The organism is Acetobacterium sp. (assembly GCF_036508315.1).
Classification (GTDB): Bacteria; Bacillota; Clostridia; order Eubacteriales; family Eubacteriaceae; genus Acetobacterium.
Genome location: NZ_DATCHP010000095.1, coordinates 1 through 115,343, shown reverse-complemented (window position 1 = coordinate 115,343; position 115,343 = coordinate 1). Strand labels below are relative to the sequence as shown.

The window sequence follows — 115,343 nt, the reverse complement described above, 5'->3', positions numbered from 1 at the left end:
CCGGGCGGCATCGTTTAAATGGATAATACGATTATCACCATCTATGGCAATAATGCCGTGATTCATACTTGATAAAATCGATGTGAGTTCGGCATTCTTTTTATTCATTTCTGTAAAGGAATCGTCTAATTGGGATGACATCTGATTAAGGGATTCAACCAGTTCTCCTATTTTATCCTCACGGATCATTGTAAGCTTTTCTCCGTATTTTCCGGATGCAATCTTCCTCGCAAAAGATGACGCCTCATCAAGGGGTTTCAGTTCACGATTGATAAAATAGGTCACAGAAACAATCGTGGCTAAAATGGAAGCAAGTAAAATAACTATAAGATAGTTAAACATTTGATATAAACCATTTTCCATAGCCTTGAGGGGTAAGGCAACTCTTACCACTGCTTCGATATTATTGTTAGAATAATATGGTGTGGCTACATAAATCATTTGATTTTTAAAAGTATCTGAATAACGAATTTCTGTTGTGGTTATCCCTTTCAGCGCTCCTGCAATTTCAGGCCGGCCTTTGTGATTCTCTATGGTATCCAATCCTTTAAGTGATTCATATGTCACATCGCCGTTAGGATTGATAATTGTCACCCGGAGTTCTGTACTATCAGTGAAGTGATCCAACTCTTCGGAATTGCCGGTTTCCATAAATACAGGTAATAAATAATTCACAATATAATTGCTGCTCTTTTTTAAGTTGCTTTCAGTATCCGAAAAATAGCTTTGTCGATAGCTAAGCGTTGTTAACAAACCACAGAAAACGATACTTGCGACAATAATAATAATAAATGCAATGGAAAGTCGCTTTTTCATTTCTAATCCTCTATTTTTTCTACAAAACGATAGCCAACCCCACGGACGGTTTCAATGAATTTTCGTCCATGCTCGGATTGATCCTCAATTTTCTTTCTTAAATACCGTATATGTACATCCACCGTTCTGGTTTCTCCATAATAATCAAAACCCCATATTTGATCAAGGAGTTGATCTCGGGTTAATACCTGGCCTCGATGGTTTGCCAAAAACACCAGTAACTCGTATTCTTTTAAAGTCAATGCCAGCTTTTTTCCATCGAGATAAACTTCGAACGCCTTTGGTTCAATGATAAGTTCACCAATTATTATGGCTTCTTCTTCTTTAGATAAGAGAAATTCAGTTCGTCTTAAGACGGCCTTTACCCGAGCGCAAAGCTCCTTAATTCCAAAGGGTTTTGTCATATAGTCATCGGCTCCAATTTCCAAGCCTAAAACCTTGTCAAACTCCTCACTTTTAGCAGTAAGCATGATAATAGGGGTAAAGGAAATATCAGGATTAATGCGTACATCACGACAGATGGTAATCCCATCTTTTCCCGGAAGCATGAGATCTAAAATAATAAGATTAGGCTGATACTCTAAAATCTTTTCAATGGCCAATGCACCATCCTGAACGCCTTCCACATTAAATCCCTGTGTTTCAAGGTTAAATTTAATTAATTCAAATATATTCCATTCATCTTCTATAATGAGAATTTTTTTCATATGGTCTCCTTTTTACATTCAACTTTTTCTTACAAATAAAATTATATCATATTCCATGTTAAGGCCTTGTAAATTTTATTATTTAAGTGTAAACCTTTTACATTAAACTGAAAACGTTATCCTAAAAATAAAGATTGTATTCTTACCTGACTCTCCATATAATGAGAATATCACATAAGATCCTTTATTCCTAAATGAATTACTCCCCTTTTTCATTTAGGAAAATGAGCTGTTTCTCTTTGAAGCAGTTCTTTTTTTATGCAAAAATTTAGAATTCAAAAAAGGCCAGCAAACTGCTGGTCTCTGACTGTATACAAATAGGTAAAGTAGTATAGTAAGTCCTGGGGATAATGGTAACATCAGGTGTCTGCATCATGGCGAACAGGCGTTAGCCTGTACGAACATGTAGCAGACAACGATTTACCATTGTCCCCAGGATGGGTTTGTCAACAAACTCAGGCCAGCAAAACTGCTGGCCTTTTATTAACTATTTTTCTTTAAATTCTTTTTCGCTGTTTCCATCATCAGCTTGATTCGATTGAGCTGATTGACTTCACTTGCTCCAGGGTCATAATCAATAGGAGCAATATTTGACATGGGATATTTATGGCGAATCGGTTTAATCATACCCTTACCCATCACATGATTCGGCAAGCAGGCAAAGGGCTGAACACAAACGATGTTCTCAACACCATCTTCTATGAGTTCCATCATTTCTGCAGTTAAAAACCAGCCTTCACCTCCCTGATTACCAAGGGAGATCAATTCTTTGGCTTTAGATGCCTTTTTTTCAATGGTGGATGGTGATGTGAAATGACTGCTTTCTCTCAAAGCCATTTTCATATTTTTTCTTGTAAATTCCAGGAATTTAATCATCAGCTTTGCCGTCTTCATTGACCGTCGACGCCCTGAAAGTTCTTCATATTTATAAACCTGGTTATAACAACAGTATAAAAAGAAATCCATGAGATCCGGCATTACAACTTCTGCACCCTCATCTTCCAACACTTTTTGAAGGTTGTTATTGGCGGTAGGATGATATTTCACCAGAATCTCTCCGACAATAGCCACTTTCGGAAGTTTTTTATCTGTACGAGGCACTGTGTCAAACTCTTTTACAATGGTCCGCACATTTTCTTTAAATCCCCGAAGACTGCCGCTTTTTATATTTTCTTTGACGTTTTTCCGCCAATATTGATACAAGTCTTCTGTGGAACCGGGATGCAGTTCATAGGGCCGTGTTGCACTGACAACGCGTTGTAAGAGATCCCCATAAACAATGCCCATGAGTAATCGTGAGATCAAAGGGAGTCTTAATTTAAAACCAGGATTTTTTTCAAGGCCAATCACACTCAGGGAAATAACCGGAATTTGTGCCATGCCAGCGGATTCCAATGCCTTTCTAATAAACGCGACATAATTAGACGCACGACAGGGACCGCCGGTTTGTGACATAAGGACTGAGACATTATCCAAATCATATTTTCCGGATTTCAACGCATGCATTATCTGGCCGGTGGTAATAATCGTTGGATAACAGGCATCGTTGTTCACATAGGTTAATCCTTCCTCAATGGCCGCATTATCAACACTTGGCATTACTTCCAGGTTAAACCCCTGACTTTCCATGGCTTCCTGAATAAAATCAAAATGGATAGGTGACATCTGAGGTGCCAGTATGGTATGTTTCCTTTTCATTGCCCGAGTAAAAACGACCCGATTTGGTAAAGCGATCGGGGTGACAGCTGTATGGTTTTTTTCACGCTCAATCATTGCAGCTTTCAGAGACCGCATTCGAATCCGAATAGCCCCGAGGTTATTGACCTCATCAATTTTTATCATGGTATAGATATTTCCGCAACTTTCCAGAATTTCCTGGGTTTGCTCTGATGTGACTGCATCAAGGCCGCAACCAAACGATGTTAATTGGACCAATTCTAAAAAGTCATGTTGATTCACCACATTTGCCGCCTTGTACAGACGGCTGTGATATTTCCACTGATCAAGAACACGGTAATGTTCATTCTCCTTGACATCATAAAGATGGGCAATGGCATCTTCGGTGAGCACTGCCATATCCAGGCCGGTAATAATATTATCAAGGCCATGGTTCACCTCAGGGTCTATGTGGTAAGGGCGTCCTGCCAGTACAATCCCCTTTTGTCCGGTTTTTTTAAGGTAAGCAATGGTTTCCTCACCTTTTTTCTGGAGATCTTCTCTAAAGCAATCTTTCTCCTTTAAGGCTTCTTTTACTGCAAAAGCAATTTCATCTTCAGTGATCCCGTACACCTTAAAGACCTCACAAAGGCGTTCTTCCAACCGCCTTTTATTATCAAACGGAATAAAAGGATTTAAAAAGGAGATATTTTCATTTTTTATATCATCCTGATTGTGTTTAATGGTCTCAGGATAAGACACAACAATGGGGCAATTATAACAATTATCAACCTTTTCAAATTCCTGTTCTTCATAGGGGATGCAGGGATAAAAAATCATTTTTATCCCTTGTTCAATGAGGCATTGAACATGACCATGGACAAGCTTTGCAGGATAACAAACCGATTCTGAGGGTATACTTTCCATTCCTTTTTCATATATTTTTCGATTGGACTCAGGTGAAAGTACCACCCGATATCCCAGATTTGTAAAAAAAGTATGCCAGAATGGATAATTTTCGTAAAGGTTTAATACCCGGGGAATTCCAATTTCTCCTCGCGGTGCCTTTTCAAGTGGCAAAGACTCATAATTAAAAACACGCTGATATTTATATTGATAGAGATTTGGCAAACGATGATTATTTTTGGGACTGCCTTCCCCAATTTCACATCGGTTCCCAGTGATATGACGACTGTTGTCATTAAATCGATTAATGGTTAACAGGCAATTATTACTGCAGCCTCCGCACCTTTTATGGCTCACCTTGACTTCAAACTCATCTAACGCATCCATGGTTAAAATCCCGCTGCGTTCCCCGGGCACACAGTTTTCTCTGGCAATAAGTGCTGCCCCAAAGGCTCCCATTAACCCGGCAATATCAGGACGGGTAACTTCTTTTTCGGTAATCTTTTCAAAGGTCCGGAGCACTGCCTGGTTGTTAAAGGTACCTCCCTGGACAATGATGTTCTCTCCCAATTCCTTGGGATTATGTATTTTAATAACTTTTTGCAAAGCATTTTTGATGACTGAATAGGATAGTCCAGCTGAAATATCGCCTACTTCTGCCCCTTCTTTTTGAGCCTGTTTTACTTTAGAATTCATAAAAACCGTGCACCGGGTTCCAAGATCCACAGGATTTTCTGCCAATAATGCAGAATCCACAAATTCTTCCATGGTTAAATCAAGTGAATTAGCAAAAGTTTCTAAAAAGGAACCACAGCCTGAGGAACAGGCTTCATTAAGAATAATACTGTCAATGGTGCCATTTTTTATTTTCATGCATTTCATGTCCTGACCGCCAATGTCCAGAATAAAATCAACCTCAGGCCTAAAATAACGGGCACCTTTGTAGTGGGCAATGGTTTCAATTTCCCCAATATCCACTTTCAGAGCAGTCTTAATCAAACTTTCTCCATAACCGGTAACCGCTGACTTGGCAATCGTGACACCCTCGGGAAGGATGGTGTAAATTTCTTTTAAAATCTTAATGGTTTGAGTAAGGGGGCTTCCTTCATTTCCGCCATAGTAACTAAAAAGCAATTCTCCATCCTGGCTGACAAGCACCGCTTTAGTGGTGGTCGATCCAACGTCAATGCCCAGATAACACGGTCCTTCGTAATCAGTTAGCTCACGCCTCTTGACCTGATTTTTATTGTGTCGTTGTCTGAACTTTCCAAGTTCGGCCTGGTTTAGAAAAAGAGGTTCAAGGTGGCCCACTTCGTTTTTTGATAACGCATCTAAATTGCCTACCGCCAAAACCAGTTCCTCCAAATCCATAAAATCTTCTTTTTCAGCGGAATACGCGGCCCCGATAGCTACAAAAATATTTGATTTTTCCGGAAATATTATTTGATTTTTACTTAATTTCAGTGTTTCAATAAAGCGCTGCCTTAATTCTGACAAAAAGTAAAGTGGTCCTCCTAAAAATGCTACATTTCCGCGGATGGGATGTCCACAGGCAAGACCACTAATGGTTTGATTCACCACAGCCTGGAAAATGGATGCCGCAATATCGGATTTTTCTGCCCCTTCATTAATGAGAGGCTGAATATCGGTTTTTGAAAAAACACCGCAACGTGATGCAATGGGATAGATCATCGTGTGATTTTTTGACAATTCATTAAGACCCTGAGCATCTGTTTTAAGAAGGGTCGACATTTGATCAATAAACGCCCCGGTGCCACCGGCACAGCTGCCATTCATCCGCTGCTCAATGGTGCCTTTAAAAAAAGTGATTTTCGCATCCTCTCCACCGAGTTCGATGGCAACCTCGGTTCGCGGAATACATCGTTCCACTGCTAAAGTTCCGGCGATAACCTCCTGAACAAAAGGGATTCCCAACCACTGGGAGATCATGAGACCACCTGATCCGGTGACACAGACTCTTAATTTCAGATCGCCTAACTTATCATAGGTTTCTTTTAATAAATTAACAATAGTTATTTTTATATTTGATAAATGTCTGCGGTATTCCTCATAAATAATTTCATTTCTATTATTGAGCACAACCACTTTAATGGTAGTGGATCCAATATCAATACCCATTTTTAAATTATTCTTCATTGATTTTTATGACCTCTTCTCTATTTATGTCAATAATATGTAAATCAGCCCTTATATTTTTTATATAAAGGCTTTAAACGTCCATATAATTTTTTATAAATATTATTATAAATCTCTGCATATTTTTGAGCATTTTTAAGATCAGGTTTAAATGTTTTAGATTTTCTGACCATAAATGTCTCTGCTTCTCTGATGCTTTCATACCGTCCCAAGCCTATAAACGTTGCCATGGCACCGCCTAATGCAGTGGTTTCAAAGGTTTGGACCCGATAGACAGGTCGATTGAAAATATCCGCCATTATCTGAGCCACATCATCACTTCGTGATCCGCCACCTGAAAGGCCGATGGCCTCTATTGGGGTCCCGGTTTTTGATTCAATGACTTTTATGCCCTCTAAAATTCCAAAACCAAGACCTTCAATAAACGCCCGATAAATATGTTTTTTATCATGACCTTCACTCAGACCAATTAACGACCCTCTGGCTTCAGGGCGATAGGCTTCCCTTCCCCAATAGGGTTGATGCACTAATCCATTCGCACCCACCGGTGTTTCCTTAAGATAGCTATCAAGTAAAGCATAAACCGCACTTGGATCCTCATGTGATAAAAATTCATTAATAAACCACTCGACCATCCAAAATCCGTGATAAATTGTAATTTCCGGATTATAAGAATCCTTTTGAACAGCTGAAAAGGCTGGATAAAAAGGGAAAAGCTCGATGTATTTTGTGGTTGTAATTTCAACGGTTGCCTGGGTTCCAAGTGAAACGCTGGCAATATCAGGAGTGATTGCTCCAACCCCCAATGTTTCACACCCCTTATCAGTTCCGGAAGATATGATGGGTAAGCCAACCGGAAGTCCGGTTAATTGAGATGCTTCAGCAGTGACATAGCCAATAATTTCACAGGACTCAACCAAATCATAGCGCTTTTCAGGTTCAATTTGCAGCACCTGTGATTTAACATCCTGTTTTTTACACCATTTTCTGTTTTTATAATCAAAAGGAACGTGGCCTACGGTAGCAGACCGACTGTCCATGATTTTTCCGGTAAGCTTCGTTAAAAGATAGGTGGAAAGAAAAACCAGCTTGTAAGCTTTTTTCCAAATATCCGGTTCATTTACCTTAATCCAATGGGCATGGGTGTTAATATTAAAGGAGTTTGCAAAAGCATTAAAGCCGACAAGTTTAAATAACAGCTCATAGGGCAAAGGAATCTTTAAAGGTTCTTTTATGGTTCGCCGATCCAGCCAGCTAATAAAATCCCGAAGCGGTTCTCCTTTTTCATCTACGACTGTAATAATATCACGTTGACAGGCAATCGTCACTCCCTGAATGCCATTAAAAAGCTCTGGGTGCTTTTCTCTGATTATTCGTATGACCCCAACAAGACCATCCCAGAACATTTCAGGTGGCGCCTCTTTCCACTGAAAATTTTTCGAATAATAACCGTCATAAATTATTTCGCTTTTCCCCAATTCATTTCCAAAATCGTCAAAGAGGATTGCTCGAACTCCCTTAGTTCCACAATCAATGGTCATGACTATATTTTCAATACTATTTTTCACCAAAGGTAACTTCTCCACTTATCCACTTGATTTTATACTATTATACCAAATACCATCAATTATGTAAAAAAATAGTTTCATTATTTAAAAACCTTTAAAATAAAAAAAAAGCAATTCAGATTAACCTGAATTACTTTTATCCGCAAAATTGTTTTACTAAATCTATAAGCCGAGTTCTGTTTAAATAGCCATCTATCTCGATTTATTGTCACCAATAAATTCTAGCGACCTACCATAGGATAACGACGAGCAGCCGTCTTTTAAAATCCGTTCTTGGTCTTGCTCCAAGTGGGGTTTACATAGCTGATGTGTTACCACACCACTGGTGAGCTCTTACCTCACCCTTTCATCCTTACCATTACTGGCGGTATACTTTCTGTTGCACTTGCCTTAGAGTTGCCTCCACCGGGCGTTACCCGGCACCACGCTCTTTGGAGCTCGGACTTTCCTCAACCGGTGTAACCCGGGTGCGACTATCTGATTTACTAAACCATTCAATTATAACCTATTATTTATTCTGATGCAAATAAATAACTTTTAATAAAGGAAAATATAATCTTTTAAACCCCTGGCGGTAATCAATTCCGGAGTCTTTTCTCCTAAACCGGCAATAATCATTGCCTCAAGACATTCGGTTACGCATTTTTCCGTTCCAAAATGACCTGCATCAAGTACCCAAAAGTTATTTTCCGCTGCCCGCTGCCCATCATGGTGTTTTAAATCGCCGGTGATTAAAACGTCTGCTTTTTTTGCTTTGGCAATCCCGATCATATCTGCTCCTGCTCCGGAACAAAGTGCAACCCGCTTTACAGTCTCTGGTAAAATTCCCGCGCCTCTTAGAGTGCTTAGATTCAAGACTTTCTTTACATATTGGGTAAAATCTTTACCCTTCATAGGTTCTTTGAGTAATCCTATTTTTCCAAATCCATTTTGATTTATTATCCGGCCGTTTTCCAGGGGAACCACATCATAGGCCATTTCTTCATAGGGATGGGTCTTTTTCAATTGATTGATGGTATTTCTTAATAAACCTTCAGGAACAATGGCTTCTACCCGATCCTCATTGACATTTTCAATGGTATTGACCTTTCCAATAAAGGGATTTGATCCCATAAGTGGGCGAAAAGTGCCCACGCCCGATGAACGAAAGGTGCAATAATCATAGGTCCCAATGGCCCCTGCTCCATTTTTTCCAAATACTTCAACAATTTTTTCTGTGGCCTTACTGGGAACATATACCACCAGTTTATAGAATTTTTCAGGATCAGATGGATCCAGTGACCTTACGGTCTCTAGTCCAAGTTTATGTGCCAGAAAATCATTGAGCCCAAATTCCGCTTTATCAAGATTAGTATGAGCGACATAGAGGGCAATATCATTTTTTATGAGCTTCGTGATTAATCGTCCTTTTTCATGATCCGCTGAAAGGGTTTTTAATCCTTTGAAAATAAAGGGGTGATGGGCAATAATAAGATCAACTTTCTGATTTACTGCTTCTTCTACAACCTCGGAAGTCACATCCAATGTCAAAAGCACTCTCTTAATCAATTGTTGGTGGTATCCGATTTGTAAACCGACATTATCCCAGTCTTCTGCTAAAGCCCTTGGAGCAATGGTCTCAATCACTTTTATTATTTCACTGATCTTTACAGACATTCTTTCACCTCATTTAACTGTTGAATCATGGCCTGACTATCCTTAAATTGCTTTTTCGCATCGATTGTTGTTTTCCCCATGATGTTGTTACATATTTTTTCTTCCAGAAAAATCTTTCGATTAATGTGTTCTTTAAGCAGGGGGTGCTTTGTTTCTGTTGCCTTAAAGCCAAGATCATAATCTAAAGGATTGCTTATTACCATAGTCCCCGGTTCAGCCACGATGATCTCGTAAATCCGATGTCCTTCCCTGGCTAAATCTTCGCGAGTGATTTTATAGCCATGAGTTTCTAAATACCGCCGTACCACTGATTGATTATTCATGGGTTGAAGAATTAATTTTTTAGCTGAACGTGCAATTACTGCTTCTGCCTCCAGTAGTTCCTGAATCAGAAAGCCACCCATTCCTGCTATAACAATAGCCTCTGCCTCCCCTGATTTAAGCACAGAAAGACCCGAACCAAGTCGGGTCTCAATACTATTATCAAAGTTATTGTCTGCTATGAACTTTTTTGCTTTTGCCAAAGGTTTTTCATTAATATCACAGGCAATGGCCTTTGATACTATTTTTTTTTCTACCAATGCTACCGGCAAATAGCCATGGTCGGTTCCAATATCCGCCATGGTACTCGCACCGACAACACAAGCGGCAATCACCTTTAATCTTGGGCTTAATTCAATGGACATTTTAGGTTAAATAATCCTTTAACTTTTTACTGCGACTTGGATGTCTTAATTTGCGTAACGCCTTGGCTTCAATTTGCCTGATCCGCTCCCGGGTAACATTAAATTCCTTACCTACCTCTTCCAGGGTTCGGGCTCGGCCATCATCCAGGCCAAAACGTAATCGGAGGACTTTTTCTTCACGCTCTGTTAAAGTATTTAAAACCTCTACCAGCTGTTCTTTTAACAAGGCATAGGATGCAGCCTCTGCCGGTGCCGGAGCATCCTCATCGGGAATAAAATCGCCCAGGTGACTATCTTCTTCTTCCCCAATCGGAGTTTCCAAAGAAACTGGATCCTGGGCAATTTTCTGAATTTCTCTGACTTTTTCTTCGGTAAATCCCATTTCCTTTCCGATTTCTGCTGGCGTTGGTTCCCGTCCGTACTCCTGAAGGAGCTGCCGGGAAACGCGAATCAGTTTGTTAATGGTTTCTACCATATGCACAGGAATTCGAATGGTTCGGGCCTGATCTGCAATTGCCCTTGTAATCGCCTGGCGAATCCACCATGTGGCATATGTACTGAATTTGAATCCTTTGGTATAGTCAAACTTTTCAACAGCCTTAATGAGTCCAAGATTACCTTCCTGGATCAGATCCAAAAAGGACATCCCCCGACCCACATAACGTTTAGCAATACTGACGACCAGGCGGAGGTTGGCCTCTGCCAATTCCTTTTTAGCGCTGTCATCGCCTGCTTCCATTCGGCGGGCTAAAATCATTTCTTCATCTCCGGTAAGTAAGGGCACTTTTCCGATTTCTTTCAGATAAAGCCGGACTGGATCGTTGACACTCACCGAATCTGCTAACTCAATTTCTTTACGATTTTCTTCCTCAAGCTCTGCCGCTTCGATTGCCTCAAGATCAAGGTCCGTAAAAGCAACTTCAATTCCTTCTTTTTGAAGATAAACATAAATGGCATCTATTTCTTCCGGATCAAGTTCAACCTTTTCCAAGCATTCCTCAAAGTCATGGTTATTCAGGTTTCCCTTTGTTTTTCCCCGTTTTAAAAGCACCTGAACCTCAGGCATTTGTTCAATTGAAATTTTTTCAGTTCCTGCGCTAACATCATCAATACCTGTTTTTAAGCTTAATTCATCTTTTCCCATTTATTGCCTCTTGTTTTCCTTCATCATTTTCTTAATACCAATCAATTGATCGGTAAGCCTTGCTACCTCTATATCATTTCCTTCATTTGTTTCTTTTTTTATTTGTTCAGAAAGTTGTTCAATCTGAGCCTCTTTATAAAAGCGTTTCATAATATCCAACGCATCATGATAATCAATCAGAGAGACTTCCTCTTCATTGATCAATAGCTCAACAATTTTTTGAACCTCCTCGGAATCTTCAAAATGATTCGTTAATCTGCTGCCATTTAAGTCCCCGGCATTTTTAACTTCTTCACGAACCAGCATTAATAATTGATGGTATAGGTCGTCCGTTAAGTAATCCATTGGAAACTGTGCCGCCATTTCAGGTGTTTTTAAACAATATCGGATCGCCAATTCCTGAGCTTTTATATAAGCTTTTGGAATTTTTTGATTCATCATTCGAGTCTTTCCAAAATCAACGATTAAAGGTTTGGTCTGATCCTGATTATTCTTTGAACGAACAACCTCTCTGCGAATGGTTGCTGCATTAATTCCTGTCTCGGAGCCAACCTTTTTACTGTAATAATCAATTTCCACCGAGCTCTCAAGATCTTTTAAAATTTTGATCGCTTGATTTCCATAACTAATCCGTCCATCGGTTTGATTGAGATTATTGGTTTTTTTTAATAGTTCAAGTTGATATTCCACAATGGTCAGAGCTTTTGAAACGACCTCATTGAATCCGTCAACCCCATGCTTTTGAACAAATGAATCAGGGTCCTCATCTTGGGACAAGAGTAATATCTTAACATTTAAATTAGTTTTTTTCAAGATATTCATTGCTTTTTCAGTAGCAACAGCCCCGGGATTATCGCCATCAAAGGCAATAACAACTTCATTGGCGTATCGTTCCAAAATTTTACCATGAAAAGGTGTAAATGCCGTGCCTAATGCCGCCACCGTATTTTTTATGCCTTTTTCATATAAAGAAATAACATCCATGTATCCTTCAACTATGAATAATCGGCCATTCTCTATAAAATTCTTGCTATGATTTAAGTTAAACAACTCATAGCTTTTTGAAAAAATGGCTGTCTCAGGCGAATTTAAATATTTAGGGCCATCATCACCCTGGATAATGCGCCCTCCAAAACCAACAATCTGATTTCTTGGATTTATAATCGGAAACATCAAACGATTCCTAAAGCGATCATAGGTGTGTTTATTTTCACTGGCCATGACCAAACCGGATCCTACCATTTCTTCTGTGGTATAGCCCCTGGTTTTTAAATAGCTTAACAAACTATCCCAGTTTCCATTTGAATACCCCAAACCAAAGGTTTTAATCGTTTTTAAACTAATGCCACGTTTTTTAAGGTAAGCTAATCCCTGCTGACTGTCATTTAAACATTTAAAATAATAATTTGCCCCATCTCGGTGCAAATCATAAAGCCGTTTTTTATTTTCATAAACCAGCCGGTCTTCTTCCGGGTTATTTTTTTCCGGCAAAATAATGTTCCCTCGAGCACTCAAAAATTTAAGTGCATCAACAAAGGGAAACTTTTCTATTTCCATGACAAAGGTAATCACATTTCCGCCAGCACCGCAACCAAAGCAATGATACAATTGTTTTTCTCTCGACACCGTAAAAGATGGTGTCTTTTCATTGTGGAAAGGACATTTTCCTTTAAACGAATTTCCGACGCGTTTCAGAGTCATATAATCCGCAATGACTTCCACAATGTCATTGGCTTCCACTATTTCCTGTATTACTTCCTCTGAATAATATGCTGTCATTTATTTTTCCTTATTTTCAGACTAATGAAGCTATCCTATTGGATTACTCCTTACTTTTAATATTATTCTCAATCAAATTGTATTCTCCTTTAATAATATCCTTTTCTTTTAGATTTAAACAAAAATTAAGATTTAAAAATTTTTAAATAACACAAAATTAATGGATAAATTCCTGTTTTGGGGGTATACTTATGCTATAACAAACAAATAAAAATTCAGAAAGAGGTGTCCTTATGGCAAACCAAAAAATTATTGCGTTACTGAAGGAAAAAATTAATACTGCAAATTTCAATAACAACGGAATTGCCACTATTTCTGTAAAAGAAATTGGTGATGAAGCTGTTGTTAAAGAAGCTTTAAAGAATTTAGAAGCCGATTGTACATTAGAAATTAATTTTGATCCTGAAGCAATGACATTGAAACTGCACAATCTCGATGACGATATTGAAGGATTCGTATCAAAACACCCTAGCCCGCAGAAATGCGTAGAAAAAAATTAGAGCAGCGACAACAAAAAGCCACCTCATCATGGGTGGCTTTTTTTTATTTAATTATTTCTGAAAAGGCAAAGACCTTTAATGCGCTTTGCCTTCCAAAATTTTGTTTTATTTATTTACCAAGCGCTGCTTGAGCGGCTGCTAATCGTGCAATTGGGACACGAAATGGTGAACAGGAAACATAATTCAAACCGATACTATGGAAAAAATAAATGGATTTCGGATCTCCGCCATGTTCTCCACAGACGCCCATTTTTAATTCTGGTTTGGTTTGACGTCCAAGTATGGAAGCTGTTTGAACTAATGATCCAACACCTTCGACATCGATGCTTTGGAACGGGTCATTTGTTAAAATCCCCTTTTCCTTGTAGTCGGTAATGAACGAACCGGCATCGTCCCTGGAAAATCCATAGGTCATCTGGGTGAGGTCATTGGTTCCGAAGGAGAAAAATTCAGCAGTTTCTGCTATCTGATCCGCAATCAGGGTAGCCCTGGGAATTTCTATCATGGTTCCTACCAGATATTTTATATCAGATTTCTTTTCAACTTTAACCAACTCTGCTATGTCCCGAACAATTTTATCAAGGTAGGTAAATTCTTCTTTGATCCCAACCAGTGGAATCATGATTTCTGGAACCACATCAAAGTTGTATTTTTCTTTTACTTCAATAGCTGCTTCCATAATTGCCCTTATTTGCATTTCGGCAATTTCTGGAAAAGTAATGGCTAAACGGCAACCACGATGTCCAAGCATTGGATTAAATTCTTCCAAACCGTGAATAACCTCAACCATATCCTCATTGGAAATTCCTAAATCAGCTGCCAATAATTCAATATCCCTGGCTTCTTTAGGCAGAAATTCATGAAGCGGCGGATCTAGTAAACGCACCGTTACTGGTCGGCCTTCCATGGCTTTGTATATTCCAATAAAATCGCCTTTTTGCATTGGAAGAATTTCTGCTAAGGCCTTTTCACGCTGTTCTTTAGATTCTGCGAGGATCATGCGCCGAACACTGGGAAGTCGTTTTTCATCAAAAAACATATGCTCAGTTCGGCATAAACCGATACCTTCAGCACCAAATCGAACGGCCACAGAAGCATCATTTGGAGTATCTGCATTAGTTCGAATAGTGAGTGTTCTAAACTCGTCTGCCCATGCCATAATTTCCCCAAAATGACCTGAAAGCTCAGGCGTTACGGTTTTAATGCTTCCTTTATAAACTTTACCGGTACTGCCATTTAAAGAAATATAATCGCCTTCTTTAAATACCTGGCCACCGATAACAAATTGTTTTGCAGCTTCATCGACCTTAATCGCCTCGCATCCGGCAACACAGCATTTACCCATACCACGGGCAACAACAGCAGCATGAGAAGTCATTCCGCCTCGGGCGGTTAAAATACCGTTGGCTGCATACATTCCTTCAATATCTTCCGGCGAGGTTTCTTTTCTTACGAGTATGGTTTCTTCGCCATTGGCTGCCGCGGTACAAACAGCTTCTGCTGTAAAATATACTTTTCCAGTGGCGGCTCCTGGAGAAGCAGGAAGACCGGTTGCTAAAAGTTCGGCGTTTTTCAGAGCTTCAGTTTCAAAGGTTGGATGAAGTAATTGATCCAGTGACAAAGGATCTAATCGTAAAATAGCTTCTTCTTTGGTAATCAAATCTTCTTTTACCATATCGACAGCTGCGCAAAGAGCTGCGGCTGCTGTCCTTTTTCCAGTTCGTGTCTGGAGCATATAAAGTTTGCCTTTTTCGATGGTAAACTCAATATCCTGCATATCTTTATAATGATTTTCAAGTAATGCAGCTGTTTCATGAAATTGTTTGTAAACTTCAGGCATAATATCTTTAAGATCGTCAATATTTTTAGGGGTGCGAATCCCTGCGACAACATCCTCGCCCTGGGCATTGATTAAGAACTCACCAAAAAGCTTATTCTGTCCGGTGGCAGGGTTTCGTGTAAAGGCAACACCCGTTCCACTGTCATCCCCCATGTTTCCATAAACCATGGACTGTACGTTTACAGCTGTTCCAATATCATGGGGTATATCGTTCATATTACGATAACTAATGGCACGTTTGTTGTTCCAGGATCTAAAGACTGCTTCAATGGCCATTAATAATTGGTCTTTTGGATCCATTGGAAAGTCTTTCCCTGTTTCATCCTTGATGATTTTTTTATAAGCAACCACGATTTCTTTTAGATCATCAGTTGTTAATTGGGTATCATCTTTGTAGCTATTTTTATGTTTTGCATCCTCTAAAATTTTATCGAATTCAGCTTTAGGAATTTCCTGAACAACATCGCCAAACATTTGGATAAATCGACGATAGCTGTCAAAAGCAAAACGTTCATTTTTTGTGATCTTGGCAATCCCTGCAACTGTTTCGTCATTAAGACCAAGGTTAAGAATGGTATCCATCATTCCAGGCATTGAAAATTTGGCACCGGAACGTACCGACACAAGCAATGGATTTTCTTTATTCCCAAATTGTTTCTCGGTTTTAGCCTCAAGAATTACCAGGCTTTTATCAATTTGCGTAATAATTTCATCAGAAAGCTTTTCACTTTGATTATAATACTCTGTACATACTTCAGTTGTCACAGTGAAACCCTGAGGAACTGGTAACCCGATATTAGTCATCTCTGCGAGATTAGCGCCTTTTCCCCCAAGCAATGCTTTCATTTCTGCATTACCCTCTTCAAATAAATAAACCCATTTTTTTAACATACAGACTACCTCCTGATTATATTTTCAAGTATAATTGCTGCAATTTCTTCAATTGCTTTTGATGTTACGTCGATGACAGTACACCCTAATTTATCGAAAAGCTGTTGTGATTTCTCTAGCTCCATAATGACTCTTTCATAGCTTCCATAATTTGATGTCCCTGTGATACCCATTGCTTTTAATCGTTCGGATCGAATATTCACAAGTTGATTTGGGTCTAACAATAACCCGAATATCTTCTTATTGGATATTTTAAATAATTCCGGGGGTGGTTCAACCTCGGGAATGAGTGGAATATTAGCAACTTTATAGTTTTTATTGGCAAGATAGATACTAATGGGTGTTTTTGATGTTCGGGATGCCCCAATTAAAATAATATCTGCCTTATCAAGGTTTGATGTGTTTTTACCATCATCATATTTAACCGCAAATTCAATCGCCTCAACCTTTTTAAAATATTGGGCATCCAATTCAGAAAACATTTTATGATCCCGAACCGGTTCTTCTCCCGTGAGATTCTTCAGTGTTTCAACTAAGGATCCCATAACATCATAGGTTGGAATCCCTAGGCGTTTTGATTCACTATCCATATAATCTTTCAACTCCAAAGAATAAATGGTGTATACGATCAGACCATTTTCCTTTTTCGCCAATTCCAATACTGAATCAATGCTTTGTTTATCATCAACGAAAGGATGGAACCGAACATCCTTGATTGATCTTTCAAAGCAGCTTTTTCCTGCCTTAACCAATAATTCACCAATTTCACTTAATGAATCGGAAACAACGAAAATTACAAATGTTTTCATTAGACTGTTCCTCAATTGTTTATTACTCTTTCCCATATTTAAATAACGAACATTATGTTTCACTTCAAAAATCCCCATCATATTGAAAACATCTAAGCCGGAAACAAATGATGGCCCAATTAAATCAAGGTTTTTCGAAATATTATTACTGAAAATGGGTTGATTTTCTTTAAATATTCAGGTAATTTTATTTTGACTTTCAGATAATCTCATTTTCAACCCCCATAAAAAGTGTGTTTGACAAAGTTAATTATAGCACAAAACCACTAAATGAAACAACTAATATTAGGCTTTCTGTAAATTGATAAATTTCTGTCAATCTTTTTTGTTTATAGTCTTTTTCACAAAGTGATTGCCAGCGAAAGTCCTTCATATACTTTATCACCAATTCGGGTGACATTTTTCAAATCTTCCAGTTGTGTAAAATTGCCATTTTTTTCTCGATAATCAATGATGCCCTGGGCAATAACATCACCTACGCCTGGTAGTTTTTTCAACTCTTCCAGACCGGCAGTATTAATATTAATTAACCCGGTGGCGCTTTCAACACTTGGCTCCGGAACTTCACCCTTATTAAAGATATAAATTTTTTCCTCATCCTTTAGCTTTCTGGCAAGATTGACGGTATCAAAATCTGCTTTGTCTGTAAAGCCACCTGCTGCGTTCACAGCCTCAACCATTCGGGCATCTTTGATCAATTCAACAACTCCAGGATTATTAACTGCTCCGGTAATATGAATAAGAATCTTATCCCCAGAGGACACATTACTATTTGTATTGACTTCTTCGGCTCCTGAAACTGAAAGCTGGGTTCCCTGAGACTGGGTCAAATTATACCATCCCCAAAATATACCCATTGTAATAATAATCAAAAGCAGATACAGGACTTTGTTTTTATCAATTTTATCCATTTTCACACGCCTAGAGGTTGCATTTCCCATTGCCCCTTTTTCAGCATGCCATATTCCTTATAACCGCAAGCCATCAAATATTGTTCTGCTTCATTAAAATTAAACCTGATGCCTTCAAGAGAATGGCTGTCTCCGCTTATCGTAATTGGTATTTTTCGTTTGAAAAGCTCCGGAATGATCCAATCCGATGGGTAACCGCCAACACCGGGAACTCGTAGATCAGCACCTGTGTTAATCTCAATCATTGTTCGGGATTTGGCAACAGCATCAAGACATTGATTAACGGATTCTTTGTACCATTTTTCTTTTTCATCGAAAAAGAAATGTTCCCGGTTGAATTTTTTAATCAAATCTAAATGCCCCAGAATATCAGGTTGATAAGAAAGGATCATTTGAGTAATTCCATTATAATAGGCTTTGATAAAAGTTTTAGGATTATTATTGTAGAATTTTTTAATTCCCTGTGTTAAATTATCCTGGGATTCGTCAATATAGTAAACATTGTCCGAAAGCGTTGATCCGATGGTATGGATGGACATTATGGTGAAGTCCAGTTTTGAAATATTCTTTTTAGATAAAGCACTGATATCATTTTGATCAATAAAATAATCAATTTCAAGGCCGCAATAAAGTTCAATGGATGAAGCATATTTTTCTTTAAGACAGGTCACATCTTTGAAATAACTCTCGAGATTTGATTCTTTCATAGTCCAGTCATTTTTAAAGGGCAGTGCCATATGACTGGATAAACCCATACTCACCAGGCCCGCATCAATTCCAGCTAGAACCATTTCTTCCAAAGTGTTTTTTCCGTCACAATAGTTTGAATGCACATGATAGTTAGATCGTATCATTTGGGTACCTCCATGAATTGACTTTCTATGATTGTATCATGCTATTTATCAAAAAAGCAAATAAAAAACTGCCTTAACGGGCAATTTTTTATTGTGTTTTTAACTATTTATAGTATCTTATTCAAGAAAATCTTTGTTCTCTCTTCTTTTGGATTAAGCAAAACTTCATCCGGTGTCCCCTGCTCACAGATAACACCTTCATCCATAAAGATAACCCGGTCTGCAACTTCTCGTGCAAAACCAATTTCATGGGTAACAATGACCATTGTCATCCCTTGTTCTGCTAAATGACGCATCGTTGCGAGAACTTCACCAACAAGTTCAGGATCGAGTGCTGAAGTCGGTTCATCAAACATCATAATTTTTGGTTCCATTGCTAAGGCTCGTGCAATGGCGACTCTTTGTTGTTGTCCCCCTGAAAGCCGTGATGGGTATTCATCTCTTTTTTCTGATAAACCAACCGATTCCAAAAGCACCAAGGCTGTTTTTTTAATGATGTCTTTATTTACTTTTTTTACTATAGTGGGAGCCACCGTAATGTTTTGCATTACGGTTAAATGCGGAAACAGGTTAAAGTTTTGGAAAACCATTCCAAGTTCTGCACATAAAGCCTGTACTTTTACCGGATCAATTTTCATTAAATCCTTATTCTTTTCACGTTTGTCAGTGAGTTCACCTTGAATATATACCTCACCGGCACTAATGCGTTCTAAATGATTCAGGCAGCGTAGCATTGTACTTTTTCCGGAACCACTGGCTCCGATAATACACACAACCTCTCCTGATTGAATCTCTAAGTTAATACCCTTTAAAACTTCCAGGTCACCAAAAGATTTTCGGACATTTACTAATTTTATCATACTCATATCAATTCCTCTATCTTTCGTAAACTCCAAGTTTCTTTTCCATTTTATCAAAGACTACCTGAATAATGGTTGTCAGGAAAAGATAAATAGCAGCTGCATATATATAGTAGACCCAGCTCCCGGATGCACTCGCCATGGTCTTCACTGTTCTCAATAAATCAAAAAGGGCAATGGTCGATACCAATGATGTATCTTTGAGTAACAAAATAAGTTCGTTGCCCATGGGTGCAACCAATCGTTTAAAGGTTTGGGGAATAATTATTCTGGTCATTGCCTGTCGATAGCTCATTCCCAAAGCCTTCGCAGCTTCCATTTGTCCACTATCAATGGATTCAATTGCAGCACGAATAATTTCAGCAAGATATGCTGTTGCATTTAGCGAAAAAGCAACGTATGCACATAGCATTGGATCGATTTGAAACGTCATTCCCGTAACATCAAGATAAATGATGGGGATCGCATAATAAATAATAAATAATTGTAATAATAATGGGGTACCTCTGAAAAACCATATATAAAACCATGAAAGGGCATTGGCCACTTTATTCTTGGAGATTCTTCCCAGTGCAACAATAACACCGAAAATCGCACCGACAATAATGGACACAATAGCAATTTCAAGAGTAACAATGGTTCCGTTTAGAATAGCCCATAATTGGATTTCGTTTAGCACATTGGTCTTCCCTTCGTCGTAAAAATAATTGAAACTTTGTTCATATAAATACAGGAATAGGACTTGTCACAGTATCTGTTACAAGTCCTATTCGATTTTCTTATTAAGTTTAGACTCTACCTATTCAATTACAACAAGATTGGTATCAATGCCTTTTGACATATCTTTTCCAAACCACTTCATTGAAATTTCTGTTAATGTGCCATTGTCCTGTAATTTTTTAATGGCAGTATTTATTGTTTTTGTCATTTCAGTATCTTCTAAGCGTGCTGTAACACCAATGGGTTCATTGGTCAAAACATCTGAGCTTACAACATAAAGATCCGGATTTTGAGCCACATAATATTCAGCTACTGGCTTATCTGTAATAACATTATCGATTTGTTTGCCTTGAAGTGCAGCAAATGCATCTAGCATAGCATCAAATTTTTTGATTTCAACATTGACGCCATCCTGAGTCTTTAATTTTTCTGCTGCAGTATCAGCTGTTGTTTGGATCTGTGCGCCTAAAGTTTTTCCTTCAAGATCCTTAAAAGTCGTCGCAGGAGCTGCATCTTTTCTGGAAACAAGCACAATACCATTGGAAACATAGGGATCAGACATGCTGAATCCTTTTTGTCGGTCAGGAGTGATACTGGTGCTGGAAATAATAACATCAAATTGTTTTGCATTAAGACCATTAAATATACCATCCCAGGCCACTGTTTTGAATTCTGTTGTGACCCCTAATTCTTTAGCTAAAGCATTTGAAAAATCAATATCAAAACCAACTAATTCATTTTGGTCATTTCTAAATTCCATCGGAAGATAGGTATCATCCACACCAATACTCAGTACGCCATCTGCCAGAGAATCTTCTGCAGCCGTATTGTTTCCGGAAGAACAACCGGTCAGACCAAGTGCAAATACCATCATTACAGCCACCGATAAAACCAAAAGTTTTCTTTTCATAATTTTCTCCTTTTCTACTTCCTAATGTGAGATATTATATATTATTCTGTAACCATTAACAAGTTTTTTTGAAATGAAGGGATCAATTTTTATCAATATTAACATAAACCTAACTTTTGTGTATCAATATTTATGCCCTTGCCATTCGTTGAACGATTATCACATATTTATGAAAAAGTATGAAGGAAAATCCCGATGATATTTAATCCTCCCAGCCAGGCTCCAAGTGAACTGCCAATATTTGCAAAAACAACCACCATCAGTATTTTTGTCACCTTATTTCTCCAAAGCCCTTTGAGAGTTTTCAGATCTTTAGGTAATGATTCAAAGTCTTCAACTTTGGGTTTGCGCATATAAGACTCTGTCATTCCGGCAAACCATCCTGAGGCCAGCAAGGGATGCAGTGTCGTAATCGGTGCTGCAACAAAGGCTGTGAGCGCCGATAGAATATGTCCGCCTGCCAGCAAAGTTCCCAGGGCAGATAAAAGACCGGTCCAGAGTATCCAGGATTTTGCCTGTTCCCATCCGGAACCGGGGTTGACTATAAAAGTGGCGACCACTAATCCAACAATAATCACAGGAATCATCCAGCCTATAATTTTACCAACATTTGATTTTGAAGGGATCACTTCTAATTTTGCAATATCCTGATCTTTATAAAACTCTTCTTTTATCCCGGCTATGTGAGCCGCACCAACCACAGCGACGATTTTATTTCCTGGTGCATTTTTAATCTTATACGCCAGATACTGATCCCGCTCATCAACCAGATAGCGCTTAACCCCTTTAAATGCTGAACCCATTTCTGCTAATGCGGCGCTGAGCATATCTTCAGATTTGAGATTTTCTAAATCTTCTTCTGTGATCTCCTGATCATCAACCACACTGAGGACGATTGAAAAAAGCAGTTTTGTTTTTTCCCATAAGCTGCAACCTCTCCAAATGCGATTGAACGTAATCTGGATGCTGCGATCTGCCAGCACCAGCTCTGCTCCGTATTCCTTGGCACAGGCAATACCTTCCATCATTTCTTGTCCTGATTCAATACCAAACTGCTCTGCTAATTTTCTTTGATAGTTTGAAAGTAAAATATTTGCAAATAAAAAGCCTGCCCGCTTACTTTTTATTATTTTGAAAATGTCAGTATTGGACCATTTATCCTTTTGATTTATGGCCTCAAAGCGTTGGGCATCCAGTTCAATACCCACTGAATCCGGCTGCTCATTTTTTATGGTTTCCCTTACTTCTGCAACACTGTTTTTAGAAACGTGAGCCGTTCCAATGAGAATAATTTCTTTTCCGTTAACTTGAAGTCGGGTTATATTAGTAGATTCCAATGAACTTCCTTTCTGCTCTAATCCAAACTTAATAAAGGATTAAATCAATCAATGTTTTCGAATCAAGTCCATTTATATAATTTTCCAGTTCGATTCCTTCAAGCAAAGGAATTAAGGCCTTTTCATTTGGCTTTACGCCTACAAACAATGCCTCTAATTCCTTTACATCGCCGTTACCGAAATAATCTCCATAGAAATAAATCTCTTGAATTTTTCCTTTTTCAACCTGAAGAAGTATGGTAATGAGACCAAAATCACATTTGCGTTCTTTTCTTAAATTATAAGTGGGTGATCGGCCATAGTTCCATTCCCAGGTAGCATACTTATCGTCCTTAAGCGTTTCGATGGCCTTTAAATCATTCTCAGCGAGAAATATTTCCTGAATATTTTCATCCTTGAACATAAATTCCAACAACGCATTTTTAAAATCTGCTAAAGAATAGTCTTGATCCAGATAGTCTGAGATATTTGTCACCCGGCTTGTTACCGACTTAATTCCCTTTGATTCAAATTTATCTTTTTTTACTTTTAATGCACTTTGAATCGTTGATAGTTTTGAATTAAAGAGGATGGTTCCATGATGAAGGATTCTGCCTCTTTTTGCATACTGAGAATTTCCTGAAAACTTTTTACCGTCAATGGCAATATCGTTGCGACTGTTAAACTCGGCATTTACCCCAAGGGACTGAAGGGCATCCACCAGCGGACGTGTAAAAGACTTGAAATCAAAAGGTTCTTCCCCGTGATCATTAACAATAAAAGTAAAGTTAAGATTACCCATATCATGATAAACTGCGCCACCACCTGAAAGCCGGCGAACCACCTGAATATCATTGGCCTTTATATATTCCTGGTTCACTTCTTCAATGGTATTTTGGTGTTTTCCGACGATAACTGCATTGTTATTTTGCCACAATAAGAAATAGCTTTCATTTTTATCCATCTGGTTAAAGACATACTCTTCAAAAGCAAGATTTATTCTTGGGTCCGTTTCTTTCCAATTAATATATTTCATTTAAAATCCCACAGTTCTTTTTATGATTCTATCGGAGCCACTGAACCCCTGATGAGAACTTCATGAGGAACAAAGACATTTTTAATGGTTTGATCTTCCTTTTCGCACATTTTTATCAGCAACCGAGTGGCAATAGCGCCAATATCATACATGGGCTGTGCAACCGTGGTTATTTGAGGTCTTGTCCACTCGGCGATCCAAAAGTTATTAAACCCGCAAATAGAAATATCATCCGGAATTTTTTTCCCCTGTTCTTCAGCGTAACGAATGGCTCCCAGTGCAATTTGGTCATTGAAACAGAAAACGCAGGTGAAATCAACCCCGGAATTTATGGCTTCTTCCATCATATGATAGCCGCCGGAAAGGCTGAGTTTTGCTCTTAAAAATCGGGTGTCATCAAATTCAATGTTCCACTCTGCAAAAGCCCTGAGAAAACCTTTTTTTCTTTCCTGATAAATATAACCCGCCTCATATTCATCAAAGAAAATCAGAAATTTTTTATGTCCCATTTTTAAGATTTCTATTGCCAGTTCATAGGCTGCGACTTCATTATTAATCAACACGCCGCTAAGGAAACCGCTATTATCGGGAATGCATCCTAACACGACTTCACTGGGAGCATCGATCAATTCTTTTTGCATTTCATCGCTCAGGTCCTTGCCCACATAGATAATGCCATCACATTGCTTTTCGATCAAAACATTCAGTGCTTTTCTTTCCTTATCCGGATCAAAGTCAGTATTTGTTAAAATAATATTGTAATGGTAAATTCCGCAGACATCCTCTGCTCCCCGGACAATTTGGGTATAGTAAGGATTTGTGATATCCGGGATCATTATCCCAATGGTATTGGTTCTTTGAATTTTAAGACTTCTCGCAATAGCATTGGGTTTGTACCCGGTTCTTTTAATGGCTGCCAAAACCCGCTCTCGTGTTTCCTGATTGACCAAAGGAATATTGTTTACAACCCGTGAAACGGTTGCTACTGAAACATTGGCTTCTTTAGCAACATCAACAATTTTAACTTTCATTTTTCTACCTCTCGTATTTTATTTATTTAAAGAAAAATAACGCTTACGTGCATTTTTTAACTTCATTAATGGCTTGCAGTATCAGTGCTGGTGCTCGTCGGCATTTTTCTTCTGAAACAGCGCAGGGTGCAAAACGCAGGCCTTTACCCAAAGCAACAACAAAGGTATTTTTTTTCATCAGATTGTCACTGACTTCTTTTGGATGATCACAGGGAATACTGATAAAAAACCCATCGCAATAGGTTGCCAGCCCTAAATCAATCTTATCGGCTTCTTCGACAAATGCCGCAGCACGACGTTTAAGGATACCTTTGTAAAAGCTTTGTTCCGCCATGGCCTGGTTATAAAGTTCTTCATTGCTGAAGATTTTTGTGATGGTTTCCATGGCTCCTCGGGTGCCATTTGACCAACTGCCCCGATTTGAAAAGGTACAGGTATTGACAAACTCCTGGGCAATTTCTTCAGTCGGGGCCACGCAAATAATCGCACCATTTCTAAGTCCATACATGGTATAGCTTTTTGATGCACTAAAAGCAAATAAAGGCAGTACATTATGCGGCAATCCTGTCAGGAGCTTCATAAAGCCCCTTGCATCTTCCCCTTCGCCGGCGAAATCAATATAGGCTAAATCCACTAATAAAATGATTTTAGAATCCGGCTGGGCTAATGCTGTTTCGGTGATAAAAGCAATAATTGACTTCCACTCATCATCAGAAATAGTATAACCGGTGGGGTTGTGGGCAGGTGTATTTAATACGGTTAAAACTCTTTTTTGCTTTTCTAAAAGCTCCAGAATACCTTTTTTGTAGGCTTCGAGATTAAACGTTCCCTTTTCATTATACATTTGAAAGGTCTTGACGTTACGACGGTTTTCATGGGCAATGGTTCTGTATGGAGCCCAAAACCAATCGGTAAGAAGAATGGTATCCCCAAATTCTGTGTAATTATAAAACGCATGCCGTACTGCACCGGTACCACCTGGTGTTGCAATGGAACGGATAAAACCTTCCGGCTTGCATGACATAAAACATGCATCGATGATTTTTTCAAGAAAATCCGGCTGCCCTGCAAGTCCTGCATACCCGGCAATTAAATGATTTGGCAAAGCCTTCAGGGTATCATAAACTGCCTTAAAGGTTACCAGTTCACCATTATCATCCATCAGTGCTCCAATGGTTGAGTTAATCACAGTCTCTGCGCCACATTCCTTAGTTCTTTTTGCTGCCTCTCCGGCGATTCTGAAGATAGGGTCTGTTCCGCCCTCTCTTACTGACGATTCAATAACCATGAGTGCTTTTTTCATTTTCAACTCCTATTAATTCCATTTTTTATTTTCGAATTTTTTTCTTTCAGATTCATATAAATTATTTCCAAAGGTATCGATAACAACGATGGCCGGAAAATTTTCAACTTCTATTTTTCGTATGGCTTCTGTTCCCAGATCTTCATAGGCTAGAATTTCCACAGATTTTATACAACTTTGCAACAAAGCACCGGCTCCGCCAACACAGGCAAAATAAACACCATCCTGACTCATCATACTATTGATGACACGCTCGCTGCGATTACCTTTACCAATCATACCCCCAAGTCCGTTTTCCAAAAGCTCCGGCGTATAAATATCCATTCGTCCACCAGTGGTAGGGCCTGCGGATCCAATAATTTCACCAGGTTTTGCCGGACAGGGTCCCACATAATAGATTATTTGATTGGTAAAATCAACAGGAAGGGGAATCCCCTTTTCTAATCCTTCAATCATCCGTTTATGGGCAGCATCCCGAGCCGTATAAATGATTCCGGAAATTCGAACATGATCGCCTGCTTTAAGCTGCTTTCGATCTTTTTTACTCAAAGGAGTCTTTAAGTTAATCACTGACATTTTACAACTCCCTTTCTACATGGCGGTTAACATAACAGGAAATATTCACTGCCACAGGTAATCCTGCAATATGAGTTGGAAAAACCTCTACATTGACACCAAGCACGGTATTGATCCCACCTAAACCCATGGGGCCAATTCCCAGGGCATTACATGCCTGAAGCAGATATTTTTCTAAACTCTGAATATGATCTTTAGGGTGATAAGTTCCTAATGGCCGTGTCAAAGCTTCTTTTGCCAGTAGTGCCGCCTTTTCCATGGTACCTCCAACACCAACGCCGACCACAATCGGTGCACAGGCATTGGGGCTACCACGTTCCACAGTTTCCACAACGAATTTTTTCATGCCAGCCATGCCATCTGAGGGCTTCAGCATTTTAAGTGCACTGGTATTTTCGCTGCCAAAACCCTTAGGAAGCAATTTTATTTTCAGTTGATCACCGGTTACCACCTGATAATGAATCACTGCCGGTGTATTATCATTGGTGTTTTCTCTTATAAAAGGATCTGAAACAATTGATTTTCGAAGATATCCCTCTTTATATCCCTTGGCAACTCCGGCTTGTAAGGCATCTTCTATGCTGCCACCTTCAATGCTCAGGTCCTGTCCGAACGACACAAAGATAACCACCATTCCCGTATCCTGGCAAATTGGAATTCCTTTTTTTTCAGCCACTTCAAAATTTTCCAACATGTTTTGAAGAATTTCTTTTCCGTTAGCAGATTCTTCGGATGATTCTGCATTTCTCATTCCTCGCAGCATGTCTTCTGATAAATATGTATTGGCTTCGATACACATTTCCGCAACCGTATCGATGATTGTTTGAGTATGAATAGTTTTCACTGGTTCTCCTTATTTCTCATTTTCTTCCAAATCTCTGATCATCTTATTGCAAAGCCCTTCTTCAATGACTTTCACTTTATTCCTTCCAATTCTAATGGAATGGATAAATAGATGCCTCCAAAAAGAATAATAGAGCGGCAGGTGATAATTCGCCAGAGAATCATCGCGACTGCCGTATTTCCAACACCGTAAATGGGTCCGAAAATTAATAAAAATCCGGCTTCTGCTCCTCCGGATGCACCTGATGTTGGCACAAAGGGCACGGCAACATACAGAATAGCTGGAGGGAAATAATGTGTTAAGACATTGATTTCGTCTAAGCCCAATGAGTAATAAGTCCAATAATTAACTGAATATAAGACCAGTATTTGAACAATTGAAATTAAAAATAATTAAAATGTTTGCATCTTCTGACTTTTTAGCGCCTCAATGGCTATTCTGTATTCTCTTATAAAGCGATTAACTTTTTCGTATTATTTTTCAGGATTTTTTATAATATGAAGATTTAATAAAATCTTCATACAACCGATCATAATCGACTTTCCTGCCTATTCTCTTTTCATACAAGTGCTGGTATTATACCACATTGTTGTTGCAAAGTAATGCAATTTTCATAAATTTTCACACCTAAATAAGGCCTTGGAAGTTGTGCTGCCTCAGGGCTTCAAAAAGCACAATATTGACGGCATTGGAGAGATTAAGTGAACGGGCTCTTTTATGATTTCTCATCGGTATTCTAAACCGGTTTTCGGGATAAGCCTGATGAATTCCACTGGGAATTCCCGCTGTTTCTTTTCCAAACATGATGTAGCCATCTTCATCATAATCAATGGTATTGTAAAATTTTTTTGCCTTTGTTGTTAAAATATAGAGTTGAATGTCGTTGTTTTTCTCGATAAAATCTTCAAACGATTCGTAGATCTGCAAGTCCAGAAGATCCCAATAATCCAGGCCTGCTCGTTTTAAATGCTTTTCGTCCAGAGAAAAGCCCAGGGGCTTGATAAGATGTAATTTAGTTTCCGTCGTCGCACAGGTTCTGGCAATATTCCCGGTGTTTTGGGGTATTTCGGGTTGATATAGGACAATATTCATTATTAACCTTTCATTATTCGCACTTTTTTATTTCTGTTTTATTAATCGAAAAAAGCTCAATTACCCGATCGTTTCCATGAAATTTCAATGAAAATAATCGAGCATTTGAACTTTTTAGTCTTTATTAATCATTGGATAACTTTATAAAAGAGCATCACCTTTATGATTGTTTTTTTTTGACTCCTGTTTAATGATTGTTCGTGGTAAAAGAATGGAAAAGGTGCTGCCTTTATTTGGAATTGACTCAATTTTAATTCTTCCACCATGTTTTTTCACAATGAAATCAGCAATATTCAACCCCAAACCCACACCGCCGGTTTCTCGGTTTCTGGCATCATCAACCCGATAGAAGCGGCTGAATACTTTTGCTTTTTCCTCTTCTGTCAAGCCAATGCCGGTATCCTTAACTTCAATAACAAGGTTACGTTTCCCCTGGTTCAGACATAATTGAACCTTTCCTCCCTTTGGCGTATATTTTATGGCATTATCGACTAGAATTCGAACTGCCTGTTTTATTCTTTCTTCGTCCCCTCGGAACTGAACCCCGGGAAGAATGTTTTGGCTTAATTCGACGCCTTTTTCATTGGCTATTTCTGCCATAAGCTCAACAATAAGGTTGCAGATGTAAGATAAATCAAAAACATCTTTTTCTAACACTAACCGCCTGTTTTCAGCCTGTGCCAAAAGCAAAAGCTCAGAAATAAGTTTAGCCATGGTTTCACTTTCGCTGGCGATATTATTCAGCCATTTCATATTATCTTTAATTGGCTCATCTTCTTTTAATTTCAAAACCTCGATATTGGTTTGAATCACTGTAAGAGGTGTTCGAAGTTCATGAGAAGCATCAGCAATAAATTTCTTCTGATTATCAAATGTTTCCTTAATGGGTAAAAGCGATTTCCCTGCCAAAAAATAACTGATTGGAATAAGCACTAGAATTGAACCGACACCAATGAGCAGCAAAAATGAAATCATATAAGCAATAATGGATTCTTCAGTGGATACCTGTTGAAAAACCTGTAACACATAGTTAGTGTTATTTTTAGCATATTGCACGGTATACACCCGATAATTGAGATTATCGGAAAGAACCATGCCAAATTCAGAAGGTGGCTTTTCCTTATTGATTAATTCATATCCTAAAACGATTAAGTTCCGATCATCTACCTTCATGTTCTTTACCACATGATTGCTGTCCCACTGAATAAATTGATATCCAAATTTATCGTGGACCGAGTCAACAGAACCAATAGCGGGTATTTCTGAAGTACCATCATTTTGAATAATTTCCTTGGCAACATTGGTTAAATATATTTCTCCTGATAGATTAAGACTCCATTTTACAAGAAAACCGACCAGAAAAATAAATATAAACATAAAAATAATAAGGATAATGGTATTAAACATCGTGATTTTTCGTTTAATCTCTTTAAACATGGGACTTAATTCTCCAACCTATTTTTTTCCAAGTGTATAACCAACCCCTCGAATTGTATCAATTTTCACCTGAGTGTTAATGATTTTCTTTCGCAGGTTATGAACATAAATTTCAATATTATTTTCATTAACCTCTTTATCAAAACCCCAGACCCGATCTAAAATTTGTTCCCGGGTAAATACCTGATTTGGCCGTTTCAAAAGCATTTCTAAAATTTTCGCTTCTTTCACTGAAAGTTTGAATTCCTTTTCTGCGGTTTGGAGAATATTTTTTTTCGTATTAAAATTAACATCCTCAAATACAATGGTCTCACCTTTGATACCATGGTCCGGACGCCGGCCCAAGGCTCTGATGCGTGCAAAAAGTTCCTTAGCCGAAAAGGGTTTAATTAAATAATCATCTGCGCCTAAGTCTAAACCTTTAACTTTATCATCAATCGTTCCTTTAGCAGTCAGCATCAGTACCGGGGTATTGATTCCCTGCTCTCTGATTTGCTGGAGAATTTCAATTCCGCTTTTAATTGGCAGCATAATGTCTAAAACAATGACATCATAAATGGGGTTAAGGGCGAACAACAAGCCTTCTTCACCATCGTTTGCAATATCACAATCGATGTTTTGTATCTTACAGAGTTCCTGGAGTGCATCAGTGATTTTTTTTTCGTCTTCTACAAATAATATGCGCATAAGGCGACTCCTTCCATGTTTCAAATTTTAATTATATCTCTACAGAGTAATTATAATTCCTAAAACTTAAAGCTATATGAAATCTCTCATCTTAAGACTATTTAAAAACAGGAAACTGTGATATTATTTTATGAAATCAGGAGGTAGCGTAACATGAAAGAGATACTTATTGTTGAAGATGATAAAAAAATTTCCCGTATTCTTGAGCTCCAATTAAACCATGCCGGTTTCATTACATTTAAAGCCTTTACCGGTCGAGAAGCGATAGAAATGGTCAATCACACTCCCAATTTCGACCTGATTCTCCTTGACAGTATGCTTCCCGAGGCATCGGGAATTGAGGTTCTGAAATACATCAAATCCAAAAACCCAAAAATGCCGGTGGTTTTTCTCACGGCAAAGGATGATACCAAAGATATGGTTGCCGCATTTGAATTGGGTGCTGATGATTATGTAACAAAGCCCTTTAATTTTGATGAGCTTCTGGCGCGGATAAAAGCAAACATCCGAAAAAATGTCATCCAGCAATCCACAAATAGTATCATCTCCTTTATGGATATTGAAATAAACTTAGACAACTTTTCTGTAAAACGCCAGGGGAAATCGGTCGAACTCTCACGTACCGAATTTGATCTTCTTTATTTTCTTGTTCTTAATCATGACTTAGTCCAGTCCCGAGAACAAATTCTAAATAAGGTCTGGGGTTTTGATTATGAAGGTGGCGACAATATCGTTGATGTTTATATTAAATATCTCCGTGATAAAATTGATCGGGATTATGATGAAAAACGTATCCAAACCGTTCGAGGCCGTGGCTATGTGGTTCGATAAGCTAAATATTCCGGGACGGAAAAAACCGCTTAAGCTTTATCATCGCATTGTCTTGTTTTTTATTCTTGGCTTAACCGTTGTGCTAACCATTTCTTTTTTAATGGTTTTCTTTTTCTCACAACAAATTATTCTGAATGAAAACGAGTCCACGATGGTGCGCTTTAATGATTATGTGGTGAATACTATTGAAGAAAACAGGTCCCTGCTTTTGAGCTTACCTCATGAAGAACGCCTTAAAGTGATTTCCGATAAAATATATCCCTATGTAAAAGATAATTCCCTGATAACCTATCGTCTTTCTGATAATGGTGGGAATATTTACCAATCCTCAGAACTTCTCAATGATATCCTTGTGCCTGAAAATCAGGATAAATTCAATCAGGATTTTTTTGAATTCAGTTTTGAAAATGATGCTTCTAAAAATCAAAATATTACTGCCGATTCTTTTCGTTATAATCAGATTGAATATTATTACCTTGGCTCCTATTATGTCCTAGGCGATGGCGATATTATTTATATTCAGATCATTAAAAACTTAAATGATAGCTATGTGTTTATGACGACCCTCTTTATATTAATGATAGGTATGAGTGTTTTAAGCCTCTTTGCTATTATTCTCATCGGTATTTACGGAACCAAAGGCTCCTTAAAACCGCTGATTGAAATTTCTGAAACTGCGAAAAACATTACTGAGAATAATCTAAACACCCGAATTGAAGAAACGGGAAACAAAGACGAGTTGGATCAATTGATTATTTCATTGAACCAAATGATTGAAAAGCTGGAATCTGCCTTTGAAAACCAAAAGCGTTTTGTCTCTGATGCTTCCCATGAGTTACGTATTCCGCTAACGGTGATCCAGGGTTATACCCATATCCTGGCCGATTGGGGAAAAAAAGATCCTCAGCTTATGGACGAATCCATCGAAGCCATTATGGAAGAGATTCAGGGTATGCAAAAAATGGTAGAAGACCTTTTACTCATCACTCGAATCGAAAACAATTATTTTGACGAGGATTTTAAATGCCTGGATGTTTCTAAAATTTTAGAAAAAATTTATTATGAAGCTCCAATGATTGATCCCCATCATCAATACCTGATGGAATCCTGCGACAATGTTTTTGTCCGGGGAAACGAAGGCCTGCTGATTCAAGCCATTCGAGGCCTCATTGATAACAGCAGGAAGTACTCAACCGCCGAAAGCACCATCACCCTTAGCTGTCGTACTGTTGATCAGAATATGAATGTTATTTCCATTCGCGATACCGGCCCTGGAATTCCGTCTGCTGAACTGGAAAAAATTAAAGAACGATTTTACCGGATTAGCAGCGACCGCTCCCGAGAAACAGGTGGTTCCGGATTGGGGTTGTCCATTATCGACAGCATCATTAATATCCACCATGGCAAACTGCTCATTGAAAGCCAGCCCAATGAAGGAACGACTGTTTCAATCTTATTAAAAAAAGACCCAATTCATTAACAGAATTGGGCCTTTATTTGAAATATTCAACTATAAACATTCGGAAAAAATTTGAACAGCCTGATCAATTTCTACTTTGCTGACAATGAGTGGTGGTACAAATCGAATGGCGTTACTGCCTGCACCAATCAGAAGAAGACCTTTTTCCATGGCCTTTGCCACGATTGTACTCAAATCTGTGGATACTTCCACCCCAATAATGAGACCTAACCCACGGACCTCAACAATTGCCGGGTGGTCTTCTTTTAACGCTTCCAGCTTTGATTTGAGATAAGCGCCATTTTTTTCCACTGAATTAAAAAATCCGGGAGCCGTTAATGTTTCCAGCACATATTTTGAAGTGGCGCAAACAAAGGGATTCCCTCCAAAGGTCGACGCATGAGTACCGGGTGTAAAGACTTCAGCCACATGGTTTTTCGCGATAATGCCGCCAATGGGAACACCACCGCCTAAACCTTTAGCCATGGTTACCACATCCGGGGTTACACCATATTGCTGATAGGCAAACAGCTTTCCTGAACGCCCAATCCCGGTTTGAACCTCATCAAAAATGAGAACAATGTTTTCTTCGTCACAAATTTTTCGAACTTCCTGGAGGTAACTCAGATCTGCCGGATAAATCCCGCCTTCACCCTGAATCGGTTCTAAAATGATGCCACAGGTTTTAGGACTGATTTGCGCTTTTAACGCATCGATATCATTAAACGGCACATGATAGATTTCAGGCAAAAGAGGTTCCAAATTCGCTTGATATTTCTTTTGGCCGGTGGCTGAAATGGCCCCATAAGTCCGGCCATGAAAAGATTGTTCCATGGCAATAATTTCTACTGCTTCCTTACTCTTTTTTTGCTTTCCATAAACACGGCACAACTTTAATGCTGCCTCACAGGCCTCAGCCCCGCTATTACAAAAGAAAACCTTATCCAAGCCACTTTCCGCTGTGAGTATCTCCGCCAATTCAATGCCTGGTTCAGACCAGTAAAGATTAGAAACATGCACCAGCTTTTCCATTTGCGTTTTCATCGCATCCATCAGTCCCGGATGACAATGACCCAGGGCATTCACAGCAATTCCGGCGACAAAATCCAGATATTCTTTTCCGTTATTATCAGTCAGTGTGCATCCCTGACCTTTTTCAAAAACCATGGGAAAACGTTTGTAGGTTTCCATGATCACATTATTTCCACGTGTTATTAAATCCATTTTATCCTCCTATAGAATTGAACGACGAATCATGGTTCCAACACCAGCTGCTGTAAAGAGTTCTAATAGCAGCGAGTGTTCAACCTTGCCGTCTAAAATATGCACCGAATTAACCCCTTGATTTAAAGCATCAATACTGTTCTGAACCTTTGGGATCATTCCCCCTGATATAACGCCTTCTTCAATGAGTTTCGGTACATTTTCCGCAAAAAGACGACGAATTATAGAATCCGTATTTTCCGGATCCATATAAACGCCATCCGTATCTGTTAAGTATATTAATTTTTCGGCTTTCAAAGCAGTTGCAATGGCAGAAGCCACATGATCCGCATTTATATTATAACTTTGTCCGGTTTTATCCGTACCGATAGGGGCAATAACCGGTAAATAATCTTCCTTCAGCAACGTGGTTATGATCTTGCTATCCACATGAATAATTTCTCCGACAAAGCCAATGTCCAGGTCTTGAACAAATTTTTTCTTACACTTGATCATTCCGCCATCTTTGCCTGAAATGCCGACAGCATTGATTTCACGATTCTGAAGCAGCTGAACGATTTCTTTATTTATTTTTCCCGATAAAACCATTTCGGCAATTTCCACAACTTTTTCATTAGTGATACGTAAACCTTCAACAAACTCAGTCTGGATATCAAGATCGTTTAAGAGACCCGAAATATCCTTTCCACCACCATGAACAATGACCAGGCGAATCCCAACCAAACGCATCAGTGAAAGGTCATCCATAACGGATTGTTTAATTGCCTCATCATACATGAAACTGCCACCATACTTGATAACAATGGTTTTCTTTTTAAATTGTTGAATATAAGGTAAAGCTTCAATAAGAATATTCGCCTTTTGAATATATTTTTCCATCATTTTAAACTTCTTTCTTTATTTTTTCATCAGTCATCTTCACTAAATGGGTATAACAACTGCTGCTGACGATGCTTGATTATTTTCCGTGAGGCCGCATATAAAACCGGCAGGAAACGGTGAATCTTTCAGCAACGTCATTCAGCGTAATGTCAGGGCAATTTTTAGCTTCGATAATCACCGTTGATCTTTACATAATCATAAGATAAATCGCAACCCCAGGCAACGGCTTTTTCATAACCTTCCTGCAATTCCACAGTGATGATAATATCTGTTTCTGATAATACTTTTTTCGCCTCGGCTTCATCAAAGGCAATAGGAAACCCATCATTCAGTAAAGTGATCATCCCAATCTGACTCGAAAACACCAAGGAAACCTTTAGGGGATCAAAGATGGCGCCTGAATATCCCAAGGCACAAAGAACACGTCCCCAGTTGGCATCTTCCCCAAACATTGCCGTTTTTACCAAACTGGAAGTAACAACGGATTTAGCCAGTGTTCTTGCATCTTCCTTTGTTTTTGCACCACGGACATTGACTTCCAAAAATTTTGTGGCACCTTCCCCGTCGCGAATGATTTGTTTCGCCAGGGATTTATGAACGTATATAAAGGCTTCCTTAAAGATTTCAAAATCCGGTGCATTCTTTTTAAGTTTTATATTCCCTGCCATGCCATTGGCCATGACGGTAACCATATCATTGGTACTTGTATCCCCATCCACTGAAATCATGTTATAACTGTCAATGGTCGTTTCATTCAGAAGGTCCTGGAGGACATCAACTTCAATCGCCACATCCGTAGTCACAAAAGAAAGCATGGTGGCCATGTTGGGATGTATCATTCCTGACCCTTTTGCCATGCCGCCAATTTTTACGGTGACTCCCTGAATTTCAATTTCAACCCCGACGGTTTTTATCATGGTATCCGTGGTAAGAATCGCTGTTGCGGCTGACAATCCGTCTTCTTCTGAGAATCCCAGGATCGGCACCAGGGATTCAATGCCTGAAAGAATTTTCCCAACGGGAAGAGGTAGACCAATAACCCCGGTTGATGCAACTAAAACACTTTCCGGTTCAATGCCCAAAACCTCTCCCACTTTTTTAGCCGTCGCTAATACATCCGTCATACCCTGTTCTCCGGTGCAGGCATTGGCATTGCCACTGTTAACAATAACAGTCTGTTTAACGGGGTTTTTCATGACTTCCTTACACCAAAGAATCGGTGCCGCTTTGACAATATTGGTAGTAGCCATAATCGCAGTGGCTGCTGGAATTTCGGAATAGATCATGCCAAGATCAAGCCCTTCTTTTTTTATCCCGCAACCAAAGCCCCCTGCTTTAAATCCTATTGGGGTTGTTACACAACCATTTTTAATTATTTTCATTTTTCTCTCCTGTATTATATGGGGAAATCGGTAATAAAGTCGATTCCGGTTTTTTCATCCAAATCAAAACAAATATTCATATTTTGAACGGCCTGTCCGGCGGCACCCTTAATAAGATTATCAATGGCACCGACAACAATCACTCGGTTCGTTCGAGGATCGATCTTTAATCCGATGTCGCAAAAATTCGACCCCTTAACCCAACGGGTTTCAGGCAATTTATCTCCGGTGAAACGAACAAAATATTCATCCTTATAAAAATCTCTGTACACATCCTGTAAATCTTCCAGTGTTATGTCAGTCTTTAAATTGGCATAGCAGAGTGCAAGAATCCCACGGTTCATGGGAACAAGGTGTGGGGTAAACAATAGTTTGAAATCCCCGCCATTAAATAACTGCAATTCCTGTTCGATTTCAGGGGTGTGACGATGCTCCCCAATTTTATAAGCTTTAACCGATTCATTGCATTCCGAGTACATGAAATCCAACATGGCTCCACGCCCGGCTCCGGTTACCCCTGATTTAGCATCGATAATAATACTATTTTCATCAATTATATTATTTTTTATTAAAGGTGCAAGACTTAGAATACTACAGGTTGTATAACACCCTGGATTTGAAATTAACCGTGCTTTTTTGATGTCATTTCGATGAATTTCACATAAACCATAAACAGCTTCCTTTAATAGTGGCTTATTATAATGTTCAGTATTATACCACTCCTCATAGATTAAAGCATCTTTAAGCCGAAAGTCAGCACCCAGATCAATGATTTTGGTTTGTTTCAGTATATCTTCTGTAATCAATTTTGATGCAAGTCCGTGAGGCAAAGCAAGAAAGACCACATCGGATTTTTCTGCCATTTCCTGAATATTGGCTACCTCACAGAGTATATCAGTAAGTCCTTCATAATTCCGATAAATATCACTGAGCTTCTGGCCTGCAAAACTTCTTGATCCCACTGTCACAACCTCGACCTCAGGATGTCTCATTAAAATTCGGATGAGCTCCTGTCCTGCATAACCTGTTCCTCCGATAACGGATACTTTAATCATTTTTTGTTTCCTTCCCTGACTTTACTACGAAGAAATTTGTTTCGCTTTCCCTATTCTACCAAATTAATTGATGGATGTCTGTCAGTATGTAAATTTTTAAAAATATTTATTTATGTATTATACAAGATCTCTGATGAATATTCAAGCATTATTTATGAATAATTATAACATTTTATAAACAATTATCTTTTTATACTTGCTATTATGATCATTTGATTGTATAATAATTCATGTAATAAAAAAACAATAATCAAATATAGATCATTTTCAGGAGGATATAACATTGAAGAAAAAAGTAATTCTTGCCTATTCCGGTGGATTAGATACCACCACCATTATTCCATGGTTAATAAACACCTACGATTATGAAGTCATTGCCGTTTGTGTCGACGTCGGACAGGAAAACGAACTGGAAGGTCTGGAAGAAAGAGCTCTTGCTTCCGGTGCCAGCAAACTGTATATTGAAGATGTCACCGACGAATTCGTTGAAGACTTTTGTTGGCCGGCGCTAAAGGCTGATGCCATCTATGAAAAAAAATATCTGTTGGGAACCTCTCTGGCACGTCCATTAATCGCCAAGGTTCTGGTAAAATATGCAGAAATGGAAGGTGCCGAAGCCATTTGTCACGGTGCTACCGGTAAAGGAAACGACCAGGTCCGTTTTGAATTGACCATTGGGGCCCTGGCACCTCAGATGAAAATTATTGCCCCCTGGCGAATCTGGGATATTAAATCAAGAGAAGATGCCATGGACTACTGCATCCTTCACGATATTAAAGTTCCAATGACCATTAGCAACAGCTACAGCCGTGACAAAAACATTTTGCACATGAGCCACGAAGGTCTTGAATTGGAAGATCCATCCTTAGCGCCACAATATAAAAAATTATTGCAAATGACCACTCCCATTGAAGAAACTCCCGATCAAGCAGAAATTGTTGATTTAGAATTTGTTCAAGGCATTCCGACAAAGCTTAATGGCGTAGCGATGAATGGCCGTGAATTACTTAGTAAACTTAATATCATCGGCGGACGACACGGTGTCGGCGTGGTTGATTTAATTGAAAATCGCATCGTAGGTATGAAATCACGTGGAATCTATGAGACGCCTGGTGGTTCCATTCTTTACAAGGCCCATGAAGAATTAGAACACATGTGTCTTGACCGACAAACCTATGGTTTTAAGCAACAGGCAGCTGTAAAATTTGCTGAACTTGCCTATAACGGCGAATGGTACACCCCGCTTCGTGAAGCACTCACCGCTTTCGTTGACGAAACCCAAAAAACCGTTACCGGTACTGTCCAGGTTAAACTCTATAAAGGGAATATCATCCTTACCGGTGTGGAATCTCCCTACTCATTATACAATGCCGAAATTGCCAGCTTCACCACCGGAGATCTTTATGATCATAAGGATGCTGAAGGCTTTATTCACCTCTTTGGTCTGCCACTCAAGGTTCGTGCGCTAATGCGAATGAGCCGAGAAGAAAAAGGAGAATAGTCACAATGAAAAAAATGTGGGGAGGTCGGTTCTCGAAAAAAACCGACCTATTAACCGATGATTTTAATTCGTCTATTTCTTTCGATCAACGTTTATACAAACAGGATATTTACGGAAGCATTGCCCATGCCCGGATGCTAGGAAAGCAAAACATCATTGATCCCAAAGAATCTGACTGTATTATTGCAGCTCTTCTGGATATTTTAGAAGATATTGATGCCGGAAAAATTGAATTTTCTGTTGCCATGGAAGATATTCATATGAATGTCGAAGCGATTCTCACCGAACGCATTGGAGAAGTTGGCAAAAAGCTGCATACCGGACGCAGCAGAAACGACCAGGTTGCTACGGATATGCGTCTTTATATGAAAGATATTTCCCTGGAAACAAAAACACTTATCTGTGATCTGATCACGACCCTTCTGGATTTAGCCGTTGATCATACCGATACGATTATGCCTGGTTACACCCATCTCCAAAGAGCACAACCCATAACCTTTAGTCATCATTTAATGGCCTATGTGGAAATGTTTAAACGGGACGTCATCCGAATGGATCAGGTTTTTCATATGAGTGATACCCTTCCCTTAGGCTCCGGGGCCCTTGCCACCACCACCTATCCCCTGGATCGAGAATCAGTGGCAAAAGAGCTGGGGTTTTCCGCTGTTTCACTGAACAGTTTAGACGGCGTTTCCGACCGGGATTTCTGTATCGATTTTCTTGAAGCCGCTTCTGTATTTATGATGCATCTCAGTCGCTTTTCCGAAGAAATCATTCTTTGGTGCAGCAGTGAATTTAATTTTGTTACCCTGGATGATGCATTCAGTACCGGCAGCAGCATTATGCCCCAAAAGAAAAACCCGGACATTGCCGAATTAGTCCGCGGAAAAACCGGACGGGTTTATGGTGATCTTTTAGGTTTCCTTACCACCATGAAGGGGATTCCTCTTGCTTACAATAAAGATATGCAGGAAGATAAAGAACCGGTTTTTGATGCCTATGATACCATCAGTATTTGCGCCATTACCTTTGCGAAGATGGTTAAAACCATGACGGTTAATAAATCCGTCATGAAAAAAGCCGCCGCCGGTGGGTTTTCCAATGCCACAGACGCCGCTGATTGGCTGGTAAAACATGGGGTCGCCTTTAGGGATGCCCATGAAATCATTGGAAAACTTGTTTTTTATGCTCTGGATCAAAAGAAAAGTCTGGATGATCTGAGCTTAGAGGAATATAAAACCATTTCAACTGTTTTTGATGACACCATCTACCATGCCATTGACTTAAACGTCTGTGTGAATCAGCGTAATATTATCGGTGGTCCTGCCGAGGAACAAGTCAAAAAAGCCATTGCCATCAATCGTGAATGGCTGACTCAGCATTAAGATCCGAAGCAAGCTAACGCTTGCTTTTTTTTATGCATTCCAATTTCATTTAGTATCCCATTTCTCTTAGAATTCCAGCCAAACGAGCTAAACGCTCTCCCATTAACTCATCATCCTTTGCCAGGGCCTGTTGCACCAGCTTTATATCCTCATCAATCATTTGATTGTCCGTACATACTGATACATTCATGGCACCACCCTGTAAGGCGATCCGGTCAATCTCCGGCTGATTTTCATCATATAATTTTTCGTATCGATAGGCTTCCCGAAAATACTGCTTGGTTCTGCATACCAGGATCGCTAAATCAATGACGCGATGCAGGGGCATTTCCTCGGACTGTCTCGACCATTTCTCACCGGTGTAACGCCACACTTTTGCTGACACATCAACCTTGCCCCGATCATTCCATTGTGCCAAACCAATCGACAAACCTTTTGCATCCGAATTTATATCTCTGCCATCTATTTTATCATAATCCTCTGAGACAATCACCGGTTTATGCTTTAATGTTGTTGGTATTTTCATTTTCACGCTCCTTTTTCCATTCAGTAATTTACTAAGTTTATAAATCACTAACTTGATATTATCATATTTTGAAATTTCTGTCAAGAAAACACCTTATCCCAACCTGATATCCTTGTTTTTACTTTAAAAATATGATAAGATTTACAAGCAATTTTATTGTGAATTGATTATTTAAGTTGCATTTTTTATTAAATGTACTCAATAAAAAAAGAAGGTTGAAAATATGGGAAAATACAAAGTTGGAAAAGAAACTAAAGAAAAAATATATGAAGCTGCCAAAAGTTTATTTTATGAAAAAGGCTATACCAGCACCACCTGCCTGAAGATCGCAAAAGAATCCGGGGCAAACGTTGGCCTCATTAACTATTATTTTGGCTCAAAAGGCGGTCTTGGGATTCAAGTGTATGATGAACTCATGGACTGCCTTAAAACGGTGGTGAAAGAAAAATTAGATGAAGCTAATATTGAAACCACCCTTCTTTTGCGAACAGCCGTCGAAATGCGGATTCATAACGACAATATGCGCGTCAATAAGAATTTCAGTCGTTTTTATTATGATTTATTGAGTGAAAATATTATCTATAAAGAGCAGACTGTTATGAATGATTTTTGGCGCAACCTGGCTAAGAGCTGTGGTCTCCACTATAATGAGTTTGAGATTTCATTCATTACCTATGCCAATATGGGTGCCTTTCAAGGTTCTAACCTCGCCTATGATGCCGGTCTTATTGACTGTTCCTCAATTGATTTCATAAATGCCAGCATCCACCTTTTACTGTCAAATATGGGTCTTGATCAGCATATTATTTCAGAAGTAATTGAAGAATCGTTTGAAATCGAGAAGAAAATTCAAGTGCGTATGGAGAAAAACTTTGTTGTTTTGTAATAATAATCGGTATTCTTGAATCATCCAATTTAAGATAACAACTTAATCTAAAAACGCCGCTGGAATATAAATTCCAGCGGCGTTTTTATTTCTGAGATTATTCAAATAAAACACACCCAACATAAGTTAAGGTCTTTGGTCCGTAATAATATTTTATATTATTTAATTTACACAAATCACTTACCAAAATACCAAACGCTTCCATGGATGAAACTGCTTTATCTGGAAAACGGCATTCCTTTTCCGGATATGTGCATTTTTCACAAAGCGAACAACATCCATCTCCAAGAGGCAGCATTTTAATCTGCAGGCTGTCCAGCTTATCAATGAATTTATCCAAGCATAAATTTTGTTTGTTTTTTATGTTTTCCATCCCCTCAAAATCAAAGCTGTCTTCTAATTCGCCAGTTGTTTGAACGATTACGCCACGGTTATATTTCTTTATCTTTTCTTCACATTCAACAAGGGTTCCACACCCAGGAGGACATGCCCAATTCGTATTATAGAGGTGACATTTATTATCCTCACACATTTTTCGTACATCCGGGTATAAATGGATCGATGAAACCTCAAGCGATACAGCATTAGTGAATCCATTTTCTTTTGCCAGATCTAAAACATCCGATATTTCAATCATAATAATTTTCCTGCCTTAAGTTTTTAATCAGGCATTTGCAAATACCCAACACATCTACAGATGATAAAAATAGCACCATTCGCACTTAGAAACTCATTAGGTTCCTATAGGAATAGCGCTATAAATTTGCATAATGAAGTACAGATTTGTTCTCTAGAACATTTCCTTGCTCATTTTGTCAATGGCTTCGTCATTTGATTCATACACGCCTGGGTAACATCCAAAATTCAAGCCATGGCTTGCACCTGGAATAAAGTATAATTTACCACATTGTTTACAGGCTTTTTCTGTATATTCAGCAACGATTTCAGGTGTCCAGCCTGCGAAATCAATAACACCACTGTCAATATCTCCCATAAAGCTGATTTGTTTACCATATTTTTTGATCAACTCCGGAACATTATTGGTTGTCATAACTCCCTGCCAGATATCAATGCCCATTTCAATCATAGCCGGAACCAGGTTAGCCGCATAGGAATCACTGTGATGTACAATGAGTTCAACACCATTGTCTTTATAGAAGCCGTAGATCTTCTTATACGCTGGTACAAAGAATTCTTCAAACATTTCCGGAGAAACGAATGACGAACGTTGGCTGCCCCAGTCATCATGATGGAAAATAGCATCGGGATGGATATGATCGACCATTACTTTTGCATAGGCTAATTCATAATCAACCAGGTAATCAATCAGGTCATGCATATCTTCCGGTTCTTCATATAACGCCATTAAAGCATCTTCCATTCCCATAAGATGATGGGTCATTTCAAAAATGCCAGGTGCTACAAAAGCGGTTACAAATTCTTCATTGCGATCAACCGCATTGGCATGAGCGACAGCTGGTGCCCAGGCTTCATCTGATGTTTCAACGGCAGGAGCTTTAACGTATTTTCTCCACTCGGTAATGTCTTTTAATACCTTGTGTGCAGCATCATGTATCGGGAAACCGCCCAGTTGACCTTCTGGCCAGGTGAATGTAATGCCCCATCCATTCTTGATTGTCTGACCCGGACCAACCATTGCGCCCATTGGTGCTTCGAGGATAAGATTCATAAATTCGTATTGCTTCACAAACCGGTCCGGTTTTCCACCTTTAATGGTTTCCATTAAATTCTGTCTTTTTGTTAACATATTCGGCCTCCTTGTATATTTTTTATAGATTTTAGTTTAAGCAGCTGCCAGTTCTTTTGCCTTTACAGCGGCGGTACCTGCATCCAGGGCAAATCCATCAGCTCCAATTTCTGCTGCGAATTCCGGTGTAACCGGTGCGCCGCCAACGATGACCTTGAATCCTGTTAATCCGCTGGCGTTAATGGCTGCAACGGTTTTTCTCATGGCTGGCATGGTCGATGTCAGAAGACCTGAGCATGCCACTATTTTCACATTTGTATTTTCTTTAATGGCTTCAATAAATTTTTCGGCTGGTACATCAACGCCAAGATCCACTATATCGAATCCGGCACTTTCAATCATTAATGAAACCAGGTTTTTGCCGATGTCATGCAAATCGCCTTCAACAGTACCGATAATACAGGTACCTAATTTAGATGAACCATCTCCTGCAAGATGTGGTTTAAGTACGTCCACACCCTTTGACATTGCTTTGGCTGCAACGAGCATTTCAGGTACGAAAATTTCTCCGGTAGAGAATTTTTCTCCGATAACACCCATTGAGGCAACCATTGCATCGAGAATATCCTGAGGAGTATTCCCTGCATCCAGTGCTTCCTGTACCAAACCCGGTACGAGCTTGGATTTTCCTGCTTCAACCTTAGCTTTTACTTCATCGATTTTTGACATTCTTTCTTCCTCCTGATTAATTAATTTTCATCCTGGTGGATGGTTTATAAAAACCAACACCAAAGTATAAAGTCCTGTGTTTGTTATGCTGTGCAATTTTCTGAATTCATTCGTTGTTATTTCTTTACAGGTCCGAAGATGCCTTCTCTGTAAGCACCGATATATTCCATACAATATTCGTCGTCACCTAAGAGTGCTTCCGTTGCAAAGATGATACCCATCAAATCGCGGTTGGTGGGATCAAGAATGGCACTGTCCAGCCCCGCATTCATTGCCAGGACGACAAAGCCCATGTTGACCATTTTACGAACAGGCAGGTTAAATGAGATGTTACTCACAGCCCCGGTAACATGAATGGTCTGATACTGTTCTTTTATTTTCCTGATGACGTCGGTTACCATTTTGATGCCGTCTTCTGATGTACAAAGCATTTCAATTAAAGGATCGATATGCATCCGGGAAGGATCAATGTTGTATTCCTTCACTTTTACCATTAAATCTGCGAATACATCCAAACGGTCTTTGGCGGTTTTAGGAATTCCTTTATCGCTATTTAATAAGGCAACACATTCCCACTCGGTGTCAGCAATGGCAGAAAATGCCAACTCAATTTTGTCACCTTCTAATGATACGGAATTAAACAGACCTGGTTTATTACAGAATTTCATGGCTTCTGCACAGATATGTACATTGGGGCTGTCCACTGCAATCGGAGTTTCTGTTACCTCTTGTACCAAGTCTATCAACCACTTCATTGTTTCAAGTTCAATGCTATCCTCTACTGAAGCACAGACATCAATGAATTGAACTCCTGCTGCGGTTTGAATTTTAGCAAGATTACGAATAAAGTCAGCGTCCTTTTCAACGATTGCTTTAGCTACCGAAGGGATCGCACCATTAATTTTTTCTCCTATTATAATCAATATCCAATTACCTCCTATTCTAACTTATTTTTTCTCCTGCACTTTTTTAAGAGCAATTTATTCTTCTGACTCTTTTAAAAGATAACTGAATTTTAATCCTATTTAATGTTTATGTCAATCATTATTTTAAAATATTTATTCTAATGTTTTTGTAAATAACATTAGTTTAAAGTGTTTAACCTTTACATTTCCTCTATAAAGCTGATATTATCGTAAATATTGCTTTTTTCATTTATTTTTTTTAAAAAAACTATAGACAACAGATTTTTATCATGCTATTATCAAATCACAGTTTACATGCAACTAATATTGTATATAGCTTATTACTTTCTTATATATTAAATACTTAGTATTTAATGAAAACGTTTAAAAATATGACATTGACCAGAAGCTCAAGATGATGAAAAATCCTTCGGGCTCTGAAGATATGCTGTTATATTTCACCTTAACAACTTTAAGTAATTAGAGTCGTTAAATATGTGCTTCAATGCTTTATAAGGTTTCATAATATAAAAAAAGAAAGGGTGATAAATGACTGAACTTGAAATTGACAAAAATTTATGTTTCGCAGATTTAAAAGGCTTTAATTTAAAAATAATTAATAAAATAATTTGGAGGTAAACATGAAAAATAAAACGTTTTTAAAAATTGCTGTTTTATCGGTCTTCTTCGTGCAAATGGGAATTGGTACAATCACCCCGGCACTTGCAAGTATTGCCGCAGCATTTCCGACCATTTCATTTACCACATTGCTTTTGGTCTCAACCGGTGCAGTGCTTATATCCGTACCGGCAACATTGATTTCAGGCAGGCTTGCCGGAAATGTGATTAAATATAAAACCCTATTAATCATCGGTATGCTTCTCTTCATATTTGGTGGTATTGCTCCCTATTTCATGACAGATTTCTTTGCCATATTAGCAGTTCGCGCCATCTTTGGTATCGGTCTTGGAATTGTCACACCTTTGGGCGCCGCACTTATTATCGCTTTCTTTGATGGTGAGGTACGAGCACAAATGATGGGTTTTGGTAATGTTGCTGCCAATGTTGGTGGCATACTCTTTCAATTATTAGGCGGAATTGCAGCATCAGCATTCTGGGGATATTCTTTCCTTGTTCATGGTCTTGGTATTGTCACTTTTATCCTGATCCTGTTTCTTCCAGAACCCGCAAAAGCCCCATGTACTTCAGCAGGTGAAATAAAACCAAAAATGCCAGCATCCGTATACGGTTTTGCTTTCGCAATCTTTGCAATCATGATACTTTTATACCCATTATTAGTAAACATGTCAACTCTGATTGCTGTCGGGAGCATGGGTGGCCCTGCAGATGCAGCCTTAGTTCTTACCATGTTTACTGTTGGTGGAATGATCGCAGGGTTTATTTTTGCCAAAGTCTTTAGAATCTTCCAAAAAAATACTTTTGCTCTTGGTCTTGGACTCTTAGCAATAGCAATGGCAAGTATTGGATTTGGAAACACAATCCTGTTCATGTATATTGGAGCAACTGCAGCCGGTTTTGGATTCAGTTTCATTGTCCCAACCATCTTCATGGATTTAGGTGCGGCAGTTCATCCCAGCCAAATTCCAACTGCATCCGGAATTGTTTTAGCATCAATGAATATCGGAGGTTTTACATCCGCTTATTTCTTTGCTTTAATGGCATACGTATTAGGACAAACCGGCATATTGAAATTCCCTTTCTACTTCAGCCTGGCCGCTTTTACAATTGGTGCTATTGCTTATGTACTTATTAAACTCAAAAAAGCAGATGTACTTTTGCCAGAATAGTTTTAATATTAATAAATCTTAACAAAATGCTAAAATAAAAAAAGCTTGTCGAAGGGCAGGCTTTTTATTGCTATTTTATAATCAGCACTAAATTCTTCAACGCGATCAACTGATCGAATAGGTACCACTGTGAATCCTATACCAAATAATATAAGTGCGAATCCTATTAAATCAAAAATTGACAGATCTCCCCTACAAAAATAAAAACGGTATTGAATTTCTTAAAATATTTCGCTATATTTTTATCTTTCTTTCCTGTATAATTAAAATCAGGAAAAAGGAGGTTGACGACAATGTTATCACAGATTAAAAGTTCCGGATTAATGGGTGTAAATGGTGTTATCGTTACGGTTGAAATTGACGTTTCACGAGGGTTACCATCATATGCTCTGGTCGGCCTCCCGGATACCGGCATTAAGGAATCCAAAGATCGGGTGTTTTCTGCCATAAAGAATAACGGTTTTCAGTATCCCATGGAACGCATTACCATTAACCTTGCTCCTGCTGACTTAAAAAAAGAAGGCCCGGCCTTTGACCTGGCCATTGCTCTGGGAATCCTGGTATCCTCAAACCAACTCCCCTGGGATCATCCCGAAGATTATATGATTGTTGGCGAACTTTCCCTGAGTGGTGATATCCGTTGCGTAAATGGCATTCTTCCAATGGTTTTAGAAGCGAAAAAAGCGGGCATCCAAAAGATTCTGGTTCCCTATGCTAATCGATATGAAGCGGCAGTTGTCCAGGGTGTGGATATATTTCCTCTGAAGGATCTGAAAGAAGCGGTTTCCCTTATCAATGGCGAACTGATCATTGATCCCTTTATTGTTGATTTAAAAAGCTTACTTACTCCAAAGATTACCAGTGGAGGCATTGATTTTTCAGAAGAACTATCACTAAAACGGGTTTTACAAAATGATAACTCTTCTTGTTATTGAGGAGAGTAAAAAAAAATAATATAGCAAAACAAGCCGATAATACTAGCATATTAAATGTAAAATAAAGCGGCTATCAGAAAAAAATAAAGTTCGGTAATAAATAGAGTTCGACAATTAATTTTAATTGCACTCTATTTTTTTGTTTACTTTTTGTCGTTTATATTTAATTCTAGCGGTTAGACGATGGATTGACCACAGTTTTTTCTGACAGCTTTTTTTATGTGGGCTAGTTCTATAAACAACGTGGGGATGAAACCCCCAAAAACGGTTAAAAATCGAACATTTACCAAAAACATGAATGAATATTCATCAAGTTAAAAAGAAAAATACGGATTAGCAATTAATTTTTGGTATAAGTTGTTAAAAGATTGTAATATTAAATAGCTGAGTGCCTTTTCGATACTTTTTCTTTTAAATGGTCACTATTTCTTTTTCAGTGTACAACAAATTAGCCATCCTTATTATATTGGAGGCCATGTTTGCCATGGTAATATGAATATTTGCCCCTTTAAGTCTGAGGTATCAGCATCTCCTGTGTTAAAAGGGGTTTGGACCGATGCCAGGATAATTTCGCTATATTCTTCAATGATGACATGATTTTTGTACCTTTCTTTATCTTGGTACGCGTTTGTGAGCAACCTTTGCATCCGGATCGACGAAGCTGATAATCTTATCTTTAGTGTTATTAGCATATTGGAACAACAGGACATAGCACATCCCGAAGGCTTACAGATATTTTTCTTGTCCTGTAATTCATCATAGGTCCGGATATATAATAGGTCTAAATATTCTTGAATGATCTCAAAATGTTTTCGTCAACTGACCTTGTCAGATTTTTCATAGGCTGCATCGATGTCTGATTAAATACCACCAGCATCTCTGTAGTTAATGCTTCATTAAACTTAAAAACTTCTTTCATTACCTTTTTGAAAGCACTTCTAGCTATTTTTTTCTGAGGGGTAATTCGTATTGACAGCAACATCCGGGAAATCGATGATGAAACGCTTCGTTTTTATGAGGGTCAGGTCAATGAATTTTTAACAATCTCTGTGAAAAATGATTTAAAATGCTCGGCAGTAATGCGATTGATTCTGAAATAACTGATGGTGGTATCATCGGGAACCAGATCATTAATGCCCAGGTTTAAAAAACCATCTGTACACAATATCTGTCAGGGCTCGTTTAGAAACCCAGACATCGGGAAGGTGATACAGAAAAAATACTTAGACTATCATCATAGGGTCATTAGATCCCCGGCCAATGGCGCTGAATTGTTCCTTCAACATATCATAACTTAAAGAAAAATTAATAATCGATTCTATTTTTACCATATGAATATTTATTAAATCACACGTATTTAAGACATGATAATTTCAATATCTCGCTCCTGTTGAATAGTGTTTTTTCCTCATATATGAGGAAAAAACACTATTCAACAGGAGTATTTAGATGTCCATTATTTCTCCTAATAATTGGTCTGAAACCTCCTGTTTACAACGTTCTGTATACTATAATTATAATATTTTTCGTTTATTTAAATTACCTTCATGGTATAATTAGCTCAAAGAAATCGGTTTATATTATATTTTGAATATTTATACAATAATTTGTGTAAATATAAATACGAATTTCTTTTTCGGTGGTTTTTGGATCAGCTAACTTTTTATCCTGCGCTGAATCCGCAAGTCATGTTCACTTACGATTTTAACTCTTGATTATTTGGCTGATCTTATTTCTCTATTAATCTTATTAGAACTTGCCCACAACTATATTGTCCTACTAATTATGTACATCAAAGATAAAGGAGGTGCCCTGAAGAATGTTCAGTTTTTCAAGTTTTCACTATGAAGTAATACTAAAGTATGAACTTCGGAAATTAAATTTTGTCACAAACTATGGAATGTCCTATCATTATCACATATGCCTGGTGGATAAGACTAACAGTTTAGTACTGAATTATACACGGTTTGAAGATTATGTATCATTTGACTCTAAAAACGGCTTTTATAAAGCAGATAAAACCATTAGGATGGCACTGAACAATGTGTGCTGGTTTCTGAATAAGATTTTTATAGAACATGATTTTACTTCCATTGAAGAACTAACCTATAATAACATAAAAGCCATCTTTCAAACCTTTGCAATAGGAGAATATAATAAAACCAACACACCTCCCAAAAAAGAAACTGTATCAAAAAGAATCATAACTGTCTTTGCTTTCCTGTCGAAATATTATGATCAGCACAAAAATGAAGTTTCTTTTGATTACACTGCTAATGAACTATATAAGCAAAAAGAAATTGTCATCCGAAACAACTATAAAAAAACCACTAGAAAGATCGAACTTGTCCCGAACATTGTATTGAATAAACCTCGAATATCGATTCTTAATAAGAATCGTGAATTACCGGAGTCCTTCTTACCCTGTATTTTACTAGCCGCACGCCAATACGCACCAAATCTTGTTTTACCAATAATGCTCCAAGCCTTTTGCGGACTTCGTGAAGGGGAGGTTTGTAATATTAGTTATTCTCAATTGGTATCACTTCAAAAAAATTACTATACAATTGATGTAAATAATTTGGATTTTGTGACAGATACGCCAATCGGTAATGTCAAAATAATACGTAGGCAACCAGTATATCCTGATTTTAAAGAAATACTTGAGAAAGAAACTCAGAATTACTTAATTCTAATCAATCAGAAATTCAAACACAATGTGGACCTAAACAAGGATAATGCTCCGGCATTCTATAGTATACAAGGTAGGCCGCTAGCAGTTCAAACCTACTGTCGTTACGTCAAGTCTTTATTTAATCGTTATGGACTTCCGAAAATAGAGAAGTACATTGCTTCATTACATATATATGAGCACAAACAAAAGTATGCAATGTACATTGACCGATACAAGGAGGAATATCCCGGTGCACATATGTTCAGACACTTTTACACGTTATATTTAATCTCTCATATTAAGAATATCAATGCCATGCAGCTAATGGCTTGGCGTGGAGACCGTTCTATGGAATCATCCATTGCCTATATCAATAACAAAGGTATTTTTATGGAACGTTATAAAGAGATTGCTTTAAATTTACAGTCGTTAATTTTTGAAGGTGAACTGGAGCTATATTTCAATGAATGATATATTTAATTCAAAAGTTAAGACGATTGCAGAAGCCAATAGAATACCGAAACACTTTATCCCAAAGTTCAAAAAAAAGCTACTAAAATATGGGATCAAAACTATAGCTGATTTAGAAAATGCGGATGACGAAGTCGCCCAACGCCTTCATTTTGAAGAAGACAACCTCCATGACATCCATACTTACTTAAAGAATCATAATCCGATAATTGAACTAAGCCAGATAAATTATTTTTCCGTGCGGCTCAAAAACAAAAAGGTGGTATTCTCCCACTTAAAAACATTACTTTACTTTTCAGGTGATTTTTTCAGGGAAGCCGATGTCGATATTATTAAGCGCTATGCAAAGTCAAAGGATGATTCCCTTCTTGATGATTACGAAGTTCAAGCATATGAATTCAGTTTAAGCCTAACAAAAGTTGAAAAAGAATGGCTAAATCTTGATGCGGTGAACCGATTGACGTCAATTAAAAAAGACCGATTGACTGAATTAATTAAATCAGGAAAGATTAAAGCAAATCCAACAAAAAAGTCTTTTTTAATTAATAGCAAGGAAATCAAGCGAATAAAAGCCGTACAGGATAAATGGATGAGTCTTCTAGATACGATTAACCAGCGTTCTCAAGAATTAGAGGCAAAGTATGGTTCTATCTATATAGAGCACCGGCAAAAACTGATGCGTTACCTTGAAGAAAATGACTTTTTCGGTGTTCACTTTTACAAGTACGAAAATATTGAATTTAACTTTTTCATAAATCTTAAGAAAGCGCAAATGTACAAAGACGATCTTTTTCTTTTGAAAAATGATAAAGATAAACTCTTTGCAGGCGTTGATGTTTTTTTGATTATTTTCGACCGAAAAAATGAGGAACTCATTGAAAATCTAAGGTTATTCCATATAACGAAGAATACCAAAGCCCGACTAAAGTATGATGAATTTTTAAAATATGAAGTGCCCGTCACTAAAAAACATCATGCGATGGTCTATCTTCAGCTTATGATGGCAGATAAAGAGCTTTATATGATGACCAATGATGAGTTGATGGAATTAGCCATGCGTTGTAAAACAAAAAATGAGAAAATTACCCTTGCACGTTTTTCAACTTATTTAAAAAACAAACAGGTGGTTGGTTATACCCCCCTCTCTGTTACTAAATCCACTTTTTATACTATGGATACTGATGCGTATCCACTAAAACAGATTGCAAGCATGGCTAAGGCAATATTCGATAAAGTAGAATATAAAGAAAATCATATCGTCGAAAAAGCTTTCGAATCGGATTTCATTTGTCAAACTTGGCTTTACGTTTCAGTGTTATTCATTACAGGGTGGCGTTCTTCAGATATTTTGAAAAACTGGAAATATCTGGATGGTATAGACATCGAGGATTTTGAGATGAAAGCAAAACTTGATAGGCTTCCGGTAGCAGAATTATTAAAGGCTGCGAATATCCTCATTAGCAAAATCGAACTTAACCCTACTTACCCTTCTAAGACGGGAATAAAAGCAAGTGGTTGTCTGACCGCTGCGATGACAGAAGGCATGAAAGAACATTTTGGTTTAATTATGCTCATACTCGCCCATCATGAAAAGAATGGTAATAAGGGTCAATTAGTTCATGTAAGACGAAATGATTACGCAAGGAATGAAACTCTCGTTTCTATTTTTGGACAGTACATGCGAGATGGGCTTAACGACAACAACTTACTAACTAGAAAAATGAACAAGTTCTACCTCCAAGGCATCGAGAAAATTTCTCGAAACCAAGGTGATAGTCCCTTAACATCCTATACAATTGCTGCACAAGCGCGTAATCATAAGATTAATAACCTACTTCAGTCTGAGACGACAAACATTTATTTACGGGATGGAGCTTTTACTGGGGAAACGATTGAACTCATATCTCATGAAATCTGTGAGCGTGGTGTATTGGGCTTTGTCCCATATCTTTTCCTGGAAAGCTGCTTTGATAATTTTAATGCGCTTACAACGCCGGATCAGACGAAGTTGATTCAATCAATACATTTATCTCCGCTGGAGATAAATGTATTGATTCATATGAAATTTCAGCTAGATGAAATTTCTGACAATTACTTCCAAAAGCTCGATTTCATCAACAGTTACAAAAGGCGTGAAACAAATGCTCACGTTCTTATTAAACTCCAAGATCTTAAGCAAAGCAACTTACTCACCACTGCAAACACACTGATGGCTTATCATGCAATTGGAAACGGCTATGGTTTTGCCAAAGAAGATGGCAATTATTGTTTATTACGTGCTATCAACATGGCTTGTGCAATGCCAACGCAAAAGGATTGTACCCATTGTCCATATTGTGTTATCACAAAAATCGGTGTACAAAGCGTTTTTAAGCGCTACTCAGAAGCCCTTAAACGTTATAATGACAAGCTTAATCCTAAAGACTTAATGGTCATTAACACTATTATTAAGCCCGCAATTAATGAATTGGCGACATTTATTTATGACCGCTTGGACAAAAAAGAACAACAGCAATTTATTTATCTTATCGCTTCTGAGAAGGAAAGAATTGAAGATAAAGTTAAAAGAAAGGAGTATTGATATGGATTTAAAGTGTGCTCTGAATCTAGGGTATTTGTATCCAATGTCCGAAAACAGCCTATCATTTCGTACTGTTAATAACCCTGTCTTAAACACAATTACGAAAAGAAACCTAATAAATAAATTCAAGCGCTTTCAAGAGGATGAAATTATTGAACCTGGTTGTATTTTTAATGGTGATTCATGGAGAATTAAAGACGCAAAAAACATCTTTGCTTTTCATTTCGCTCCAAAAACTATCGATAACAATGCATTAACACATCAATTAAAGATTCCTCCTGAAAAAATGGTCGAATACTTAAAATTTTACGTTTTATGGTTGATGACAAGTTATATATTAAGTAGCATTAATTCAATTAACACCAACCTCAAAAGATTATATTTTAGCGGATCTCCATCGTTAGAGATAAGTAAAGGAATTTATTTTATAGTTGACAATTTTAAATTTTTTTTAGGATTTGATGACAAGCAATGTGATCTAGTGGGTTCTCACATTAAAATCAAGCGAGTAGTTAGTGGTAAAAGAAAGTTAAAAAACTACTGTCAATACTTGATATGGCAAGATGCTGTTTCGATGGTGTGGAAAGATGGCTCCAAGAAAGATCGAATTCGGGTGTTCCCTCTTTATTTTCTGTTATCTGTATGTTTCCTTATCCCGATGCGTCCAACTGAAATCTGCATGACACCTTTTGACTGCATCTCTCAAAACGAAAAGGGACACTTTTTAATCGAACTGAGAAAATCAAAACTCAAAGGTAATATTTATAAACAAGTTGAATATAACTTAGATGATTATTATATTGTAAAGTTTGAAATCTCAGATGATATTGCGGGTAATATCATAGAATTCCAAAATTTGTCACAAGATATACCACGGGAGTTAATATTCTTACCTGTTAGAAAGAAAGAGGATGATTTTGATATCAACGTTTATAATGAACGTGATTTAAGATGTCTCAGAGATAATTTTTATAATCAGAATTTGAAAAATACAAACAATTATCAGTGGATCTTGAACCAAACAGACGAAGAAAAGATTGAACTCATCAACCCATATGATTTAAGACATATTGCTATCATTAATCTTCATTTTCAAGGTGTTCCTTTGAGTAGAATTATGGATTTATCTGGTCAAAAGAGCATTGAGATGAGTGCGTATTATGGCTCGAATTTCACCGATTTTGTGGATGCGATGAGTGTTTTTAGGTTTTCTGCACTAAAAAAAAGATATCAAAACGAAACAGCCGCAAAGGTATCATTGCTGGATTCAACGCATTTGATAGAAATTCATACCGGTAGCAACTGCATGTCCAATCTTCGAGCAAAGGATCAAAATAATATTGAGGATTGTATCACCCAGAATTGTTTATCCACTTGTTGGGGATGTACCTATTACAAGCTTGACAAAGCAGACTTAAAACAGGAAATTCGCAAAGAAAAGGAGAAATGCAAGATTATCGAAGATGAAATAAAGGCCCTAATGGACTGTGTACGAATTGAAAAAGGATTCAGTAACGAACTTGAAAAGCTTTACTTGGAGTTGCATCAACACCTTTTAAGGTATTCGTGGGGAAAAGAAAAATCACTACAAGAAGGAGAAAATGATGGGTAGAAAAAGCAAATACGATACCGAATCTCTACTGGATTTATGCATAGAATATCATAAACAATTCCCTCATCGCAAAATTAAATTTTCTAAGCTCTCGGAATGGGCCGAGGAGGAAAAAGAGTTTTTAGGCATCAAAAGTTATGATTTTTCAAGAAATCCACACGCAAAAAATTATATCGATGATATAAACGTTCTGGTCGGTTCTAACGGCAATGATTATGAAAAAATTGTTTTCGGGCAACTAGACCTTTTTTGGGAAAAGCCCAAAGCAAAACAATTTGAATTTCTGCAACAGATGACAGAAACATTAAAAGATATCAATGTTCTGAAATTCTCAATGGAAAATGAAAAGGAGAAAACTAATAAAAAATATGAATCCTTGAAGAAAGAAGTGGACCGCTTAGGTCTTGAAATTAAGAAAATTTCTAAACAGATTAACTACCTTAAGAATGTTGTCGATGAAGAAATGCAATTACGCATTGAAGTCGAAAACGGCAGTGTTAAGGACGATTCCATCACCAATTTAGAGAACAGTATTATTACTGCAAAAGGTACTCTTTTTAGTTTATCTTCCGTTTTAGCAGAGAGCATTCTTCTATTCAAAGAATCTAACCCCCAAATCGTGCAAATGCAAGGTAACACAATTGATTTTTTTTCCTTGAAAAAACAATGAAACACTTAAGAAAATCATTCGCAGAGTCATGTCCTGATTTGTTATCGGAATGGGATACTGCCCTAAACGGTGATCTGTCTCCCAATCTGGTTTCTAAGTCTAGTAGTTTAATTGTTTGGTGGAATTGTGCAAAAGGCCATTCATGGGCTGCAACTATCATTAGTAGAACACGCGGAGGAAAGTGTCCCTATTGTTCCGGACGATGGGCTATTAAAGGAGTAAACGACCTTAAAACAAAATACCCTAAATTAGTTAGCGCGTGGGATTACGAAAGGAATGTGAATGTTCTACCTGAAAATATCTTACCTTATTCCCATCTAAAGGTCCATTGGGTTTGTAATGAAAAGCATCATTGGGAGGCTCGGATTTACGATCGAGTTAGAGGACGTGGTTGCCCTTATTGCGCGCATATTCGTCCTGTAGTTGGCGTAAATGATCTTAAGACACTTTACCCAAATTTGATCGAAGAATGGGATTATTACAAGAATAACGAATTAAAACCGGAAGACCTTTTGCCACAGTCCAATATGGTTGTATGGTGGCGCTGCAATAAGGAGCATCAGTGGAAAGCTCCAATTAGCCGACGAACAAAAGGTACTGGATGTCCCTATTGTGAAGGTGTTAAAGTGCTTTCAGGGTTCAATGACTTAAAAACACTATACCCGGATTTGGCCGCAGAATGGGACTACAAAAAAAACGGTGAATTATTGCCAAATGATGTCCTTCCAGGTTCGCATAAAATCATATGGTGGTGCTGCAAGGAAGCGCATCGATGGGATGCTGCCATTTACCACAGAACAATCGATAAAAATGGATGCCCCTATTGTTCAGGGAGAAAGGCGATTAAAGGCGAAACAGATCTTATTACTACCAGGCCTGACTTAGTAAAGGAGTGGTTCTACGAAAAAAACGAGAAAGGCCCAGAAAATTTCAAAGCGTTTTCCCATGAAATAGTTTATTGGAAATGTTTAGCGGAAGGGCATGTTTGGCAGCAATCCATTGATAAGCGTACCGCAGGATCAGGTTGCCCCTACTGCACAGGAAAAAAAGTCGTACCTGGAAATAACGATTTTTTAACTGAGCATCCAAAAATTGCAGAAGAATGGCATCCAGAGAAGAATGGCGACGTAAGGTCCGATATGGTATCTAGTCATTCGGGCAAAAAAGTCTGGTGGCGCTGTAAATATGGGCATGAATGGAAAACGACAGTTAGACATCGGGTACGAGGCACAAAGTGTCCTCTCTGCAAAAATAAACAGAAAGGACACTAACGCATATGGCAAAGTTAATTATAGGAATGACTGATCTAACTACTACACACCCTAACCTTGCTGCAGAATGGGATCAAGCGAAAAATGGTGATCTCACACCACAAGAGGTCTCTCACGGATCCAGGAAAAGTGTCTGGTGGCTATGTGAAAAGGGACATAGCTGGAAAGCTGCCGTTTCCACCCGTTCTAGGGGCGATGGATGTCCTACATGCTCAGGAAAAAGAATTGAAATTGGCTATAATGATTTGGCAACGACACATCCTGCCCTTGCTACAGAATGGGACCAAGAGAAGAACGGTGATCTTACGCCACGAGAGGTCTCTCACGGATCTCACAAGAGGGTGTGGTGGTGTTGTGAAAACGGACATAGCTGGAAAGTTGCAGTTTTAACTCGTTCTAGCGGCTATGGATGTCCTGTATGCGCAGGAAAAAGCATCGAAATTGGCTATAATGATTTGACAACGACCCATCCTACCCTTGCTGCAGAATGGGATCAAGCGAAAAATGGAGATCTCACACCGCAAGAGGTCTCTCACGGATCGGGGAAAAGTGTCTGGTGGCAATGTGAAAACGGACATAGCTGGAAAGCTGCAGTTTCCTCCCGTTCTAGCGGCTGTGGATGTCCTATCTGCGCAGGAAAAAGCATCGAAATTGGCTATAATGACTTGGCAACGACCCATCCTATCCTTGCTGCAGAATGGGATCAAGCAAAAAATGGTGATCTTACGCCAGGAGAGGTCTCTCACGGATCCGGGAAAAGTGTCTGGTGGCAATGTGAAAACGGACATAGCTGGAAAGCTGCAGTTTCCACCCGTTCTAGCGGCTATGGATGTCCTACATGCGCAGGAAGAAGCATCGAAATTGGCTTTAACGATTTGGCGACGACCCATCCTGCCCTTGCTATAGAATGGGACCAAGAAAAAAACGATGATCTCACACCGCAAGAGGTCTCTCACGGATCTGAGAAAAGTGTCTGGTGGCAATGTGAAAAGGGACATAGCTGGAAAGCGACTATAAAAAATCGATCTAAAGGCAACGGATGTCCTATATGCTCAGGAAAAAGAATTGAAATTGGCTATAATGATCTGGCGACAACCCATCCTGCCCTTGCTGTAGAATGGGATCAAGCGAAAAATGGAGATCTCACACCACAAGAGGTCTCTCACGGATCCAAGAAAAGTATATGGTGGCAATGTGAAAAGGGACATAGCTGGAAAGCGACCGTTTCCACTCGTTCTAGCGGCCCGGGATGTCCTACATGCGCAGGAAAAAGAATCGAAATTGGCTATAATGATTTGGTAACGACACATCCTAACCTTTCAGCAGAATGGGATCAAGCAAAAAATGGAGATCTTACACCACAAGAGGTCTCTCAAGGATCCGGGAAAAGTGTATGGTGGCAATGTGAAAAGGGGCATAGCTGGAAAGCTGCTGTTTCCAGTCGTTCTAGAGGCTATGGATGTCCTTCATGCGCAGGAAAAAGAATCGAAATTGGCTATAATGATTTGGCAACGACACATCCTGACCTTGCTGCAGAATGGGATCAAGAGAAGAACGGTGATCTTACACCACAAGAGGTCTCTCACGGATCCGAGAAAAGTGTATGGTGGCAATGTGAAAAGGGGCATAGCTGGAAAGCTGCAGTTTCCTATCGTTCTAGAGGCTATGGATGTCCTACATGCTCAGGAAAAAGAATCGAAATTGGCTATAATGATTTGGCGACGACACATCCTGACCTAGCTGCAGAATGGGATCAAGAGAAGAACGGTGATCTTACACCACAAGAGGTCTCTTACGGATCAAACAAGATAGTATGGTGGTGTTCTGAAGATGGGTGCAGATGGAAAGCAAATATTAAAAATCGAGTTAATGGTAGTGGCTGTCCATTATGTTTGAAATTTCAAAAGTCAACAAAATAAGCATCCCAAAAGAAAATAATGACAATACAAATAATATCAAATGATTTATTGGTGATTATAATAGTAAAAAAAGCGAAACTGCTTCGAAAATCATGTAAACCTCGTGGTTGATGTAGAATAAATACATTAGCCACGAGCCTTTTATTTGAATACCAATAATTACGTTTAGTATAATTATTTTTGCAAAATTACAAGTTTACAAGATAATCTTTTTCTGTGCGAACTCGATAACAACAATGGAATTATCTGAAAAATATTATGTTCATCAAGACTTTTCAACATTACGCGGTAAATTTCTGTTGTACTTTTTATCCGCGCTTGTCTTGCCGTTTCTGATTTTACGTCCTATAGTTTTTACCAGTATGTTACACTTTTGATAAAATGACATAGAATTGTCCCTACGTCATTTTGTATTATTATTTAAGTACTATGCTTTCGTGGCTCACAAACACTCCTTTGACATTACAATGGACTATTCAATTATTTTTAACAGCTGTATTTTTAATCAGATATTTAGTCCCTTTAGGTGTTAACGTAATAAATTCTGCTGTGCTTCCTTGAGTAGTTGGAGCTTCATAGTACTTTAACAAACCTAATGCAGAATATTGAATTTTAATCTTCTGAAATAAGTTATCTTTAATTCTAAACCTTCTCCCCACAAAATCACGAAGTGCAGATTCTAACTGGCCTTTTGCCCTTATAGAATTAATTGTAGCAGTTAGGTAAGGTGCCCACAATAAAAACATCTTGTCCCATGTAATATCTTGTTCTATACTTCTATCTCGATATTGTTTTTGTACGTTGTTACCAATATTCTCAGTATAAGTCCCCTCGATTGTTGTAGATTCTCCTTCAAATGCCAGACTAGAGTCAAAAGTAGACTGTATTAAATTAATTTCATCTAAGAGTTTAGAATTCTTTTCATGCAATTGTTTATTCTCAATAGACAATTCATTTATTTGAGTAAGCAATAATGTATTTGCTTCTGAATCATTTGCCCTTACCCATCCAATCAAATCATAATCTTCTAAAAAGTCTACTAGAGTTGAATGAACAGCTAACATAATATCTTTTGAATCATTTACCATACGAACAATCTTTGATAAAACAAAGTCCTTAAAATTGGAATATCCATCAATATTTTTCTGCTCATAAATTCTATCTTCTCCTAATAAACAAGCTTTTTCCTTTAGAAAATTTTCATCCAGAACTACTGAAAAAACAGGTATTCCCTTATTAATAGCATATTCATATTCAAGACGAGTATAGCTTTTTTGAGATTTTTCTTCTACACTACCATATCTGCCACCCAAAATTAGCATATATACGTCTGAATTATCTATCCACTTATAAATAGTATCTAGTTGTGTTTCATTCCCAGCCTTAAAAAGTTCCATTCCTGCTGGGATATGACCAGAATCTAAAACTGCTTGAACAGCTGATTGACGTTCATCAATTAAATCAATGTATGTTGAAGAAATGAAAACTTGAAGTTTTTTCTTTACCAATGTTATTTCCTCCATCTCCAAAATATTATATACCAGAAAGCCATTTCGTTTTCCATATTATTTCGCACTTGTCAAAAGCGCACCCCCGACCGTTTCAAAAATTGTGTAAAAATATAATGTGGTCGATCTATAGCGGTTTTATGCAGCTCAAACTAGAAGATGCCCCTTTGAACGAGCTGGGCAAAATTTATAAAATATGGGACAAAAAATATCCCAAAATCTCGGATTCCTGGTGAAATAACTGGCCAAACCTGTCCGACCTATTTCCAAATATCCGCAGAAAGTACAAAATCTCATTTACATGGCCAATTCATTTGAGGCACTAAACCGACAGCCCAGAAAAGTGATGAAAAGCTAAACCGTTTTTCCAACGGAAGATAATCTTTTTAAAATGCTGTATCTAGCAACTGTATATATCACAAAACAGTGAACCGGTCGAAGAAAAGACTGGGGTCAGATTCACTCCCAGCTGGAAATATTCTCTGCTGAGTGGCTGGATCGGTTCCTATTTTTCACACTATTTGTATCAGGAAGATCGTGTTTTCTTAATTTAAATAGTAACATTCTATTCATTTTTATATTTGTCAAGTTCAAGGAGAATGCAATATATACTTTTCTGTTCAGTGTGATTTTTTGACAGAATATGCTCATAACATTTTTCAGCAATCTGATTTTCCGATTGATTTTCGAAATCTATTTTTTCAAGTAATTGCGAAAGAGATATTCCCAAAGCTCTTGTAATTTTTTCTATACTTTCAATGGTAGGATTTTTCTCTCCTCTTTCAATTTGACCAATATAGGTTGGATGACAACAGGATTTTTCAGCAAGTTGCTCCTGACTAAAACCAAGCTTTAGTCTATAGTTACGGATACGTTTACCAAGTTTGTTCGTTAAATCACTCATAGACTCACCCCTTTTGATACAGTCTATAAGTATTTTTTCTTATTTTCTATATACTATTGATATCAAATAGTTGTTCTGCTATACTATAGATATTGTATTTACTTTTTTCATACTCAAGGTATTATTTTTGGTAATTATTCATTGTTCGAATTATTTTAGATAGGCTTTGAAAATAAAGTGTAGATATAGTCTAAAATCATTAAGTTGAAAATTAAACGAATCTATTTGAGAAATAATATTCCTTTTTGATTGATGAATTATTGGATTAATCTAGAAGGCTTTTAATTTTTTTTTTACATCAACACAATAAAAATTTAAATAATTATTTCAAATATAAAGGGAAAAACGAGCCAAGAATAATTCATAAAGACTTATCCCATTTATCGGAAAGTCAAATAAATGAACTAATCCAGTGATACTATGAAAATGTGAAAGCTTTACTTGAAGAATTTGATATCCATATACCCCCATCTAAATTAATTAAATTATTTCCTCCGATTTCTCATCAGGATCATTCATGTCCAAATTGTGGTCACACGAATAACCCGTCAGGTAATTGTAGTAGTGACTATTGTGGATAGTTTATACTAAATATGACAGTTTTTATTCGGACATGTTATAATAAAAAATCAAAGAAAAGAGGAAATAATATGTCACAGTATACCGATGAATTTAAAAAGCAAATCGTTAATCTATATAATAATGAGAAGGCTCCTTCCGAGATTATAGAAGAATACAAAATCGCAAGATCAACCTTACACAAATGGGTAAAAGATTATAATGGCATCCAATCTTTTAAGACCAGGGATAATCGAAGTACTGAAGAAATTGAACTTCTGTCACTCAAAAAAGAACTGAATCAATTACGAATGGAAAATGATATTTTAAAGCAGGCAGCACTGATAATGGGACGTAGATAATTATCAATTAAGGCAAATCGTACACGTTGGTATATTCACATTTTATTAAAACATGATAGTTAAACACTTTAACTTTGCCAAAATCATGGTCATTTTCTAAGAAATTCATCTTTTATACAATAAAAAAAGAGCCGATAAACGGCTCTCTCATACGCTTATTACTTGAGCTAGAGGGCGGAATCGAACCGCCGACCTACTGATTACGAATATGCTACTTCCTATTTCTCCATCTTATTCATTCCTTACAATCCCCAATAAGAAGCCATTCTTCAAATTTTACGTTTAATATTTCAAGCTAAAAAGCCCTTAAAATACTGTTAATTTTTACAAACAGTACCCAACACGTGGGTCATAATTTTTCAAGTCTAAGAATCTGTTATACATGTTATATATGTCCCCAACCTACAGCAAACAAATAGATATTAACACTCTAATTATTATACTTCGGTTACTTAGTATAATAATTTGTGGACACAATATAAAACACGAAAGAAGATTTATCTTAAAAATTCTGATTTCGTGTCTTGAAAAGCGTGCACATTATAGTTAGATCTGTTTGGACATGAGGAAAAAAAACACGAATGGAGCAGCTGGATAATACCGTTGATCATCTCCGGAAACGATTTGGCAATCTTTCGATACGTCGAGCCATCACCATCAGCGATCAAATGAGCTGTCTGGATCCGAAAAAAGATCATGTGATCCATCCGATTGGCTATTTTTAAGCTGCTGGACCTATCCCCAACGGTTCAAGAGAAAGGAGAAATTTTATGCTAGAGATTACCAGGCACGCTGAAGAACGATATGTCCAGCGAATTATGGGATACGAGGTAAAACAAGATATTGGCGTATATATTGCACAAAACAATGAGTTAATACAAGAACGAATAAATAAAATGGTTGAGTATGGCGAAATTATATATAAGGGTAAAATTAAAAATGATAACTTTGTAAATGTGTTCATCCACGATACTTGGGTAATTTTGACAGACAAAAAAAATGAAAAAGTAATAACGATATATAAGGTGGAAGTAATAAAGGATGACGATGAATTTAACAAACTCTTTGTAAATAAAATGAAAGCTAAGATTAATGATATTACAGCAAAATTAAATCAGACCACAAAGAAAAATGACACAGAAAAGGCTGAATTGAGAGAAAAAATTGAGGATAACAAAAGGAAAACCAGAGAGTATGAAAAATTAATAGTTGAATTAAAGAATTCAAACGAAGCCTATTCCTGTGTTATAGAAAATTATGACACAGGGGTTCATATAATGTACTCAGAATTTAAACAGGCATTAGAAGATTTAGTTTCAGATAGAATATTTTAAAAGCAGAGAAGATAAGTGCCTAATTGCCTATGTGAGGAATGTGTCAAAGTATCTGGATTCTCAAATCAAAATCAATTTTTCCAGCCGATGATGCTCTGTTTATAATGCTTTATCTGGCAATGACCGATATCACGCCAAAAACATGTACTAACGCTGATATAACCTACTTTCATTTGAACCATCCCGTCAACAGTTATTTTTAGTAAAGCATATCACCGCACAACAAACGTGTCACTAGGGAATATTTTGTTAATGATACGTTTCTATTTAAAATAACAACTCATGTAAGACTCTGTTTTACTGTTTTAAATAGTCTCGATAGAGCACGCTCTAATGAAACGATTAAAACAAAAAAAGACACCCTGATTAAGACCACTCACCCTAGATTCAACAGAAGCACTGACCAGTATTGGCAATTTCAACCCCAAGGAGTGTTTCGTTTCTTTATTTGAAGGTCTGAAGGTTGATAAGATTCACTTCTTCTATGTTATCAACTAAAGATAATATAAAAACTATTCAACACTGAGTGTAAACTAACATGTTCCATAAATCTGAATTGTCTTTCTAATAGTAAAAAGTATACTATTGTGTCTATTTAATCATTAATATACACCTCTGCTTCCTTCCAACGGGCGTATGCTTGGCAATAGCCCGCAAAGGCCGCCATGTCCATTTCGGTCAGAAGCCCAATCTGCTCTAGAAGCTTGCCCATGCGCTTCCATTCCTTTTTTGCTTCTTCTTCAAGCCAAGAAGGACATCGCAGGGCTCTTTTATTAGGTTTTGGTTCTTTTTTATTAAGCGGCCTGCCGCCCGGATTGCCTTCCAGCTCCTTCAAGGCGGTAGGCTTTGGTTTCCTTCCTCTCTGTGCCATAAGTCCCACCTCCTCTCATTGGCTTTAAGGGCATCAAAAAAAGACCTCCGAAGAAGTCTTTACTTTGGTTCCTAATATTCGAAAATGTGAAATAACTTAACTACAAATTGGAATTTACTCTCCAATCTTCGGTGAGTTTTCTTTGTCTTGCCATAATAAAAATCCTCCCAGATTAAATTTTATTTTAACATTAATCTGGGAGGTTTTCTAGCTTGACACAAAATTATTTACAGTCTCCGGAAATCCCCCGCTCATGTTCAAATCCTCCTTTTATAATTAATATCTTTCATTTTTACAACGACAATGTGGACAAATCACATATCCATACTCATTATCGCCATCTTCCCAAGGTAATGTATAACTACCGCCCTGCAGCGAGTATCCGCAATTAATACACTCGCCTGCATTAGAATTAGATGAAGAACCAAATTTTTCTTTCATCCAACGCAGATTGAATTCTTCTAATGCATCTTCATAATCCTCATAATGTTTAGTAGAGCCATTTCCAATGACACAAAATACCTCTCTATCATATTTTGCACCAATTTTCAATAAACGGATTTCCCCTTCTTTTCTAATAATCTGAGTTTCTCCAAATTTCACAAAAATCCACCTCCTAGAAAATTTCTATTTATCAATTTTCAAATAAGCAATTATTAATACACAATATTTACAATCCCTTATAATTACATTATAAGGGATATGCGAATGAAATACTATAATTTCAACGCTACTCTTTAACAGCTTGTAAAAGAGTAGCTGTACTTATTCATCGATTTTTCTGCACAAGTCTTCGTCGTAGGCCACGTTCAATCTTCCTCCTCCGTCCCAATCGCATAATTACCTCATAATCTTTTTTATATTTCAAAAATAAGATGTATGCATATACCTACTGGAAAAATCATCTGCCAGAGATATTCGTCATCTTTATGGAAACGAAAAGATGCAGTGTCGTTGGTTTTGAACTCTGATTTCAAAATCTCAACAAAGCCAATTTTGCAGGTAAATTCCTTAATTATCCGTTATACTCAATAGTAGACTCTGAGGTATAATCTTCTACTTTGTGCCACTCATTTTTGAATATAAAATATAACTCGCCATCTCTTTCTTCTGTTATACAAGTATATCTTCCCCATCCAGTAAAGATTTGAACCCAATTACAACTATGGTTAATACACAACACCGTCATTTTATTACCTCCAAATTCAAATTTATTGTTCATTATACAACTTGAAAATACTCACCTTCAGAGTTAGAATGTAATACTACCAAAGGAGGTATTCTCATGAATAACAGACCAATGTTACACGTCTCTATTTATTATAAAGGTTATTGTTTAATAAAAAAGAACTTAAGAAAAAGTTATCCGTTTATTTCAAAAGATTAGTTGAGGATCCATGCAACCCTCTTGTGGATATAAGAATTGATACCTTAGACACCCACGAAGATAAGCAGGTTCTTCTTTAATTATCCTACTATGATGTATTGGCTGTCAATCTTGCAAAACCATTAAAAAACACAGATCATTTTTATACGCTCGTCATCACACTGACCGATTTAGTAATACAACGATTGTATGAAAAAATCCAACTACTGTGGCAGAGAATTGGTTGCTGATTTCGCTTACTCCATTAAAAGCAAACGATGACGTGTATAACATTCAATGTTCTTAAGGCTACCATTATTGCATAGGAGCTCCAGCCATTATGTTTCTGATTGGCGAAGTGGCGTCCATTAAAGAAAGGATATCCGCATAAGCCATATTGAGCAGCAAAAACATCCATAAAAGCGAGAGTTTTAATCGGGTATTGATTCTATTAGTTTTTATGTCTGTGTTCATAAACTTCTCCTTTTCAATTTCTTTAAATTCTTTCAAAATATTTTTTATACTCCATCAATTTTTCTTCAATTTTTTTCCATATAACAACATTATCCATTTCTAATTCAAAGACTTTTCCATGTGATTTGTGGGCATCAGTTTTCATATGATAAAAGTTTCCTTTGAAATCTTTGACATAAGTACCTGGATATTTGTCTTCATCTCCACAACGTCTTTTGAATTCTATTAATGAAACGCAACCCATTTCATTTTCCACTTCAAAAAAAGCTTTTATTATTTTATGATTGGCTTGATTCGGTCTCATCGCCCATTTGGGTATTCTAATTTTTGCTTTTGGTAATTCATTTTTTATTGTTTCAATATCTTTTAATGATTTCAAATTTGTCATTAATTTAGGATTTTTGACAGCTTTAGCAAAGCTGGTTGAGATATATTTCAGCATAAAATTTTCGATCACTTCATCAGAATTTTCATCGTCTAATCTCAATGCGATCTTAAATTTTTCAGCCACTTCAGGGACAACTGTTAAGTCATAAGCAATTTTCAAAATTCCACCTCCGTCAAATATATTCTCATTATATACTAATTCATTCACCTCCGTTAGTAAAAATCGTTTAGCCATATGTTTTTCTATAAAGAGAAATTCACAAAATTAATATTCCCCTTTCATCATAAACACTCCTGGTATTTCCGCCGTTTTCTATTGCTTTGTCCAGTGTCATAATCGTTGTATCTGCATCATCAATACGCTCGGTGGATTTTGGGTGTTTTTGTCTAGCCCCTGAAAATATATATTAGCAGATTATATAGAGAAATAAGGCTGTGCAGCCTTTTTTCTATGCTTACCAACGATGGTAAGTACGTTTCAGTACATGACACAGATGCTCCCATTTCTCTTCTTGCTGTGGCCTTCCAATTTGCTCTGGTGGCAACCTTAGCGTACAAAAATTAAAAAATTCATGGTTTCTAAATCATTAGCATATAATTTCCGTGCTTTATTCTAAGTACCCCATATACCCCGTCAATAAACACAACCTCCTCATAAAAAGGCTCTAAAGCAACCAGAACATAATAAAATATTCCCCTCAAAAATGGATTGATTTTTGGTCATTTAACCCACTAAATTGACAAATCGTCCTTGGATCAACCCTACTTATATACAATTCGACATCATTGATGTGATCGGTGATATAACAATTTCCTATGACGTGATTTTCAAAATAAAAATCATATACCCAATTTCCATAAGCCAGTGTTATTGAAAATAAAAGTATTATAAAATAATATGAATGATTGAGTTGCTTTATTCTCATAAGGACCATTGGTCAAAGATTCAATATAATATTTTTCAATGGTAAAATTTGATGTATTTGCATTGACAAGTTATAACAGATGGGTATATTATAAGATAAGAACATATGTACTAATGAGACTCAAGGTTTAAAAAAGGTGAAAAAATGGAACGGGTTATTTTACATTCGGATATTAATTGTTTCTATGCAAATGTGGAGTGCCTTTACCATCCTGAGTTGAGGGATCTCCCTGTGGCTGTTGGAGGAAATCCTGAAAAAAGGCATGGTATAATTCTGGCCAAGAACCAAAAGGCAAAGGAAGCTGGTGTTAAAACAGGAGAAGTTTTATGGCAGGCACGGGCTAAATGTCCGAACCTTGTTATTCTATTGCCTAATTATGAGCGTTATTTGCACTTTTCACGTTTGGCCAGAAAAATATACAACCATTACTCGGATCAGGTGGAATCTTTTGGGTTGGATGAATGTTGGGTCGATGTCACAAACAGTGCCAAGCTCCATGGTGGCGGGGAGGAAATTGCCCAAAAAATCAGTCGAGAGATTCAGGATCAACTGGGGATAACCGTATCCATCGGGGTTTCCTGGAATAAGATCTTTGCTAAGTTTGGATCGGACTATAAGAAACCAAACGCCATAACGGTTATCAATCAGGATAATTTTAAACAGATTGTCTGGGAACAGGAAGTTGGGGATTTACTTTACGTGGGCCGATCCACAAAGAAAAAGCTCTATAAATATGGTATTTATACCATTGGGCAGCTAGCCAATGCTTCCGCTGATTTTCTAGTGCTTCAATTTGGCAAAATGGGCGCAGTTTTATGGCGATTTGCAAATGGACTGGATGATAGCCCGGTGAAGTGTTTTGATGAGGATTATAACGGGAATGAACGGATCATTAAAAGTATTGGCAATAGTATTACCACCCCCAGGGATCTCAAGAACCTTGAGGATGTCAAACTGATTATGTATATGCTCACAGAGAGCGTAGCCATGCGACTAAGGGAAACCGGATGTTTTTGTCAAACGGTGGCCATTCATGTGAGAAATAAAGAATTGAATAGTTTTACCAGACAGGCCAAATTGAGCAGACCGTCGGATATAACAAACGAGATTGCCGAGGCTGCCATTCATTTATTCAAAAGAAATTACGATTTCTGCTCAGATATCCGCTCTCTGGGAGTTCGGGTAGCTGATTTAGTTCCGGATACAATACCCATCCAGTTAGATGTGTTTGGTACGTGAAGAAGAAAGAATGCGAATGGAGCAACTGGATAATACCATTGATCATCTCCGAAAACGATTTGGGAATCTTTCCATACGTCGAGCCATCACCATCGGCGATCAAATGAGTTGTCTGGACCCTAAAAAAGATCACGTGATCCATCCGGTTGGGTATTTTTAGATTGTGTGCAGAAGGGCTTCCCAAGACAAATTTTTTTAAATTCTTAATGTACCCTACTTTGTTGAAAACCATTTCTAATTTGAAAGGTGTTTTTATGAAATATATTTTTGAAAATTGGATTGCCATTATTGCTTTAACCATTTCAGTTTCAAGCCTTGCTCTTTCTTTACACGGCTACTGGAAAACAGTTATCAAACTCAAAATAGCTTCCACTGAAGATAATTATTGCTTTGGATTTATATCATATGAAAAGTACAGAATAGTGATGAGTTATTTAATTATAGCAAATAATTCAAATACTGATGTCTCAATTAGTGGCATCGAATTAACCTTAGATTCGAAAACATACAGAGCGGGTAGGTGTGATGTTCGAGACTTCCGTAACAGCAATGGAATCTCATTAATGGATAACGATTCATCAGATAAGTATTTTCTTTTTAATATAAAAACTGAAAATATACTTGACAATACTAGGATCACTTCGAATGGAACCATTGAAGGTTATGCAATTTTTCATGTTGACTCTATTATTGAAAAACAAACATCTTGTAAGATAACCCTCATTACACCAGGAAGATCCTTTTCAGAAAATATTATTATAAATCCACTTCCAAATCATTTAAGCCCGATCCACCCACTCAACCCGTAAGAACAAGAGCAATAATCGATAAAAATATCCCCAAGGATGCACAAACCATTGCAATTAATTGAAGTCTTCTTTATGAATATTCAGTTTAAGTACATTTACGACACGGCATAGGTTATCTGCCGCAAACTGAACGGAGAATGGCGAAATAAAGATGGTAGACCAGATAAGAAACAATTAATTAAAGATTATATAGCAGAACATTCTGAAAAAAGGTATCGGAAATCGCCAAGGCATTAGGTATCAGCTGGACAACTGTTTATAAATACTACGATGAAATTAAAAAAGAATTGGAAAGAAATGCTTAATATTTTAAAAAAAAATTAAAAAAATATGATAATAAATTAAATAATTATTAAAAGAAGGCTCCTGGGAGCCTTTTATGCTTGCATCTTGGAGTCTTTTGGATTAATATAAAGGCATATATAACGTCATAACGTTATATATAAATATAGAAAAGCGTCATACAAACGGATGCCCGATATATATATATTCTTTAAACCAAAAAAATTAAAAACTTTTCAGCTAAACAACTGCTATTGACGTAGCAGTTGTTTATTTTTTTGCTGAATAAATGATGTACATACGTAATGTTTTACAAATTTCGCAAATACACATTGTAATACAAGCTATAGCAAATAATAAAGAGATACTTATCATTAACAACTCCTCTCTAAATGTAGTTCCAAGGAAGTTGTACAAAAATATCTTACCACCTTTCCATTTTGCCAACTTCAATGAAGTAGTGTTTCAGGTGGACAAATCGCTTGTTAATAACGCTTTTCTATGTGCCTAGTATACAATATTTTCGTTGAGCATTCAATCAAAAACGAAATAAACCTAAAATAAAAGACTTAACTTTCCCAGCCTAATTGATTAAACAAAGCCTTGATAAAAGAGGCCTGGGAGTCAATCCATTGCTTTGTATAGTCTGGTTATGGGGTAATTGACAAAATATTAAATACAAGCCGACACACCCAGAAGTGCCAGCTGATCATTAATCTTTTGTTCAAGCTCTGCAATATCCGCGTCATCTTGTTTTAACAGCTGATTGACTTCGTCCAGATCAATTAACACTTCTTCTTCGAATGTGTCCACATACCTCGGAATATTCAAGTTAAAATCATTGGCCCGGATTTCTTCGATTGAAGCCAGGTGCGCATATTTATCGATATTTTGACGGGCTTTAACGGCTTCAATAATTTTACTGATATTAGTGTCACTCAAGTTATTCTGATTTTTAGCCTTTTCAAAATGGGTCATTAAGCCGTGTAGCTTCGTGTAAGTTTATCAATATCCATCAGAGAACCAAAACTGAGTCACTCCTTTTTTAATCCCACAATTCATTTTCTGGATATAATTCTAAAACCTTATAATAATTAGGTATGTCAATTGGTGCATCGCCATTTTTAAGCCGTGTCAAAACCTCGATTTTTTCATCAAGAAGTTTATCACTTTCTATATCAAAGAATTTATAAACAATAGGATCATAAAAACTTAATAAAAGATTTGAAATAGCTTCTTGTTTTTCAAAATTATCCAATTTATTCACCTACTTTCTTTAACAGATCATCTCTCATACTATCCATTAATTTAACCAGTTCTGGCTTTTCTTTTTCAAGTAATTTTATTAAATCAGGTCGAGTCAATTTTAATGCTACGTAGTTTGCCCACGTTTCAATTATACAGTCATCAACAGATTTATAATATCTTGATCCATGACCATAACTGACTAATCTTAAATCTCTGTAAGCTCCTCTTGATAATGCATCGTAAATATCCTCTAAGTTATCAACCCCGTTATACATATTTCTTATTTCATAATCGCGTTCATTTGTCATTAATGTGTCAATGGCATTTCTTTTTTTGGTGTAAGTTTATCAATATCCATCAGAGAACCAAAACCTTAAATTAAAGTTATCATGATTATAGGGGTGCAGGCATCTTTTAGCGGAAAATATACTCTAAGCTCCAGACTATTCCTATTAATACCAACAAACCTGCATTAATGGAGCTATAATTTCTATAAAACTGGTAAAACAAACGAACGTATTATTTGCTTTATTATTTTAATATATTGAGATACAGTTTCAAGCCATTTCATAAGTGAATTTATAAGGTAAATAATTCAAAGCAAATGTATTGAACATATATAACGTTTTATTTACTGATAAATCAGCTTGGGGACATGTTTACAGGCACAAGATAGTTGCAATTGTTAAAGATATATTAGCATCTTTGATTAGTTTTAATCCTTAGCGTATAATTTCCGCGTTTTGCTGCCGGTACCCCAGTCTTAGAAGGGGTTTTGTCGGAAATGTTGGCGACACCCCTAGTAGTTATTCTAATATTCTTTTTAAATCTTCATCTATTTGCTTATATACACTTACTCTAACAGAATTTTTTGAGTTGAATATTGAAAATAGAGTTGCGTTACTTTCAGTGAAAAAGCTACTGCAATTTCGATTAAAAAACTTCAAATTTTTCTTTAAATTTTTTGTGTATTCCAGAATGTCTTCAAGTGTCTGTTTTTTCTCTACATATTCTTGTAAATCTATTATTACAACACATTCTTCCATAAATTCCTTCGGAACCCATCTTATTCTTAAGCTACCCTCATTTCCAAGTCCACTTTGTTTTCTCGGTGCTTTTGTTACAAGGAGTTCGTACTGAAAAGGTCCTACTTGATACATTCCCATACTATTTTTTATTGTTGGGAATAATTTATCGACAAAGAACCTATATGATTTTTGAAACTCATCGTAATAAACTTGCAGCCATCCAATTATACATTCCATTGAATAATAGTCAGAAACCCAACCGCTTGATTTACCTAATTTGATATCTATATCAGGAAAAGCAACCTTTTTAGTATCAATATCTGAATTTTTATTAAGTTTTAAAATATACCAAATTACGAAAAAAGGTATATTTTTAAAACTTCCATCTCTTATTCCACTCAAAATATTTTCCAACTGATCAATAGTTTGTTTATTAAGAGATAAGTCATATTCAATGATGTTATCAGTATCGTATCTGATTTTAATTGGTGATATTGCTCTTAATGTACTTTCAACATAACAAAGTTGCATAAAAGGTGGCTCATCAAATAATAACAAATCAGATGAAAATATTTGTTTAATTTTTTTGGAAATTATTTCTACTGCTATTTCCCTTGCACAGTCTATTCCTGAATATATTTTTGTAATATCAAAATAGTAATGATTTTTATTATCTGTAAATGACTTTATTGGTATTATTATTTCTTTTTTACCTTGCATTGTACTAATAATTGGTTTATTTGATGAAAAAGCTACATCTACTTTATTGATATTCTCTTTTTCTGAACTTAATAATTCAAGATTAACTGTCAGATCAATTGGATCGATACTACCTCTTATTTTAGCTTCTAAATTTAGTTCTTGCTTATTTTGAACTGATAGATCAGAACACAAACATGGATAGAGCCATTGCTTAAAGGTATAAAAATGCGTATTAACAATGGTTTCAAACGTGCGCAGAACTTGAATGAAAAAATTTTCGCAAATATCCTTTGTTATGCATCCATAATACTTGTTTGAAAAATTATATCGCTTTTTCAAGCATTTAACATATAAGGGTAAGTTAGTGATTTCTAAAAAATCAAGAACACTATTTTGTTCCTGTACCCCTTGCATCAAACCTGTGAGCAAACAAATAACTTCTTTATAATCATCATCCTCATTATTTGCTTTAAGAAACAAAATTATTTCTGAAGTACCCAATTGAGACAGATAAACTGAGCAAAAATATTCTTTTATTGAAAACTGTTGAAAATCAATGATACCATCAAATTCAAATAGCAAACCACTCTGAAACATAATCCTATGTGCTTCCTGCACATGATTGTTACCTGCCATAACATCATTAATAACCTGATTTAAATCGATTTGTTTTTTGTTATCAAAGCTCAAATATGCAAACCGGGATAAAATCATTTTCAAAGTTTTAATTGGTATTAATTCAAAATTGTAGTTTCCTTTTTCGGCAAGATAATCTTTTAATAAATATGTAATAAAACCGTCAAATAGTTTTGCGGTATTAGTAGGTATCTTAGATCCATTACTATTTTTGTAATAAATAATCCACATACTAAAATATAGAGGCGTTTGAATTAGTTTTTTTAAACTTTTATCCATAGTTTGAATTATAAATGTTGTATCATATTCTAAAACACGAGTTGAAATTGCTATGATTTCTTTTTCTTTTAATGATTCTAAATAGAATTTTTCAAATAGTTCGCACTCATTGTAATATCGATCAGTACGACATGTTAATAGTATTTGCAATTGAGCATAATTCAAAGATTTATTAATCTCTTCAATTAATAAATCTTTTTCAACCAAACACTCATCTAAACCATCCATAAATATGCAATAACTCCCTTTAACAAATTCTAGCCTTACAAGCTCTTCTGTTAAATATGGAAGATAAGATGACAACTCTTTATACACACCTTCTTCAATTGAATTAAAATTCCGTTTCCAAAACTTTGCTGAGAGAAATATTGGCAACTTGGTTGTTGTACCTGTCAAATATTGATTTATGTGCTCTTCAAAAGCAAATTTCAAACAAGTTGTTTTACCAACACCAGCATGTGCAAGTAGCAAAATGTTGCTTTTCGTTTCAGATAAATATTTTATAGCAAATTCTTCATCTTTTGAATCATTGACTTTTTTGAAGATTTTTTGATTCCAGCACCATTCATCTTTTTTATTCGTTACGATTCGGGACAAACAATATTCTTGATATCTTAATCCTTTATTATCGCTTAATTGCGGTTCTTTTTTCATCTTTAGCTCTTTAAAAGCAATTGATTCATATATTTTAAACCAATGTCTTTCTAATTCTGAAACTTCACAACTACACAATGCAGAATCTGCATTAAAATTCTCTAACTTGTAAATTATAATCTTTTTACCATTGGTGCAAATATAATAAAGTGCTCGGGTCCACATAGCATAAAATTGAGCTTGTCCCTTAGACTCAGAAATATCTTCTGTCGGTTTTTTTAATTCAACTGCAACAAGTGAGTGATCCATCACCCAATCTCGCGCAATAAAATTCCGGTGTATTGAAAATTCACGATCCGAAAATAGCATAATATCTGCAAATTTTGTAGCCATTTTTTTTCGACCTTCGAATCCATATACAGGAAATTCTTCGGCTCTATTTTCGATAGGGTAACCCAAACATTCAAGTAAAGGTACTGCAATTTTTGTCCTAACATCTTGCTCTGATACAACACTACGAAAATCTATTGATATTAAAAACGTATTTAGATTCATTTTCTACTCCATTGAAATATTTTCTAAAATAGAATTTATATTATATTAAACCTGAATTCCCGGAAATGCAGGTTTTGGGTATTCTAATTTTTGCTTTTGGTAATTCGTTTTTTATTGTTTCAATATCTTTTAATGATTTCAAATTTGTCATTAATTTAGGATCTTTGACTGCTTTGCAAAGCTGGTTGAGATATATTTCAGCATAAAATTTTCGATCACTTCATCAGAATTTTCATCGTCTAATCTCAATGCTATCTTAAATTTTTCAGTCACTTCAGGGACGACTGTTAAGTCATAAGCAATTTTCAAAATTCCACCTCCGTCAAATATATTCTAATTATATACTAATTTATTCAACTCCGTTAGTAAAAACATTTATCGGTATATTTTTTTATAATGAGCTGTCTGGACCCTGAAAAAGATCGCGTAATCCATCCGGTTGGGTATTTTTAGATCGTGTTACGAAGGGCATTCCAAGACAACTTTTTTTATATTCTTAATGTACCCTACTTTGTTGAAAAGCAAGCGTCAAATAAGGAATTAAAAAAACCTGCAAAAAAGCAGGCTAATGATTTTGAACTTTACAAAGTTCCGGTAATGCTTCTGGACCAGGGTATCGGCGAATCCAGCACACCCATGTCAAACAAAAAGTGGATTCAAGCCGCTCGCTCTGCCCGGCAGGGTAAGACGAATGCGAGACGCCTGAAGTAAATTTAGCCTTGACGCAGCGATAGCGGAGACCAGGGCGCAGGACTAACGGCAGTGGAGGCCAACACGAACAAAGCCCCGGGCGTTTAGCCGGGGGCTTGGGTAGAGGGATAACATATGGCAGGCACGGTAAGAGCGGAGCGGCCACCGTGCCAAGACCTGACGAACGTAAAGCCATCCCCAAAAGTAAGCCCTGAGCAATTCTTTCATTTCTAAAATTGTTGGGGCTTACTTTGACGCTGCCGTTAAAACCATTTCTAATTTGAAAGATGCTTTTGTTGTTTTATCTGCAAAATTTTAAATAAGATCGTTCAACTTCTGCAAATGGCCCTTAGCAGAAGTTGAAATCATCAAATAATTCTTTATCCAGATCGTGCCTGTATCAATGGCAGAAAACTTCCTGACTTTGAATAGCTCAGTCTTCAACAGCAATTCCTTCCGATCAATATAGCTCTGCATTATTATTTAAATACTAGGCCTTCGTGGCACACAACCGTCCCTCTGATCTCCCCCCAATTTGAATTGCTCTAATATTTATCAAAAACAGATTTTTATTCTTTACTCCGTACAGACTTTCGTTTATACTATAATTATTACGTACGTAACGAGGAGAATTTTAAAATGAACTTCAATTATTCATTTCCAGCTATTAGAGGTTTTCAGGCAAAAAAAGAGTTTTTCACACTTATTTGCCCTCTTGATATACTAAGTAAAGTATTTAATTTTTATAACAATGAAATACCAGAAGAATTTCGAGCACAGAGAGTGCTTAATGAAAAGAGAATTCCAGAGATTGCAAGCTATATGCTTAACAACTTAGATAGTTATGTATTCTCTTCCATTACAGCTTCAGTTGATGGTAATTATTCTTTCAGCCCTGTTTCCCCAGATCAACCGGATATTGGTACATTAGATATTGCTATGACAAGTAATTTATTAATTAATGATGGTCAACATAGAAAAGCTGCAATTGATGAAGCAATAAAAGAAAATCCTGATTTGAAGAATGAGAGTATATCTGTTGTTTTATATGTTGATCAAGGTTTAGAACGAAGTCAGCAAATGTTTTCGGATCTTAATAGACACGCGGTAAAAGTATCAAAATCAAATTCAATCCTATACAATCATCGTGATGAAGAAATCATTTTTATGAAAGCTTATTTGGAAACGAATAAAAAATTATACAAGTACCTTGATAAAACTTATGATTCCATTGCCCAAAAATCAAATAAGCTTTTTACATTAAGTAATTTTTATAAAGCTCTCCAAACCTCTTATGGCAATAAAAACATTACTTCTGATGAAAATTTACAAAAATTCGTCATTTCATATTGGAATTATTTGACAATTAGTTTTAAAGAATGGACATTTGTTTTAGATGATGAAATAAGCCCCTATCATGCAAGGCAATCTTCAGTAGCGGTATACGGAATAATATTAGAAGCTCTGGGTAAGCTATGTTATTACTTATATTTAGAGAATATTAAAAATTGGGAATACTATGTAAAATCACTTAATAAAATCAACTGGCAAAAAACAAATCTCAATGATTGGTCAAACCGCTGTTTACTTGAAAATGGAAGTATGCATAAATCAAATGCATTTATAGATCGATCCTATTATAAAATTAAACAACTGATTGATCTACCACTCACATCTTCTGAAAAAATCAAAGAAGAGAAACTGCAAAAGGAAGTGTAAAACATGGCAAAAAACCTAATACAAGAATATGGCAAAGATATTGTACTCAACGAAATATACAATGAAATACAGGAACTCTACCTTAGTGATACACGGCCTTGGGTTATCGGTTATTCTGGTGGAAAAGACAGTACCTTAACAGCGATGGTGGTGTTTGAGGCTATAAGGCAATTACCAATTGAAAAACGCACAAAGAATATTCATATTGTATCATCGGATACAATGGTTGAAAATCCATTAATCATTCACTATCTTGAACAGAATATGGATTTAATGAATCAATTTTCCAAAAGCTCTCATTTGCCAATCGAATCCAAATTGGTTAAACCTTTAGTAACCGAAACCTTTTGGTCATTACTCCTCGGTAAAGGCTATCCTTCCCCAAGGCAAACTTTCAGATGGTGTACGCATCGCCTTAAGATCAAACCGATAGACGTTTATATTGATGAAGTTGCAGACACTCATGGAAGTGTAGTTGTTGTACTAGGTGTTAGAAATGCTGAAAGCAATTCCCGTAAAAATTCAATCACCAAGCACACCATTGATGGAAAAATATTGAAATCCCACGAAACCAATAAAAGGGCCTTTACCTATGCACCAATCGAACATTTATCGACTGATGATGTATGGGCATGTCTCCTTAATACAACTAGTCCTTGGGGGTTTGATAATAATTTGCTTTTGTCATTATACAGAGATGCCTCAGATGAATCTGAGTGTCCTGTTCAGCAGGATGTTAATGCACCCTCGTGTGGTCAAAGTAGATTTGGATGCTGGGTTTGTACAGTAGTATCAAAAGACAAATCACTAAGCGGTTTTATTCAAAATGATTATGATGAGCTTCGCCCATTGCTTAAATTCCGTAATTTCTTAGCAGAAATTAGAGAAGATCATGAATACCGAAATAATTATAGAATGAATGGCGCAATCTATTATGTTGGGACTGAAAAAGAACGTCGTGGACTAGGACCCTTTAGTTTAGAAGGACGTATTAAATTAACAAGATCGCTTCTCGAAACGGAGGTTGCATTTAATAAAATGCTTAAACAAGCGGAGGATCATAAATTTTCCATTGATCGGGAACAGTATTTTGAATTAGTTACTCGTGATGAACTTCAATATATTCGAAGTCAGTGGATTGAGAATGGTGATTGGGAGGATACACTTCCGAAAATATATGAAGAAATCATTGGCAAGCCCTTCTATAGTGGTTATATTAATCAACCATTCATAAGTCCTTCTGATTATAATACTCTTGAATCAATATGTGAAAATGAGAATGTTGATATTGATGTAATAAAAGCCCTTATTACCGTGGAAAATAAATATTTAGGGGTTAAAATGCGAAATGATATCTATAATAAAATAGATAAAATACTTAACCGTGATATTGTTCACGAAGAACTGCATGAAATTTATAGGAGAATCAACAATGAGACTGACACAAATAACAATTGAAAATTTTGGGATATACGAAGGTTTGAACACCTTCAAATTTCCTTACAACAATAAAAAGAAAGTTTCAGTAATTATAGGTAAAAATGGTGCAGGAAAAACAACTTTCCTTAATGCTGTAAAAGCTTGCTTTTTCGGTTCAATGATTCTGAAACATAGGACTAACACCAAGTCTTATGAAGAATTCATCCTTAATAAATTAAATGTTAACGCCCAAAAGGATGGTTCCTCTCATTTCTCAGTTGAAGCTACCTTTATTTCACATCTTCATAAATTTGACGGTGAATATATGATCAAACGCTCCTGGACACTTGAGACTGGTAAATTTGATGAATTAGTAAAAGTAAAACGGAATAATATTCTATTAACGGTTAAAGAACAAGAGGAATTTTTCAATGTTATGTACCATGCTTTTCCTCTTGATTTATTTGAATTATTTTATTTGGATGGGGAAAAAATAGACCAGTTAAGTGTGCTTAATTCTAACCTCATTGATCTGATTGAATCATCAATTAACATTGATCTTTTTAAGAATCTTAAAAGTGATCTTATTACTTATGCCATAAAGAAAGTCAACAGTAAACAATTAGAGCGTCTCGAACAAAACAAGACGAGTTCCCTGGAAATCTTAGAAAGCTATAACAAAGAGATTTCTCAACTGTCAGATAAAAAAGAACTTACCCAAAATAATTTAATTAACTACGCTTCTAATCTCAATCGATTTAAGGATTCTTTAAATCTCTCTTCAATTGATGTTGATGATGATAAATTTCATGCAATTACCACCCAAATTAATGAAGAAAAACGATCGGTCCAGGAACTTTTAACGAGCTATCTTCCCTATGCTTTATTAAAAGATCAATTAAAAACCATTGAAGCCAATATTGACCATGAGGAATCCAGTAAAACAAGCCAGATCATTCAAAATGCAATGTCAATCGATCTCGAAACCTACTTAATTAAAAAAATCGGAGATGATGATGCTCCAGTAATAAAAGAGACCTTAGGAAAAATAAAAAAGTATTATTCTGTTGGCAATCAGCAGTTTATACATCGTCTCAACAGTGAGGATTATTATAACCTAAAGAGTAAACTGAGTGAACTCTTCGATACAGATCAACAAATATTAATTGTAAAAATTGCACACGTTAAGAAACTTGAGAATGATGCAAATCATTTATCAAAAGAAATCGAGGCATATAATACTGCTAAAAAAGCCGGTCAGCTCGATGAACTATTGAAATTTCAAAATGAACTTTCAACAAATAAGATAGCGCTGGAGCAAATTATTGCTGCAATAAATGAGACTAGCGAGAAAATAATCAAACGGCAGGCATTGCTGGAAGAAACTGAAAAAGAAATATGGAAAGAACTTAAAAAATCAAATATAAACAATATCCTTGATCAGCTCAATACTGTCCTGGGAAAATATATTGCAACAATAAAAAATAAAAAAATTAGAGTGATTGAGGATCAAACAAAATATATGTTCGACCGTTTAATCCGTAAACAGGGTTTTATTAAAGACTTTACGATCAAAGATAATATGATTTATTTATTAGATGATAACAATAACCATCTGGATCACTCTCACCTATCAGCTGGTGAAAAACAACTATTTGTACTTTCACTAATTTACGCCATTATCCAATCATCAGAACGAACCGTTCCAATGGTTTTTGATACACTTCTTAGTCGATTGGATGAAGGTCACAGAAACAATGTATTTAAAGAATTTATTAGTTCTTGTCCTGATCAAGTCATCATCCTTGCAACGGATTCTGAGCTGGCAAATATTGATCGAGAGTTTTTGAATTCACTAACCAATATTGAATACACTATTGATTTAAGTAAAAAAGATCATCAAATGATAGAAACGAGATGAAGCTATGAAAACACGACTTAAAACCTCTAAACAAGGCGAGACCATTTTAAGAAATATAAAAAACAAATATGGGTTAACTCCTAATATATTATGCCGTTATGCCATTGGCCTTTCCCTCAAATCAGAGAGACCATTGGATTACAAACTTGATAGTAATGGCTTCGAGTTTCAAAGATCTACATTAACTGGGGATGAAGACTTATTGATAAAAGAACTCATAAAAAATGATATTGGAAACTATATAACTGATGATGAGTATATGAAAAAATATCTTAAAGCACATATTGAGCGTGGTTTACTTGAACTTGAATCAAGTGTTAAGTTATGTGGCGGTTTCGAAAATTTTATTGAAGAATTGATACGAACCGGAGGAACAATCTAATGATCTATCTTGATAATGCAGCAACTACCCCAATGGACTCCGAGGTTCTTGAAACAATGATTGAATATATGAAAACTGAATATGGCAATCCGTCCTCCAAATACTACCCTCAGGCACTCCGTGCCCAGGAGGCTCTTAAACATGCCCGGGAGCAAGTTGCTGAATTGTTAGACTGTGATCAAGAATATCTTCTATTCACAAGCGGTTCAACCGAGAGCAATAATTTTATTATTAAAGGTGTTGCTGAAAAATTCAGTAAAAAAGGAAAACACATCATTACCAGCAAAATCGAGCATAAATCTGTTCTAAACACATGTAAACACCTTGAAAAATCAGGATATGAAGTAACCTATGTGGGCAATGATGAACTTGGTCATGTGAACATCGAAGAGATAGAAGCAGCAATCAAAGAAGAAACCATTCTTGTCAGCATTATGTGGGGTAACAATGAAATTGGTACTCTGAATGATATTGAAAAAATATCCGAATTGTGTCGCAAAAAAGAAGTGCTCTTCCACACAGATGCCACCCAGGTGGTTGGTAAAATCAACGTAAATCTAAAAAAGATTCCGGTTGATTTTTTATCCATGTCCGCACATAAAATCTACGGACCAAAAGGAATCGGTATTGCCTATATTGGCCCTGATGATCTTGGCTTAAGAATGAAACTCCCTTCCCTACTTGATGGTGGGGATCAGGAATATAAAATGCGCGCCGGCACTCACGCCATGCATAATATTGTTGGATTTGGCAAGGCCTGCGAGGTTGCTGAAAGAGACATGGATCTATATGTGCTCCAAATTTTAAAACTTGAAAACAAATTTAAAAATGAGCTTTTAAAAGCAAGACCAGATATCACTTTTAATGGAGATCAGGACAATAAAATACCAGGTCTATTAAGCATTAATATCCCTGGCATAAATAATGAACTTTTTTGCAAGCAAGTTTCTAATGAGATCGCGATTAGTACGGGTAGTGCTTGCAGTATCAGTGAGGGCAGTTATGTGCTTTCCAATCTTAATAAACCCAGCAGCAACAATACCATTCGTTTTTACCTAACATTTGCAAGTGAAATTAATGACATCATTAAAACGTTGCTTCAAGCACTCAGCACTCTTAAATAACTGACTTTGTAACCTGCATTCCCGGATTATGTAACAAGAATGTTTGCTATTCCCTATAATATGCGATTCTTCTCTCGTAATACAATTTTAATATAACGAGGTTGGATTGCGTTAAGAATGTCTATAAACCGCTTGTTTAAGGGATTTTAAAAATTCCTCGTTATATATTTCCGGGAATCCAGGTTACAAATTTAAAAAAAAATACTGGATTATTCATTACTCTTTTTCTAATTCAGTAACCAGGTTTGAAATCATATCTCCAAAATCAAATAGCTTATTCTCTTTCTTTGGTTCAAATTTTAGAACAAAATCAATAATATTGTCAATTGATGTTATTGGTCCATTAAAAATATTTTCAACTAAATAATTTATTCCACCATGAGCGTATTCTTCAATAAGCTTGTATTTTTCATCACGATTCTCATTCAAAAGAATTTTAATATCACCAGTTGATATTATTGATATAATATCAAAAATATTCATGTCCTCTTGAAATATATGTTCTTTTATTGCATCTCCGCCTGTTTTACTAAATGACATCTTTCGATTATTTATAATACCCAAAACTGCTGACAAAACCAATACATCTTTCATATTCTCAAAATATCCAGGTTCTCTATCATTCCCAAGTTTTTGATAATACTGTTCATATTCAAGTGGCTTGTTTATTCCTGTTTTCATACTATTTCACCTCACTAAATACAGTAAATTCACTATCCGGTATATCTATTATCCCACCGCTCATTTCATACAGTTTTCCAATTCGGTTGTAAATATTTTTTTCTACTTCACCTTTCCATTGTCCGTTTGAAACAATCACTACAATTTGAGTTGCTAAAGACGGAATGCCCTTAGCAACATTACTTTTATGAAATTCATCAAGCATGCCAAATGGAGAGTCCATTACAATAGGGTAATCACCTCCTGCAAAATCTGAAATCAATTGCATATTAGGCTTCTCTTTTGCGTATGAAACTAACGCACCAATAAATGCTAGACTTGTTATTTGACGTTCGCCAGTGGATTGTAACTGCGGTTTCTGACTAACTTTGTTAACAATTTTTAATTCAAAATCTTTTGTGAGTAAGGGCTCTCGATCCTGTTTCCTTGCTAATACCCCAAACACATCTTTAAGCTTTTTATCCATATCCTCATGAGTTGTGCTTATAAAATGTTTCTGTATTTCATTATTAAGCTGAAGTAACACATCAGAGGTTTCAAAACATTTTGCATACATATCCGCCTCTTGATCTTGCCCATGCACCTTTTTAATTTTTCCAGTTAAAGTTCTAAGCTTTTCATTGTAAGAGCTAATTCGACCTTCCGCCAAACCAATTTTCTTAGTAGCTGATACTATTTCTTCTTCTGCTTTTTCACGCTGTGCTTCTCGAGCATCGATCATTTTATCATCACTGTTCTTTAAATCATTTCGAATAGATAATAGCTCTTTTTTTATTTCTTCTAACCTTTCATCCAGTTTCAACATTTTATCTTTATATTTATAAATTTCATTATAAAAGTCATCAACACTTTCGCGTGTTGAATTTGAATTAATAAATGCGGATATCTTTATGTAAGAACTATCTAATTCCTCTCTGCCTGCAGTCTGTAACAATGCAACTAGCTTTTTATATTCTTTAGTGTCTTTAATAATTGAATTTCCACAAATGCATACTTCACTATCAATAAGGTCCTTAACAAATGTTTCTTTAATATCAGATGGTAGTTCCTTCTTCTTTCGTTTATCTTCCAATAAATCATTAATCTGACCAAAGAATTTTGATATTAAAAAAATCTTGAAATTCTTTGAAATAAATGAAAGAATGTATTTTTGTTCAAGTCGTTTTTGTCCATTTTCACCATCAATAGAGGTTTGATCCCTTTCTAGTTTTTCTCTATCCTTGTTTAATAAACGTATCTTTTCCGCATTATGTTCCGCTAGATACTTATCGCAATCCAGTTTTATTTTTCTTGCAACATCTAATTTGAAATTCTCGTCTTTTTCAATTTCTTTTTCCGCATCAAGTTGAGAATTAGTGAGCTCGTACTGTTCATTCATTTCTTTTAGGCCTTTGTCTTTTGCACTCTTTTTCATTTCTGTATTAAAATCTTTTTTTATTGAATCTAAATTTTCATTAATATGTTCCAAATTTGTTAAACCTAATATATCAAGGATGGCTTTTCGAATCTCTTTCTTCCCATCAATTTTTGCCAGTCGATCAATGCGTTCCCCATCAAAGAAAAAAAATCCACTTAGTTCTTCAGGGATAAAATTTTCAAAGTATTGAGGATCATTTATTGGTTTATTTTGTGTCTTATCAATTATGTACACTTCTGGTTCTCCAGCCAACACAATTATTCCTTCTGAATTTTTTTTAAACCATTGTTTTCTTTGAAAAGTATACTCATTATTTTTGTCGGAAAAATCAATAGTTACTGATGCAACTTCTGTATCATCTGTTCGCATCTCAATACGGGTTCGTTTATTTAACATTTCTTCTATTGTAAGTGGTTCGAGAACATCTCCATAGAAGGCCCAATAAAAAGCACTAAGAACAGTTGTCTTACCCATTCCATTATCGCCCTTAATGACGGTAACGTTTTTATCACTGTCCTGTGCGAATTCGATTTCAACTTTGTCATAAATCCTAAAAAAATTCTTCATCTCCATTTTTCTAATTAACATGATTAGTAACCTCCTTAACAATGAGATCTTTTATTTGGCCTTTTCGTTCGTTCTTTTTCAATGTTACATTGCCTTCTAACCTTGTAATTCCCCTATATAACTCTCTAATATTTGCGTCATACTTTTTAAGAATAGCTTCTAGCTTTTGTTTATTATCATTATTGTCCATTTTTTCCTCCTATTATGAATATAATTCCCACTTATTAATAAATGCTTCATACGCTTCAGAACCATTTTCCGCTAAGGATGCAAATTCCTGTAGACGTTCAAATTGACGTTCAATAATCCTACACTCAGTCTTCTTTTCCTCATCACTCAATAATGCTATTTGTTTTTTATTTAGTGTAGGTATAACAATAAAGTCATAAATCTCAGCTATCTTTTTTCCAGGTGCTTTTCGCAAGATTCTACCCCTTCTTTGTATAAATTCTTTTGGATTACTTCCGCTCGAAAGGATGAATGCTCTTCGAAGCTGGGGTATGTCTATACCTTCATCTAAGCAACGAATCGCAGCCAACCCCTTAATTAAGCCCAGTTCAAAATGTTTTAAAATATTTGCGCGCTCTATCTTATTTTCATCAGCTGTAAATTTGCATGTATAAATACCAATTTCATCGTTTAGTATATCAGTAACTTGTTGGATAAACTTTTCATTTGTTTCAGCTTCAATCCGATCTCCACAATAGAAAATGTTATTTGATGTTCCCTGAATAATATTTTTAAATTCTTTCAGTTTCACTAATTTATTCTCCGCAGAAGCAATTAATCTAGCTCTTTGTGCTAACAATACCTTCAATGGAGTGTTATCTTTTAGGGTTTTATCATTATTGAATAAAAAAGCTTTAGATATTTTTTTCGATATTTCGTAATATTTGTCTCTTTCTGCATCAGTTAATTCTACAAAAACAGGATAATATCTATATCTTGTTAAGAATCCCTGTTCAATTGCTTCTTTCATTGTAAATTGGTAAACAATACAACCAAAGTAACTTATTAATTCATTCATATTAGTATCATCATATTTTGACATCAACGTTGCAGACAAACCCAATCTATATAATGCATTATACGGAAGGCTAGCCAATGCATTATCTGATGTCAAATGATGCATTTCATCAGCACAAAATATGTAATCACCAGTAACAGATTTTAGGATTTCTTGAAATGCTTTATCACTAAATGTTTTATTCGTTGTGATAAGGCAAAAATTTGTTCTTACTCCCGCATTAAATAACTGAATTAGATCAGTTGCTTTGCTTTTCCAACTTGCAGTAGATTCGTAACATGCAATTGGATGAATATTAAAAACACTCAGATTATCAACCCATTGTTCAAGCAATACCTTATAAGGTACCGTGATTACAAGGCCACATGCACCATCGTTCTTTTCATAAACCTCTAAAAGTTTAACAAAAGCAGCAATACTAGTAATAGTTTTGCCCGTTCCAGTTGCCATCTCAAAAATACCAATTTGCTTATTTTTCAACCATGCAGCAATAGCTTTTTTCTGATATTTTCGCAGACATATCGTTTCAGGTATGCTTGGTTTAGTTTTTTCATTTACGTCTTGTACATACTCTTTTGTTACACCTGGAATTGGTTTGCGTATATTTATCAAATCTTCTTTTATCGCTTCTGGAAAATCCAATGTTTTCCATTGCTGTCCTTGACTTTCCCAAATGGTTTCAAACTGTTCTAATCTTTGTGAAGTCCTTTTTGAACTATTATCCCAAGAGGTATCAACCTCTATTGTCTCAAAGTTACTAACAAATGCTGTAACCCCTTCATTCATTGAACCCCTAAATGAAATCATATTATTCTCGAAATCTGCGATAATAGAAAACTTATCGTGAAAAATTCCAATAGGTTTATTATCCCTTCTGACAACAATTTTAATTTCAAGACGATCTTCATATATAAGCCAAGCAAGAATATTGCTTCCTTCATATTCTAAAATGCTATCAATATCAAACGCTTCAATGATACGTTGAATGGCTACGTCCTCTTTAGCTTTTATGCCACTGCAAATTGCCTCATAATCTTCTTTGCTAAATTGCGGTGAAACGAGCATTTGCATTTTGCCACCATTTAAATAAAATTGTTTAAGACTTTTTCCGAAAGTAACAAATGAAGAACTCGAAAAAAATCCAGCAGCTCTTTTATAAATCACGGATTGAGGAAATACTTGATTATAAAAATCTTCAGGTATATTTGAAGAGTCTGTTTGATAGCAATCCTTAATGTCTAATTCTTTAAAACTCATTTTTCACCTCTCATCTAGTTTTGCCAGAATAAGCTCAAAATATCATCAGTACTCATGTCTACTTCATCGTCTTCTTTTGTCAACTCATTGAGCCAATTTTTTACCTTATCTATTATTGCACGCAATTTTTTATAATAGAAACGGTCTACTAATTGTTCATTGCGATAAGGGATAAAGAGCAATTCACCCACTTTTGAAATACCATAACCAAGACATAATTCAACAAATTCTTCGAACTGAGAATTCCACAACAACCAAGTTATTCTATCTTCTGTCTCTAATGCAATTTTAAATGTAACCTCTGAAATCATTTGAAATTCCCGATACATATATGAACGGTCTTTCTTAATAAAACATTCAGGTATCTCTTCTAAAGATTTAACTATATTTTCTGGAGAATATATAAAAGTATTTCTTTCTATTTCATTACACCAAGAAGACTTTTGTAAAAAATTAAGGACATACTCTCTTTTCAACAAATTTAATCCAGGTATTTTATTCCAAATATCACAAATAGAAATTAATCCTTTTGATCCTTTAAAAAAATCTTCTATTTCATCAGCAATAACGTATCTTTGTAAGAGAGAATTTAAACAAACATTTGAATTATTGACATGATGCGCAATTATGTCTTTTTTGAATGAGTATTTTTTATCAAATAATAATTTAAGTGCCCCTTGTAAAAAGTATCTGTTTGTAATATTTGTTGTGAGAAGCAATTCTTCTTGAAACACTTCGAAAATCTGATTATATGATACAGACTCTTCTTCAAAGTTATCAATGTACTCTGCAATTTTTACAAATACTTCCTTATTACTAATATCTACAAAGTCTCTAAGTATATAAGTACCACGTTCACATAGTACACTTAGGTCTGTAAGTCTTACACTAATAGCACGGTTTTGTACTGGTAAATCAATCAACCCAAATTCTTTTGTTACATATTCTCTAAAAGTATTAATCTCAGAATTATTATAAACTTTTATACCACTAGTAAAATATTCTCTCAACACAAATGTATATATTTGAGATAAGCTTAACCTAGTCCGATGGTAAGTATTTCCGCTTAAGTTATACTGGTATTCAATCATTTTATTGATCAACTCATATGATAAATCATCTTCCTCGATAGCTTTTTTCACCTGTCTATTCAGGGTGTCTTTTCTAATAGTATCTGGGAGCTCATCTAAAAACTGTTGTACTTTATTTCCTACAATTTCAGGATCAATGATGAATATGTCCAAATTTTTATTATAATAGTAATCTGAACTCGGTGCTTTTTTTAGTAAGTAAATAAGTTCCGAAGTATGATTAGAAATTTGCTTTTTAATTTCCTCAGGTGTAATTATTTCATCGCCATTTCTTATTGCATAAAGCAACATTATTATGTTATATCGTTTATTAAAAAGATTAAATTTTTTTTGCGCTTTCACTTCAATTTGTCTAACTCTTTCTCGAGTTAAACCAATAATCTGGCCACATTCTGCTAATGTTTTACCAGAAGAGCGGTTCTTAATAATTATATTGTTATTATTATATTGTATTTCAAACCATTCATTTATTATCATATTAATATCTAATGCAATCCATTTTAAAAACGCACATAATTGATCATGTATTTTCACTTCATTTACCAATTTAAACATGTTTCGAATATCAGTTACTGTATCGTTTGTATTTATTCGTTCTTCCAATTGTGAAATATTAATGTTTTTACTTACACAACTGCAATGATATGCCTTAATAAACGGTGAAATCTTATTTAGTCTGCGTTCATTTGGAATACACTCATATAATACTGTCAGATTTTCAATTAATTGATTATGCAACTTACTCCGACGATTAAATTCACTTAACATGTCCCTAATTTCTAAATATTGGTGAGGTTGAAGAAATATTTCTAAGCATATATCTTTTCCTAAGATGAAGATAGCTTCACGAATTCTATTAATATATTCAATTTCTTCTTCACTAAGTAGTTGAATTCTTTCAGTATCAAGTGTTTCCCCACTGATAATTCTTTCAATGATAGCTTTTAATTCCAAGCTAATTTTAAACTTATGTTCCTTCTTATTTTCACATTCTAATAATATCTTGTTTTCTAATGAAAAATTATTTTGCTTTAAAACCAAAGTTTTTATTTCCTTAAAACTTTTTGCTCCAAGATTTTTAATTTTTCGAATCTTAACCTCTGAACATCTTAATAAATCTTCAATGGTATATATACTTGAATGATTTAAACAATTTATTGAACGCATTGAGATTTGAAAATCCGATATTTTAAAATGTTTATATTCTTGAGGATCAACAGCTAATAATTCATAATACGGTGTTATCATATTATTGTTATTGAAATCATTTTTTTCGGCATGTTTTGTTTTACTCATACCTATAATTTCTTTCAGTAACTCACTGGGTTCAAAATAAACTTCATTAATAATGGTATCTGTTTGTATATCCTGTATATTTGTGTTTGTTTCACCAAGCAGAATATCATCAAATTCACTCGTAAATTGTTCTGCCCCCTCCCCTGCTTGATTGTCAAAACAAGGAAACTGTTCTAAACTCTTATCTTGCTTTACATTAATTATATCTGTTTTGTTTGAAGGTATATCTTGTTCTTCTAAGGATGCAGCGACAGTATTTGGTTCTAAATTATCTGAAAATTCATTTTCAATTATCTCAATATTTTTTAAAACACTTTCAACTTCTGTTTCCAAAAATCCTTTGTTAACATATAGCCACTGTTTAAATCTGTCTTCCTTTGATTGATTTATTGTTTTATCGGAGATGCCTTTATTATGTTCAACTATTGCATTTGGCAATATTATTTTGGCATCTTCAACTTCAAGACTGGTATATGTATTACCATAAGTCTCTTTGATATATTCGCTGTAATAGTCAATGTATAAAGTATATTGGTCGTTTGTAAATTTATTAAAATTAATGTAACTTCTATTTATCATCAATTTGTATTTAGTTTTATTTATAAACTCATAATCAGTTATTTCAAAAATTGTATCATAACTATCCAATATTTTTGTAAATACATCGCTAATTGTAATGAGTTTTCGAATAGCATTTTCAATGCTTTTCTCTGACATATTTTTATTTTCATATAACCATATTTTGAATTTTGTCTTATTTTTAAGTTCTGAATCAGAGATTTTTCCTTTCATCAACTTGTTAATTTTACCCATCTCGAACCTCATATTTCTCATGCTTATAATTTGATTTCTTTTTTTTACAATATATATATTCTTCTTTGATATTACGCCTAATTCTCTTTTTTAGCAATTGATTATTCGAAATATTCCAACTTTAGTTCATGATTTTCATAAAATGGTATTATTGGAAAATAGGAAGTTTTTTTATTATAGGACCGTGCAACTTGGTGTTGTTTACACATATCGTCCAAAAGTTCAATAGAGATGCAAGTTATCAATTAAGCTAGGAAGTCATTCAGTTGATTAATTAGCAGATCGATTTCCAGAGGTTCTTTCTGCCCGGTTAATTTGAACCGTCCGCCAAAATTTACATGTTTCCACGCAATAGGCGACACTCTTTTGATCCGTTCAATTATCTCAAGCTTGTTATATCTATTTGCTCTAGTAGCTTGCTAAGAAGATATGTGTTATAAAAAATACCCCTTTTGGGCTGGCCACCAACACACATTACATACTGCTGCTGCCTCTGTATGAAATTTTTGATGCTTAAATTTTAGCTTCATTCTTCCCCGCCACTTCAAGATGATATTGATTTCCAACAAAAGCAAATCCAATTCCTAATTCTAGGAGCATATTGGTGATGTTTTTGATCAGGGTCTTTTAATTTATCAATCAGCATAATATTATGAGACCAGGTCAATTGTGCAGACACTGTCTGCACAATTGTAAAATCCGGATTAATCTGAGAAAAGCGCTTCATATATGTTAGGTTTCTCACCGAAAAACCTTTAACATGAGGAAACTCCAGCTTAATATCCATAGCCAGATTTTCAAGAAATTTATTACCCCATGTGCTGTTTTCGATAATAATATTCCCAATGTTCCAGTAAAGCATGATAAGTTCTTTATTGGCCCCTAAAACCGCCTTGTACTGAGTCGATTTTATGCGTTTCTTCACATCAGCCAGTATATTGAAATATTCGCTATTATTCATGAGCATTTTTTCCACTACGCCTCCTAATCTTCATCTGGAATAAAATCAACGATATCCCCAATGTTACAGTCTAATACCTTGCAGATTTTTACCAGGACTTCCATACTCACAAACTGATTCTTGCCTAGCTTTGAGAGAGTGGACGTCCCTATTTTTGCTGACTTCATCAAATCTATTTTTTTCATATCTTTATCAATGAGAATTTTCCAAAGCTTATTATAACTCACTGCCATAAAAACACCTCGCTTTGCTGTTTTTTTCATTTTATTATGTTTTGTTCTAAATTACAACAAATATATAATTATCAGGAATATAATTTTGTATTTCAGGAGTTATCATTTGCTTTTGCAAAGTAAATTTTGAAATGATGATGGAATTCTTGTCGGTGAAGTTTCCCAGTAAAAAACTCCTTATATTTTGACACAAAGATTTGACACATCTCAATACCGCTATTTTACGTCAATGATTTATTGGTGTCAAAACTTAAATTTTGACACCGATTCAACCAGAATACCCATGCGATCTTTAAAAGAGATTTCACTCAGAGAATGAGCGGCCAATTGTTTACGATAGGCATCGGCCATGATAGTCATCCGCTTCAATAAATTCCTTTTAATTCTATATTTCAGACCGTCAGGTTACTTAAAACAAACAAAGCGACTGAAATTTGCGAAATTTTATAATTGTATTTAATTACATAAGTGATACTATAATAATATAAAATCACCCGGTTATCTTTAGATGGACGGCTGATTTTGGTTTTTGGTAAGAAAGCTTTGATCTGTTCCCATTGGAATACTCACTCACACAAGACTATTGGATCAGCAGCTACTCCATTTAAAGGAGAAAAAAGGAAGGTGATGTAATGACTGATCAAAAATATTATGAGACATATCAAGAAATTGAAGAAATAACTGATCCACGGCAAAAGGAAAAATACTGGAAAACTGGATTTGGGCTGAATAAAATTGATTATTTAGATCCTTCGGATTATTTGACCAAAACATTGTTACCGGAACACCTTGCCGGGAAGCTGACTTATCAGGAGGTTGAAAGTGCTTTAGTCAGTCACTACCAAACGCTACCGGATGATGAGCAAACTCTAAGAGAACGTGAATGTGACATTGTCTCGACCCGTATTGCAAGTTTGCTTGATAACTCTGGATTTGTTTTTAATCCGGCATCTCTTAAAGGCATCCATCGGTATCTTTTCAAAGATATTTTGCCTGGAAAATGGGTTGGTGAATTTAGAGAGAAGAATATCTATAAGAAGGAACCGGTCCTTAATGGAGAATCGGTTGCCTATGCCAATTATTTCATGATTGAAGAAACGCTGCGTTATGACTTTGAGACAGAACGCAAGAAAAATTATGTTGGCATGGATATTCAGGAAATGATAAAAGGTATTGCAGCCTTCACGTCATCCATCTGGCAGATTCATCCCTTCAGAGAAGGTAATACCAGAACTGTGGCAGTATTCATGATTCAGTACCTGAACATTCTTGGTTTCAATGTTAATAATGCTCCGTTTGAAGCAAATGCCAGTTATTTCAGAAATGCCCTGGTGCGAGCAAATTATACAAATCAGGCTAAGAACATCAGCTACACGGATGAGTATCTGGTCAAATTTCATGGAAATTTATTGAATGATACTGACCACTTGTTATTGGATCAGGACGAAAAATTGGAGAATGAATCAGAAGATCCACGGGAGATGGATCGGTGAAAAAGTGTTCAATTAAATATATTGATAATATACGCTGGCCTCAACATCACTTGCAAGGGCGATTAGTGTTTTTCATTTGCCAAAATTTCTTTTTCAATTAATCTTCAACATATTTTTGACTTCTTCATGCGAATACGTTTTTTTATCAGGATCGGACTCGTATTCTGCAATTACCTTCAAATCAAATTCATCCTCCATATTGGTCATCATTTCATCAATATCATCATATCCCTTATAGATTTCGGGATTGCGTTTCATTTTATCGACTTCGTTAATTGCACAGATCGTTTCGGCATTTGGTACATTAGGCGCACGTTTCTCCATGTCGTTCTTTACCAGGTCAGGCAAAACGGTAATTGCCGTTATTATACCCGTCTCTACATCTTCTTTATCCAGAGACCGGGAAGGCTCTGGTAAAGGCTCGTTATTTTTTTCCATACCGTAAATATGAAGCTCTAATGCTTCCCTGGCCATTTGTTGGGAATCTTCAATGTCTTTTCCACAGCTGATACATCCGGGTAGATCTGGGAAATAAACGCCATAACCATCGGCTGATGGCTCCAATACCGCTAAATAAGTTAGTTTACGCATTATTTATCAACTCCTTTATATTTTAAATAATATTTACTTACCTTCGGTTGGAAACGTGCAATTTTTCCATTAAAGCGTCTTGAAGCACTCTGGACACATTGATATTTGCCTTATCGGCTTCGGCATTAAGCCAGTTCGGTAAAGTTACGTTTCGTCTGACTGTCTTGTTGTCAAGCCGTCGGCGATATTCTGAAAAGTCCACATCAACTAACGAAACAATGCTATCGCACTCACAAGCAAAAGCACCGGCTGAAACATCAATTTGATTTATTTTTGACGGTGGTGGAATTTCTTGATTATTGTCTTGAATGCAAAGCACCTTTAAGCCAATAGCATCACGCGCCATATCAATCGCATCGGCCATGTCGGTACCCTCAGTGAGTATCTCTAAATCGGGGACTTCGATTAAAACAGCATTTTCGGTTTGCGTGAAAATAACGGGAAAGATCGTTTTCATATAGACATCGTCATTTTCCAGGCCTAGTTCTTTAGCAACTTCTTTATGTGAATAAAATGTCTTATCCGGATCGGCTTCGTATTCTGCAATCACTTTTAAATCATATTCATTCTCTAATTTCTCAAAAAAAGCTTCTTTGATTGATTCAGACAAATGAACGCCGTGAAGCTTTGCATAACTTTCCATCCAGGCCTTTTCTTGATCCGTAACGCTTATGATAATAACAACCTTTTTATCCTCATCTACCTTGTAAACTAACCGATGTTGCTGATTAATACGTCGAGAATAGAGATCCTTATACTTACCACTCAACTTTTCATAGGAGGGTGGGTTTTGATAGGGGTTCTCTTCTAGGACCCGAATTAGCTTCTCAGCATTCCTTTTGAGTATAGGTCTTTCTTTAATCTTACCCTTATCTTTCTGTGCTATTTTTGAGATAACTATCCTATACCCTTTTACCATTCAAAATCCTCACAACCCTCAATACTCAACGCAACACCCTCATCTAATTGTTCCTTCATACCCGGTATGCTGATCAGATATATTGTTTCTAACATGCTGTTATAATCTTCTTCACTTATAATAACAGCATTGCCTTTTTTGGTGTTTACATTAATCACATCATTATACTCAACGGCTGAATTTAAATACTCAAATAAATTCTTTCGTAAATTAGTAGCATTTATGTTTGTCATTTTTTGCCACCTCCATTTATGTACATTATAGCGTACATTTAATAAAAAGTCAATCACAATTAAGTGGACGTATCAGTTAGACACGGGTGCACCCAGTTATTGCGACCATTGTCGATATGTTGGCACTTGACACTCCCCATGGCTAAAGCGAGGGGATTCTTGGATAAGAAGGTCTTATAATAACTGATACAGGTAAAAATTTCGAACGATATAAAAAAAGAGCTCAGAGCCATTTTATGTGGCCATGAGCTCTTTTTTTCACTTATTTAGTTTAAACAAGTATCACGGGGCTCTGTAAATGCTTTTGTAATGGGTTTTATGGATGTTTTCATATTGTTTTATTAGTAGTAATTGATGAAATACGAACAATCAAAAAACACTAACCGCCCTGATAAGCAAGATTAGTGTTTTTTATCATAGAAACAACTGGTTTTTCGGGCTAACCGTTTATGGGTAGCACCTTTTATGGCTTTATTATACCGCATTTGCAATTTTATGTCAATATAACGCAAGGGTTATTGATTGACAGCAGGTCGTGTTCACGGACACTTATTTATCACGGTAATGAGATCCACATTGAACAATGATAATCTGTTCCCCGTCAATCCGATAAACAATACGATCACTGTCATTAATGCGCCTACTCCAGAACCCTTGAAAATCGTATTTCAATGGTTCTGGCTTCCCAATTCCATCATAACCATTTCTAATGATATCCTGCAAGAGCTGATTGATTCGTTTCAAGATCATTTTATCTTGTTTTTGCCAATACAAATAATCCTGCCACGCGTCGGACATGAACAACAAATTATTCACGTGCCATATTCTCCAGTTCGTCCATCGTCTTAACTATGAATTTTTCATTATTAAGCTGGTCGATAGACTTTCTCAACCGTGCTTGATTGATTTCACTGTAAAATGGATCGCTATCGGCAGAGATTTCAAAAGGGATTTTGTTTTGGCGTACGGCTGTTTTTGCAAAAACACAAAAGGCAGTCGTCATACTCATTCCAATTTCAGAGCAAAAAGCCTCAAATTGTTTTTTTAAATTCTCATCCATGCGGATATTAACATTTGTTTGTGCCATCAAAAACACGCCCTTTCCCTATTATTATATTAATAATACTATAAATTTACGCGCAATGTCAATATATTCACGCGCATAATTGTCTTAAAAATAAATAATAATTAAGTGCAGATTGTTTTAAACCATGTTTTTAAGTGGACCGATGTTTCAAACAATAGCTTCAATACTCCGGCTTCTCAATTTCCGAATAAACTGTCGATATAATTTCTTCCAGCAAATCTTCTGGTATACTTTCGACATATTGGTAGGGTCGTCCTTCCAGATCGATCGCTTTGATGTGTTCGCATAAAACAACTCCCGTAGTCGCTGTTCGCTCATCAAGTACAACGTGCAATGGAAATGAACGATTGGTATTGGTAATGGGACATACGATGGTTGTATTCACCTTTTCGTTAAAAAAATCATTGCTAATAACCACCGCAAAACGTAAACCAGCCTGTTCATGACCACTCTGTGGGTTAAAGTTCAATTTAATAATATCCCCTTGTTTTACCATATTTCGCTAATTTCTGGTTTTCCCCAATTGATTTCTGTTGGCGCATAGTCATCCTCAAAACCAGCAAAAAGTTCTTGAATTGTCTTATGTTTTGCATTCTTCTTACTTTTTTTTATAATTATAGTATCTCCCTCAACATACATCTTGACCACATCTCGATCCGATATATTTGCACTATTTAATATGTGTTTTGGGAGCCGAACACCTTGTGAATTACCCCATTTTACTATTGTTGTTTGCATCTCTTATTACTCCTTCGATTAGTATATACATAGTATATACTAATCGTGAAAAAAATCAACCCACTTCAATAAATATTCACTAAATTATAAACGACAACAGGTTGCAAGCACATCAATAAAGCACATGCATGAATATACATATAAGGGCATTTTTACGCAAACACAAAAACTGTGGTATGTACGTCGAGGGTGTTGACAATTCAGGTAAAAAGCTCCGTGTAACGTTTATATCACTATTTTTCAAACCTTTTATCTTGTTTTCTATTTTCCTTTAGCTTAATATCGTAGTAAACTCTAATTTTTTTTCTAGACTTTGCTCTCACCACAAAACATAGAAAAAGACGTTATTTTGTAAAAATGAAATGATAGCTCCCTTGCTTATTCGAGGCCAGGATTTGGCAAAAAGAGCTTTAGAAATTGCGGCTGCCGGAAGCCACAATCTGCTTATGTCGGGACCGCCCGGTTCTGGAAAAACGATGTTAGCCAAAGGTTTTCCTTCAATTTTACCCGATCTCACCCTGGATGAGGCCCTGGAAATCACTAAAATCCACAACATCTCCGGTCTACTTAAAGATAATGCCATTATGTGCGAACGTCCCTTTCGATCACCTCATCACACCATTTCTAAAACCGCATTAGTCGGGGGTGGGCGTATTCCCAAGCCCGGGGAGGTATCCCTTGCTCATTTAGGGGTTCTATTCTTAGATGAACTTCCGGAATTTCAGAAATCAGCTCTTGAAGTTTTACGCCAACCCATTGAAGATCAGGAAGTCTGTATTGCCAGAGTAAATGCTTCATTAACCTTTCCTGCCAGCTTCACGCTGATCACTTCCATGAATCCCTGTGCCTGCGGTTATCTCACAGACCCTTCCCATGAGTGTATTTGCACCCCCCAGCAAATTAAAAATTATCAGGGGAAAATTTCCGGTCCCCTGATGGATCGTCTGGATATTTTTGTAGAGGTCCCTCCCACCACCTATGATGAACTTCAATGCAAACCCAAGGGTGACTCTTCCCATATCATTAAAAAACGAGTCGATGCCGCCAGAGAAATTCAAAATAAGCGTTATGCCGGTTTGGACATCTACTACAATGCTCAGTTGACCCCAAAACTCATGGAAATATTTTGTTTATTGGGAAACCCTGAGCAAAAGTTAATGGAAAAGGTCTATGCAAAAATGAATCTCAGCGCCCGAGGCTATCACCGCATCTTAAAATTATCCCGTACCATTGCAGATTTAGATAATTCTGAAAACATCAATGTATCTCATTTATCAGAAGCCATCCAGTATCGTGGCATGCTAAAGTCACACTAATCATTTTTTTGCATTCAAAAAGGCTGTCCCGAAAGACAGCCTTTTTTTGCTTATTCTATTTTTTCCATAGTGTACTTTTAAACAGGTCCGGATTTTTTCTTAAAAGAATGAGTCCGCCAAAACCTATAACCACCAGAGCTAAACTGACCATTTGAGCAGTTCGCAGTCCTAAAAACATGAGACTGTCGGTTCTTAACCCTTCGATGAAAAATCGGCCAATGGAATATAACCCCAGATAAACGAAAAATAATTCACCGTTCACCTTTTTTAGCTTACTTTCATAGAAAAGGAGAAAACCGAAAATAAAAAAATCCCAGATCGATTCGTAAAGGAAAGTCGGATGGACCCTGATCATTCCCTGAACCGCGTCATTAACAGTAATTGCCCAGGGCAAATCCGTTTGAACACCATAAGCTTCCTGGTTGAAATAATTCCCCCATCGACCAATGGCTTGCCCTAAAGGCAATCCTGGAATCAACATATCCGCAAAACTCATAAAATTTACATTTTTAACCCGGCATAGAATAAATGCCACAATAACCCCGGCGATAATTCCGCCATGAATGGCAAGACCGCCATGCCATGTGGCTAATATTTCTGTTGGATTGGCTATATAGTACTCAAGGTTGAAAATGACATAGTAAAGTCGGGCCCCAATCACCACTGCTGGTGTCATGTAAAGAAAGAAGTCCAAGACAAAGTCTGGATCTATTCCATATTTTGGAGCGCGCTTTATACCGACAAACAAGCCAATGAGCAATGCACTGGCAATGAGAATGCCATACCACCTTATATCAAGACCCAATACAGAAAATGCAATGGGGTTTGGTGTTGGCATGATTAAAGGATAGTTGCCATTTGGCCGTTTTTAGCGCAAGCAGAATTTCCTTCTTCAACATCAATGTGCATTTCTAATTTAAAGTTTGGATCAACACGAACAACGACATTATCAAATGTTAAACCGCGTGGGCCGTCAAGTTTAACACAAACAACGTCCTGATCTTTTAAATTAAAAGCTTTGCCTTCTTCAGTACTCATATGAATGTGTCGGGCTGCAACAATGGCACCCTTCTTAATTTCAACTTCTCCTGCTGGTCCGACAAGTTTAACGCCTGGTGTATCCTTGGTGTCTCCTGAATTTCTTACTGGTGCAGGAATTCCTAAAATAAAGCCATCACCAATCGAAACTTCAACCTGTGTTTCTGGACGTACTGGTCCTAAAACACGGATACCTTTAATGGTTCCCTTAGGTCCAACAACATCAACCTTTTCTTCTGAAGCATATTGGCCAGGTTGAGATAAATCTTTCTTTACTGTTAGTTTGTAACCTTTTCCAAATAAAACCTCTAAATCTGCCTGTGATAAATGAATATGTTTGTTTGACAGCCCGATGGGCACTTTTCTTTCCATAATTTTCTCCTCTACTTAATTAAATTATTAACAATCTATATCTTAACCAATAAACCTTTAAATGTTAAGGTAATATTTTGTTCTCTTTGACTTTTTTGACTTTTTTTGTCTTTTTTTTTGTTTTTTTCTATCTTTTTTTGTCTTTTTTTATTTTTTGGCTTAATTCCAGCATCTCCTGAGCATGTTCCCAGGTTTTCTGGGTCACCTTTGCCCCGCTGAGCATTCGGGCAAGTTCCTCTTTTTTACCGCTTTCATCCAAAGGCAAAAATAATACATCCACCGAGGATTCTCCAGTATGTTTTTCAACCATAAAGTGTTGATCTGCCATGGCAGCAATCTGAGGTAAATGGGTAATGCAAATAATTTGTCTGCCCTTGGGAGGTGTTGCAGATAAGGCCTGAATCTTTTCTGCAACAACCTGGGCGGTTCTTCCGCTGATGCCCGTATCAATTTCATCAAAAACCATGGTTTCAATGGCATCCATACTCCCGAAAATGCTTTTAATACTCAGCATGATTCGGGATATTTCTCCACCGGAAGCAATCTTTCCCAGGGGTTTTGGCGATTGTCCGGGGTTGACAGAAATTAGAAATTCGACCACATCCTGTCCCTTGGCTGTTATTCGCTCAGGATCATAATCAACCGATATTTCCACCTGAGCTTTTTCCATGGCCAGCTCTCTTAATTCTTTTTCCAGGGATTTTTTAAGGATCTCTCCGGATTTTAATCGCAGCTGATGAAGATGCTTTCCTGCCATAAAATATTTTTTTTTCATATCATCATAATCCTGATAATAGGACTGAAGATTCTTATCTCGGTTAAGAAGCGTTTTCAAACGCCCGCTGATTTTGTCGGCATATGCCAAAATCTCATTAATATCATTGCCATACTTCCGCTTCATCCGACTAATGAGTGCCAGACGGCCTTCAATGCTGTCTAAATCCCCGAGATTAAATTCCATATCCTCAAGATATTTTCTAATTTCAAAAGAGAGCCCTTCCAATTCGCTGAATACACCATTTAAAAGCTCAAGTTTTGGCTTAAAGCTGCTATCAATTTTTGTAATTTCAGATATATTCTCCTGGAGGAGCCCCACGGCATCCATAATCGGGTTTTGTCCCGGACTTTCACCGCTTAAAAGCTCATAAGCTCCATTGATATTCGAAAAGAGACGTTCTCTGTTCTCAAGAATCCGCTTTTCATCCTCAAGGCGTTCATCCTCACCGATTTCTAATCCAGCCTTTTCAATTTCATTCAATTCAAACTGGAGGGTTTCTTTATCTCGTTCCAGTTCCCGTTCATTAATTTCCAAATCATCAATCCGGATTTTAAGCTTTTTAAGTGCGTCGGCAAAAGAAGCAGTCTCTTGCAAATATTTTCGACTGGATTCCCCTCCAAACGCATCTAAAAGCTTTTGATGATTATCCCGTTGAAAAAGGGACTGATGTTCATGCTGTCCATGGATGTCCATTAAGCTTTCTCCCAGGGTTTTAAGCTGGGAAACGGTAATAATCATCCCATTGGCCCGACATAAATTTCGACCGTGTTCATCCAGTTCCCGGGTCAAGACTAATTGACCGTCCTCAATGACAATACCAAATGCCTCGCATTTTTTCAAAAGATCCGGCTGTTCACCGATATCAAAGAGTCCCTGGACAATCATTTTATTTTCGCCCTGTCGAATATTACTTTTATTCCCACGGTTCCCCAGCACCATTGACAGAGCATCAATGACGATGGATTTTCCGGCCCCGGTTTCCCCGGTAATGACATTAAGTCCATTACTAAAATCAACGCTTAAATTTTCAATCAGTGCATAGTCTTTAACAACGAGATTTCTCAGCATGAGACCCTCCCTTATTTCATCAGCTTTTTAAATTTACCTGCGATTTCCGGAACCAGCTCACGATCACGGATCAGAACAAAAATAGTATCATCCCCTGCAATGGTTCCCACAATTTCACTCCATTCCAGGCCATCGATGGCTAAAGCAGCTGCCTGAGCCATGGCTGGCAGTGTTCTCAGCACAATATTATTTTCAACATAGTCTACGGTTAAAACCGATTCTCTGAAAACAGCTGTGACCCGTTCATTATAAATAGTGCTAATATCTTTAAGCGGTGCATAATGCTGGATGCCAACTTTGCTGGTTATTTTAATTAATTTCAATTCCTTAATATCCCGTGAAATTGTAGCTTGGGTCACAGCAAAACCGGTATCCTTTAATGCCTGGGCAAGATCCTCCTGGGTTTCAATGAGGTTATTTTCAATAATTTCAATAATTTTAACTTGTCTTGCAACTTTCATTTTTTCTCCTACTGGTTGTCCCGGATTTATTTAAATGATATCATTGGTAAGCTTTAATCTTAGTCGGTCAAAATAGCTCATTTCATTGAGTCGAATCAATCGCGTGCTGTACTTTGATTTTTCAACTCGAACCTCATCCTCCGGTTTAATGTCAGCAACGGTTTGTCCGTCCAGGATAACCATAATTTCTTTTTCCCGTTCTCCAAATTCCAGAGTCACCACTTCATCCCCAGGTAAAATATAAGTGCGGTCATGGAGGCGATGAGGACAAATAGGGTTTAGGATCAGGACATCGGTTCCCGGGGCTACCACAGGGCCTCCTGCAGCCAATGAATATCCCGTAGATCCTGTCGGGGTTGAAATAATGAGGCCGTCTGCCCGGATGGTATCAATATTAGTGCCACTGGCATAAGCCCGAATTTCCATCATCCGAAACCCATGACTTTTCACCAGAACATCATTGAGTGCCACATACTCATGGGAGATTCGATTTTTTTTCTTAATGGTACAGCTCAGCATCATTCGTTCCTCAATGTAATAATCACCCTGGGTGAAGCTCTTAAGTATTTCCTTATAATTACTGGCTTCCCCTTCGGTTAAAAAGCCCAACTTACCCAGGTTAATTCCGAAAAGTGGCACACCATAAAAGCAGCATTTCCTGGCAACCGTTAATAAGGTACCATCCCCGCCCAAAACAAGAATGCAGTCAGGTTTCTCGAAGAATGCGCCCTTTTCATAATAATGTACTGCGTCATGGATATATTGAATTTGATCTTCAAGTAAGGCAATTTTAATCCCTTGAGATAACAAATATTCAATACATTTCTTTCCCAACGCCTGACTATCCGGTTTATCCATATTCAGAAAAACGCCAACTTCTTTTGTTTGATTATTCACTGTCATTCACATCCTATTCGACTGTGGGTTCTTTTTTCTTTCGACAGCTTTCATGGGCCAATTTGACAATATTCTCAATTTTCTCAGTCCATGGAAAACTTTTATCAGACTCTGTGTTTTCGATAAAAACAAGAAATTCAATATTCCCTTTAGGTCCTTGAATTGGCGAGAAATCCAATCCTTTTACTGAAAAGCCATAATCCTCTATGGCTGTCAGCACATGAAGCAATACGTCAGCATGAATCTTTTTATCCCGAACAACGCCATTTTTTCCGACGCGTTCCCGACCGGCTTCAAATTGGGGTTTAATGAGCCAAATACCCTGGGCTCCCGGTTTCATAAAGGTTTGAATGGCATCAAAAAGTTTAATGATGGATATAAAAGAAACATCCATTACTGTACCATCCACCATTTCTGGAATATCATTTCCAGTGAGATGACGAAAGTTTGTGCGCTCCATAGAAACAACCCGGTCATCATTACGAAGTTTCCAATCCAATTGACCATATCCTACATCCACCGAATAAACCTTACAGGCGCCATTTTGCAATAAACAATCGGTAAAGCCTCCGGTAGAGGATCCAACATCGATGAATGTTTTTCCTGTGACTGGCATTGAAAAAACGGCCAAGCCTTTTTCCAGCTTTAAACCGCCCCGACTTACATAAGGCATATCCCCACCCTTAATGAGAATTTTCGCTTCCGTATCAACAAGATCCCCGGCTTTATCCTTTATTTGCTCATTCACTTGAATAAGTCCTGCCATAATCGCTTTTTTTGCACGCTCCCGGGTATCAAAATGTCCCTGCGCCACTAATAATTTATCTAAACGTTCTTTCAAATTTTCCTCTTTTCATGTATTCTTTAGTTTTTTAGTATTTTTCTTATTCCTCACCTTTAACGGCTATTTTAACACTGGCAACAACCACTGACAAACCATGGATAATGCTGGTGCCGTGCTTCATGGCAATATCTTTTCCCAATGCTTTTCCCCCCACTGTAATACAGGCAACTACGCTACTCAGAATCAATGTCATAAGTGCGACGTTCACAGGTGGGTAATGAGTAGCCAACTGAAGCACAATAGTGATACTGGTAACCCCACTGACAATACCACATATATCCCCCACAACATCATTACAGAAATTCGAAACCCGGGTGGCATTTTTCACCATTAATACCGATGTTTTTGCTCCTTTTATTTTTTTAGAAGACATCGCATTAAAAGGATGAACGTCCACTGCCGTTACTGCGATCCCAACGATATCAGCAAATATTCCAAGGCTGATAATGATCAATAAAATAATAAATGCAACAAAAATAGGGGTATTGGATAATATAACATCTGAAATATAACTAATGAGAAAAGTCATAAAAAATGTAGCAATGGTAATATTGATAACCCACTGGCGATGACGTTTCTCTTTCAATGCTTTTTTTGTCAACTTTACTTTCATGAACTCTCCTATATTGAGTGATTATTTATACATCATTATACAACAAAAGGAACTATGAAACATCATAATTCCTTAAATATTTATTATAGCAGGTGGCAGTATAATGAGTAAACTTTGCGACTTAGGTCCAGCAGGATTTCCCAATGCACGACTGGAACGTCGCCGTTCCAGCGGTTTCCCTTTATACGCATTTTGTATTGTTGCCAATTACAAGACTGAATTACCACTGAGTGCACACCATAATCCCCATTATACTTCTTTCGAACAGCCTAGGAGTTTTCCTCGGCAACACAAATCGATCCTTAGCCTCTTTTGCAGATTAGGTTTCGAATAGCAATATTTCTAAGCATTGGGCCCAATTACTTATGAAACTGACAATCCATCCACCTAAGCCACTCAAGGCAGGCTACACTGCTTCAGTATCTCCTCGCGGTAACACGTTCACAGGTTACTCCTGCAAATGCAGGTCTCCACGGAGGCAGGGTCAACGCCCGCATGCCGTTGCGGATCGCCCCATCCTCCTTAACCCCCTGAATCAACCCTCAACTGGGCGTCAAAAGCAGAAACAAGGGACTTCATCGATATGCCCTTCGACGGATTTTTAGGCCCGCCCTGAAGATCGACAGTGCCGACTAGGATACTGCACCACCTGAACTTTAATTATAACATAGCTTTTTTTTGAAAACAAGAAGACAAAAGTTATTTACGCCGCTCACAAATGTACTCTGTTAATTTCTGATGAAATTCTGTGTTTTCACCAACAGTTTTAAGCATTTCTAAAGCTTCTGTTTCCAGTTCACCCACCATAATTTTTGAGGCTTCCAACCCATACAGTGAAACAAACGTTGATTTGCAATTTTTTTCATCACTGCCAATGGGCTTTCCAAGTTCTTTTTCAGTACCTTCAATATCCAGAATATCATCAACAATTTGGAAAGCTAACCCCAGCCGATGACCAAATGTTGTTAATCTTCCCAAGGTTGCAGGTTCAGCATCAGCAATAATGCAGCCACAATGAATACTGGCTTCTAAAAGAGCCCCGGTTTTATGTAAATGAATATATTCCATTTCACTTAAGGAAATCACTCGATTTTCACTGAGCATATCCGCCACCTGTCCGCCAATCATGCCTGATATTCCAGAAGCGGCCATTATGATTTTCATGGCCGTAATATAACGGTTAAGCAGCTCACCTGAGAGCCCATGAGTTCCCTGGAGCATGGTTTCCATGGCATAATTCAGAAGTCCGTCTCCTGCAAGAATTGCAATAGCATCGCCAAAAACCATATGGTTTGTAGGTTTTCCACGTCTCAGATCATCATTATCCATCGCCGGCAAATCGTCATGAATCAGAGAATAAGTATGGATCATTTCCATAGCCAAAGCCAATGGCATGATGACATCTACATCGCCACCAAGAGATCGGCAGGTTTCAATCATGAGCATTGGTCTCAGACGTTTCCCCCCGGCAAAAAGACTGTATTTCATTGATTCCAGAATTTCATCCGGAGTATCCAGGTTTTGTTGAAATTTTTTTTCCAGATTTTCATTAATCAGAATTACTTTTTCTTTTAACACTGATTCAAATTCGAGCATCAGGCAGTTCTCCCTTCAAAATCTTTTTCTTCACCATCAATCATTACCAGAATTTTCCCTTCAAGAGAATCTAAATCCCCGGTACATTCTTTAATAAGTTTCATTCCTTCTTCAAAGAGTTTAACAGATGCTTCAATTTCCTGATTCTCACCTTCAAGAATCTCAGCAATGGTTTCCAACCGGTTTATTTTTGCTTTTAATTTTTTAACTGCCATTTTAATTCTCCTTTATGGTTTCAATAAGCACATCAGCCTCACCATCTTTAAAACGAAGTTTTAGATGTTGGCCGGGATTTAAAGCATTCACGGTTCCTACGGCTGTTCCATTTTCGTCTGTCACAAGAACGTAGCCCCGATTAAGGACATTTACGGGATTAATCGCCTCAAGTCGCGCTTCAAGATGCTTTAATTGTTGCCGATTCTCTTTTATCATACCCTTCATGGAACGAAGCAACTTTTCCTGGAGCACATCCAGATTTAATCGAATTTCTTCCACCCGTTCCCGGGGACGAAAGCGCATAAGTTCCTTTTTCAACTGAAACAGAGCCTCCCGATTTTTAGAAATCTGCCTGGTCATAGCATGGCTCAAACGATTTTTAACCTGTTCCAACCGATGTATGAAGCCAAGTGTTTCCTCGGCAACCAGCTCAGCTGCGCCTGATGGGGTAGGTGCTCGAAGATCAGCCACGAAATCAGCAATGGTAAAGTCAATTTCATGGCCCACCGCCGAAACAATAGGCAGCTCTGAATCAAAAATAACCTTTGCAAGATTTTTATCATTAAACGCCCAAAGATCCTCTATGGAACCGCCTCCCCGGCCAATAATAATCACATCCACTGATTTCAGATCATTAAATGTACGAATCCCTGCAATGATATTTTTGGCTGCTGCCTCACCTTGTACGAGACTGGGATAAAGGACGATATCCATGAGAGGATTCCGTCGTTTGATAATTGAGATCATATCCTCAACCGCCGCCCCGGTAGGAGAAGTTACAAGCCCAACCCGACTCACGGTTCCAGGTAGCTTCTTTTTCTTTTCTTTTGCAAAATAGCCTTTTCCTTCGAGTTCTTCCTTTAATGCAAGGTAGGCCTGGTAAAGGTCACCCTGGCCCTGAGGTTCCATAGAGCGAACTGTAATCTGGTATTGGCCACTGGGGGGGTAAACTCCGAGGCTTCCCCGAAGGGTCACCTTCATTCCCTCTTTCGGAACAAACTTAATCCCCTGTGCAGCATTTTTAAACATCACACAATCAATTTTGCTGGCTGGATCTTTCAAAGAAAAATACAGGTGTCCCGAAGCAGCCCGTTTTACATTTGAAAGTTCCCCCTGTATCATGAGATTTCTCAATATACTATTACTTTCCAGCAATGTTTTAAGAAACTGATTTACTTCTGAAACACTCAGAATCCTAGGATTTGCCATGAAAATCACCTCCCGGTTTTTTGAAATAATCCATTCCCAATAAGGCATTTCCAAGAGCATTATCCCTGGCATATACCCCAGGCGAGAAAAAAAGATCGATTCCAGAATTTTTCAGTTCTTTTAATAAAATCATTTTGATGATTTGATTGGACATCACCCCACCTGAAAAAAGAACCGATTGGAATCCTTGCTTTTCATGAAGCAGCTGAATGGATTTTGACAGGGTCTTCGCAATGGATTTTAACAAGCTATAGGCAACTTCACCTGGGTCTGTTCCATTGTTCAAGCATTCTATTGCCTGGTTCTCCTGTCCTGAAAAATGAAAGTCCACGCCATCCATAGTGGTTGAAATAATACAGTCTTTTCCAGCATCTTTTATAATGGCCTTGACCGCCAGAGCTTCAAGAGCCATGCCACCCGGAAAAGCACACCCCATTAATAGTGCGACACGATCAATCAGCTGGCCGGCATTGAGATCCAATGTTTGGGCCATGATTTCACAGCAAAAACCAGCTTCTTCTTTTCTCACTAAAAGGATTTCCGAAGTTCCACCTGAAAAATGGACGCCGCAAAAAGGATTCTCCAGTTTTGGGGAACCGCTTCCATAAATGGCTGCACGAATATGATTTTCCTGGTGACTGACTGCCAGCAGCGTTGAGCCTAAAACGCCTGCCAGGGATTGTGCCAGGGATTTTCCTGCATTAAAAACAGGCATATAGGAATCAGGTAAAGGCCTAGGCCGTTCTGAAAAACAGACCACTTCAATTTCCCGGCCTTTGGGAAGGTCTTTTAACAGGGTTGGCAGATTATTGATATGTTGAAAAAGAGCATCCGATTGGCGAAGTCCTTTTTCTCCTGACTTCACTTCCAATAGAATGCCCTGGTTGTAAATTATTTTTTCATTTTCGTCCACCAATGCAACCGAGGTCGTATAATTACTGGTGTCAATTCCCAGACTAAGGGCACACATTGATACTATCCTTAACAATTTTATTTAAAATACCATTAACGTAATTTTTTCCATCTTCATCCCCATATTTTTTTGTAAGCTCAATGGCCTCATTAATAACAACCTCATATGGAATGGCTTCATCCATAAACATCAGCTCACAAATAGCCAGTCGCAGAATTGATTTTTCAATTTTGGGAATGCGGTCAATCTTCCAGGTACTTTTAAGATAATCATTCAAAACATCATCAATCTCGGAAAGATTGGCTTCAGTCGTATCAATCAGTTTTTTCCCATAACCAAGGTCAAGCTCGCTATCTTCTAAAAAATAATCAATGCTCTCTTTAAAATCCCCAGGTTCAATATGAAAGTCTAATTGGAACACACCTTTCAGGGCGCTTTCCCTTTCTTTTTTTCGACTCATGTGGTCTCCTTTTTTCCGGTTTATTCCATGAAATTAATCAGACAAAAAACCTTTTTCAAATGATTTATCCGAAAACTTCAAAAAGAGGCTGTTACAAAACTCTGGTTAAGTGTCCGCATGCTGATGATTCATTGATAAACCTTGGGTTGGACACCCAAAAGATGTCCGAGCTCAAGAATGACAATGATACCAGCAAGAACGGGTACTTAACCAGATTCAAAAAACCATCCATCGGTTTCTCTAATTTTGCAACAGCCCCTGTCTTGTGATTCTTTTTAAACCGTCCCTAAATACCTGAACCTTCAATTCTTACATTAACTGAAGCGACTTGTAAACCTGTCATGGATTGAACCGATGCTTTGATTTTTGCCTGGACTTCCTTGGAAACCCTGACAATATCAACTCCCGGTTCGGTAATCAAATAAACACTAATCATCAGACCCTCATGGTTATGACTAATTTTAATGCCCTTTAATGGGGATGTAAGAGGCAGTTTATCCATGATTTCATCGGTGATCCTCAGCGAAATACGTTCGACACCGTTGACGCCAGTGGTTGCTAAGCTAACAATGGAACAGATCATTTCATGAGAGATTTCAGGTGACTGGTTGTTTTTCATTTTGTTTTCCTGTAATCCTTATACTTCCTGGCCGCAATCGCAGCCATCTTCTCCACAACAGGAAACTTCTTCTTCCAGATGAAATGGTGCTCCACAATCAGGACAGATCACTGCATCATTTTCAAAGGATTCAAATTCAGTAATGTAGATATTTCCGCATTCCGGGCAAACCACTTCATAGTATTCTTCATCATCAAATTCAAAGTCGTCATCATCATCATCATCCAAATATTCGTCTTCATCCAAAATGAACTCTTCTAAATCAGTCAGATCATCATCAACCATTTCAACGTATGCTTCAATCTCTTCCTGAGCTTCTGTCAGACCATCTAAAGCATCAACGATATCATCAAGGATATCAAGAACCTGGACTAAAATCTTGCCTTCATTTGAATTCTGATCTAATTCCAAACCATCCATAAGACCCTTTGTGTAGGCTACTTTTTCATTAATAAATTTCATTTTTATACCCTTTCCATGTACTCACCGGTACGTGTATCAATTCGGATGACATTTCCCTGTTCCACAAAAAGAGGGACAGTGATAATAGCACCTGTTTCAACAGTTGCAGGTTTATTGGCACCGGTTGCGGTATCACCTTTAAATCCTGGATCCGTCTGAACAATTTCCAATTCAACAAAAGTTGGTGGGACAACTGAAAACGCAACGCCTTTTATGGAACGAATGGTTGCAGTGTCATTTTCTTTTAAATATTTTAACGCTTCTTCAACCTGTTCAAAGTTTAGTGGTATTTGTTCGAAGGTTTCGCCATCCATAAAATAATATAAACCGCCATCTTCATAAAGATACTGCATTTCTCTGGTTTCAACCTGGACTTTTGGAAATTTTTCTGTGGTATTGAATGTTTTATCAACCACTGCCCCTGAAATAATATTTCTTATCTTGGTTCGGACAAAGGCTGCACCTTTTCCTGGCTTAACATGTTGAAATTCAATGATACTAAACACATTGCCATCCATTTCAAAGGTTACACCCTTCTTAAAATCACTAGCTGATACCATATTCTACCTCCGGGTGAGTTTGTTTTCAATCTATTCTTATAATATTTTCTTATTTTATCACAATTTTCTTTGCCCGTCATCTGTATTTATGAATAATGATGGATTATCACAACTTTTCTTTGAGTTCCCCGACAAGACAACGGACATGACCGGCAAGATCAAAAATTTTTTCAACAGAATCATACCCATTTTTTATCAGGAGTTCAAAAACCGTGTCCTCCTGGTCATCACCAATTTCCAAAGCCAGAATCCCAGATGTTAAAAGATAATCTTTGGCGTTCTCAATAATGCGCTCATAAAAACACAAACCTGAATCTCCTCCATAAAGTGCCAAATGAGGCTCATAGTCCAGGATTTCAGGTGCCAGTGTTTCCATGTCCGCCTTTTTGATATAAGGGGGATTCGACACAATAAGATCAAATTTTTCATCTCCGCTTAATGCCTCAAACAAATCGCCTTGAACTAAAGTAATTTTCCCATTAACTAATTGGTTTCCATTGGCTCTTGCAACCGCCAATGCATCCTTTGAAATATCTCCTAAGGTGACATCGCCCTGGGGATAAAAACTTTTTATTGCAATACCAATGGCGCCGCTGCCGGTACAAAGGTCAAAGACCTTTGCTTCATTTGGATAATCGGATTTAAGACGTTCAATCAGGTATTCAACCATTGATTCCGTGTCTGGTCGGGGAATTAAAACACTGGAATTGACCAGGAAGGTCATTCCCATAAATTCCTTCTGTCCCATAATATAGGCCACAGGTTCATGCTGAGTACGTCTTTCAAGAGCCTTAAAATAGGCCTCCTGTTTTGATGTCTCCACCATTTTTTCGGGGTGAGCATAAAAATAAATCCGATCACAATTAAAAATGTCACTTAAAAGTATTTCTGCCTCGAGTCTCGGATTTTCAATTTCTGCTTTTTTGAGTGTTACTCTGCCTAACTCTAAAAGTCCCTTTACATCCATAGGCTTACCTCAATTGTTCCTCATTATTAATTTTCCTGATATTCATTTCTTTTAGTGAATTTCTCTCTAAAAACGACAAGAAAAAAGCCGGTTACAAGAACCGACTTTGGATTATTCTGCTGAATCGCTTTTGACAAATCTTTTATTGAATCGATCAACACGACCACCAGTATCAACAAGTTTTTGTTTTCCTGTGAAAAATGGATGGCAAGCAGAACAAATTTCCACTTTAAGTTCTGGTTTAACAGAACCGGTTTCAAAAGTATTTCCACATGCACATTTTACGACAGATTTGTTGTAATTAGGATGAATGCCTTCTTTCATCGAATTCACCTCACTTCTTCTTTATTTTATAGCTCATTGTTATTTTATTAACCAATACAGTATACCAAAGATTTCTTAAAAGATCAAATATTTTGTGCATTATATTTATGAATAAATTTCTCCAAAAATTCTTTGTTGTCCCTGGTTCGTTCTAAAATAGAAATAATCTTATCCGTCAGGTCTGATACCGTAGTTCCTTTGTAGAGTTTGCGTATATCAAAGCTGACTTTTAATTCCTGCTCATTTAAAAGCTTTTCTTCCCGGCGGGTTCCGGAGCGGTTCAAGTTAATGGCCGGATAAATCCGACGCTCAGCCAGCTCACGCTCGAGATGCAGCTCCATATTTCCGGTGCCCTTAAATTCTTCAAAAATCATGTCATCCATTCGGCTGCCGGTATCAACCAGAGCCGTTGCTAAAATAGTCAGGCTTCCGCCCTCTTCAATCTTTCTTGCTGAACCAAAAAATTTCTTTGGAAAATAAAGTGCTTCCGGATCCAGTCCACCTGACAGAGTTCTTCCTGACGGCGCAACCACCAGGTTGTTCCCTCGGGTAAGACGAGTGAGGCTATCCACAAGAATCACCACATCCTTCCCCTGTTCTACCAGTCGTTTGCCACGTTCAAGGACAATTTCCGCCACTTTAATATGGTTTTCCGGCGGCTGATCAAAGGTAGAATAGACAATATCGGCGTCAATCGAGCGTTTCATATCGGTGACTTCTTCCGGACGCTCATCCACCAACAGGATAATCAGTTCGATATCCGGATGATTTTCGGTAATGCCTTTGGCAATTTCCTTAAGCAGAATCGTTTTCCCGGCTTTTGGAGGCGCCACAATCATACCACGCTGACCTTTGCCAACAGGAGAGAAAATATCCATCATTCGGGTTGAAATAACATCCCGGGTGGTTTCAAGTGTAATACGCTCTTCCGGAAAAATAGGTGTCAATCGTTCAAACTTTGGACGATTGGCTATTTTTTCAGGAATATCACCATTCACCGTTTCCACATAAAGAAGGGCATCGAACTTTTCGCTTTCGCTGGACAACTTAATCTTCCCAACTATTTTGTCCCCGGTACGAAGATTAAAGCGGCGAATCTGATTAGCTGCTACATAAATATCGTTATCCCCGGACAGATAATGGTTGGTTCTTAAAAAGCCAAAGCCATCAGGGCTTACATCCAGTATCCCTTCCTGGGAACTTTTGAATCGCTCAAGATCTTTTTTATCATCCACATAAAGCATACTGTTGATTTTTTGAATAATATCCGCTGTTTTTATGCCATTGACTTTCTCAAGAAAGAGCATCGCTGAATATTTTTCTCCTGTTTTTGGTGGACGAACCTTACCACTGAGCCGATCCCCGGTTTCCAATTTGAATTTTTGAATTTGCGACCCGGAGATATAAACAGACTCTTCGCTTGAAGTCATGTCCTTGTTTTTGACAAAACCGAATCCCCCAGGAAGAACGTCAAGAATTCCTTCAACAATTACCACATTTTCCATTGAATCCTTAATCTTGTAATAGGGTGATCGCCCATTTTCAGTTCCGGAGCCATTTGAATTGCTCTGATGGCGGGGTTGGGTTGTCGTTTTTTTTTCCATGGATTTTGTGCCGATAGACGTTACTGTCTGTTGCTTTTCCCCATTTTGTTTTTGTGCAATAGCTTCAATAAGCTCACTTTTTTTTAAACGACTGGTTTTTTCAATTCCCAGTGTTTCTGCTTGTTTACGTAATTCAACAACGGTTGAATCTTCTAATATTTTTTTGTCCAATGCTTGCCTCCGCAGATATTTTTTCTTGTTTAAATGAGTTGATAAGATGTCTTAAATGGAATTTGAGAATAATGCAGATTGTTAAAAATGATGAATAAATTCAGAAAATCATATGTCTTAATTTACCATAGATTGCAACTATTGTCAAAGCAATCCCAAGGGGCGATTATCAATCGCCCGCGAACGTTGAGGTTAAATATAAACGCTGGGTTTTCCATTACGTGACTGGCGGGTAATACCCGCCCCTTGCATCCTGACAGGAACTTAGTTACCTTCAATAATGGAAATCATAATGGCATTCTCAACACGGCGGCGCTCAATTTCACAGCTGACATGATGGGGTTCCATAATAGTGCCATTAAAGTTATAAGCATTGGCGTGACAACCGCCACCGCAAAAATATTTTACCCAACAGTCTTTGCATTTTTCCTTTTCAAGGAGATTTCCGGCATCAAAGATATTTTTAATGTTCTTATTGGTAATCCCTTTAAACACATCGCCCATTTTAAATTCTTCCTTACCGACAAATTGGTGACAGGGATAAATATCCCCCTCTGGCGTCACAGCCACATAATCTTTTCCGGCACCGCACCCTGAAATTCGTTTGTATATACAAGGACCATGATCCAAGTCCACATTAAAATGAAAAAAATTATAGTTAAGGCCATCTTCATGGCGTTTTAAATAGGCCAAAGCAAGATCGTCATACTCTTTTAAAATAATCGGTAAATCCTCTTCGGTCAGGGCATAATCGTGTTTTGGTTCAGCAACCACCGGTTCAACTGAAATACTGGTAAACCCTTCTTCTGCAAAAAACTGAACATCTTTTCCAAAATCAAGGTTATGTCGTGTATAGGTTCCCCGGATGTAATGATCCTTGTCCCCGCGCATTTCAGCCATGGCTTTAATATTGCCGATAATCACATCGTAGGAGCCCTGATCATTGATGGTTTTACGCATATGATCATTGACGGATTTTCGACCATCCAGGCTTAAGACAATATTATCCATGGTTTCATTTAAATATTCCCGGGTTCCTTCATCCAGTAATACCCCGTTGGTAGTCATGGTATATTTAAAGATTTTGTTTTTTTTTGCAGCGACTTCATTTCCATAGGCCACCAGCTCTTTAACGACATCCAGATTCATCAGAGGCTCGCCGCCAAAAAAATCCAGTTCCAGGTTTTGCCTATTTTTGGATTGTTCAATAATAAAATCAATGGCTTTTTTACCGATTTCCAATGGCATCAAGAGCTTTTCACCATCAAAATCGCCCTGGGCGGCAAAACAATATTCACACTTGAGATTGCAATCATGAGCAACATGCAGACATACCGCTTTAATAAGGTCTTCATTACCAAAATTTTCCCGAGTATACGCCACTTCAGTAAATAATAGTCTCTGTTCTTTAAGCTCATCTATTTCATCCAGACATTCAGTAATCTCATTCATTGAATGTTCTTTGGTATATTTTTTTATTATTTCTTCTTTAGACTTATTTTCAAAATCATCTAAAAGTTTATAGGTAAGATCATCGACCGTTAACACCGTGCTGGTGTCCACATCCAAAACAATATTCATTCCATTAAGTTGATATTTGTGGATCATTATTTCTCCTTTTTTTATAAATGATAAGCGATTGTGAAAATCAGAAACAAACCCTTAGTGCTTTGCTGTGGGTTTATATAACCAATTTTGTAACGTATAGGCGAACAGTCGTTAGACTGTTCGATGTGTAGTGGAAAAATTGTTTCATATAAACCGACAGTGAAGCTCACAATACTTTTGCAATTAGCTAATCATAAAAAGAGGCTATCTCATTTGAGACAGCCCCTCATGCTTTTTTTTTATTTATTGGTTGTTTGTTTGCATTTCTGATTTCCTACCGTACAGGAAGTCTTACAAGCTGACTGACAAGAAGTTTGACATTCCCCACATCCTCTGTTTTTTACATCAGTAAGGGTTCCTTCTTTAATGACTTTAATGTGCTTCAAATTGTTCACTCCCTTCTAAAACGAGATTATTTAT

Annotated in this window: 105 protein-coding genes, 1 other RNA gene and 3 pseudogenes (1 of these 109 running past the window's edge); 27 read left to right on the top strand and 82 right to left on the bottom strand. The window is 36.9% G+C overall.

The window, feature by feature from the left end:
* The 9 genes from VIK44_RS11635 to dnaG all read right to left on the bottom strand — a co-directional run.
* Positions 1-816: the 5' portion of a HAMP domain-containing sensor histidine kinase gene (locus VIK44_RS11635; RefSeq protein ID WP_331554059.1), read on the bottom strand. Its footprint begins 945 nt before the window's first position; the window shows 816 of its 1,761 coding nt (coding positions 1-816); the start codon lies at positions 814-816; its stop codon lies beyond the left edge, outside the window.
* A 2-nt stretch (positions 817-818) separates the two neighbouring features.
* A complete protein-coding gene (locus tag VIK44_RS11630) occupies positions 819-1,523 on the bottom strand; it encodes a response regulator transcription factor (protein ID WP_331554058.1) in 705 nt (234 codons plus the stop codon).
* A 483-nt stretch (positions 1,524-2,006) separates the two neighbouring features.
* A complete protein-coding gene (locus VIK44_RS11625) occupies positions 2,007-6,242 on the bottom strand; it encodes an acyl-CoA dehydratase activase-related protein (protein ID WP_331554057.1) in 4,236 nt (1,411 codons plus the stop codon).
* Between the two features lie 44 nt (positions 6,243-6,286).
* Entirely contained in the window at positions 6,287-7,828 is a 1,542-nt protein-coding gene (locus VIK44_RS11620) for an FGGY-family carbohydrate kinase (RefSeq protein WP_331554056.1), read from the bottom strand.
* Between the two features lie 131 nt (positions 7,829-7,959).
* An RNA gene (gene rnpB, locus VIK44_RS11615) (RNase P RNA component class A) lies at positions 7,960-8,299 on the bottom strand.
* Between the two features lie 48 nt (positions 8,300-8,347).
* Positions 8,348-9,466, bottom strand: coding sequence for a Nif3-like dinuclear metal center hexameric protein (locus tag VIK44_RS11610; RefSeq protein WP_331554055.1), 1,119 nt, complete (start codon positions 9,464-9,466; stop codon positions 8,348-8,350).
* Positions 9,457-10,152: a class I SAM-dependent methyltransferase gene (locus VIK44_RS11605; protein WP_331554054.1), complete on the bottom strand. Its 696-nt coding sequence runs from the start codon at positions 10,150-10,152 to the stop codon at positions 9,457-9,459. The genes VIK44_RS11610 and VIK44_RS11605 overlap by 10 nt, the downstream gene beginning before the upstream one ends.
* Position 10,153: 1 nt before the next feature.
* Positions 10,154-11,218: an RNA polymerase sigma factor RpoD gene (rpoD, locus tag VIK44_RS11600; protein ID WP_331554068.1), complete on the bottom strand. Its 1,065-nt coding sequence runs from the start codon at positions 11,216-11,218 to the stop codon at positions 10,154-10,156.
* A 78-nt stretch (positions 11,219-11,296) separates the two neighbouring features.
* Positions 11,297-13,075, bottom strand: a complete 1,779-nt coding sequence (gene dnaG / locus VIK44_RS11595; protein ID WP_331554053.1) for a DNA primase — start codon at positions 13,073-13,075, stop codon at positions 11,297-11,299.
* 233 nt (positions 13,076-13,308) lie between these two features.
* Between dnaG and VIK44_RS11590 the strand changes: the two genes are divergently transcribed.
* Complete coding sequence (locus tag VIK44_RS11590; RefSeq protein ID WP_331554052.1) at positions 13,309-13,575, top strand: hypothetical protein; 267 nt, start codon at positions 13,309-13,311, stop codon at positions 13,573-13,575.
* A 109-nt stretch (positions 13,576-13,684) separates the two neighbouring features.
* On the opposite strand, the gene ppdK is transcribed toward VIK44_RS11590, so the two are convergent.
* From ppdK to VIK44_RS11505, 17 genes are all read right to left on the bottom strand, one after another.
* Positions 13,685-16,306, bottom strand: coding sequence for a pyruvate, phosphate dikinase (ppdK, locus tag VIK44_RS11585; protein WP_331554051.1), 2,622 nt, complete (start codon positions 16,304-16,306; stop codon positions 13,685-13,687).
* Between the two features lie 5 nt (positions 16,307-16,311).
* Positions 16,312-17,115: a pyruvate, water dikinase regulatory protein gene (locus VIK44_RS11580; protein ID WP_331554050.1), complete on the bottom strand. Its 804-nt coding sequence runs from the start codon at positions 17,113-17,115 to the stop codon at positions 16,312-16,314.
* 341 nt (positions 17,116-17,456) lie between these two features.
* Entirely contained in the window at positions 17,457-18,026 is a 570-nt protein-coding gene (locus VIK44_RS11575; RefSeq protein WP_331554049.1) for a helix-hairpin-helix domain-containing protein, read from the bottom strand.
* Positions 18,027-18,028: 2 nt separating this feature from the next.
* The gene (locus VIK44_RS11570) at positions 18,029-18,880 is read right to left on the bottom strand and encodes a histidinol-phosphatase (RefSeq protein WP_331554048.1); all 852 of its coding nucleotides are present in this window, start codon (positions 18,878-18,880) and stop codon (positions 18,029-18,031) included.
* 107 nt (positions 18,881-18,987) lie between these two features.
* On the bottom strand, positions 18,988-19,746 hold the full coding sequence (locus tag VIK44_RS11565) for an amino acid ABC transporter ATP-binding protein (protein ID WP_331554047.1): 759 nt from the start codon (positions 19,744-19,746) through the stop codon (positions 18,988-18,990).
* 10 nt (positions 19,747-19,756) lie between these two features.
* Entirely contained in the window at positions 19,757-20,419 is a 663-nt protein-coding gene (locus tag VIK44_RS11560) for an amino acid ABC transporter permease (RefSeq protein WP_331554046.1), read from the bottom strand.
* Between the two features lie 120 nt (positions 20,420-20,539).
* Complete coding sequence (locus VIK44_RS11555) at positions 20,540-21,370, bottom strand: ABC transporter substrate-binding protein (protein WP_331554045.1); 831 nt, start codon at positions 21,368-21,370, stop codon at positions 20,540-20,542.
* Between the two features lie 167 nt (positions 21,371-21,537).
* Positions 21,538-22,707, bottom strand: coding sequence for a TraB/GumN family protein (locus tag VIK44_RS11550; RefSeq protein ID WP_331554044.1), 1,170 nt, complete (start codon positions 22,705-22,707; stop codon positions 21,538-21,540).
* A gap of 28 nt (positions 22,708-22,735) precedes the next feature.
* Positions 22,736-23,722: a lipoate--protein ligase gene (locus tag VIK44_RS11545; protein WP_331554043.1), complete on the bottom strand. Its 987-nt coding sequence runs from the start codon at positions 23,720-23,722 to the stop codon at positions 22,736-22,738.
* 20 nt (positions 23,723-23,742) lie between these two features.
* Positions 23,743-24,753: a LacI family DNA-binding transcriptional regulator gene (locus VIK44_RS11540; RefSeq protein ID WP_331554042.1), complete on the bottom strand. Its 1,011-nt coding sequence runs from the start codon at positions 24,751-24,753 to the stop codon at positions 23,743-23,745.
* 43 nt (positions 24,754-24,796) lie between these two features.
* On the bottom strand, positions 24,797-26,056 hold the full coding sequence (locus VIK44_RS11535; protein ID WP_331554041.1) for a pyridoxal phosphate-dependent aminotransferase: 1,260 nt from the start codon (positions 26,054-26,056) through the stop codon (positions 24,797-24,799).
* A gap of 12 nt (positions 26,057-26,068) precedes the next feature.
* Complete coding sequence (locus tag VIK44_RS11530; protein ID WP_331554040.1) at positions 26,069-26,632, bottom strand: Fe-S-containing hydro-lyase; 564 nt, start codon at positions 26,630-26,632, stop codon at positions 26,069-26,071.
* Between the two features lies 1 nt (position 26,633).
* A complete protein-coding gene (locus tag VIK44_RS11525) occupies positions 26,634-27,476 on the bottom strand; it encodes a fumarate hydratase (protein WP_331554039.1) in 843 nt (280 codons plus the stop codon).
* 71 nt (positions 27,477-27,547) lie between these two features.
* The gene (locus tag VIK44_RS11520; RefSeq protein ID WP_331554038.1) at positions 27,548-27,802 is read right to left on the bottom strand and encodes a hypothetical protein; all 255 of its coding nucleotides are present in this window, start codon (positions 27,800-27,802) and stop codon (positions 27,548-27,550) included.
* 301 nt (positions 27,803-28,103) lie between these two features.
* The gene (trmL, locus tag VIK44_RS11515) at positions 28,104-28,568 is read right to left on the bottom strand and encodes a tRNA (uridine(34)/cytosine(34)/5-carboxymethylaminomethyluridine(34)-2'-O)-methyltransferase TrmL (protein WP_331554037.1); all 465 of its coding nucleotides are present in this window, start codon (positions 28,566-28,568) and stop codon (positions 28,104-28,106) included.
* Between the two features lie 141 nt (positions 28,569-28,709).
* Complete coding sequence (locus VIK44_RS11510; protein ID WP_331554036.1) at positions 28,710-30,005, bottom strand: sensor histidine kinase; 1,296 nt, start codon at positions 30,003-30,005, stop codon at positions 28,710-28,712.
* An 18-nt stretch (positions 30,006-30,023) separates the two neighbouring features.
* Positions 30,024-30,692 (bottom strand): response regulator transcription factor, encoded by a 669-nt coding sequence (locus tag VIK44_RS11505; RefSeq protein ID WP_331554035.1) that lies wholly within the window; start codon positions 30,690-30,692, stop codon positions 30,024-30,026.
* 153 nt (positions 30,693-30,845) lie between these two features.
* Here VIK44_RS11505 and VIK44_RS11500 point away from each other — a divergent pair, with 153 nt between their 5' ends.
* Together VIK44_RS11500 and VIK44_RS11495 are read left to right on the top strand one after the other, a co-directional pair.
* The gene (locus VIK44_RS11500) at positions 30,846-31,523 is read left to right on the top strand and encodes a response regulator transcription factor (protein WP_331554034.1); all 678 of its coding nucleotides are present in this window, start codon (positions 30,846-30,848) and stop codon (positions 31,521-31,523) included.
* Positions 31,510-33,003, top strand: coding sequence for a sensor histidine kinase (locus tag VIK44_RS11495; RefSeq protein WP_331554033.1), 1,494 nt, complete (start codon positions 31,510-31,512; stop codon positions 33,001-33,003). The genes VIK44_RS11500 and VIK44_RS11495 overlap by 14 nt, the downstream gene beginning before the upstream one ends.
* Before the next feature lie 30 nt (positions 33,004-33,033).
* Here the strand turns inward: VIK44_RS11495 and VIK44_RS11490 are convergent, their stop codons facing one another.
* From VIK44_RS11490 to argC, 4 genes are all read right to left on the bottom strand, one after another.
* Positions 33,034-34,206 (bottom strand): acetylornithine transaminase, encoded by a 1,173-nt coding sequence (locus tag VIK44_RS11490; RefSeq protein ID WP_331554032.1) that lies wholly within the window; start codon positions 34,204-34,206, stop codon positions 33,034-33,036.
* Between the two features lie 9 nt (positions 34,207-34,215).
* Positions 34,216-35,085, bottom strand: coding sequence for an acetylglutamate kinase (gene argB, locus VIK44_RS11485; RefSeq protein WP_331554067.1), 870 nt, complete (start codon positions 35,083-35,085; stop codon positions 34,216-34,218).
* 164 nt (positions 35,086-35,249) lie between these two features.
* Positions 35,250-36,470, bottom strand: a complete 1,221-nt coding sequence (argJ, locus tag VIK44_RS11480) for a bifunctional ornithine acetyltransferase/N-acetylglutamate synthase (protein ID WP_331554031.1) — start codon at positions 36,468-36,470, stop codon at positions 35,250-35,252.
* A 14-nt stretch (positions 36,471-36,484) separates the two neighbouring features.
* Positions 36,485-37,525, bottom strand: a complete 1,041-nt coding sequence (gene argC, locus VIK44_RS11475) for an N-acetyl-gamma-glutamyl-phosphate reductase (RefSeq protein WP_331554030.1) — start codon at positions 37,523-37,525, stop codon at positions 36,485-36,487.
* A 277-nt stretch (positions 37,526-37,802) separates the two neighbouring features.
* On the opposite strand from argC, the gene VIK44_RS11470 reads away from it, so the two are divergent.
* Both VIK44_RS11470 and argH read left to right on the top strand, forming a co-directional pair.
* A complete protein-coding gene (locus tag VIK44_RS11470; protein WP_333783807.1) occupies positions 37,803-39,026 on the top strand; it encodes an argininosuccinate synthase in 1,224 nt (407 codons plus the stop codon).
* Positions 39,027-39,031: 5 nt separating this feature from the next.
* Positions 39,032-40,411 carry an argininosuccinate lyase gene (gene argH / locus VIK44_RS11465; protein ID WP_331554028.1) on the top strand — a complete coding sequence of 460 codons (1,380 nt, stop codon included), beginning with the start codon at positions 39,032-39,034 and terminating at the stop codon, positions 40,409-40,411.
* Positions 40,412-40,460: 49 nt separating this feature from the next.
* Here argH and VIK44_RS11460 read toward each other — a convergent pair whose 3' ends face one another.
* Positions 40,461-40,937, bottom strand: coding sequence for a DUF6530 family protein (locus tag VIK44_RS11460; protein ID WP_331554027.1), 477 nt, complete (start codon positions 40,935-40,937; stop codon positions 40,461-40,463).
* A gap of 223 nt (positions 40,938-41,160) precedes the next feature.
* Between VIK44_RS11460 and VIK44_RS11455 the strand changes: the two genes are divergently transcribed.
* Positions 41,161-41,823, top strand: coding sequence for a TetR/AcrR family transcriptional regulator (locus VIK44_RS11455; protein WP_331554026.1), 663 nt, complete (start codon positions 41,161-41,163; stop codon positions 41,821-41,823).
* Positions 41,824-41,920: 97 nt separating this feature from the next.
* On the opposite strand, the gene VIK44_RS11450 is transcribed toward VIK44_RS11455, so the two are convergent.
* From VIK44_RS11450 to VIK44_RS11435, 4 genes are all read right to left on the bottom strand, one after another.
* Positions 41,921-42,460 (bottom strand): DUF2284 domain-containing protein, encoded by a 540-nt coding sequence (locus VIK44_RS11450; RefSeq protein WP_331554025.1) that lies wholly within the window; start codon positions 42,458-42,460, stop codon positions 41,921-41,923.
* A gap of 153 nt (positions 42,461-42,613) precedes the next feature.
* On the bottom strand, positions 42,614-43,591 hold the full coding sequence (locus VIK44_RS11445; RefSeq protein ID WP_331554024.1) for a uroporphyrinogen decarboxylase family protein: 978 nt from the start codon (positions 43,589-43,591) through the stop codon (positions 42,614-42,616).
* Between the two features lie 36 nt (positions 43,592-43,627).
* Positions 43,628-44,260, bottom strand: coding sequence for a corrinoid protein (locus tag VIK44_RS11440; protein WP_331554023.1), 633 nt, complete (start codon positions 44,258-44,260; stop codon positions 43,628-43,630).
* Between the two features lie 116 nt (positions 44,261-44,376).
* Positions 44,377-45,183: a methyltetrahydrofolate cobalamin methyltransferase gene (locus VIK44_RS11435; RefSeq protein ID WP_331554022.1), complete on the bottom strand. Its 807-nt coding sequence runs from the start codon at positions 45,181-45,183 to the stop codon at positions 44,377-44,379.
* A gap of 623 nt (positions 45,184-45,806) precedes the next feature.
* Between VIK44_RS11435 and VIK44_RS11430 the strand changes: the two genes are divergently transcribed.
* Together VIK44_RS11430 and VIK44_RS11425 are read left to right on the top strand one after the other, a co-directional pair.
* Positions 45,807-46,973 (top strand): MFS transporter, encoded by a 1,167-nt coding sequence (locus tag VIK44_RS11430; protein ID WP_331554021.1) that lies wholly within the window; start codon positions 45,807-45,809, stop codon positions 46,971-46,973.
* Between the two features lie 293 nt (positions 46,974-47,266).
* On the top strand, positions 47,267-47,908 hold the full coding sequence (locus VIK44_RS11425) for a magnesium chelatase domain-containing protein (RefSeq protein WP_331554020.1): 642 nt from the start codon (positions 47,267-47,269) through the stop codon (positions 47,906-47,908).
* Between the two features lie 1,021 nt (positions 47,909-48,929).
* Here the strand turns inward: VIK44_RS11425 and VIK44_RS11420 are convergent.
* Entirely contained in the window at positions 48,930-49,073 is a 144-nt protein-coding gene (locus VIK44_RS11420; protein WP_331554019.1) for a hypothetical protein, read from the bottom strand.
* Between the two features lie 654 nt (positions 49,074-49,727).
* On the opposite strand from VIK44_RS11420, the gene VIK44_RS11415 reads away from it, so the two are divergent.
* From VIK44_RS11415 to VIK44_RS11390, 6 genes are read left to right on the top strand one after another with little or no spacing between them, the layout of a single operon-like run.
* Complete coding sequence (locus VIK44_RS11415) at positions 49,728-51,053, top strand: hypothetical protein (RefSeq protein ID WP_331554018.1); 1,326 nt, start codon at positions 49,728-49,730, stop codon at positions 51,051-51,053.
* Positions 51,046-53,634, top strand: coding sequence for a hypothetical protein (locus VIK44_RS11410; protein WP_331554017.1), 2,589 nt, complete (start codon positions 51,046-51,048; stop codon positions 53,632-53,634). The genes VIK44_RS11415 and VIK44_RS11410 overlap by 8 nt, the downstream gene beginning before the upstream one ends.
* A gap of 1 nt (position 53,635) precedes the next feature.
* Entirely contained in the window at positions 53,636-55,246 is a 1,611-nt protein-coding gene (locus VIK44_RS11405; protein ID WP_331554016.1) for a hypothetical protein, read from the top strand.
* The gene (locus tag VIK44_RS11400; protein ID WP_331554015.1) at positions 55,236-55,916 is read left to right on the top strand and encodes a hypothetical protein; all 681 of its coding nucleotides are present in this window, start codon (positions 55,236-55,238) and stop codon (positions 55,914-55,916) included. Before VIK44_RS11405 ends, VIK44_RS11400 begins: the two co-directional genes overlap by 11 nt.
* A gap of 38 nt (positions 55,917-55,954) precedes the next feature.
* A complete protein-coding gene (locus tag VIK44_RS11395; protein WP_331554014.1) occupies positions 55,955-57,187 on the top strand; it encodes a zinc-ribbon domain-containing protein in 1,233 nt (410 codons plus the stop codon).
* Between the two features lie 5 nt (positions 57,188-57,192).
* On the top strand, positions 57,193-59,106 hold the full coding sequence (locus VIK44_RS11390) for a zinc-ribbon domain-containing protein (protein WP_331554013.1): 1,914 nt from the start codon (positions 57,193-57,195) through the stop codon (positions 59,104-59,106).
* 476 nt (positions 59,107-59,582) lie between these two features.
* Here the strand turns inward: VIK44_RS11390 and VIK44_RS11385 are convergent, their stop codons facing one another.
* Positions 59,583-60,614 carry a DUF4062 domain-containing protein gene (locus tag VIK44_RS11385; RefSeq protein WP_331554012.1) on the bottom strand — a complete coding sequence of 344 codons (1,032 nt, stop codon included), beginning with the start codon at positions 60,612-60,614 and terminating at the stop codon, positions 59,583-59,585.
* 565 nt (positions 60,615-61,179) lie between these two features.
* Complete coding sequence (locus VIK44_RS11380) at positions 61,180-61,518, bottom strand: helix-turn-helix transcriptional regulator (RefSeq protein WP_331554011.1); 339 nt, start codon at positions 61,516-61,518, stop codon at positions 61,180-61,182.
* A 650-nt stretch (positions 61,519-62,168) separates the two neighbouring features.
* Here VIK44_RS11380 and VIK44_RS11375 point away from each other — a divergent pair.
* The 3 genes from VIK44_RS11375 to VIK44_RS11365 all read left to right on the top strand — a co-directional run bounded on the left by VIK44_RS11375 (position 62,169) and on the right by VIK44_RS11365 (position 63,772).
* Positions 62,169-62,438, top strand: coding sequence for a transposase (locus VIK44_RS11375; RefSeq protein WP_331554010.1), 270 nt, complete (start codon positions 62,169-62,171; stop codon positions 62,436-62,438).
* Positions 62,439-63,019: 581 nt separating this feature from the next.
* Entirely contained in the window at positions 63,020-63,163 is a 144-nt protein-coding gene (locus tag VIK44_RS11370; protein WP_331554009.1) for a hypothetical protein, read from the top strand.
* A gap of 45 nt (positions 63,164-63,208) precedes the next feature.
* Entirely contained in the window at positions 63,209-63,772 is a 564-nt protein-coding gene (locus tag VIK44_RS11365) for a hypothetical protein (RefSeq protein WP_331554008.1), read from the top strand.
* A gap of 601 nt (positions 63,773-64,373) precedes the next feature.
* On the opposite strand, the pseudogene VIK44_RS11360 reads toward VIK44_RS11365, so the two are convergent.
* The 4 genes and pseudogenes from VIK44_RS11360 to VIK44_RS11345 all read right to left on the bottom strand — a co-directional run.
* Positions 64,374-64,643 (bottom strand): annotated as a pseudogene (locus tag VIK44_RS11360) (P27 family phage terminase small subunit); the annotation flags it as partial.
* Positions 64,644-64,919: 276 nt separating this feature from the next.
* On the bottom strand, positions 64,920-65,246 hold the full coding sequence (locus VIK44_RS11355) for a hypothetical protein (RefSeq protein ID WP_331554007.1): 327 nt from the start codon (positions 65,244-65,246) through the stop codon (positions 64,920-64,922).
* A gap of 1,078 nt (positions 65,247-66,324) precedes the next feature.
* The gene (locus VIK44_RS11350) at positions 66,325-66,483 is read right to left on the bottom strand and encodes a hypothetical protein (RefSeq protein WP_331554006.1); all 159 of its coding nucleotides are present in this window, start codon (positions 66,481-66,483) and stop codon (positions 66,325-66,327) included.
* Between the two features lie 22 nt (positions 66,484-66,505).
* Positions 66,506-67,105, bottom strand: a complete 600-nt coding sequence (locus VIK44_RS11345; RefSeq protein WP_331554005.1) for a hypothetical protein — start codon at positions 67,103-67,105, stop codon at positions 66,506-66,508.
* 835 nt (positions 67,106-67,940) lie between these two features.
* On the opposite strand from VIK44_RS11345, the gene dinB reads away from it, so the two are divergent.
* The 3 genes from dinB to VIK44_RS11330 all read left to right on the top strand — a co-directional run bounded on the left by dinB (position 67,941) and on the right by VIK44_RS11330 (position 69,844).
* On the top strand, positions 67,941-69,035 hold the full coding sequence (dinB, locus tag VIK44_RS11340; RefSeq protein ID WP_331554004.1) for a DNA polymerase IV: 1,095 nt from the start codon (positions 67,941-67,943) through the stop codon (positions 69,033-69,035).
* A 10-nt stretch (positions 69,036-69,045) separates the two neighbouring features.
* Complete coding sequence (locus VIK44_RS11335; RefSeq protein ID WP_331554003.1) at positions 69,046-69,195, top strand: hypothetical protein; 150 nt, start codon at positions 69,046-69,048, stop codon at positions 69,193-69,195.
* 94 nt (positions 69,196-69,289) lie between these two features.
* On the top strand, positions 69,290-69,844 hold the full coding sequence (locus VIK44_RS11330) for a hypothetical protein (protein ID WP_331554002.1): 555 nt from the start codon (positions 69,290-69,292) through the stop codon (positions 69,842-69,844).
* 954 nt (positions 69,845-70,798) lie between these two features.
* On the opposite strand, the pseudogene VIK44_RS11325 reads toward VIK44_RS11330, so the two are convergent.
* The 5 genes and pseudogenes from VIK44_RS11325 to VIK44_RS11305 all read right to left on the bottom strand — a co-directional run.
* Positions 70,799-71,095: pseudogene (locus VIK44_RS11325) on the bottom strand (N-6 DNA methylase); the annotation flags it as partial.
* Between the two features lie 76 nt (positions 71,096-71,171).
* Positions 71,172-71,384, bottom strand: a complete 213-nt coding sequence (locus VIK44_RS11320) for a hypothetical protein (RefSeq protein ID WP_331554001.1) — start codon at positions 71,382-71,384, stop codon at positions 71,172-71,174.
* 1 nt (position 71,385) lies between these two features.
* Positions 71,386-71,682, bottom strand: a complete 297-nt coding sequence (locus VIK44_RS11315) for a hypothetical protein (RefSeq protein WP_331554000.1) — start codon at positions 71,680-71,682, stop codon at positions 71,386-71,388.
* A 498-nt stretch (positions 71,683-72,180) separates the two neighbouring features.
* Complete coding sequence (locus VIK44_RS11310; protein WP_331553999.1) at positions 72,181-75,168, bottom strand: type I restriction enzyme HsdR N-terminal domain-containing protein; 2,988 nt, start codon at positions 75,166-75,168, stop codon at positions 72,181-72,183.
* Positions 75,169-75,318: 150 nt separating this feature from the next.
* Complete coding sequence (locus VIK44_RS11305; RefSeq protein ID WP_331553998.1) at positions 75,319-75,477, bottom strand: hypothetical protein; 159 nt, start codon at positions 75,475-75,477, stop codon at positions 75,319-75,321.
* A gap of 1,020 nt (positions 75,478-76,497) precedes the next feature.
* On the opposite strand from VIK44_RS11305, the gene dndB reads away from it, so the two are divergent.
* The 5 genes from dndB to VIK44_RS11280 are packed head-to-tail and all read left to right on the top strand — an operon-like array spanning position 76,498 to position 82,423.
* On the top strand, positions 76,498-77,577 hold the full coding sequence (dndB, locus tag VIK44_RS11300; protein WP_331553997.1) for a DNA sulfur modification protein DndB: 1,080 nt from the start codon (positions 76,498-76,500) through the stop codon (positions 77,575-77,577).
* Between the two features lie 3 nt (positions 77,578-77,580).
* Positions 77,581-79,035 carry a DNA phosphorothioation system sulfurtransferase DndC gene (gene dndC, locus VIK44_RS11295; protein ID WP_331553996.1) on the top strand — a complete coding sequence of 485 codons (1,455 nt, stop codon included), beginning with the start codon at positions 77,581-77,583 and terminating at the stop codon, positions 79,033-79,035.
* Positions 79,010-80,917, top strand: a complete 1,908-nt coding sequence (gene dndD, locus VIK44_RS11290) for a DNA sulfur modification protein DndD (RefSeq protein WP_331553995.1) — start codon at positions 79,010-79,012, stop codon at positions 80,915-80,917. The genes dndC and dndD overlap by 26 nt, the downstream gene beginning before the upstream one ends.
* A 4-nt stretch (positions 80,918-80,921) precedes the next feature.
* Complete coding sequence (dndE, locus tag VIK44_RS11285; protein ID WP_331553994.1) at positions 80,922-81,299, top strand: DNA sulfur modification protein DndE; 378 nt, start codon at positions 80,922-80,924, stop codon at positions 81,297-81,299.
* Complete coding sequence (locus tag VIK44_RS11280; RefSeq protein WP_331553993.1) at positions 81,299-82,423, top strand: cysteine desulfurase family protein; 1,125 nt, start codon at positions 81,299-81,301, stop codon at positions 82,421-82,423. Before dndE ends, VIK44_RS11280 begins: the two co-directional genes overlap by 1 nt.
* A 216-nt stretch (positions 82,424-82,639) precedes the next feature.
* Here the strand turns inward: VIK44_RS11280 and VIK44_RS11275 are convergent, their stop codons facing one another.
* The 8 genes and pseudogenes from VIK44_RS11275 to VIK44_RS11240 form a co-directional block, all read right to left on the bottom strand.
* Entirely contained in the window at positions 82,640-83,104 is a 465-nt protein-coding gene (locus VIK44_RS11275) for a hypothetical protein (protein ID WP_331553992.1), read from the bottom strand.
* Position 83,105: 1 nt separating this feature from the next.
* Entirely contained in the window at positions 83,106-85,109 is a 2,004-nt protein-coding gene (locus VIK44_RS11270; RefSeq protein WP_331553991.1) for an AAA family ATPase, read from the bottom strand.
* The gene (locus VIK44_RS11265) at positions 85,099-85,278 is read right to left on the bottom strand and encodes a hypothetical protein (protein WP_331553990.1); all 180 of its coding nucleotides are present in this window, start codon (positions 85,276-85,278) and stop codon (positions 85,099-85,101) included. The genes VIK44_RS11270 and VIK44_RS11265 overlap by 11 nt, the downstream gene beginning before the upstream one ends.
* 12 nt (positions 85,279-85,290) lie before the next feature.
* Positions 85,291-87,372, bottom strand: a complete 2,082-nt coding sequence (locus VIK44_RS11260; RefSeq protein WP_331553989.1) for a DEAD/DEAH box helicase family protein — start codon at positions 87,370-87,372, stop codon at positions 85,291-85,293.
* Positions 87,373-87,386: 14 nt separating this feature from the next.
* A complete protein-coding gene (locus VIK44_RS11255; RefSeq protein ID WP_331553988.1) occupies positions 87,387-90,572 on the bottom strand; it encodes a DNA-directed RNA polymerase subunit alpha C-terminal domain-containing protein in 3,186 nt (1,061 codons plus the stop codon).
* A 513-nt stretch (positions 90,573-91,085) separates the two neighbouring features.
* The gene (locus tag VIK44_RS11250; protein WP_331554066.1) at positions 91,086-91,172 is read right to left on the bottom strand and encodes a hypothetical protein; all 87 of its coding nucleotides are present in this window, start codon (positions 91,170-91,172) and stop codon (positions 91,086-91,088) included.
* A 67-nt stretch (positions 91,173-91,239) separates the two neighbouring features.
* Positions 91,240-91,533, bottom strand: a pseudogene (locus VIK44_RS11245) (DUF1016 N-terminal domain-containing protein); the annotation flags it as partial.
* Positions 91,534-91,556: 23 nt separating this feature from the next.
* Complete coding sequence (locus VIK44_RS11240; RefSeq protein ID WP_331553987.1) at positions 91,557-91,766, bottom strand: helix-turn-helix transcriptional regulator; 210 nt, start codon at positions 91,764-91,766, stop codon at positions 91,557-91,559.
* Positions 91,767-92,398: 632 nt separating this feature from the next.
* Between VIK44_RS11240 and VIK44_RS11235 the strand changes: the two genes are divergently transcribed.
* The gene (locus VIK44_RS11235; protein WP_331553986.1) at positions 92,399-93,259 is read left to right on the top strand and encodes a Fic/DOC family protein; all 861 of its coding nucleotides are present in this window, start codon (positions 92,399-92,401) and stop codon (positions 93,257-93,259) included.
* Between the two features lie 93 nt (positions 93,260-93,352).
* On the opposite strand, the gene VIK44_RS11230 is transcribed toward VIK44_RS11235, so the two are convergent.
* The 7 genes from VIK44_RS11230 to VIK44_RS11200 form a co-directional block, all read right to left on the bottom strand.
* Complete coding sequence (locus VIK44_RS11230; RefSeq protein WP_331553985.1) at positions 93,353-93,850, bottom strand: type II toxin-antitoxin system HicB family antitoxin; 498 nt, start codon at positions 93,848-93,850, stop codon at positions 93,353-93,355.
* Between the two features lie 37 nt (positions 93,851-93,887).
* Positions 93,888-94,769, bottom strand: coding sequence for a type II toxin-antitoxin system RelB family antitoxin (gene relB, locus VIK44_RS11225; RefSeq protein ID WP_331553984.1), 882 nt, complete (start codon positions 94,767-94,769; stop codon positions 93,888-93,890).
* Positions 94,763-95,002 (bottom strand): type II toxin-antitoxin system Phd/YefM family antitoxin, encoded by a 240-nt coding sequence (locus tag VIK44_RS11220; protein WP_331553983.1) that lies wholly within the window; start codon positions 95,000-95,002, stop codon positions 94,763-94,765. Before VIK44_RS11220 ends, relB begins: the two co-directional genes overlap by 7 nt.
* A gap of 549 nt (positions 95,003-95,551) precedes the next feature.
* The gene (locus VIK44_RS11215; RefSeq protein ID WP_331554065.1) at positions 95,552-95,800 is read right to left on the bottom strand and encodes a Txe/YoeB family addiction module toxin; all 249 of its coding nucleotides are present in this window, start codon (positions 95,798-95,800) and stop codon (positions 95,552-95,554) included.
* A 10-nt stretch (positions 95,801-95,810) separates the two neighbouring features.
* Positions 95,811-96,089, bottom strand: a complete 279-nt coding sequence (locus VIK44_RS11210) for a type II toxin-antitoxin system RelB/DinJ family antitoxin (protein ID WP_331553982.1) — start codon at positions 96,087-96,089, stop codon at positions 95,811-95,813.
* A gap of 160 nt (positions 96,090-96,249) precedes the next feature.
* Complete coding sequence (locus VIK44_RS11205; protein ID WP_331553981.1) at positions 96,250-96,585, bottom strand: type II toxin-antitoxin system PemK/MazF family toxin; 336 nt, start codon at positions 96,583-96,585, stop codon at positions 96,250-96,252.
* Complete coding sequence (locus VIK44_RS11200; protein WP_331553980.1) at positions 96,579-96,827, bottom strand: AbrB/MazE/SpoVT family DNA-binding domain-containing protein; 249 nt, start codon at positions 96,825-96,827, stop codon at positions 96,579-96,581. Before VIK44_RS11200 ends, VIK44_RS11205 begins: the two co-directional genes overlap by 7 nt.
* Positions 96,828-97,189: 362 nt before the next feature.
* Between VIK44_RS11200 and VIK44_RS11195 the strand changes: the two genes are divergently transcribed.
* A complete protein-coding gene (locus VIK44_RS11195) occupies positions 97,190-98,143 on the top strand; it encodes a YifB family Mg chelatase-like AAA ATPase (protein ID WP_331553979.1) in 954 nt (317 codons plus the stop codon).
* Between the two features lie 55 nt (positions 98,144-98,198).
* Here VIK44_RS11195 and lgt read toward each other — a convergent pair whose 3' ends face one another.
* The 20 genes from lgt to scfA form a co-directional block, all read right to left on the bottom strand.
* On the bottom strand, positions 98,199-98,981 hold the full coding sequence (gene lgt, locus VIK44_RS11190) for a prolipoprotein diacylglyceryl transferase (protein ID WP_331553978.1): 783 nt from the start codon (positions 98,979-98,981) through the stop codon (positions 98,199-98,201).
* 2 nt (positions 98,982-98,983) lie between these two features.
* Complete coding sequence (pduL, locus tag VIK44_RS11185; protein ID WP_331553977.1) at positions 98,984-99,553, bottom strand: phosphate propanoyltransferase; 570 nt, start codon at positions 99,551-99,553, stop codon at positions 98,984-98,986.
* Positions 99,554-99,680: 127 nt separating this feature from the next.
* The gene (gene recN, locus VIK44_RS11180; protein ID WP_331553976.1) at positions 99,681-101,399 is read right to left on the bottom strand and encodes a DNA repair protein RecN; all 1,719 of its coding nucleotides are present in this window, start codon (positions 101,397-101,399) and stop codon (positions 99,681-99,683) included.
* Positions 101,400-101,410: 11 nt separating this feature from the next.
* Positions 101,411-101,860, bottom strand: coding sequence for an arginine repressor (gene argR, locus VIK44_RS11175; protein WP_331553975.1), 450 nt, complete (start codon positions 101,858-101,860; stop codon positions 101,411-101,413).
* A 30-nt stretch (positions 101,861-101,890) separates the two neighbouring features.
* Positions 101,891-102,757, bottom strand: a complete 867-nt coding sequence (locus VIK44_RS11170; RefSeq protein ID WP_331553974.1) for an NAD(+)/NADH kinase — start codon at positions 102,755-102,757, stop codon at positions 101,891-101,893.
* A gap of 13 nt (positions 102,758-102,770) precedes the next feature.
* Positions 102,771-103,598: a TlyA family RNA methyltransferase gene (locus VIK44_RS11165; protein WP_331553973.1), complete on the bottom strand. Its 828-nt coding sequence runs from the start codon at positions 103,596-103,598 to the stop codon at positions 102,771-102,773.
* Between the two features lie 43 nt (positions 103,599-103,641).
* Positions 103,642-104,214: a hypothetical protein gene (locus VIK44_RS11160; protein WP_331553972.1), complete on the bottom strand. Its 573-nt coding sequence runs from the start codon at positions 104,212-104,214 to the stop codon at positions 103,642-103,644.
* 699 nt (positions 104,215-104,913) lie between these two features.
* Complete coding sequence (locus VIK44_RS11155) at positions 104,914-105,810, bottom strand: farnesyl diphosphate synthase (protein WP_331553971.1); 897 nt, start codon at positions 105,808-105,810, stop codon at positions 104,914-104,916.
* Positions 105,810-106,025, bottom strand: coding sequence for an exodeoxyribonuclease VII small subunit (xseB, locus tag VIK44_RS11150; RefSeq protein ID WP_331553970.1), 216 nt, complete (start codon positions 106,023-106,025; stop codon positions 105,810-105,812). The genes VIK44_RS11155 and xseB overlap by 1 nt, the downstream gene beginning before the upstream one ends.
* A 1-nt stretch (position 106,026) precedes the next feature.
* Positions 106,027-107,235 (bottom strand): exodeoxyribonuclease VII large subunit, encoded by a 1,209-nt coding sequence (xseA, locus tag VIK44_RS11145; protein WP_331553969.1) that lies wholly within the window; start codon positions 107,233-107,235, stop codon positions 106,027-106,029.
* On the bottom strand, positions 107,222-108,205 hold the full coding sequence (locus tag VIK44_RS11140; protein WP_331553968.1) for a peptidase M22: 984 nt from the start codon (positions 108,203-108,205) through the stop codon (positions 107,222-107,224). The genes xseA and VIK44_RS11140 overlap by 14 nt, the downstream gene beginning before the upstream one ends.
* A complete protein-coding gene (nusB, locus tag VIK44_RS11135; protein ID WP_331553967.1) occupies positions 108,192-108,608 on the bottom strand; it encodes a transcription antitermination factor NusB in 417 nt (138 codons plus the stop codon). Before nusB ends, VIK44_RS11140 begins: the two co-directional genes overlap by 14 nt.
* Before the next feature lie 286 nt (positions 108,609-108,894).
* Positions 108,895-109,227 (bottom strand): Asp23/Gls24 family envelope stress response protein, encoded by a 333-nt coding sequence (locus VIK44_RS11130; RefSeq protein WP_331553966.1) that lies wholly within the window; start codon positions 109,225-109,227, stop codon positions 108,895-108,897.
* Positions 109,228-109,245: 18 nt separating this feature from the next.
* A complete protein-coding gene (locus VIK44_RS11125) occupies positions 109,246-109,689 on the bottom strand; it encodes a CD1247 N-terminal domain-containing protein (RefSeq protein ID WP_331553965.1) in 444 nt (147 codons plus the stop codon).
* 2 nt (positions 109,690-109,691) lie between these two features.
* Positions 109,692-110,249 (bottom strand): elongation factor P, encoded by a 558-nt coding sequence (efp, locus tag VIK44_RS11120; protein WP_331553964.1) that lies wholly within the window; start codon positions 110,247-110,249, stop codon positions 109,692-109,694.
* Between the two features lie 106 nt (positions 110,250-110,355).
* On the bottom strand, positions 110,356-111,216 hold the full coding sequence (prmC, locus tag VIK44_RS11115; protein ID WP_331553963.1) for a peptide chain release factor N(5)-glutamine methyltransferase: 861 nt from the start codon (positions 111,214-111,216) through the stop codon (positions 110,356-110,358).
* A 111-nt stretch (positions 111,217-111,327) separates the two neighbouring features.
* A complete protein-coding gene (gene rpmE / locus VIK44_RS11110; protein ID WP_331553962.1) occupies positions 111,328-111,540 on the bottom strand; it encodes a 50S ribosomal protein L31 in 213 nt (70 codons plus the stop codon).
* Positions 111,541-111,623: 83 nt separating this feature from the next.
* The gene (gene rho, locus VIK44_RS11105) at positions 111,624-113,315 is read right to left on the bottom strand and encodes a transcription termination factor Rho (RefSeq protein ID WP_331553961.1); all 1,692 of its coding nucleotides are present in this window, start codon (positions 113,313-113,315) and stop codon (positions 111,624-111,626) included.
* A 264-nt stretch (positions 113,316-113,579) separates the two neighbouring features.
* Positions 113,580-114,923 carry a thioether cross-link-forming SCIFF peptide maturase gene (scfB, locus tag VIK44_RS11100; protein ID WP_331553960.1) on the bottom strand — a complete coding sequence of 448 codons (1,344 nt, stop codon included), beginning with the start codon at positions 114,921-114,923 and terminating at the stop codon, positions 113,580-113,582.
* Between the two features lie 239 nt (positions 114,924-115,162).
* On the bottom strand, positions 115,163-115,309 hold the full coding sequence (scfA, locus tag VIK44_RS11095; protein ID WP_331553959.1) for a six-cysteine ranthipeptide SCIFF: 147 nt from the start codon (positions 115,307-115,309) through the stop codon (positions 115,163-115,165).
* Between the last annotated feature and the right edge of the window lie 34 nt (positions 115,310-115,343).

Coding starts and splice junctions, on each gene's coding strand:
- VIK44_RS11545 (WP_331554043.1), bottom strand. CDS start 23,722: ATGAAATATATTAATTGGAAAGAAACGGACCCAAGAATAAATCTTGCT.
- VIK44_RS11350 (WP_331554006.1), bottom strand. CDS start 66,483: ATGAACACAGACATAAAAACTAATAGAATCAATACCCGATTAAAACTC.
- nusB (WP_331553967.1), bottom strand. CDS start 108,608: ATGAGTCGAAAAAAAGAAAGGGAAAGCGCCCTGAAAGGTGTGTTCCAA.
- VIK44_RS11215 (WP_331554065.1), bottom strand. CDS start 95,800: ATGTCCGACGCGTGGCAGGATTATTTGTATTGGCAAAAACAAGATAAA.
- VIK44_RS11530 (WP_331554040.1), bottom strand. CDS start 26,632: ATGTCAGTGATTAACTTAAAGACTCCTTTGAGTAAAAAAGATCGAAAG.
- VIK44_RS11380 (WP_331554011.1), bottom strand. CDS start 61,518: ATGAGTGATTTAACGAACAAACTTGGTAAACGTATCCGTAACTATAGA.
- VIK44_RS11195 (WP_331553979.1), top strand. CDS start 97,190: ATGATAGCTCCCTTGCTTATTCGAGGCCAGGATTTGGCAAAAAGAGCT.
- dnaG (WP_331554053.1), bottom strand. CDS start 13,075: ATGACAGCATATTATTCAGAGGAAGTAATACAGGAAATAGTGGAAGCC.
- VIK44_RS11335 (WP_331554003.1), top strand. CDS start 69,046: ATGCGAATGGAGCAACTGGATAATACCATTGATCATCTCCGAAAACGA.
- prmC (WP_331553963.1), bottom strand. CDS start 111,216: ATGGATGTAAAGGGACTTTTAGAGTTAGGCAGAGTAACACTCAAAAAA.
- VIK44_RS11510 (WP_331554036.1), bottom strand. CDS start 30,005: ATGTTTAAAGAGATTAAACGAAAAATCACGATGTTTAATACCATTATC.
- VIK44_RS11390 (WP_331554013.1), top strand. CDS start 57,193: ATGGCAAAGTTAATTATAGGAATGACTGATCTAACTACTACACACCCT.
- VIK44_RS11200 (WP_331553980.1), bottom strand. CDS start 96,827: ATGCAAACAACAATAGTAAAATGGGGTAATTCACAAGGTGTTCGGCTC.
- efp (WP_331553964.1), bottom strand. CDS start 110,249: ATGGTATCAGCTAGTGATTTTAAGAAGGGTGTAACCTTTGAAATGGAT.
- VIK44_RS11310 (WP_331553999.1), bottom strand. CDS start 75,168: ATGAATCTAAATACGTTTTTAATATCAATAGATTTTCGTAGTGTTGTA.
- VIK44_RS11610 (WP_331554055.1), bottom strand. CDS start 9,466: ATGTCTGTAAAGATCAGTGAAATAATAAAAGTGATTGAGACCATTGCT.
- VIK44_RS11460 (WP_331554027.1), bottom strand. CDS start 40,937: ATGAAAATACCAACAACATTAAAGCATAAACCGGTGATTGTCTCAGAG.
- dndE (WP_331553994.1), top strand. CDS start 80,922: ATGAAAACACGACTTAAAACCTCTAAACAAGGCGAGACCATTTTAAGA.
- VIK44_RS11330 (WP_331554002.1), top strand. CDS start 69,290: ATGAAATATATTTTTGAAAATTGGATTGCCATTATTGCTTTAACCATT.
- argR (WP_331553975.1), bottom strand. CDS start 101,860: ATGAAAGTTGCAAGACAAGTTAAAATTATTGAAATTATTGAAAATAAC.
- VIK44_RS11315 (WP_331554000.1), bottom strand. CDS start 71,682: ATGACAAATGAACGCGATTATGAAATAAGAAATATGTATAACGGGGTT.
- VIK44_RS11590 (WP_331554052.1), top strand. CDS start 13,309: ATGGCAAACCAAAAAATTATTGCGTTACTGAAGGAAAAAATTAATACT.
- VIK44_RS11425 (WP_331554020.1), top strand. CDS start 47,267: ATGTTATCACAGATTAAAAGTTCCGGATTAATGGGTGTAAATGGTGTT.
- VIK44_RS11580 (WP_331554050.1), bottom strand. CDS start 17,115: ATGAAAACATTTGTAATTTTCGTTGTTTCCGATTCATTAAGTGAAATT.
- VIK44_RS11540 (WP_331554042.1), bottom strand. CDS start 24,753: ATGAAAGTTAAAATTGTTGATGTTGCTAAAGAAGCCAATGTTTCAGTA.
- VIK44_RS11575 (WP_331554049.1), bottom strand. CDS start 18,026: ATGGATAAAATTGATAAAAACAAAGTCCTGTATCTGCTTTTGATTATT.
- VIK44_RS11440 (WP_331554023.1), bottom strand. CDS start 44,260: ATGTCAAAAATCGATGAAGTAAAAGCTAAGGTTGAAGCAGGAAAATCC.
- argB (WP_331554067.1), bottom strand. CDS start 35,085: ATGGAAAAATATATTCAAAAGGCGAATATTCTTATTGAAGCTTTACCT.
- lgt (WP_331553978.1), bottom strand. CDS start 98,981: ATGCCAACACCAAACCCCATTGCATTTTCTGTATTGGGTCTTGATATA.
- VIK44_RS11155 (WP_331553971.1), bottom strand. CDS start 105,810: ATGCTCGAATTTGAATCAGTGTTAAAAGAAAAAGTAATTCTGATTAAT.
- VIK44_RS11160 (WP_331553972.1), bottom strand. CDS start 104,214: ATGAAAGTAAAGTTGACAAAAAAAGCATTGAAAGAGAAACGTCATCGC.
- VIK44_RS11345 (WP_331554005.1), bottom strand. CDS start 67,105: ATGGCTAAACGATTTTTACTAACGGAGGTGAATGAATTAGTATATAAT.
- VIK44_RS11205 (WP_331553981.1), bottom strand. CDS start 96,585: ATGGTAAAACAAGGGGATATTATTAAATTGAACTTTAACCCACAGAGT.
- ppdK (WP_331554051.1), bottom strand. CDS start 16,306: ATGTTAAAAAAATGGGTTTATTTATTTGAAGAGGGTAATGCAGAAATG.
- VIK44_RS11210 (WP_331553982.1), bottom strand. CDS start 96,089: ATGGCACAAACAAATGTTAATATCCGCATGGATGAGAATTTAAAAAAA.
- VIK44_RS11630 (WP_331554058.1), bottom strand. CDS start 1,523: ATGAAAAAAATTCTCATTATAGAAGATGAATGGAATATATTTGAATTA.
- VIK44_RS11230 (WP_331553985.1), bottom strand. CDS start 93,850: ATGCGTAAACTAACTTATTTAGCGGTATTGGAGCCATCAGCCGATGGT.
- VIK44_RS11270 (WP_331553991.1), bottom strand. CDS start 85,109: ATGTTAATTAGAAAAATGGAGATGAAGAATTTTTTTAGGATTTATGAC.
- argC (WP_331554030.1), bottom strand. CDS start 37,525: ATGATTAAAGTATCCGTTATCGGAGGAACAGGTTATGCAGGACAGGAG.
- VIK44_RS11265 (WP_331553990.1), bottom strand. CDS start 85,278: ATGGACAATAATGATAATAAACAAAAGCTAGAAGCTATTCTTAAAAAG.
- VIK44_RS11220 (WP_331553983.1), bottom strand. CDS start 95,002: ATGACAAACATAAATGCTACTAATTTACGAAAGAATTTATTTGAGTAT.
- dndB (WP_331553997.1), top strand. CDS start 76,498: ATGAACTTCAATTATTCATTTCCAGCTATTAGAGGTTTTCAGGCAAAA.
- VIK44_RS11235 (WP_331553986.1), top strand. CDS start 92,399: ATGACTGATCAAAAATATTATGAGACATATCAAGAAATTGAAGAAATA.
- VIK44_RS11400 (WP_331554015.1), top strand. CDS start 55,236: ATGATGGGTAGAAAAAGCAAATACGATACCGAATCTCTACTGGATTTA.
- rpoD (WP_331554068.1), bottom strand. CDS start 11,218: ATGCCTGAGGTTCAGGTGCTTTTAAAACGGGGAAAAACAAAGGGAAAC.
- pduL (WP_331553977.1), bottom strand. CDS start 99,553: ATGGAAAGAAAAGTGCCCATCGGGCTGTCAAACAAACATATTCATTTA.
- trmL (WP_331554037.1), bottom strand. CDS start 28,568: ATGAATATTGTCCTATATCAACCCGAAATACCCCAAAACACCGGGAAT.
- VIK44_RS11275 (WP_331553992.1), bottom strand. CDS start 83,104: ATGAAAACAGGAATAAACAAGCCACTTGAATATGAACAGTATTATCAA.
- VIK44_RS11365 (WP_331554008.1), top strand. CDS start 63,209: ATGCTAGAGATTACCAGGCACGCTGAAGAACGATATGTCCAGCGAATT.
- VIK44_RS11130 (WP_331553966.1), bottom strand. CDS start 109,227: ATGAAAAACAACCAGTCACCTGAAATCTCTCATGAAATGATCTGTTCC.
- VIK44_RS11255 (WP_331553988.1), bottom strand. CDS start 90,572: ATGGGTAAAATTAACAAGTTGATGAAAGGAAAAATCTCTGATTCAGAA.
- VIK44_RS11260 (WP_331553989.1), bottom strand. CDS start 87,372: ATGAGTTTTAAAGAATTAGACATTAAGGATTGCTATCAAACAGACTCT.
- VIK44_RS11495 (WP_331554033.1), top strand. CDS start 31,510: ATGTGGTTCGATAAGCTAAATATTCCGGGACGGAAAAAACCGCTTAAG.
- VIK44_RS11405 (WP_331554016.1), top strand. CDS start 53,636: ATGGATTTAAAGTGTGCTCTGAATCTAGGGTATTTGTATCCAATGTCC.
- VIK44_RS11445 (WP_331554024.1), bottom strand. CDS start 43,591: ATGTTAACAAAAAGACAGAATTTAATGGAAACCATTAAAGGTGGAAAA.
- dinB (WP_331554004.1), top strand. CDS start 67,941: ATGGAACGGGTTATTTTACATTCGGATATTAATTGTTTCTATGCAAAT.
- VIK44_RS11410 (WP_331554017.1), top strand. CDS start 51,046: ATGAATGATATATTTAATTCAAAAGTTAAGACGATTGCAGAAGCCAAT.
- VIK44_RS11490 (WP_331554032.1), bottom strand. CDS start 34,206: ATGGATTTAATAACACGTGGAAATAATGTGATCATGGAAACCTACAAA.
- VIK44_RS11430 (WP_331554021.1), top strand. CDS start 45,807: ATGAAAAATAAAACGTTTTTAAAAATTGCTGTTTTATCGGTCTTCTTC.
- argJ (WP_331554031.1), bottom strand. CDS start 36,470: ATGAAAATAATTAAAAATGGTTGTGTAACAACCCCAATAGGATTTAAA.
- VIK44_RS11500 (WP_331554034.1), top strand. CDS start 30,846: ATGAAAGAGATACTTATTGTTGAAGATGATAAAAAAATTTCCCGTATT.
- VIK44_RS11505 (WP_331554035.1), bottom strand. CDS start 30,692: ATGCGCATATTATTTGTAGAAGACGAAAAAAAAATCACTGATGCACTC.
- VIK44_RS11370 (WP_331554009.1), top strand. CDS start 63,020: ATGGAGCAGCTGGATAATACCGTTGATCATCTCCGGAAACGATTTGGC.
- VIK44_RS11280 (WP_331553993.1), top strand. CDS start 81,299: ATGATCTATCTTGATAATGCAGCAACTACCCCAATGGACTCCGAGGTT.
- VIK44_RS11250 (WP_331554066.1), bottom strand. CDS start 91,172: ATGCTCCTAGAATTAGGAATTGGATTTGCTTTTGTTGGAAATCAATAT.
- rpmE (WP_331553962.1), bottom strand. CDS start 111,540: ATGAAAGAAGGCATTCATCCTAATTACAACAAATCTGTCGTAAAATGT.
- scfB (WP_331553960.1), bottom strand. CDS start 114,923: ATGATCCACAAATATCAACTTAATGGAATGAATATTGTTTTGGATGTG.
- VIK44_RS11555 (WP_331554045.1), bottom strand. CDS start 21,370: ATGAAAAGAAAACTTTTGGTTTTATCGGTGGCTGTAATGATGGTATTT.
- VIK44_RS11455 (WP_331554026.1), top strand. CDS start 41,161: ATGGGAAAATACAAAGTTGGAAAAGAAACTAAAGAAAAAATATATGAA.
- VIK44_RS11535 (WP_331554041.1), bottom strand. CDS start 26,056: ATGAAAAAAGCACTCATGGTTATTGAATCGTCAGTAAGAGAGGGCGGA.
- relB (WP_331553984.1), bottom strand. CDS start 94,769: ATGGTAAAAGGGTATAGGATAGTTATCTCAAAAATAGCACAGAAAGAT.
- VIK44_RS11605 (WP_331554054.1), bottom strand. CDS start 10,152: ATGTCCATTGAATTAAGCCCAAGATTAAAGGTGATTGCCGCTTGTGTT.
- VIK44_RS11450 (WP_331554025.1), bottom strand. CDS start 42,460: ATGATTGAAATATCGGATGTTTTAGATCTGGCAAAAGAAAATGGATTC.
- VIK44_RS11240 (WP_331553987.1), bottom strand. CDS start 91,766: ATGGCAGTGAGTTATAATAAGCTTTGGAAAATTCTCATTGATAAAGAT.
- VIK44_RS11415 (WP_331554018.1), top strand. CDS start 49,728: ATGTTCAGTTTTTCAAGTTTTCACTATGAAGTAATACTAAAGTATGAA.
- xseB (WP_331553970.1), bottom strand. CDS start 106,025: ATGGCAGTTAAAAAATTAAAAGCAAAAATAAACCGGTTGGAAACCATT.
- recN (WP_331553976.1), bottom strand. CDS start 101,399: ATGCTGAGAAATCTCGTTGTTAAAGACTATGCACTGATTGAAAATTTA.
- VIK44_RS11140 (WP_331553968.1), bottom strand. CDS start 108,205: ATGTGTGCCCTTAGTCTGGGAATTGACACCAGTAATTATACGACCTCG.
- VIK44_RS11565 (WP_331554047.1), bottom strand. CDS start 19,746: ATGAGTATGATAAAATTAGTAAATGTCCGAAAATCTTTTGGTGACCTG.
- dndD (WP_331553995.1), top strand. CDS start 79,010: ATGAGACTGACACAAATAACAATTGAAAATTTTGGGATATACGAAGGT.
- VIK44_RS11625 (WP_331554057.1), bottom strand. CDS start 6,242: ATGAAGAATAATTTAAAAATGGGTATTGATATTGGATCCACTACCATT.
- dndC (WP_331553996.1), top strand. CDS start 77,581: ATGGCAAAAAACCTAATACAAGAATATGGCAAAGATATTGTACTCAAC.
- VIK44_RS11570 (WP_331554048.1), bottom strand. CDS start 18,880: ATGATACGATCTAACTATCATGTGCATTCAAACTATTGTGACGGAAAA.
- VIK44_RS11375 (WP_331554010.1), top strand. CDS start 62,169: ATGTCACAGTATACCGATGAATTTAAAAAGCAAATCGTTAATCTATAT.
- argH (WP_331554028.1), top strand. CDS start 39,032: ATGAAAAAAATGTGGGGAGGTCGGTTCTCGAAAAAAACCGACCTATTA.
- xseA (WP_331553969.1), bottom strand. CDS start 107,235: ATGGCAAATCCTAGGATTCTGAGTGTTTCAGAAGTAAATCAGTTTCTT.
- VIK44_RS11125 (WP_331553965.1), bottom strand. CDS start 109,689: ATGAAATTTATTAATGAAAAAGTAGCCTACACAAAGGGTCTTATGGAT.